This window comes from Cellulomonas sp. WB94, assembly GCF_003115775.1.
Lineage (GTDB): Bacteria > Actinomycetota > Actinomycetes > Actinomycetales > Cellulomonadaceae > Cellulomonas_A.
On sequence record NZ_QEES01000001.1, the window covers coordinates 1 to 111,798 of the forward strand.

Consider the following 111,798-nt stretch of genomic DNA (forward strand, 5'->3'; position numbering starts at 1 on the left):
GATCATGGAAGAGGTGGGTCTGCAGCACGCACCCGCGGTTGACGCTCGCGCCGTCGCCCAGCGCGACGAGATCGGCCTCGGGGAGCCAGATCGTCTCGCACCACACGCCGCGACCGATCCGCGCCCCGAGGCTCCGCAGCCACACGTTGAGCGCGGGTGTGCCGAGGGCCGAGCGGGCGAACCACGGCACAGCGACCGTCTCCACGAAGGTGTCGGCAAGCTCGTTGCGCCACACGAACGAGCTCCACAGCAGATGCTCCCCCACCCGCAGGCGCCCGACGAGGACCCACTTCGCGACCGTCGCGAACGCGCACGCGACCGTCGCAGCCACGAGCGCCAGCGGGCCGGCGAGCAGACCCGCTGCCAGGCCGCCCCACGCGTCGAGGACGGCCTGGAGCGCCGCGAGCAGCCCCACGCCGATCCCCACCGTGCACATCACGGGGACGACCCGCAGCACCTCGACGACCCCGCGCGCGACGCGTAGCCGGGCAGGTGGCGTGAACGTCAGCCGTTCGTCCGACGCCGTCGGGGCGCGCCGCAGCCGCACCGGGGGCGACCCGAGCCACGACGTGCCGGACTTGGCATGCTCGGGAGTCGCCGAGAGGACCGCGACGAGACCTCGCTTCGGCACCGCGCGACCGGCAGCGGTCATGCCGGAGTTGCCGAGGAACGCCCGCTTGCCGATCTTCGCCCGGTCGATCCGCAGCCAGCCGCGGCCGAGCTCGTAGGAGCCGATGAGCGTGTCGTCGGCCAGGAAAGCACCGTCGCCGATCGTCGTCATCCGCGGGAGCAGGAGCACCGTCGACGCCTCGACGTCGCGCCCGACGGTGGCGCCGAGCGCCCGCAGCCACGCGGGGGTCACCAGGCTCGAGTAGAGCGGGAACAACCAGGTGCGGGCATCGTCCATGAGTCGCTCGGTCGCCCAGACCTGCCAGCCGACCCGGCTACGGACCGGATGATGGCCCTCGCTCAGCCCGAGGCCGAGGAGACGCACGGCGGCGAGCGTGAGCACCGCCAGGACCACGAACATCGCCACGGCCCCGACCGGCACCCACAGCATCGCGCCGCGGGTTGCCGCGCCGAGCGTCGTCGACCCGCGCACGCCGAGGCCGACGACGGCCAGGCCGCAGGCTCCCGCGAGGAGGGGAAGGGCTCCGAGCACGGCTGCGGTCAGGCCGTAGACGGCCACCCATCCTGGCGCACGGGGTGCGCGGCGGTGCGGCCAGTCCCGGCGAGCGGGACCGGCGAAGACCGCGGGCGACCCGGTCCACAGCTCCCCCGGAGGCACCGAGACGAGCACGGCCGACCCCGCGGGAATCTCGGCGCCCTGACCGACGCGGATCCCGGGCGCGAGAACGCTGCGCGAGCCCACGGTCGCCCGCGCGTCGACCCGGACCTTGCCGATGTGCAGCACGTCGCCGTCGAGCCAGTGCCCGGTCAGGTCGACCTCGGGCTCGATCGAGCAGCCCTTGCCGAGCGTGAGGAGCCCCGTCACGGGAGGCAGCGAGTGGAGGTCGACGTGCCGACCGATCTTCGCTCCGAGCGCCCGCGCGTACGTGCTGACCCACGGGGCACCGGCGAGGTTGTCGGCGCCCGCCGCCGCGGCGAACGCCTCGGTGAACCACAGGCGCAGGTGCATGCTGCCGCCGCGCGGGTACCGGCCGGGCTTCACGCCGCGGAGCAGGGACCGGGCCACCACGACCGTCATCCCCATCCGGCCGAGCGGCGTGATGAGCACCAGCCAGCCGGCCAGCACCCACCACCACGACACGGGCGAGGCCCAGGGCGCGGTCCCCGTTGCGGCGACCACGTTGTCGATCACGGCCAGCCACGTGAGCCAGCGCAGCCCGATCACGCCGTGCAGCGGCAGCGCCGCGAGCGACTGGATCACCTGGGCCCGGCGCGGCGTCGGCGCGACGCTGCGTGTCTCGCCCGCCGGGGTCGGCTCGAGCTCCTCGAGCCGCTGGGCGAGCGCGCCGAGGCGCGGGTTCTCGTAGACGTCCGCGACCGTGACGTTCGGGTACCGCTCGCGCAGCGCGGACACGAGCTGGGCCGCCGACAGGCTCCCCCCACCGTCCGCGAAGAAGTCGGCGTCGGCGTCCAGGACTGCGACGCCGAGCGTGCGCGTCCACAGCTCGGCCAACCAGCCCGCCGCACCGACGAGGGTGGCGGGGGTCGCGGACTCGGGCTCGAGCCGCTCGAGCGGCCAGGGCAGCGCGTCGCGGTCGACCTTCCCGGAACCGCGCGTCGGGATCGACCCGACCGGCGCGAGCAGCGGGATGAGCGGGGCGGGCAGGCGCAACGCAAGCAGCGCCCGGAGCGCCGGCAGGTCGAGCTCCACGTCGGGCGCCGGCGCGAGGTAGCCGACGAGGACCTGGTGGCCCGCCGTGGTGGTCCTGACGGCGGCCGCAGCCCCCGCGATGCCCGGCAGCGCCAGCAGGGCGGCGTCGACCTCGCCGAGCTCGATGCGTCGCCCGCCCAGCTTGACCTGGTCGTCGGCGCGGCCGATGAAGACGAGCCCCGCCGCGTCGTACCGCACCAGGTCGCCGGTGCGGTACGCGCGCTGCCACCCCAGGGCCGGGAGCGGCGCGAACCTCTCCGCGTCGCGCACGGGGTCGAGGTAGCGGGCCAGCCCCACCCCGCCGATGACCAGCTCGCCGATCTCGCCTGCCTCGACGACCCGGCCGGCGCCGTCGACGACGCTCAGGTCCCAGCCGTCCAACGGCACCCCGATGCGCACCGGTCCCGCACCCGTGAGCCGCGCCGCGCACGCCACGACCGTGGTCTCGGTCGGCCCGTAGGTGTTCCAGACCTCCCGACCGGGCACCGTGAGCCGCGCGGCCAGCTCGGGCGGGCAGGCCTCGCCGCCGAAGACGAGGAGCCGGACGCCGGTCAGGTCCTCCGCGCGCCACAGCCCCGCCAGGGTCGGCACCGTCGAGATGGCCGTGATTCCCTGGACCGTAAGCCACGGGCCGAGATCCATGCCGGTCCGCACGAGTGCTCGGGGCGCAGGGACGAGGCAGGCACCGTGCGCCCACGCGAGCCACATCTCCTCGCACGACGCGTCGAAGGCCACGGAGAGGCCAGCGAGGACCCTGTCGCCGGGACCGATCGGCCGTCCCGTGAGGAACAGCCGAGACTCCGCATCGACGAAGGCCGCCGCCGAACGGTGGCTCACGGCGACCCCCTTGGGGGTTCCGGTCGAGCCCGACGTGAAGATGACCCACGCGTCGTCCTGGGGCGCGGGTCGCCTCACGACCCTGCGCCCCGCTGCCTGGACGGCCGGACGGCGATGCACGATCTCTCCCTCGCCGACCAGGATCGCCGCGACGTCGGCCTCGTCGAACACCATCCGCGCGCGTTCGTCAGGGTCGTCGGCATCGACCGGGACGTAGGCAGCGCCCGCCTCGAGCACGCCCAGGATCGCCACGTAGAGCTCGACGGTGCCCGACGGGATGCGGATGCCGACCCGGTCGCCGCGTCGGATCCCCACCGCGGCCAGCTCGGCTGCCTTGGCCACGACCGCCGTGGCCAGCTCGGCGTACGTGAGCTCGACCGAGCCGTCGTCGATCGCGAGCGCGTCACCGTTCGCGCGGGCTGTCGCGTGGAGGATGTCGCAGAGGGTCCGCTCCTCCGCCGCGGCCGCGAACCGGTGGTAGATCCGCCCGAGATCGGCGTCTGCGGTGGGTTCGCTCACGTCAAGAACCCCTCGTGGTTGGCTCGCCGCGGTCAGGTGCCCATGATGGTCCCATGTCGGTCTCCGTGCCCACGGGCTCGTCCACGTTCGCACGGACGCTTCTGGCACGGCAGATCGACGATCTGCGCGCGGCCGACGCCGACGTCCGCGCGGGCGGGACGGACGCGATCCACGCCGTCCGCATCGCCGCGCGTCGACTGCGCTCCACGCTGACGTCGTACCGCGCGCTCCTCCCGTCCGTGGAGGCTGCACGACTCGCCGACGAGCTCCGGTGGCTGGGCGCTGCCCTGAGCCCCGCGCGCGACGCGCAGGTCATGCGCGACCGCCTCCTCGGCGCGCTCGCCGCCACTCCGGACGACCTCGTGGTCGGGCCCGTCGGGGACCGCATCCGCGCTGCCCTCGACGACGACGCACGCCGCGGGCAGGAGGAGGCGGCCGCGGCGCTGAGCTCGGCTCGTTACGCCGGCCTGCTCGCCGACCTCGACGCGCTGGCCCGGACCGAGCAGCCGAGCGAGGTGCGCACGCGATCGGCGTCGGGGGCCGCGCAGCGAGCCCTGCGTGCGGACGTGCGGCTCGCGCGCCGCGCGATGCGAGCGACCCGAGCCGACCTGTCGGACACGGAGCGGGACGTCGCGCTCCACGAGGCGCGCAAGAAGGCCAAGAGGCTGCACTACTCGGCGGAGTCGGCAGCTGACGTCCTCGGGCGCCCAGCGGACGAGCTCGCCGAGGCGGCTCACGGCGTCCAGGACCTGCTCGGAGAGCACCAGGACAGCGTCGTCGCCCGGGGATACCTGCTCCGCCTCGCGCAGGAGGCCCGCGCCGCCGGGGACGACACCTTCACGCTCGGCCTCCTGCACGCGCGCGAGCAGGAGGCAGCCCGCACCGACCCCTCGACCACGAGGGCCGCATGGCGACGCATCGCTCGGGCCGCGCGACGGCTCGGCGACTGAACGACGAGCCGCCACCTGTCACGCGACCGTCACGCGTCGCGCGGCCGTCGCACCCCACGGACCGCGACTGCGGTCATCGGGTCGTCCGGCCACGCGTGCCGGGGGTAGCGACGACGCAGCTCGCCCCGCACCTGCGGGTATCCCGTCCGCCAGAACGACTCCAGGTCAGCGGTCACCGCGACCGGCCGACGCGCCGGCGACAGCAGGTGCAGCACGAGCGGGACGCGACCGTCCGCGATCCGGGGCGTTGCCCGCCAGCCGAACACCTCTTGGACGCGTACCGCGAGCACCGGCTGGTCGGGCTCGTAGTCGATGTGCACGCCCGCGCCGCTCGGGACCACGACCCGATCGGGGGCAAGCTCGTCGAGGCGGCCCGCCTGCGGCCACGGCAGCATCCGCCGCAGGGCGGAGGTCACGTCGACCCGCTGCAGGTCTCGCGCGCCCCGGATCCGAGCGAGGTCCGGACCGAGCCATCCGTCGACGTCGGCCATGAGGGCGTCGTCCGAGACGTCGGGCCAGGGCGGTCCGAGGGTCGCGTGCAGGAACGCCAGCCGGCGCCGGAGGCTGGTCGCCGTCGCTGACCACGGCAGAAGCTCGAGACCGTCACGGGCGAGACCGTCGCGGACCGCAGCGGCCACGAGCGCACGCGGCGGGTCGGTGATCGCTGCGGAGGACAGCTCGATCGCGCCCAGACGCCGGGTGCGCCGCGCGACGACCCGACCGTCCGCCCAGGAGACGCTGTCCTCTTCCGTGAGCAGCGACGGTGCCGCCTCGAGCGCGAGCGCCTCGTCGAGCGGCGCTGCGGAGCGGACCGTCGCGTCGCGTCGTCCCCCGCCACGGTCCGCGTCCGCGATCGCCAGCCACGTGAACCCTGCCAACGGGGACGCCTCCGCCGGGAGGGACGCGCCGGTCCCCGATGCCATCAGGTAGGTCGAGCCGTTCGGACGTCGGCGTGCGATGCGGTCGGGGTGGGCCAGGGCGACGACGAGCCCGACGGCGAGGTCGTCGGTGAGGTGACCGGCGCCTGCCCGAGCCCGGGTGCCGGGCGGCAGGGCGGAACGCAGCCGCTGCGTCTGAGCGACCCACGCCGCAGTGTCGGGACTGCCTCGCCGCACGGCCCGCAGAGCCGCGACGAGGTCGCCGCCGGGGGCGCGCACGTCGTCCGCGAGCAGCGCGACGACCTCCGCGGCGCGATCCGACCCGACGGCGCCCGACGCGTCGAGGAGCGCGCGCGCCAGCCGCGGGTCGGCCGCGATCCCGGCGATCCGCCGCCCGCGCTCGGTGACCCGGCCGTCCGCGTCGACCGCGCCGATCCCGACCAGGGTGGTGCGCGCTGCGGCGAGCGCGGCCTCGGGCGGCGGGTCCATGAGCGCGAGGCCCACGCCGTCGGGGCTCCCCCAGCAGGCGAGGTCGAGGGCGAAGGCCGTGAGGTCGGCCGTCCTGATCTCGGGTTCGGGGTGCTCGCGCAGCCGCGCGTGCTCGGCGAGCGACCAGCACCGGTACACAGCTCCCGGTCCCTCACGGCCCGCGCGGCCCGCACGCTGGTCGGCGGCAGCCCGGCTCACCCCGACGGTGACGAGACCCGCGAGACCCCGTCGATGATCGGTGCGGGGCTCGCGCGAGAAGCCGGCGTCCACGACGACCCGGACGCCCGGGACGGTCAAGGACGACTCGGCGACGGCGGTCGAGACGACGACCCGGCGGCGCGGCCCCGGCGTCAGCGCGAGGTCCTGCTCCCGGTGGGGCAGTCGCCCGTGCAGCGGGCGGACATCTGCCTCGATCCCCGCGAGCCGGCGCGCGACGCCGTCGACCTCGCCGGCGCCCGGCACGAACACCAGGACGTCGCCCGCGCTCTCGGCCAGCGCCCGGCGCGTGCACGCCGCGACGTGGTCGAGAAACCCCCGGGTGACCCCGCGCTCGTCGGTCCGCGCGACCCGCGCAGGTGGCGGGCACCACAGCTGCGCCACGGGGTGCAGGGCGCTCGTGACCGCGACGACGGGTGCCGGGTCGGGCCCTCCGAGCAGGTCGGCCGTGCGCTCCGCCTCGACCGTCGCAGACATCGCGACGAGCGTCAGGCCGGGGCGCAGGTGGGTGCGCACGTCCACGAGGAGCGCGAGGGCGAGATCACCGTCGAGCGCCCGCTCGTGGCACTCGTCGAGCACGACGACGTCCACGCCCGGGAGGTCGGGGTCGCGCTGCAGCCGGCGCAGCAGGACGCCCGTCGTGACGAACTCGACCCGCGTGTTCCGGCCGCTGCGGTGCTCGCCGCGGACCGCGTACCCCACGCTCTCCCCGACCGGCTCGCCGAGCAGCTGCGCGAGCCTCCGCGCGGCTGCTCGGACTGCGATGCGCCGCGGCTGGGTCACGACGACGCGCCCCTCGACGAGCGCCGCGAGGGCGGGCGGCACGATCGTCGTCTTGCCGGTACCCGGCGGAGCCTGCACGACTGCGAGCCCGCGCGCAGCGACCGCGGCGGTCAGGGCGGAAAGCCCGGCGAGCACCGGGAGGTCGGGCGGGGCAGCCAGGAGCCTGCGGATCGGGTCGTCGGCCACCCGTGAAGTGTGCCTGCCTCCCGCCCGCCCGAGCGACGAACCGCGCGGCGACATGCGCCGAGGCCGCCGCAAGAGGAACCTGGAGCCGGCGCCCGATCCAGGGTGACCCGCGACGAGAACATCACACCCGGAAGACCGACGGAGACGACATGTCGACCCTGCCCCCCACCGTGCGCCTCGAGACCGGGCAGGGCGGGTTGCCCGTCCTGCGCGTGACCTCACCCGGTTCCACCGCGGAGATCTACCTCCACGGCGCCCATGTCACGAGCTGGGTGCCGACGGGTCAGAAGCCCGTGGTGTGGCTCAGCACCGAGAGCCGGTTCGACGCGGGATCGGCCATCCGTGGCGGGGTCCCGATCTGCTTCCCGTGGTTCGGCGCACGCGCCGGTCACCCCGAGGCCCCGCAGCACGGTTTCGCCCGGCTGGCCGACTGGGAGCTCGTCGACGCCCGCGACGAGGGTGACGACGTCATCGTCCAGCTCCGCCTGACCGACAGCGAGGCGACCCGCACGTCCGCCTGGCCGTACCTCTTCGAGGCGACGTTCACCGTCGTGGTCGGCGCACAGCTGACGATGACGCTGGAGGTCGCCAACCGCGACACCACGGAGTTCACCTTCGAGGAGGCGCTGCACACGTACCTCGCCGTCGGCGACGTCCGCTCGACGGCGATCACCGGTCTCGAGGGGACGGACTACGTGGACCGGCCGACTGGTCCCGACCCCCTCCCGGGCGAGGCCGGACCGGTGCGCTTCACGGGCCCCACCGATCGCATCTACCTCGCCACGACAGCGCAGACGACCGTGCACGACGAGGTGGGTGGGCGCTCGGTGACCGTCGCCAAGGACGGCTCGGCCACCACCGTCGTCTGGAACCCGTGGATCGACAACGCCCTGGCCATGGCCGACTTCGGCGACGACGAGTGGACCGGGATGGTCTGCGTCGAGACGTGCAACGTCCGCGGCGACAGCGTCCTGCTCGAGCCCGACCAGAGTCACACGATGACCGCGCGACTGGGGGTCAGTGGGCCGCCGAACCCGTGAGCAGCCCGCGCACGTACGCCGCCTGACCCGCGTGCTGCAGGTCGTCGGCGATCACGCTGACGAGCCGGACGCCCAGCGTCACCGGCGGGTCCCACCGCACGTCGACGATGCGCTCGAGGTCGCCGTCCACGACCTGCCCGACGAGCGCGACCGTCCGCTCGTGGACGGCGCGGTGGTAGCCGGTGAGGAGCTCCGCGGCGACGCGCACGGCCGCGACCTTCTCGGACGTGTGCCGGTAACCGGTCTCCGCCGGGCTGAACGGCAGCGCGAACCGGTCGTGCCACCCTGCGGTCGTCCAGATCTGCTCGGTGCCGAACGCGTCCGCGACGTGGTCGTCCTGCACCCGCGTGAGGTGCCACACGAGCCAGGCGAGCGAGTTGCCGCGACCCTCGGGACGCTCCGCGAGCTGCTCGGGCGACAGGCCACCGACCACCTCCTCGACCACCTCACGGATGCGACCGAACGCGTCGACGAGAACCTCGGCTGATGTCATGACGACCCCTTCGTGGAGCGACTCGCGGACGTCAGCACGCTAGTCCGGTCCGCACGGCGCCCGCAGGTCGACCGTGGGCACCCGCCGTCTCGGCTCGCGGCCCGTCCGCACCGCTTGTAGCGTCCCGACGCAACGAGATGTCGGCATCGACCGAAGGAGTCCCGTGACCGCGACGACGTCCTCCACCTCCACCGACGAGGTCCGCCGCTCACCTGTTCGGCGGTTCCTCGACGTGCTCGGCCCTGGGCTCGTGACCGGAGCCTCGGACGACGACCCGTCCGGGGTGGCGACCTACGCGCAGGCCGGCGCCACGTTCGGCAACGGCATGCTCTGGACCGCGCCGGTCACGCTGCCGCTCATGATCGCCGTGCAGGAGATCTGCGACCGCACGGCCCTCGCCACGGGCAAGAGCCTCGGCGCCCTGGCGCGCGTGAAGTTCGGGACGAAGGCCACGGCGGTCACCGCGGTGCTCCTCGTCGCCCTGATCGGTGCGAACACCCTCAACCTGGCGGCCGACCTGATGGCGATCGGCCAGGGGATGCAGCTCCTGCACGCGGGCCCGGCCCCGCTCTGGGCGGCTCTGGCCGGCGTCGGCATCGCCCTGACCGTGACGCTGGGCTCGTTCGGGTCCATCGAGCGCGTCTTCAAGTGGCTCTGCATGGCGCTGCTGGCGTACGTCGTCGTGCTCTTCGCGGTCAAGGTCGACTGGGCGGACGTCGCGCACGGGCTGACCGCCCAGCAGCTCGAGCTCAAGCCTGCCTACCTCTCGCTCGTCGTCGCTGTGCTGGGGACGAGCATCTCCCCGTATCTCTTCTTCTGGCAGAGCGCCCACCGCATCGAGGAGCTGCGCGCGGAGGACCTCGCCGGGGACGCCGCCCCGGCCCTCCACCACCGTGGACCGCAGGGCGCCCGCCGCAAGCTCCGCAACGCACGCATCGACGTCGTGGTGGGCATGGCCTTCTCGGTGGTCGTGATGTTCGCGATCATGGCAGCGACGGCGGCGACCCTCGGGGCGGAGGGGAAGACCATCACGAGTGCGGCGGACGCCGCACGCGCCCTCGAGCCGATCGCCGGGAGCGCATCGGGCTACCTCTTCGCCGCCGGGTTCGTCGGCTCCGGCATGCTCGCGGTGCCCGTCCTCGCGGCGTCAGGCTCTGCCGGGCTCGCGGGTCTGCTCGGCAAGCCCTGGGGGCTCGACCGCAGTCCACGCCGCGCGCCGGCCTTCTACGCACTGCTCCTCGTCGGCATGGTGGGCGGGACCATCCTGAGCGTCGTCGAGTCGAACCCCATCCAGCTCCTCGTCCTCAGCGCCGTGGTCAACGGGATCGCCGCCGGTCCGTTCCTCGTCGTCGTCATGCTCATCTCCCGGGACCGTCAGCTGATGGGCAGGTACCGCAACGGCCGGCTCGCGGCGACGCTCGGCTGGACGACGACAGCGATCATGCTCGTCGCCGGCGTCGTGGGCCTCTGGCTGACCGTCACCGGCAGCTGACCGAAGCCGCGCGCCGTCGCCGGGCGCCGGGCATACCCTCTCCATGGCCCCGTCATGTCGCGAGGTCCCGGCTCGACGTGGGAGAACACAGATGTCCGAACGCACGATCGTCATCACCGGCGCGAGCGACGGGATCGGCGCCGCGGCTGCGCGCGAGCTGGCCCGCACCGGGGACCGCGTGGTCGTCGTCGGGCGCTCGGCGGAGAAGACCCGCGCGGTCGCGGCCGAGCTCGGTGCCGAGGCGTTCCTGGCCGACTTCGCCCGGCTCGACGACGTGCGCGAGCTGGCCGACCGGCTGCTCGAGGCCTACCCCCGCATCGACGTCCTCGCCAACAACGCCGGCGGCATCATGGGCGAGCGCGCGGACACCGTCGACGGCCACGAGAAGACCTTCCAGGTGAACCACCTCGCCCCGTTCCTCCTGACCACGCTGCTCCTCGAGCGGCTGATCGAGTCGAGTGGCCGCGTCATCGCCACCTCCAGCGTCGCCAACTCGGCCTTCGGCCATCTCGAGATCGACGACCTCGACGCCCGCGAGAAGTACTCGACGAACAAGGCGTACGGCGACTCGAAGCTCGCCAACATCCTGTTCACCAAGGAGCTGGACACGCGCTACGCCGACCGCGGCCTGACGACGGCCTCGTTCCACCCTGGTGGGGTCGCGACCAACTTCGCGGCCGACTCGACCAGCCCGATGCGGTTCGTCTACAACACCGTGCTTCGGCGGGTCCTCATCTCCCCGGAGAAGGGCGCGGACACGTTGGTCTGGCTCGCGACGTCGGAGCCCGGTGCGGACTGGGTCTCCGGGGAGTACTACGTCAAGCGCAAGGTCGCCAAGGCGAACCCGCAGGCGTACGACGCCGACCTGGCCCGCGAGCTGTGGGACCGCAGCGCCGCCATGGTGGGCTAGCTGCGCTGCTCGGCCGGCTGGGCGGTCAGCTGCCCTGCCCCATGCTCCACAGGGTCCAGATGGCGGTGCGCATCGTGCGCGGCTGGTGCAGCGTCGCGACGATGGCGCTCGCCACGTCCTGCGGGGTCAGCCACTCGCTGGACCGCGGGTCGTCCTCCGTGCGCCCGGCGCCGACCGCGAACTCGGTCGTCGTCCCGGCCGGGCAGATCAGCGTGACGCGGATCCCCTGCTCGCGCAGCTCGCGGTCGAGCGCGCCGGCGAGCCCCACCTGCGCGTGCTTGGTGCCGGCGTAGACCGCCTCGTCGGCGCCCCCGCGGAACCCCGCGACGCTCGACACGATCACGACGTCGCCGCCGTTCCCCGTGAGCAGCGCCGGTAGCGCCGCGCGCACCGTCCACACCGTGCCCGCGTAGTTGGTGTCCATCATCGTCGCGAGGTCCTCGTCGCTGTGGTCGAGGATCCCGCCGTACATCCCGATGCCTGCGTTGGCGACGACCGAGTCGAGCCGCCCCCACCGGTCGATCGCGGCGGCGACGAGCCGGGCATTGTCGGCCGGCACGCGGACGTCCATCGGGACGCCGACGGCGTTGTCCGCGCCCAGCTCGGCGACGAGCTCGTCGAGCCGCTCGACCCGACGCCCACCCAGTGCGACCCGTGCGCCCTCGGCGACCAGGAGCCGGGCGGTCTCACGCCCGATGCCTGCGGTGGCGCCGGTGAGGGCAACCACGGTTCCGGTGAGGTCACGGGTGGTCGGCATGAGGAGCTCCTGACGGCGAAGGGGTGGCGAGCAGACGACGAGCGGACAACAGATCAATCTATTCCTCCGTGCCACGCTCCTTCGGCGGTTCGAGGGCGTCGAACAGCAGGTTCAGACCCTCAGCAGCATCCGCCGACCGGGCGCCACGCCCGCATGGTCAGGTCCCGCCTTCGCCGGCGATCTGCTCGGCGGCCCGGTGGGCGCTCGTCGGGTCGAGATACCGCCCACCGCGCGGCGAGGCCCGCCCGTCGGACGCGATGTCATACACCAGGGGGTGCCCCGGCGGGAGGTTGAGCTCCTGGACCTCGCGCTCGTCGAGGTCGTCGATCAGTGCGCACAGCGCGCGCAGCGAGTTGCCGTGCGCGACGACGAGGACCGTTCCGCCGCGGCGGAGGACCGGGACGGTGCCGGCCCACCACGGCCCGACCCGGGCGATCACGTCGTGCAGCGACTCCCCCGCGCCGGCGGTCGAGAGCTCCGTCGCCGGTTCGGTGTAGCAGTCCGACGGCTCGACCGTCTCGGGCGCGGCGGGCGGCGGGGTGCCGTGCAGCGTCCGACGCAGGCTCATGAACCCCTCGGGGCCCAGCAGCTCCCGCGCATGGTGCTTGGCCATGCCCGTCAGGCACCCGTAGTCGCGCTCGACGAGCCGCCAGGACAGCTCCAGAGGCGCGTCCGCGAGCCCGAGGTCCGTGCGGATCACCTCGGCGGTCCTCCGCGCGCGGAGCATCGGCGAGCTGACCAGGACGTCGGGCAGCACGTCGCAGCCCTGCAGCAGCGCAGCAGCGGCGTGCGCCTGCTCGACGCCGGCGTCGGAGAGGTCCACGTCCATCCGGCCGGTGAACCGTCGAGCGGCGTTCAACGTGCTCTCTCCGTGCCGGACGACGACCAGCGCACCAGGGTGGCTCGTCATGCGAGCAGCCACATGACCAGGACTCCCAGCGCGGCGGCGCCGACGGCGAGGAGCAGCGTCCCGAGCGCGTTGACGACCGCGCTGCGGTAGGCGCCCGACTGCGCCAGGCGCACCGTCTCGACCATTGCGGTCGAGAACGTGGTGTACCCGCCGCAGAACCCGACGGCCGCGACCAGATAGGTAGTGGTCGGCAGGGAGTGGTAGGCGGATGCGCCCGCGAGCAGACCGAGGAGCGCCGAGCCCGAGACGTTGATCAGGACCGTCGCGAGCGGGAACACCTGGCTCCACCGGCCCCGGATCAGCCCGTCGACGACGAACCGGGTCGCCGCACCGAGGCCGCCGAGCAGCGCCACGAGGAGGAGGGTCATCGCGCCCCCTCGGACGCCGGGCTGTCGGACCTGCCGCGGCCCCGCGCCCGTCGTCGCACGTCGAGACGCGCCGCCACCGCGACGCCGAGCAGGCACGCGAGGAGCCCGCACGCCAGGCTCGCCACCGCATACGTCGCGGCGGTGAGCAGAGCGTCGTGGGCGAGCAGCCGCTCGAGCTCGAGCGCGAGGCTGCTGAAGGTCGTGAACCCGCCCAGCACGCCGGTGCCGAGCCCGAGGCGCACCGCGCGACGCCGCGGGTTCTCGCCGCCACGCCGCAGGAGCGCCTCGAGCAACGCGCCGAGCAGGAACGAGCCGACCACGTTGGCGACAAAGGTCGCAACGGGCCAGCCACCGTGGTTGGGCAGCGCCAGGCTCAGCAGGTAGCGGCCTGTCGTGCCGATCATGCCGCCGAGCGCGACGAGCGCGACGAGCCGGGGGTTCAGGTGGTGGGCAGCCGTCATCCACCGCTCCTGTGCGGTCCGACGCCGCCGTGCCGGCGATGCAGCCATGCCTTGTTCATCGGACGTCTCCAGCCGCGCCGGCACTCCTGGGCGGCGTCACTCTACGCCGCACCGAGCGGTCGCCGAGGCCGCCGGGCGCGCCCGCGACACGACGGGACGCCCGGGACCTTTGGTCACCGATCGGCCCGCTCACCAGCGCGTATCGTCCGAAAGACAGCACGTCCACTGCACTCAACGGAGAGATCAGTCATGGACACATCTCGTCACCAGGGCAAGGTCGCCATCGTCACCGGGGCGGCGAACGGCATCGGCCGCGCCACCGTCCTGCGGCTTGCGAACGAGGGCGCCACCGTCATCGGCTGCGACGTCAACGCTGCGGCACTCAGCGAGACCGAGCAGCTGCTGGCCGAGGCCGGCAAGACGGCCCAGCTGGTCGTGGCCGACATCAGCCGCCAGGACGACGTCGACCGCGTGGTCGCCGCGGCCGGACCCACGATCGACATCCTGGCGAACGTCGCCGGCATCATGGACCACTTCGTGCCGCTGGGCGACCTCGACGACGCGCTCTGGGAGCGGGTCATGGGGGTGAACGTCACCGGTGTGATGCGACTGACCCGGGCGGTTCTGCCGATCATGGAGACCGCTGGCCATGGCGCGATCGTGACCGTCGCGTCCAAGGCGTCCCTCGGCGCGGGTGCCGCGGGCGTCGCCTACACGACGTCGAAGCACGCCGTCATCGGCCTGGTCAAGAGCGTCGCCTACTTCTACGGCACCAAGGGCATCCGCTCCAACGCGGTCCTGCCCGGCGGAGTGATGACGGCGATCGGCGCCAGCTCGAACCCGCAGGTTCCCTGGGCCATGGAACGGGCTCAGCTGTCGATGGCCACGATCGCTCGCATGGCCGACCCCGACGAGATCGCGACGGTCATCTCGTGGCTCGCGTCCGACGAGGCGTCCAACGTCAACGGCGCGGTCGTCAGCGCCGACGGCGGCTGGGCCACGGCCTGAGCAGTCGAGCAGCACAGGACGGCGCCGCCCCCTCAGATCCGAGGGGGCGGCGCCGCGTGTGCTCCGGTGTGCGTCGTCGGGCCGGCACCCGGGGCGCGTCAGACCGACGTGGCCTCGAGCGACGTCTCGAGGTTGAGGATGTTCCCGTCGGGGTCGGCGAACCAGACGGCCTTCATCCCGTCCGACGTCGCGACGCCGTCCACCCAGGACGCGCCGGGGAGATCGAACGTCTGGAACTCCACGCCGCGCGCTCGGAGCGCCTCGACCTCGGTGTCGAACTGGCCCCCAGGGACGTCGAACGACACCGCTGTCGCCTTGTTGGTGCCGGCGTAGGCCGAGGGGTAGACGAGGATCTGGCTCGAACCCGCTCGGTACATGACCCCGTCGGGGGCATCACCGACCTGCGTGAGTCCGAGGACGTCCTCATAGAAGGTACGTGCCTTCTCGAGGTCCCGGACCGCGAGAGTGGGCACCGGTGTGAACTCGGAGAGCATGGCTCCTCCACTGCGGACCAGGCGACCGTCGACTGGTCGGCAAGGGCAACCTAAGTCCGACGGTGGCAGTCGGTCAACGGAGCGGCGAACGACCCACGACGACCACGTCCGGCTCGCCCCGGGCAGCCGGGATCTCCGTGACCTCCACGTCGTCGAAGTGCTCCGCCATCCGTGCCACGAAGGCTGGCATCGGCGCTGCGCTCCAGATCGCCAGCACCCCGCCCGGAGACAGCACCCGCGTGGTGGTGCGCAGGCCGTCGTCCGCGTACAGCCACGCATTGCCGGGCGTCACGAGCCACTCCGGGCCGTTGTCGACGTCGAGACAGATCGCATCGAGCGAGCCCTCGGGCGCGTCGGCCAGCCACGCGACCACGTCGGCCTCGTACGTGTGTACGCGAGGGTCACGCAGCGCATCGCCGTTCACTGCGGCGAGCGGGCCACGGTTCCACCGCAGCACCGCCGCCTCCCGCTCGACGACGTGCACCTCCCCGACACCCGGATGCGCGAGTGCGGCGGCGAGCGAGAACCCCACGCCCAGCCCACCGATCAGCATGCGGCCGGGCGGCGGCATCCGGTCCGCCGCCTCAGTCACATGGAGGCGCTCCGAGGTGCCGCCACGGGTGTCCATCAAGAAGACGCCGTTCGCCACGATCTCGTGGTGGCCCCCACCTCGGAGCAGCACCAGCTCCCCGCAGCACCCGGCGACCCGCTCGACGACAGTCATCCCTTGCAGCACGACAGCAGGCTACGACCCCCACCGCCGTGCTGGATCACGGCGCAGTCTCCCTCTCGGCCGCCCGACGGCGCGTGGTCGCGTTGGCGTGGTCCGAGAACCGTGGCACCCAGCGTGCGAGGCCGGCTGCAGCCAGCAGCCCGACCGCGCCCATCGACGCGATCCCCGCGGCAAGGCTTCCCAGGGCAGCACCCGCGGCGACCACGAGCGGCCCCCCGGCTACGCCTGCGTCGGAGAACAGGCGCCAGATCCCCAGGAACTGCGGCCGTACCGCAGCGGGTGCGACGTCGGCGCCGAGCGTCATGAGGATCCCGGCTCCGATGCCGTTGCCCAGCCCCATGACCATCGCGGCGACCGTCACTCCGGCGAGTGTGGTGGTCATGGGCAACGCGAGGATCGCGCAGCCGAGCACGACCATCGACGGGATCGCGACCCACAGCCTCCCGCGGCGGTCCATCACCTTGCCGGACGGGTAGAAGAGCAGCATGTCCACCGCGCCGGAGATCCCGAACACGATGCTGGTCGTCGCAGGGCTGAAGCCGAGCTGCTCCGACCACAGCGGAAGCACGACCTGACGGCTGGCGCGGACGGCGCCGACAGCCATGACCGCGAAACCGAGGGTCAGGAACACCCGGGCGTTCTGACGCAGCACCGTGCGCATCGGCACCGTCACGGCAGCGTGACGGCGTCGGACAGCCTCGGCTCCGGCGACATCGGGGACCACAAGGACGACGAGCCCGGCAACCAGGCTCGTGAGGACCGCGAGCCAGTAGACGCCGTTCAAGGCGACGAGGTGCACGACGCCCGCGCCGATGAACGGTCCGATGAAGGCACCGATGCGCTGGACGCCGCCGAGCGTCGACAGCGCCGTGGCGCGCTTCAGGACCGGGATGACCTCGGTCAGGTACGACTGGCGGGCCAGGGTGAAGACGGCGTTGGTGGCTCCGACACAGACCACCCCGGCGCCGAGCACCCACATGTTCGGTGCGAGCGCGCAACCCGTGAGCGCGAGCACCGACAGCGCCGCAGCGACGAGCATGGCCCGGCGGTCGCCGATCCGGGCGGCGAGGACACCGGCGGGTACGTCCCCCACGATCTGACCGACGCCCAGCAGCGCGACCAGGAGCCCGGCGACCGCGAGGTTGGCGCCGAGGGCGACCGCCGAGAGCGGGATGATCGGCATGATCGCGCCGACGCCGATCTCGAAGACCAGGGCCGGGGCGTAGACGCCGCGGGCGACCTCACGCAGCTCCACGTCCGGTCGCTGGGGTGGCTCGGAGGAAGTCATCGCCACCATTGTGCCGGGTGATCAGGCTCGGCGCTGTCACGTCCTCGACGACCAGCCGAACTTGAGATTCATGACAACCCATCCGCGCGGCCTGTGGACCTGGACGCCTGAAGACGAAACGATGGCTCAAGGCCGCGCCCCTGTCGGCCGATCAGACAGTTGCATGGCGAGCGCACTCGCAGGTGCCCCGTGGGTTCGGGTTCGTGAAGAGTGGCAGGGGCGGCATCCGCCGCGAAAGCCACCCGGAAACCAGAGGAAGAGAACCAACATGGACAAGTGGCGCATCGCGAAGAACAGCACGATCATCCGCATCGCAGCCAGCGCAGGCACGATCGTTGCCGTCGCCGCGCTGGCCGGCGCTGGGTACAAGTGGTAGCTGACCAGCCACGCGAACGCGGGGCCGGGGACGAGTCCCCGGCTCCGCGTTCGCTGCTCGGTATGTACGTCGCCGTGGTGTGCGGGCTCGGTCTCGTCGCCATCGCGGGCGTGATCGTCGGCACGTCGTGGCCGTCTGTCGCTCACAGCGACTGGTGGCCCATCGGGTTCCTCGCGGTGGCCGCCCTCGTGGGAGAGGTGAAGCCGCTGCTCATCTCGCGGAGCGGCAAGGCGTCGTGGACCGTCTCGACGTCGGGTCCCTTCATCCTTGCCCTGGTCGCGGTCGCCGGCGTGGGGGTCGCGGTCCTCGTCCAGGCCGTCGTGAGCCTGGCCGACGATCTCATCAACAGGCGCACACCGATGAAGTCCGCGTTCAACACGGCGCAGTACGTCCTCAGCCTTGTCGCGGCCCGGGCCGTCTTCTCCGCCCTGGCGGGTCTGCCGTTCTTCGCGGGCCCCATGACCATCGGGGTGCGCCACCTGGGCCCACTGCTCGCCGGCGGCGTCGCGATGGTCGTCATCAACCTGCTGCTCGTGGCGTCCGTGGTCTCGATCGCCACGTCTCAGCCGCTCCGGACCATCATGCGCGAGGACGTCCACTTCCACGCCGCCACCCAGCTGGTCCTGCTCTGCATCGGTGCCGTCGCTGCGATCGTCGTCAGGGACGGCGTGGGTGTCCTTGCGCTGCTGGGTCCACCGGCCTTCGCCGTCTACTGGACGACCGCCGCCGGGATCCGCCATGCCCACGAGGCGTCGCACGACTCGCTGACCGGCCTCCACAACCGGGAACGGCTCCACGGCCGGCTCGCGCACGCCTTCGTCGCCCCGAACCGCACGCCGTCGGGCGGTCCCGGGCTCGTGCTGATCGACCTCGACCACTTCAAGGACATCAACGACACGCTCGGGCACCCCGTGGGCGACACGCTCCTGCAGCAGGTGGCCGAGCGCCTGGTCCTCGCCCTCGGCGAGGACGCGTTCGTGAGCCGACTCGGTGGCGACGAGTTCGCGGTCGTGGTCGACGGCGACCTCGCGGCCACCCAGAGGGTCGCGCAGGACCTGCTCGCCTCGCTCGAAGCCCCGATGCGGGTCGGCGAGGTCGAGCTGCTCGTCCGGGCGAGTGCCGGCGTCGCCGTCGCCCCTCAGCACGGGGACGACGCCGAGGCGTTGATGAAGAATGCCGACGTCGCGCTCTACCAGGCGAAGCTCGACCGCGATCGGATCAGCACGTACTCGCCCGAGCACGACGTCAACACGCTCGAACGGCTCCAGCTGCTGGCCGACCTGCGGACGGCTCTCGACACCGGCCAGCTGAGCGTCGCGTACCAGCCTCAGGTCAACCTGACCAGCAGGCGGATGGTCGGCGTCGAGGCGCTCATCCGCTGGCAGCACCCGACCCGCGGGTCCGTTCCGCCGGACAGCTTCATCCCCCTGGCGGAGAACTCCGGTCTGATCGCCGAGCTGACGGCGACCGTGCTCGACGCGGCGCTGGGACAGCTCGCCGAGCTGCGCGCGGCCGGCCACGAGCTGCGCATGGCCGTCAACCTCTCCGCTCGGCACCTGTCCGACCTGGCACTGCCACGTCAGGTTGCCGAGGCTCTGCGGCGGCACAGCATCCCGCCCGAGATGCTCGTGCTCGAGGTGACCGAGACCGGCATCCTGGCCGACCCGGCCCGGGTCGACGCGGTCATCGCCACCCTGCGGCAGCTCGGGGTCGCGATCGCGGTCGATGACTACGGGACGGGCCACGCCTCGCTCAGCTACCTCAAGACGCTCGAGGTCGACGAGCTCAAGATCGACAAGTCCTTCGTCGTCGACATGGGTCGCGACACCCACGACTTCATCATCGTCCGGTCGACGATCGCGCTCGCCCTGGACCTCGACCTGCGGGTGATCGCTGAGGGCATCGAGGACGAGGAGACTGCGGTCGCCCTCCGCGAGCTCGGCTGTGACGTGGGCCAGGGGTACCACCTGGGCCGCCCGACCACGCCCGACCAGATCCTGCTGCGCCTGAACTCCGAACGACTGCTGGCGGCCGCGCGCGACGCGGCGACGCCCTGACCGTGCTGCTCCTTGCTGCGTGCGTCCTCGGGCTCCTCTCCCCGTTGCTCGTCGGCCGGTGGCCCGCCGGACTCCTGCTGCACCCGTGGCGGTGGCCGCTGCTGATCTGGGTGACCCTGGGGCTGCAGGTGGTGGCCGTCGAGGTCCCGCTGCCAGGCGTGCTCGCGCCGGTCCTGCACGTGCTGACCTACGTCGTCGTCGTCGGCTTCCTGTGGCTGAACCGGTCCCTCGACCGCATCGCGGTCGTCGCGGCAGGAACGGCCTCGAACGGCGTCACGATCGCGCTCAACGGCGGGGTCCTGCCGGCCTCCGCAGACGCCGTGCGTGCAGCCGCACTCGACCCCCACCTGGCGTTCGCCAACTCCGCCGTCGTCGCGCACCCGGTGCTGCCCTGGCTGGGTGACGTGTTCGCCTGGCCCGCGCCGCTGCCGCTCGCGAACACGTTCAGCGTGGGCGACGTGCTCATCGCGGTCGGCGTCGTGCTGGTTGCCTGGACCGGCACCTGTCGGCTCGGCCGTACCCCGGTCCGGCGAGCCGTGGCGCCCGACGCGACCGGCGGCGGCACGACGTCGCCCACAGCCAAGCTCGACGGTCCTTCGCAGCGCTGAGCAGGTGACGGGCGGCAGGAGTCTGTCAGGGTGCCGTCGTCGCGTCGTCGGCGTCGCGCTTGCGACCCGCCCGCTTCGCCCTGAGCAGCTGGTGGTCCGCCCGGCGCATCAGCGCCGCGGCATCATCGCCGACGGCCACCGTGGCGGCGCCGATCGACACGGTGATGCGCATGGGCGAGAGGTCCTCGTAGCGGCCCTGCGCGGCCACGACCTGAAGCCTCGCTGTGAGCGATCTCAGCTCGTCGTCAGTGATCGGGCCCGTGATCACCGCGAACTCGTCACCACCCGTCCGCACGACGTGGTCGGTGGCCCTGACGGCATGGGCGAGGCTGCGGGCGAGCACCATGAGCACGGCGTCGCCGGCCTCATGCCCGAGGGTGTCGTTCGTCTGCTTGAACCGGTCGACGTCGAGGACCAGCGCCGCGAAGCGCGTGCCGTGGCGTTCCCAGTCGGCGATCCGACGGCTCAGGCACCCGTCGAGGGATCGACGGTTGCCCACGCCCGTGAGGGGATCGACGAGCGAGAGTCGCTCCGCCTCGCGCAGGTCCTGCTCCAGCTCCCTGCGGTCGGAGTCGTCCCGGAAGGTCTCGACCGCTCCGCTGATCGTCCCGTCCTCGGAGCGGAGGGCGACCGCGGTCACGTGGACCGGGCGGACGTGACCGTCGCGGTGGTGCAGGAACACGCGGACCGACCGCGGGCGGCCGTCCCTCATCGTCGCGACCAGCGGGCAGCTCGCGCCGCAGAGCTCGACGCCGCGCTCGTTGACATGGTTGAGGCGTCCGTCGCCGCACCAGCGACCCACCATGTCGTCTGCGGAGAACCCGGAGATCGCCTCCGCGGCACGGTTCCAGTACGTGATGAGCCTGGACGGCTCGACGACGTACATCCCGTCGCTCATGGCATCCAGCAACGCCGCGTGGGACGGTGCGCCCGTCACGGGCGTCGTGTCTGGTGGATCGTCACAAACGATCACGCTAGGGGCCGATTCGTCGCGGCGCGTGGGCCGATCAGGTCCCTGGGGCAGAAATCACCCCTGCCGACATCCGACCGGTCAGGTCGTGACTTCACGGCGACCGGCGCGAGATTAGGGTGTGGACCGGGAAGTCGTGGCTGCCGAGGGAGGTACCCGTGCCGGGCGTGACCAGTGCCGACGTCGCTCGAGAGAGCGGCGTCTCGCGGACCACGGTCAGCTACGTGCTCAACGCCAAGGAGGGCGTGGCGATCTCCGAGGCGACGCGCCAGCGGGTCCGCGCGGCGGCGCTGCGGCTCGGCTACTCGCCGTCGGCGGCCGCCCGGACGCTGCGCCTGGGCAAGAGCGACCTCGTGCTCTGCGTGCTGCCGAACTGGCCGATCGGCCCGGTCATCGACACGTTGCTCGACCACCTCGCCCGCCAGCTCGCCGAGCGCGGCCTGTCCGTGCTCGTCCACCACGGTCGCGGTACCCGGCCGTTGTCCGAGCTGTGGCGGGCGGTGACGCCCCGTGCCGTCGTCGGCTTCACCGCGTTCGCCCCCGAGGACGAGCGGTCGATGCGCCAGGCAGGCATCCAGGTCGTCGGCACCGCGCTCGAGCAGGACCCCCGCGACCCCGTCGTCCACTCGGTCTCCCAGACCGGGATCGGCCGCCTCCAGGTGCAGCACCTCGCCTCCCGTGGCCATCGCATGATCGCGTACGCGACGGCCACGGATCCTCGCCTCGCGGACTTCGCCGAAGGACGGCTCGCGGGCGTGCGGCTCGAGTGCGCGGACCGCGGACTCCCCGAGCCGCTCGTGACGCCCGTCGACCTCGACGTGCGGTCGGCTGCGCTCGCTGTCCGGGCCTGGCGCGCGGCCGACTCCCCCGTGACCGCCGTGGCCGCCTACAACGACGAGGTGGCGCTCGCCGTGCTCGCGGGGCTGCACAGCGAGGGGCTCGGTGTGCCCTCGGAGGTCGCAGTCATCGGGGTCGACGACATCCCGGCCGCGCGGCTCTCGCTCCCGGCTCTGACCACGGTGTCCCAGGGTGTCGACGCGCAGGCGCGGTATCTCGCCTCGGCTGTGCTCGCCGCCCTCGACGGCCACACCGACCCGCCGACGTTCCCGGCCGACGTCCTCGACGTCGTCGTGCGCGACTCGACCTGACGTCGCCCGTATGCCCCCGTGGACGGCTCTGGGGGCCGGAGCGGGCTCGCTCCGGCCCCCAGGACCTTGGTCAGGCGCTAGTCGAACACGTCCGTCACGGGAAGCTGGTGACGAAGCTCGGGGTACCGGTGGTGGTGTTGTCCACCGGCGCCCCCGTGTCGTTGACGACATGGTCGATCGTCCCGGCACTGAGGTTGACCGTCATGACGTGGTGCAGCGCGACGCCCGGCGTCACCGGGACCTCGAACCCGCGCGTGGCGTGGATCGTCGGGTCGACGTTGGTGAAGATGTAGGCGCCGCCGCCCCACAGCTCGTGGGTCGTGACGTCGTCGGCCACCTTGTACGCCGCCCAGCCGAGGACGCCGTCGTGCTGCCACGCCGCCTGGTTCGGCGGGTCGTACGGCAGCTCGTTCTGGAAGAACACGGTGCGGCCGTTCTCACCGTTCCAGAGGACGTTGTACTGCTGGTAGTGCTCCACGAACAGCCCGGTGGCGGTCACGTCGTCGCCGTTGACGACGACGCCGTTGCGACCGGTGTTGATGTCCCAGCCGACGGAGCCCGCGACGCCGTGGTCCGCGCGCCAGGCCCAGATGTGGTCGATCAGCACGTTGTCGCTGTTGACCTCGAGACTGACGTCCGCCTTGCCGACGTGCGGACCGCCGACGCGGAAGTAGACGTCGCTGAGCGTCGTCGGGTTGAGCGCGTCCGACTTCTTGTCGGACCGGGTGTCCCTGTCGTGGCCGCTCTTCGTGCCGACGCGCAGGAGGACCGGCGAGCTGACGTCACCCGCGTCGATCGTGAGGCCGGCGAGGATCACCCCGGGCACGTCCGCCACCGTGACGGGAGTCGCGCCGCCGACGGCGGTCAGGGTCGCGTGGCCGAGACCCAGGACCACGGTGTTCGCGCGCTTGACCGCGATGGACCTCGAGACGTCATAGACGCCGGGCGTCAGCAGCAGGTTGCGGCCGCGGGCGAGCTCGTTGTTGATGACCTGCACCGAGTCGGACGGCTTCACGACGAAGAAGTCGGCGATCGGGATCGACCGTCCTGGGGTCATGCCGTCCGCCCACGTGACGCCACGGCTGTTCTGCTGCGCCGACGGCACGTACACGTTGTACCGGCCGCTTCCGTCGACGTACAGGAACGGCTTCTCACGGCTTACAGGAGTCGTGTCGAGCGTCGTGTACGGCGGGTTGGGGAACGCCTCGTCGGTCGGGGCGCCGACGACGCCGGAGAAGACCGCGTTCCAGACGCCGTTGGACCATCCACCGATGTCGCTGTTGCGGGTGATCCACTGCTGCTGCGAGCCGTTGATGATGAACCCGCTCTTGGTGTCCGCGATGTAGCCGCCGCTCGCGTACTGGGGGCCGGCCGTGCAGTAGTCCATCAGCGAGAGGTTCCCGCCGGTGATGTTGAGGCGGCGCATCGACACGGCCTGCGACACGGCCCAGAAGTCGGCCGAGGCCCGGCAGCCGTCTTGACCCGCGCCGTTGATGTTCAGCGTGAGGTTCGACAGCGTGCGCCAGAAGTTCACGAGAGCCAGGCAGTTGCTGGTGCCGCCGTCCTCGAGGCAGCGGTTGTAGACCTCGATCTTGCCGTTGATGACGACGTCCGTCGGGGAGGCTCCGAGGCCTGCGACCTCGGTGTAGTAGCCGACCTTGATCTGCAGCGGCTCGGTGTCCGTGCCGTAGACCCCTGGCTTGAACAGCAGGGCGTGCCGGCCGGTCTCCATCTCGGCGTCGATCTGCTCGGCGTTGACCGCGTCGACGGTCGCCTGGATCTCGCTCACCGGCATCGTCGGGTCGAACATGATGACGTTCGGGCCGAGGTCCGGCTGGGTGGGGTTCGTCGCGGGCGGGTTGGTCGCACCGGCTGCGGTGGCGATGCCGCCCGTGAGGGCGGTCGCAAGAGCGACGCCCAGCGCAAGGGCGCGGCCACGACGCCGCCGGCTGGGCTGCGACGTGTCATGGCGCTGGGCGCCGGGGATGGGTAACGATCTCATGCGATTCAGTCCTCCCCATTGAGGTGAAATGCACCGGTGACTCGTGTCACTCAGGCAGCACCCAGACTAGGGACACCGGGGGGGATGTCAAGGGCTGAGCACCCGTGGGGGCTGATCCGCGCGAGCGTGCCCGGCACGAGCCACGTACCGTGTGGGCGTACCGAGAGGGGAGATGCCATGAGCGACACACCGAACACCGAAGTCGCAGGCAGTCTCGTCGGCGACCGCTACCGCATCGAGGCCGTCATCGGTCATGGCGGCATGGCCGCGGTCTACCGCGCCCGTGACGAGCTCCTGGGGCGCGTGGTGGCGCTGAAGGTCATCGCTCCGGCCTCCGCCGACGCCTCGTCGGTGCGACGCGCGCGAGCCGAGGTCGAGCTCCTCGCATCGCTCAACCATCACGCGCTGGTCACCCTGTTCGACGCCGGTGTCGACGAGCTCGACGGCGTCGAGCGGACGTTCCTCGTCATGGAGTTCGTCGACGGCCCGACCCTCGGTGCGCGGATCGAGCGTGGTCCCCTCGCCCGTGCCGACGTGTGCCGGATGGCCGTGGACCTCGCCGAGGCGCTGCACGTCGTCCATGCGAGCGGGATCGTCCATCGCGACATCAAGCCGGGCAACGTGCTCCTCGGCTCCTCGCCGCTGCCCACGCACGAGTTCACCGCGAAGCTCGCCGACTTCGGGATCGCCCACCTCATCGACTCGACCCGCCTGACCGCCACGGGAGGCCTGGTCGGCACGGCTGCCTACCTCAGCCCCGAGCAGGCCCGCGGCGCAGCTCCGGCTCCCGCGTCGGACGTCTACTCGTTGGGCCTCGTGCTCCTCGAGTCGCTGACGCGGACGCGCGCGTTCCCGGGCGCTCTCATGGAGTCCGTCGGCGCGCGTCTGGTCAGCGACCCACCGATCCCCGGCTCCGTCGGTTCCGGGTGGGCGGCACTCCTGTCGGCCATGACGGCGCGGGACCCGGAGGCGCGCCCGAGCGCCGTGGACGTCGCCGTCGCTGCCCGGGCGCTCGAGCACGACCTGCTGGCGTCTGGTGATCCCCTCGACACGTCATTCGCCACACAGGTCCTCGCAACGAGCGTCGGCGGACCGGCTCCGACCACCCTGACCGTCCCGATGGATGCGCACGCGAGCGGCTCAACAGCCGTCATGCCGGCCGCCGTCCTCGAACAGCTCGGCCGCGACGCCGCGAGCCGTGCCGCCGAGCACGCCGCGGAGAGCAGTGCTGCCCGCGCCACCGGTCACGAGGCGACGAGCAGTGCAGCGCGCACCACCGGCCACGAGGCCACGAGCGGACGCACCGCGGGGTCGACCGGCGCAGGGCACCCGCGCCGGCTCCGCCGCCCTCTCGTTCTGGCAGCAGTCGCCCTGCTGGTCGTCGTCGCGGCCGTCGTGGCGGTGCCTCGTATCGCTGCCCCCGCACCCAGCACCGTGCCGACCCTGCCGGCCGTCGTCGAGCCGCTCGGCACCGACCTGCAGGCCCTCCTGACGAGCGTCAGCCCATGACCGGCGTGCGACTCTGCACGGCCGCGGTCATCGGCGTGGCCCTGCTCGTCGGCTGCGGGTCCGGTGCGCCAGACATCGCCGCGACCACCTCCAGCGAGCTGCAGTCCGCGGTGCACGACATCGGCACGGCCGCCGCCGCAGGCGACTACACGGCCGCGATGACCCTGCTCGACACCCTCCAGTCGCGGCTCGACCAGGGGCTCGCTGCCGGTCAGGTCACCGCCGACCGCGGGGTCGAGATCCAGTCAGCGCTGGACAAGGTGCGCGGTGATCTCGGAGCGCTCGTCGAGACCTCGACGCCGACCGCATCCCCCTCGCCGACGGCAACAGCGACCGCGGCTCCGAAGCCGGTCACCACGAAGCCCGGCGCCGGGCCCGGCAAGAAGAAGGGCAAGGACTAGGGTTCGGGCGCCGCCGGGTCAGGCGGACGCCGCCGACAGCGCAGCGACCTCGTCAGACGTGAGGTCCAGCGCGGCCGACGCAAGCAGGTCGACGAGCTGACCGGGGGTCCGGGCGCTCGCGATCGGAGCGACGACCGTCGGTTGGCTCCGCAGCCACGCCAGCGCCACCGAGGCGACGCGAACATCGTGGGCAGCGGCCACCTCGTCGAGCGCGGCAAGGACCCGCCGTCCCCGGTCGTCGAGGTAGCGGGCCGCAGCCTCTGCCCGCGGGCTGTCGACCGGCTCTCCCCCGTCGCGATACTTGCCCGCGAGGAACCCCCGCGCCAGCCCGTAGTACGGCAGCACGCCGAGCCCGTGCCGCCGGGCGCTCGTGCGCAACGCGCCCTCGAACCCGCGTTCGACGAGGTTGTACCCGGGCTGCAGGGCGACGGGACGGTGGAGACCTTCACGGTCCGCCACGGCCATCCACTCGTCGAGGCGATCGGCGGTGTAGTTGGAGACCGCCACGTATCGCACGAGGCCGTCGTCGACGAGCGACGAGAACGCCCCCGCCGTCTCTTCGAGCGGGACCGACGCGTCGTCGAAGTGCGCGTAGTACAGGTCGATCCGGTCCGTGCCCAAGCGCTTCAGCGACGCCTGGGCGGCGGCTCGGACGTTGGCCGACGCGAGGCCGCGGAAGTCCGGGTGCTGGCTGACCTTGGTCGCGATCACGACGTCGTCGCGGCTCCCCCGGCTGGCAAGCCAACGCCCGATGAGGGTCTCGCTCTCCCCGCCCGTGTTCCCGGGTGCCCACACCGAGTACGCGTCGGCCGTGTCGAGCATCGTGCCGCCGGCCGAGGTGAACGCGTCGAGCACCGCGAACGTCGCAGCCTCGTCCGCCGTCCAGCCGAACACGTTGCCGCCCAGGACGAGCGGGAAGACCTCCAGGTCCGATGAGCCGACCCGTACGGGCTGCGCGTCCGTCATGTGACTGCCTCTCGTCGGTGAGCCGTGCCCGCGCCCTGTGATCGCGCGGTGAGCTGGGTCGTCGCGCACCGCCTCCCCTTGCGGGGACTACGCAGCTCCCGCCGTCATGCTAGCGGCCACCCACCGACTCGCCCTGGCCGCGGCGACGGTGACGCCGGCGCCTCCGTCTTCGCCGGCGTCACCGTTGAGCCCTCAGGCGTCGCGGCGCCTGAGCAGCACCGCAGCGACCCCGAGCAGGATGACGATCCACGCCGCCAGGACAGCCGCGCCGGGGCCGGCCGCCAGGAGACCGTCGGCCGGGACGACCGAGGTGAAGGATGCCCCGGCGTTGGACGGCAGGTACGGCACGATCGCCGTGGCCCAGCTGTCGGGGAGCACGAGCCCCAGGAGGCCCGGCGCCACGAGCAGCAGCACGAACATCACCCCGATCGCACCCGCGGCGTGCCTCAGGAGTGCACCGATCGCCACGCCGAGGACCGCGATGGCGGCCAGGTAGATTCCCGTGCCGAGGACGGCCCGCAGCACACCGGGATCCGCGAGGCTGACGTTAGCGCCGTCGCCCAGGATGCGCTGCCCAAGGCCGAATGCCGCGAACGACGCCGGGATGGCTGCCACCAGGCTGACCCCACCGATCACGATGGCCTTGCCCCACAGCACCGGGAGCCGGCGCGGTACGGCCGCGAGCGAGGCCCGGATCATCCCGCTCGAGTACTCCCCCGACACCAGAAGCACGCCGAGGATGCCCAGGATGATCTGAGCCAACGAGGCTCCGGTCAGGCTCAGGCTCGTCGGGTCGAGCCCGGAGAACCCGCCCCCACCCGCGCCGCCGCCCGGTCGCTGCGGCTGGACGTCACCCGCCGCGACCCCTGCGGCGAGCGCGCCGAGCCCGATCACGACGACGACGGCCGTCGCCAGCGTGATCCAGGAGGAGCGCAGGCTCGCGAACTTGAACCACTCCGAGAGCACGACGCGCGGGAACGTCACCCGCAGCCGCTGGATGCTCGCCGTGTCGCGCAGCCCCGAGACGGGCACTGCGCTGTCGTCGACCGGCAGGACGAGGGTGGTCATCGTGCGGTCACCTCCTCCGGGTGGTGGGCGGTGTCGCCCGGGTGGAACTCGACCGCGTCGCGGGTCAGCCGCATGAACGCCTCCTCGAGGGAGACCTCCGTCGGGATCAGCGCGTGGATGGGGATGCCGGCGGCGAGGGCCGCGTCGCCGATCCGGGCGGCGTCGATGCCGGTCACCAGGAGGTGCCCGGGCACGTCGTCGGTCGTGACGGTGACGTCGTCGTCCAGCAGCAGGCGCGCGAGGTCCTCCGCACGGGGTGTCCGCACCTGGACGACGACGCCCGACGCCGCCCGTTGCAGCTCGCTCACCGAGGTGTCGGCGATGAGCTCACCCCGACCGATGACGACCAGGTGGTCGGCGACCAGGGCGATCTCCGAGATGAGGTGCGAGGAGATGAAGACCGTGCGTCCCTCGTCGGCGAGCGACCGGAGCAGGCCACGGATCCACAGGATCCCCTCGGGGTCGAGACCATTGACCGGCTCGTCCAGGATGACGACGTCCGGGTCGCCGAGGAGAGCTGCCGCGATGCCGAGCCTCTGGCCCATGCCGAGCGAGAACGCGCCGGCGGGCTTGCGGCCGACCGCGGAGAGCCCCACGAGGTCCAGGACCTCGTCGATGCGCCGACGCGGGATGCCCGTCGTCGTCGCCAGGGTGAGGAGGTGGTTGTAGGCCGACCTGCCCGGGTGGATGGCGCGCGCCTCGAGGAGCGCACCCACCTGGTGCAGGGGCGCGACGTGATCGACGTAGGCCCGCCCGTTGACCGTCACGCTCCCGGCGGCCGGGTGGTCCAGCCCGACGATCATCCGCATCGTCGTCGACTTGCCGGCGCCGTTCGGACCGAGGAACCCCGTGACGACACCGGGGTTGACGGTGAAGGTGAGGTCGTTGACGGCGGTTTTCTCGCCGTATCGCTTGGTGAGGTGGTCGACGACGATCATCGACGGCCTCGCGGGTGGAGGGCTGATCTGCTCATGGCTCAACCCTGGCGGTCACCGACGGGCCCGTCGTCGCCTGCCTGCCGTACTTCTCGGTGGTCGGCGCTACCGCTTGCGGAGTAGTCCGCTCTCGTAGGCGATCACGACGAGCTGTGCCCGGTCGTGCGCGTCGAGCTTCATCATCGCGCGGTTGACGTGGGTCTTGACCGTGTGGGGCGAGATGACGAGGTGGTCGGCGATCTCGTCGTTGGACCGGCCCTCACCGACGAGCCCAAGGATCTCCCTCTCCCGCTCGGTCAAGGCCGCCACGGGGGCCGAGACGGGCTCCTCGTCGGTGCGCGCAGCGTCGTCGGGCGGCTCGCCGAGGAACCTCTCGATGAGCGACCTGGTCGCCGCCGGTGAGAGCAGCGCGTCACCCCCTGCGACGACTCTGATCGCGTCGACGATCGCATCCGGCTCGGCACCCTTGCCCAGGAACCCGCTGGCGCCGGCCCGGAGCGCGGCCACCACGTGCTCGTCGGTCTCGAAGGTCGTCAGGACGAGGACGCGCACGTCACCCAGCCGTGGATCGGTGCAGATCTCCGCGGTGGCAGCGATGCCGTCGAGGCCGGGCATCCGGATGTCCATCAGGACGACGTCGACGGCCCGGTCGCGTACCTGGTCCACGGCCTCTCGACCGGAGGCGGCCTCTCCCACGACCTCGATGTCCGCCTCGAGCTCGAGGATCCCCCGCAGTCCCGCCCGGATGAGCGGCTGGTCGTCGGCGATCAGGACGCGGATCACGACGGGTCCCGCGCCGGGCGCCCCGGGCCGTCCGCACCGACGGCTGCTGCCTCGGGTGGAGTCGTCGGGCGGTAAGGGATGACCGCTGTGACCCGGAAGGTGCCGTCGTCGTCCGGGTGCACCCGCAGCGACCCGCCGCAGGCTCCCGCCCGCTCACGCATGCCGATCAGACCCTGCCCGCTGGAGGGGGCCACCGCCGCCCGGGCACCGGTCGGGTCGAACCGGACCAGGTTGCGGACATCGATGGTCAACGCGTCGTCGGCGTACGCGAGCGACAGGTCCGCCTGCCCGCCCGATCCGTGCTTCGAGGCGTTCGTCAACGACTCCTGGACGATCCGGAACGCCGCCAGGTCGCACGTCTGGTCCATCTCGCGCGGCCGACCGCTCGTGCTCGTGCGCACCACGAAACCTGTCGACGCAAGGCTGGCCAGCAGCTCCGGGACACGAGCCAAGCCAGGTGCAGGCTCCGTCCCTGCCCCTTCGGCCTCGCCGGCTCGAAGCACCCGCAGCACCGTCCCGAGCTCTTCCAGGACCGACTGGGCCGCCCCTTGGACGTGTGCCAGGGAGCCGTCGACCGTCGCGGCGTCCCGGCCGAGTGCGCGGCGGGCCAGTCCGGCATGGACGTTGATCACCGCGATGTGGTGCGCCACGACGTCGTGCAGCTCGCGCGCGATCCGCACCCGTTCCTCGGCCACCCGCGCCCGCGCCTCCTGCTCTTTGGTCTCGTCGGCACGGCGCGCACGCTCCGCGAGCGCCGCCATGTACGCGCGTTGGGTGCGCACGGCGTCGCCCATGGCGAAGGCCAGAACGGTCCACACCACGACGATCAGCGCGCGAGGCTCGGTCACCGGCCCCGCGACGCCTGCGCGCGCGACCCCGAACAGCACGACGCTGCTGACCGCTGTCGAGACGAGCGCGACCCGGCGTGGTCGCATGGACGCGACGGCGAACACGGCGACCTCGCTCGCGGCGACGAGCACCGGGTGCACCTGGTCGACGACGAGCCCAACGACGGTCGCGGCGAGGGTGATCCCGAGCACCTGGACCGGCCAGCGCCCGAGCCAGCACAGCGCGATCCCGACGACGAGCGCGATGGCGACGGTCAGGACGATCCGCTCTGTCGGCGCGTCGCGCGCCAGAGACGCGGCAAGGCTCAGGATCGGCACCGCCGCACCGACGAGGACGTTCCCGATCTTCGGGGACGGTCGGTCGTCGTCGGGACCCGCGAACCACGGGTGCGCGCGTAGGCCATCGACCACGCCGGGTGTCCCTGCTGTCGCCACGCCGTGCTCCTGTCGTTCGCCGGATGGTCCGCACTGTGGCACACCACGGCGGTGTGCCGGCACCACCCGCGGGTCTCTCAGGCCTGCCCGGGCGCGACCGGGTCGGTGTCGACGCCCAGCCACCAGGGCGAGGGCGGGCCGCCGGTCCACCGCTCGGCGAACCCGAGCGACTCGGCGGCCTTCCGCTCGGCGTCCGTGTCCGCCACGACGGCGATCGGACCGTGCCGCCAGCCCGGCTCGGCGCGGGCCCAGCTCAGCGCCGCCTCGAGCAGCGTCGGCGGCCCGGGCCGCGCGCGCGAACCCTGGGAGATCTCACTGAGGACCCAGCGCGGTGCCACCGCAGCCAGCTCGGTCCGGAACGCCTGGTCGGCGTCGGGTCCGGGCGGGACCCTGGCGAGATCGGGCGCGACGACACGACCGACCGTCTCCCACGGCGAGTGCTGCCCGCCAGGGACGACGGCCACGGCACGCGCGATCCGGCCGTCGACGCCGTCCTCGACCCAGAGCGCACCGCGCTCGAATGCGATGTGCGTCAGCAGAAGCCTCGTCGACCGGGCCGCGGACTCGGGGTCGAGGTCCGTCCGGAGCGGTCCCTCCTGAGTGATCCGGGCGACGGCGGGGATGTCCTCGATCCCTGCCTGACGGACCGAGCGCCCGAGGGTCGAGACGGCCGGACCTGAAGGTGAACGAGTGTCGAGCGGGGGCGCCATGCCTTCACTCTCGCGGCCCGCGGCCCGGGCGTCATCACCCATTGGCAGGCGATCGCTGTACCGCGTTCGCGGTACAGCGCGCCGTGAGGCCGGGGCCTCGGCCGAGACCTCGGGACGCCGACCCTTGAGGTCAGCGGCTCGTCGACACGCGGTACTGGGCGTTCGCCACCGGGATGGCGATCGCCAGGATGAGCACCGTCCAGATGAGCGTGTACTCGGCCGCGTGCTGCAGCGGCCACGCGGTGGGCTCCGGGGTGTTCGCGGGGATGTTGCCGAACAGCTCGCGGGCGGCCTGCGTGACGGACGAGACGGGGTTCCACTCCGCGAAGCTTCGCAGGGGTCCGGGAAGCGTGGACAGCGGGACGAAGGTGTTGGCCACGAAGGTGATCGGGAAGATCACGATGAACGAGGCGTTGTTCACGACCTCCGGGCTCGGCACGAGCATGCCGATCCACGCCATGACCCACGAGACCGCGTACGCGAAGACCAGCAGCAGGCCGAACCCCGCCAGCGCCTCGATCAGCGAGCTGCGGATGCGCCACCCGACCAGCAGCCCCGTGAGCGACATGACGACGAGCACGATCACGTTGTTGACGACGTCGGACAGCGTGCGTCCCGTCAGGACGGCGGACGGTGCCATCGGGAGCGACCGGAAGCGGTCGATGATGCCCTTCTTCACGTCGTCCGCCAGGCCCGCGCCGGTGATCGTGGCACCGAAGATCACCGTCTGCGCGAAGATCCCCGCGATGAGGAACTCCCGGTACGCGGCTCCCCCGCCGGCCTGGTCGATCGCGCCCCCGAACACGTACGAGAACAGCAGCACGAACATGATCGGCGACAGCGTGGTGAAGACGAGCAGGTCGGGGACCCGCTTGATCTTGATGATGTTGCGCTTCGCGACGACGTGCGCGTCGGCGATCACGTGCGGGATCGTCAGGTTCATCGCGCTGCCTCCCGTTGCCGGACGTGGACGTCCTCGGGATCGGCCGTTCCGTGTCCCGTGAGGATCAGGAAGACGTCGTCGAGCGTCGGACGGCGCAGGCCCACGTCGTCGAGCCGCAGGTCGACGGCATCGAGCCGGCGCAACGCCTCGGTGAGCACCGCGGCGCCGCCCGTCACCGGGATCAGGATCGTCCGTCGCTGATGGTCATGGGTCGCCGGGCCGATCCCGAGCGGCTCGAGCAGGTCGCGCGCCTCGATGAGCCTGTGGGGGTCGGCCACCGTGACGTCGAGACGCTCGCCGCCGACCTGCCGCTTCAGCTCGTCGGAGGTCCCCTTCGCGATGATCTTGCCGTGGTCGATCACGACGATCTTGTCCGCGAGGAGGTCGGCCTCCTCGAGGTACTGCGTCGTGAGCAGCAGCGTCGTGCCGCCCGAGACGAGCGACTGGATGATGTCCCACATCTCCGTCCGGCCCCGCGGGTCGAGCCCGGTCGTCGGCTCGTCGAGGAAGAGCACCGGTGGGTCCGCCACCAGGGCCCCCGCAAGGTCGAGGCGTCGCCGCATGCCACCCGAGTAGGTGCGCGCCGGGCGGTCCGCGGCGTCGTCCAGGCTGAACTGGGCGAGCAGCTCGCGCGCCCGCACCCGGCTCGCCCGACGACCCAGGTGGTAGAGGCGACCGATCATGTCGAGATTCTCGAACCCCGTCAGGTACTCGTCCACGGCGGCGTACTGACCGGACAGCCCGATCTTCCGGCGCACTCCCGCCGGGTCTGCCAGGACATCCACGCCCGCGACCTGGGCCTCGCCCGCGTCGGGGCGCAGCAGCGTCGCGAGGATGCGCACGACCGTCGTCTTGCCCGCCCCGTTGGGCCCGAGCAGCCCGAGCACGGTGCCGGTCGGCACGGAGATGTCGACGCCGTCCAGCGCCGTCACCTTCCCGTACCGCTTGACGAGTCCCTGGGTTCGGATCGCCTCGTTCATGCCTCTCAGGCTAGGACTGAGGTCCCACACAGCGCGAGACCTTTCGGCCGCCGGCCGTCCGCCAGACGGTCCTCGGAGTCCGACAGGCCCGAGCGAGTGATGGAATGGCGTCATGCCACCGTTGCGCTCACGAACAGTCACCCACGGCAGGAACATGGCCGGCGCCCGCGCGCTGCTTCGCGCAGCAGGGGTCGCGCGCGAGGACATCGGGAAGCCGATCATCGCGGTGGCGAACAGCTTCACCGAGTTCGTGCCGGGCCACACCCACCTGCAGCCCGTCGGACGCATCGTCTCGGCGGCGATCCTGGCGGCCGGGGCCGTGCCGCGGGAGTTCAACACGATCGCCGTCGACGACGGCATCGCGATGGGCCACGAGGGCATGCTCTACTCGCTGCCGTCGCGCGACCTGATCGCCGACTCGGTCGAGTACATGGTCCAGGCCCACCGGGCCGACGCGCTCGTCTGCATCTCGAACTGCGACAAGATCACGCCCGGGATGCTGATGGCCGCCATGCGGCTCAACATCCCCACCGTGTTCGTGTCGGGCGGCCCGATGGAGGGCGGCACCGCGGTCCTCACCGACGGCACCACGCGCACCCGGCTCAACCTCGTCACCGCGATCGCCGACGCGGTCGCCGACACCGTGTCCGACGCCGACATCGACCTCATCGAAGAGGCCGCGTGCCCCACGTGCGGATCGTGCTCGGGCATGTTCACCGCCAACTCGATGAACTGCCTCGTCGAGGCCCTCGGCCTGGCTCTGCCCGGCAACGGCTCGACGCTCGCGACCCACACCGCACGCCGCGACTTGTACGAGCAGGCGGGGCGCACCGCCGTGGAGATCACGCGCCGCTTCTACGAGCAGGACGACGCGAGCGTGCTGCCGCGCTCGATCGCGACACGGGAGGCCTTCGACAACGCGATGTCCCTCGACATCGCGATGGGCGGCTCGACCAACACGATCCTGCACCTGCTCGCCGTCGCGCACGAGGCGGAGCTCGACTACACGCTGGCAGACATCGAGGCGCGTTCGTTGGCCGTGCCGTGCCTCAGCAAGGTCGCGCCGAACGGCAAGTACCTGATGGAGGACGTGCACCGGGCCGGCGGCATCCCGGCGATCCTCGGCGAGCTGCACCGCGCCGGCCTCCTCCACGACGACGTCCACTCCGTGCACGCCGACTCGCTGCAGACCTGGCTCGACGCCTGGGACATCCGCGGCGGCGGCGCCACCCCCGAGGCGATCGAGCTCTTCCACGCCGCACCGGGCCGCGTGCGCTCGGCCGCCGCCGGCTCCCAGTCCGCGCGCTGGGACAGCCTCGACCTCGACGCCGCGACGGGATGCATCCACGACGTCGCCCACGCCTACACGGTCGACGGCGGGCTCGCGGTGCTCCGCGGGAACCTCTCCGAGGACGGGTGCGTCGTCAAGACCGCCGGGGTCGACGAGTCGTGCTTCACGTTCTCCGGCCCGGCGATCGTGCTGGAGTCCCAGGACGACGCCGTCGAGGCGATCCTGAGCGGCCGGGTCAAGGCCGGCGACGTCGTCGTCATCCGCTACGAAGGCCCGCGCGGCGGGCCCGGCATGCAGGAGATGCTCTACCCGACGTCCTACCTCAAGGGCCTCGGCCTGGGCGCCAAGTGCGCGCTCATCACCGACGGGCGCTTCTCCGGCGGGACCTCCGGGCTGTCGATCGGGCACGTCTCCCCCGAGGCAGCCGCAGGCGGTGCCATCGCCCTGGTCGAGGACGGCGACACCATCGTCATCGACATCCCGCGGCGCGCGATCCACCTCGACGTCTCCGACGAGGACCTCGCCGATCGCCGCGCGAAGCTCGAGGCCGGCGGCGGCTACCAGCCCGTCCTGCGCGACCGCGTGGTCTCGACCGCGCTACGGGCCTACGCGGCGATGGCCCTCTCCGCCGACAAGGGTGCCGTGCGCGACGTCACCGTCCTCGAACGGCGCATCGCGCCATGACCGGCACGACGCCATGACCCGCAAGACCTACCGCGGCCCGCTGGTCGACGTCTCGTTCGACGGCGAGGTGTGCCGGCACGCCGCGGAGTGCGTGCGCGGCATGCCCGAGGTGTTCGACACGAGCGCCCGACCCTGGATCAACCCCGAGGTCGCCAGCACCCCCGACCTGGCGGACAGGCTCCGCGAGGTCGTCGGCCGGTGCCCGTCGGGCGCGCTGGCCATGGTCGAGCATCCCGAGAGCTGACCGACCGGCCGGCGTCGCTCACCGGGCCGCGAGGACGTCGGCCAGCTGCTCGACGGTCGGTGCGCCTGCCAGGCCGGACGGCGTCCGGTAGAGCCGGCACGCGAGTCCGACGGGGGCGTCCGGCGCAGCGAACGGGTCGACTCCGTCCACCAGCACCGACGGCGAGCCGTGGAAGCTCAGCTCCGCGGCCTGCTCCGGTGTCGAGACCAGGACCCGTTCGACGACGACGTCGACACGCCCGGCCGCGTCGAGTGCCTCGCGCAGCCGTTCCTCGGCCTCGTGCCAGCTCGGGCATCCGTCGAAGTACTGCAGCTCGACCTTCACCGGACCATGATGACCCGCATCCGCCCGCCCCGCCTCGCAGGCGGAGCGAGCGCGGAGCGAGCGCGGAGCGCGTCGGGTCGACTCAGGCGTCGATGACGATGGCGATGACGACGGGCTCACGCCTGTGGGTGCGCGTGATGTACGAGCTGACGGCTCCGGCGATGACGGCCTCGAGCTTGCCGACCTCGTCGACACCCTGCGTCGACGCCTTGCTCAGGGCCCGTTCGACGGCGTCGGTCGCGCCGGTCAGGGCGAGGTCGGCGGTGACGAACCCGCGGGTGATGTACTCGAGCGGCTCGGCCAGCGCGTTCGTGCCGGGCTCGAGGATCGCGATGACCGTGACGATCCCGCTCTCGCTCAGCCGGCGCCGGTCCGCCAGGGTGTCCTCCGTGGCGTGCCCGACGGTGTCCCCGTCGACGAAGACCAGGTCCGCGACGACCTGCCCGGAGAGCTTTGCGGCGCCGTTGATGAGGTCGATGGTCGAGCCGTCGCGCGCGATGATGACGCGGTCGGGGTCGACGCCCGTCCGGACCGCGAGTGCGGCGTTGGCGTGCAGGTGCTTCGCCTCGCCGTGGATGGGCAGCACGTTCCTGGGCTTGAGGATGTTGTAGCAGTAGACGAGCTCGCCGGCGCTCGCGTGCCCGGACACGTGCACCTTCGCGTTGCCCTTGTGCACGACGTTCGCGCCGAGGTCGGTCAGCTTGTTGATGATCCCGTAGATGGCGTTCTCGTTGCCGGGGATCAACGAGCTGGCGAGCAGGACGGTGTCCCCGACGTTCAGGCGGATCTGGTGCTCGCCGTTCGCGATGCGCGACAGTGCCGCCATCGGCTCACCCTGCGAACCCGTGCAGATGATCGTGACCTTGTCGTCGGCCATGGACCCGAGCTTCTTGAAGTCCACGACGAGCCCGCGAGGGATCTGCAGGTAGCCGAGGTCGTGGGCGATGCCCATGTTGCGGACCATCGACCGCCCGACGAACGCCACCTTGCGGCCGTGACGGTGGGACGCGTCGAGGACCTGCTGGATGCGGTGCACGTGGCTGGCGAAGCTCGAGACGATGACGCGCTTGGGGGCGGTCGCGAACACGGTGTCGATCGCGGGCGTCAGGTCACGCTCGGAGGTCGTGAACCCGGGGACCTCGGCATTGGTCGAGTCGACCATGAACAGGTCGACGCCCTCTTCGCCGAAGCGGCCGAACGCCCGCAGGTCGGTGATCCGGTCGTCGAGCGGGAACTGGTCCATCTTGAAGTCGCCGGTGTTGAGCACGAGCCCGGCGCCCGTGCGGATCACGACGGCGAGGCCGTCGGGGATGGAGTGGTTGACGGCCGCGAACTCGAGCCCGAACGGACCTGCCTGGTGCGTGCCACCGGCCTCGACGCGGACGGTCGTGGGGTGGATCCGGTGCTCCTTGAGCTTGGACGTGATGAACGCCAGGGTCAGCTCGGATCCGATGATGGGGATGTCGGCCCGCTCGCGCAGCAGGTAGGGCACTCCCCCGATGTGGTCCTCGTGGCCGTGCGTGAGCACGACCGCGACGATGTCCGCGAGGCGGTGTCGGATCGACGTGAAGTCCGGGAGGATCACGTCGATCCCGGGCTGGGTCTCCTCGGGGAAGAGCACCCCGCAGTCCACGACGAGCAGCTTGCCCTCGTACTCGAAGACGGACATGTTGCGGCCGATCTCACCGACTCCTCCGAGCAGGGTGATGCGCATCGCTCCGCGCTGCAGGGCGGGTGGAGCTGTCAGCTTCATGGCGTGGGCGTTCTGCATGTCGGTGCCTCCAGGGCGGAGGGCGGGGAGCCCTCGGGATGGTTCAGGTCGTGGTGGTGACGTGCCGCGACGTTCAGGCGGCGGGGTCGGCGAGGACGACGTCGGGGTGCGCGCGGCGCACCGCCGAGATGCGCCAGATGTCGGAGAACAGCGCGAGCAGGGCGCCGTCGTGGCGGTGCAGGACCTCGACGCCGTGCTCGGCGTCGAGAGTGGCGACCCACTCGCGGGTCGTCGTCATGGCACGGGTGTAGCTGAGCCGTTCGAGCCGAACGGGCGAGCTGAAGTCGTGGGCCATGCGGTGCTCGGCGACCTCGAACTGCATCGGGCCGACGGCCGCGAGGACCGGCGCCTGGTCGCCGCGCAGCTCGGAGCGCAGCACCTGGACGACGCCTTCGGCCTCGAGCTGGTCGATGCCGCGGCGGAACTGCTTGTAGCGACCGGCGTCGCGTGCACGCACGACGGCGAAGTGCTCGGGGGCGAACGTGGGCAGCGGCGGGAACTCGACGTGCTTGCTCAGGTAGAGGGTGTCCCCGACACGGAGGTCCGAGCCGTTGACGAGGCCGACGACGTCACCGGGGTACGCGGAGTCGATGACGGTGCGTTCCCGGCCGAACGCCTGCTGGGCGTACTTCGTGGCGAAGGTCCGCCCGGTGCGGGCCAGCGTCAGGACCATCCCGCGCTCGAACAGCCCGGAGCACACCCGGACGAACGCGAGCCGGTCGCGGTGAGCGGTGTCCATGCCGGCCTGCATCTTGAAGACGAACGCGCTGAAGGGTGCGTCGATCGCCCGCGGTGTCCCGTCAGCCGCAGCGCGCGCGCCGGGAGACGGTGCAAGGTCCACGAGGACGTCGAGCAGGGCGTGCACCCCGAAGTTGCGGACGGCTGACGCGAACAGCACGGGCGTCGAGACGCCGGCGAGGAACGACTCCTGCGAGTGGTCGGCCCCCGAGGCGCCGAGCAGCTCGCTCTCCTCGACCGCCGTGGACCATGCAGACCCCTCGCGGGCGAACGCGCTGGCGTCGTCGAGGACCTCCTGCGGCGCGATGTGCGCCCCGCCGGCGGTGCCGGTGAACCGCAGGTACTCGCCGGTCGCGCGGTCCAGGACCCCTCGGAAGTCCCCTGCGACGCCCACGGGCCACGTCAGCGGCGTGGGGTTCAGCCCTGTGCGTTCGGCGATCTCGTCCATGAGGGCCAGCGGGTCGAGGCCAGGGCGGTCCCACTTGTTGATCACCGTGATCAACGGGATCCCCCGCTGCTTGCAGACCGCGAACAGCTTCATCGTCTGGGCCTCGAGCCCCTTGGCGGCGTCGATGAGCATCACGGCCGCGTCGACCGCTGAGAGCACCCGGTAGGTGTCCTCGGAGAAGTCGGCGTGGCCGGGGGTGTCCAGGAGGTTGATCACCGCGTCGCGGTACTCGAACTGCAGCGAGGCGGACGTGATCGAGATGCCGCGGGCCTGCTCCATCTCCATCCAGTCGGAGACGGTGTGCCGGCGCCCGCTCTTGCCGTTGATGTGGCCGGCCTCGGTGATCGCGTGGGCGTGCAGCGCGAGGGCCTCGGTCAGGGTCGACTTGCCGGCATCGGGGTGGCTGATGACCGCGAAGGAGCGGCGGCGCGCCGTCTCGGACACGATGTCGGTGTCAAGGCGGACGTCGCTCAGGGCGCCGTGCTGCACTCAGCCTCCTGGCCGATATCTGATCATCGCGAGCCGTTCAGGTCATCTGGCAGCCAGTCTACCCTCGGGTGATCCCACGACTCGGCCCTCGCTGCTCGACGGCTAGCATCGTCGGATGGCTGCCACGACGACGCACGACGCCGGTCGCGTCGCCAAGACGACCTCGCCGAGCCGATGACCGGGTCGAGCCTGGACAGTGCCGAGGTCTCCCGCCTGACTCGGCGCGGCCTGCACCTGGCACGATTCACCGTCGCCTACAACATCGTCGAGGGCGCCGTCGCGATCACGGCCGGGCTCGGAGCGGGTCTCGTCTCGGTGATCGGCTTCGGGATCGACTCCGGGATCGAGTCCGTCGCCGCTGTGCTGGTGGGTGCCCGCCTCGCAGCCCGCCTGCGCCACGGGGAGGCCGACGACCGCAAGGAACGGCTCGCGCTCAAGGCCGTCGCCGTCACGTTCTTCGTCCTCGCCGCCTACGTGATCGTCGAAGGTCTCCGCGGACTCGTCGGCGGCGAAGCACCGGCGAGCTCCCCGCTGAGCATCGGCGTCCTGGTCGCCTCGCTCATGGTCATGCCGGTGCTGGCTGCCATGAAGCGGCGCGTCGGGCTGCGCCTGGGCGACAACCTCATCCTGGCGGACGCCGCCGAGACCCGGATCTGCATCCTCCTGAGCATCTCCACCCTCACTGGCGTCGGCCTCTACCAGCTGACCGGCGCGGGCTGGCTGGATCCCGTCGCAGGGTTCGTCATCGCTGCGTTCGCCGTCCACGAGGGCCGGGAGGCGTGGGCCGGCGAGCTCGTCGAGGACGCCGACGACTGAGCCGCTGAGCCGCGCGGGGAACCGATCACCGAGGCGGCGTCACCGAGGGCAGGTCACCGCCACAGCGGTGTCTTCCAGTCCACGATGCTGAGCGGGACGACGAGCACGGGCCGGTGCTGGTGGTGGGACAGCTGCACCGCGATCGAGCCCTCGACGGCCTCACGGAACCTGGCACCGGTGCCGGGAGCACGGGTTCCGACGACGATCGCGGCGGCGTCGACGGCCCGTGCCAGATGGGTCAGGGCGCGGTCCGGCCGGCCGGCCAGGTAGCGGAACTCCCAGGGGACGCCGGAGTTGCCCAGCACCTGGGCCAGCGACTCCTCGATCTGCTTCTGCCGCTCGGCCCATGAGTCGTCGACCGTATCCGGGTCGATCTCGGCGTGGCGCACGGTGCCGTCGGGATGCTCCTCGACGGTGAACCGCGTGGGGTCCACGTAGGCGAAGTAGACGGCGACGCCACCTGCTGCGCGGGACCAGGACGCGGCGGTGAGCGCCACCAGCTCGGGCTGGTGCGGGACGACAGCCACGACGATCGGATGCCCGGCGAACGGCGTCATCCTTGACGGACTCGGCTGCGGTGCCTGTCGCGCGCTCATCGGGTCATGCCATCTCTCCGTCGTCGAGCTGCCCACACCGAGATCGTGGCCCGGTCTCCGGGTGTCCCACTAGCGTGGCCCTTTGTCGGCGGCACCGCTCAAGATCGGCGAGGTGGCGCGCAGGTCCGGCGTGCTCGGCACCAAGTTCTCGACGAGGAAGCCGATGGAGTGCCGGATCTGCCCGGGCAGATCGGCGACGCTCGCCCGGCCGACCCCGACGCGCACGAGATCCATGTAGACGGTGGCGTAGATGACGTGGGCGACGTCGGCCAGGTCAGGGGTGCGGGGCCCGCCCGCCCGGTCGACGTGCAGCTGGAGCACCGTGCGGATGGCGTCCTCGACCTGGCTGACGCGCTGCGCTGCGAGGTCGCTGTGGGGGCCTGAGCCGAAGAGCGTCTCGCGCTGGTAGACGATCGAGTTCTCCGGGTGGGCCAGGCTCTCCGTGCCCAGCGGCGCGAGCATCGCAAGGATCGCGTCGGTCGGTGAGACGCCCTGCCGTGCGAGCTCGATGCCCTGCTCGGTGCCGAGGCGCAGCCGTTCGTTCATGACCTTGACCAGCAGCTCGGCCTTGGAGCCGACGTAGCGGAACAGCGTGCCGGTTCCCACCTCGGCCGCCTCGGCGATCTGCTGCGTCGTGACGCGGCCGTAGCCGTGCTCGGCGAACAGCCGGGTGGCGACCTCGAAGATGCGCTCGGACTTGTCGCGCTTGTTCCGCTCGCGCAGCCCCTCGGCGCCGCCCTGCGTCTGGGATCGGGCCAGGGCCCCGCCAGAGCCGGTATCGATCGTCATCGTCGACCTCCCGTCGCGTTGCGCGTGCCTGGCCCCCGTGCCGATGCCGGCGGCCGTCCGGACCATCGTCACACAGGAGTACGCTCCAAACGGAGCGCAGTCCGCAAGAGGTCGGGCCGCACGCGTCGCTGCGAGCCCCAGCCACTGAGAGAGATGGTCGGCATCTGATGTCACACAAGGCGTACATGATCGGGACCGGTATCGGGAACCTGGCGGCCGGCATCTACCTGATCCGTGATGGTGGCTGGGACGGCGCCGACATCACGATGCTGGGGCTCGACCCGCACGGGGCGAACGACGGTGATCACCTCGCCACGTTCGAGACCGAGTACGGGCACGGCACGTTGAGCAACAACAAGGGCTTCCTGAACCGCGGCGGGCGCATGCTCAACGAGGAGACGTACGAGAACCTGTGGGACGTGCTGAGCGAGGTCCCGTCGCTGACCGCACCGGGCACGTCGGTGACCGACGAGATCCTCGCGTTCGACCACGCCCACCCGACCCACGACGTGGCCCGGCTGATGGACCGCACCCACGGCATCCGCGACAAGGGCGACGCGCTGGACTACCGCCACATGCAGTTCAACAACCGCGACCGCTACCTGCTGACCAAGCTCATGATGCTGCCGGAGTCGAAGGAGGCCCAGCTCGACGACGTCAGCATCGAGCAGTGGTTCGAGTCGAGCCCCCACCTGTTCACGACGAACTTCTGGTGGATGTGGCAGACGACCTTCGCGTTCCAGAAGGTCAGCTCGGTCATGGAGCTCCGCCGCTACATGGCCCGGATGATCCTCGAGTTCAGTCGCATCAACACCCTCGAGGGCGTGACCCGCACGCCGTACAACCAGTTCGAGAGCATCATCCTGCCGATGCGCGCCTATCTGGCCGAGCGCGGCGTGACGTTCGTGAACAACCGCAAGGTCACCGAGCTCCTGTTCAAGGAGACGCCGTCGTCGGACGAGATCGTCGTCACTGGCCTGCGGTACCAGGAGGTGGACAACGACGGTCGGACCGGTGAGATCCAGGTCGACGAGGACGACCTCGTCTTCGACACGAACGGGTCCATCACCGACAGCACCTCGATCGGCGACCTCGACACCCCGGTGCGCGAGGACCTGCGCTACGCCCCGAGCGCCGCGCTCTGGAAGCAGGCGGCCGAGCACTTCCCCACGTTGGGCAACCCCGACAAGTTCTTCGACGACCGGTCGCAGAGCGAGTGGCTGAGCTTCACCATCACCACGGACGGCCACCTCCTGCTCGACGAGATCGCCCGCATCACCAAGCAGAAGCCCGGCAACGCGCTCAACACGTGGATCGACTCCCGGGTGCTGCTCTCGATCGTCGTGCACCACCAGCCGCACTACGGCGCCCAGAAGCCGAACGAGGGAGTGCTCTGGGGGTACTGCCTGTACCCGCGGCTCGACGGCGACTTCGTCAGGAAGCCGTTCATCGAGATGACGGGCAAGGAGATGCTCGAGGAGACACTCGGGCACCTCGCCGCCGTGGACACCGCGACCGACAACATCGCCGACCTCACCCGCGAGATCCTCGCCTCGGTCGTCAACGTCGTCCCGGCGCACATGCCGTACGCGAGCGCACTGTTCAACCGTCGAGCGGTCGGCGACCGGCCCGCGGTGGTCCCGACGAACTCCACGAACCTGGCCTTCATCAGCCAGTTCGCCGAGATGCCGTTCGACATGGTCTTCACGGAGCAGTACTCGGTGCGCTGCGCGCAGATCGCGGTCTACCGGTTCCTGGGCATCCCCGAGAGCCGGCTGACCGAGCTGCACCACTACGAGAAGAGCCCCCGGGTGCTGGCCAAGGCCGCGGTGACCATGTTCCGGTGACCGGCTGATCTCGTCCGGCGTCAGGGCTCCGGCCCCGCCCGTCGGGCCCCGAATCCCTGCGGGCCCTTCACAAGATCGCCATGGGCAGCGGCGGAGCCCACCACAGGCGGCTGAGACACTGAGGAGATGCGCGCCTCAGAGAATCACCTCGGTATCGGATGAGTCTCGTCACGTGCGAGGTCGTGGCAACGCCTCGGGTGCCCGCCGTCGTCGCCAAGCCTCGGGTGCCCGCCGTCGTCGCCACCGCCATCGTGGTGGCTGCTCTGGTGTCGGTGAACTTCGCCCAGCACGTGCTGCGCGGCGCCGAGTGGCTCGGGCCGGTCGCGGCCGTGTCGCTGCTTGCGTTCGCCCGATGGAGCGGTCTGAGCTGGTCGCAGCTCGGGCTGCACCACACCAGGCTCCGGTCCGGGCTCCGGTGGGGGCTCGGCGCCGTCGCCCTGGTCGCCGCGGTGTACCTCGTCGGTGTCTTCATCCCGCTGACCCGCACCGCGTTCCTGGACGCGCGCTACCACCTCGGCCTGCACGGTGCCCTGGTCTCGGCGTTCGTCATCATCCCCGTCAGCACGATCCTGCTCGAAGAGGTCGCGTTCCGCTCCGTCCTGTGGGGGATGCTCGCGCGACACCTCACGACGTGGCGCGTCCTGCTCACGTCATCGGCCCTGTTCGGGCTCTGGCACATCCTTCCGTCGCTCCACCTCGCCGCCGCGAACCACGGGGTCGGCGACGCAGTACAAGGTGCGGGACCGGCCGCGAGCGTGCTCGTCATCGTCGGCATCGTCCTCTTCACAGCGCTGGGCGGGGTCGTCGCCGGCGAGCTGCGCCGTCGCAGCGGCAGCCTGCTGGCGAGTGCCGGCATGCACTGGGCCACCAACAGCCTCGGCGTGCTGTTCGGCCTGCTCGCCTGGCGAATGGCCAGCTGAGCTGAGCCGTCGCAGGGCGACCACGACGAGACGTGTCGACGGCGTGAGCAGCGCACTGCCAGACTGACCCGGCCAACGGTGCGGCGCCCCGTCCACCGCACGCCGCCCGGGAGCCGCTGATGGATGCCGTCCTCACTGCGCTGGGCACGATGGCGGCGGTCGTCGCGGCAGGCTGGGTCCTTGGCCGCCGGGGGACGCTCGGCGAACGTGGGCCCGCCGTCCTCGCACGGGTCGTGTTCACGGTCGCGACACCATGCCTGCTGCTCGTCACCGTCGCGCACGCCGACCTGCACCTCCTGCTCTCGCGGGCGGCTCTGGTCACCGCGATCAGCACCGGCCTCGTCGCGATCACGGCCATCGCAGTGCTGCGGTGGGTGTGGCACCGACCGGTGGACGACGTCGTCATCGGGACGCTCGCGTCCTCGTACGTCAATGCCGGCAACCTGGGGCTGCCGCTCGCCGTCTACCTGCTGGGCAGCCCGGTGGCCATCGTGCCGCCGTTGCTCTTCCAGCTGCTCGTCCTGGCACCGGTCGCCTTCACGATTCTCGATCGGCGGTCGCAGCCCCGCGAGGGCACCGCGACACCGGTGGCAGGACCTCCCGGTTCCCGGGCGTCGACAACCCCTCGGTCGGTCGCCGCTGGGGCTGTGGTCGTGCGCACCCTGTCCAACCCGATCATCGTCGGAGCATTGACCGGTCTCGTCCTCGCCACCGTGCCGTGGCACCTCCCCGACGTCGTCTTCGAGCCGTTCCGGCTGCTCGGCGCGGCCGCGGCACCGATGGCGCTGCTCACCTTCGGCCTGTCGCTGGCCGTACCGAGGTCGACCGGCGAGCAAGCACCGCGCAGCGACCTGGTGCTCGTCGTGCTCCTCCGCAGCGCGGTGCACCCAGCCCTGGCCGCGGCCATCGGCTCAGCGCTCGGGCTGCACGGTCAGTCGCTGCTCGCCGTCGTGGCGATCTCAGCGCTGCCCACCGCGCAGAACGTGCTCGTCTACGCCCTTCAGTACCGACGCGGGCAGGCACTCGCGCGGGATGCGGGCCTCCTGACGACGGTCCTCGCGGTGCCCGTGCTCCTGGTCATCACGGCCGTCCTCGGCTAGGGCCCGCCATGCCTGGCCCTGACGATGCGGCGGTCCTAGGGTCGGAGGATCGACCACGAAAGGAGGCCCGTCGATGGAACACCGTCGGCTCGGACGGCTGGGGCACGAGAGCTCGGTGCTGATCTACGGCGCCGCCGCGCTCTCCGACGTCGACCAGGACACCGCGGACCGATCGATCCAGGAGGCCCTGGACGGGGGGATCAACCACTTCGACGTCGCCGCCAGCTACGGGGACGCGGAGCTGCGCCTCGGGCCATGGATGCCGCAGCTGCGCGAGAGGATCTTCCTGGCAAGCAAGACCGGTGAGCGCGGGCGGGAAGCCGCGTGGGTCCAGATCAATGCGTCGCTCGAGCGGCTGCAGACCGACCACCTCGATCTGCTGCAGCTGCACGGCGTCGGTGACCTCGCCGATCTCGACCGCGCCACGGGCCCCGGTGGGGCCCTCGAGGCCGCGGTGCGCGCGCAGGAGGAGGGGCTGGTCGGCGCCGTCGGCATCACCGGGCACGGGTCGCAGGCGCCCGCGACCCACCTGGCGGCTCTGGGACGCTTCCCGTTCGCCACCGTGCTGACCCCGCTCAACCAGGTGCTCCTCGAGGACGAGGCGTTCCGGTTCGACTACGAGCAGCTCGTCCAAGAAGTCCGCCGGCAGGACGCCGGGTTGTTGATCATCAAGGCCGTGGCACGACGCAACTGGCCGGAGACGGGCTCGGCCGGGTCGGGGTCCAGCGAGCCCTACACGACCTGGTACGAGCCGTACGACGACCAGGAGCGGATCCGCGCGGCCGTGTCGTGGGTCCTGGCGCACGAGGAGATCACCGGGCTCGCGACCGCGGGCGACGTCCGGCTGCTGGGCATGATCCTGCGTGCCGAGCGCGAGCGGATGTCGCTGGACGACGCCGCGACCGTGCTGCAGACCGACCGCGAGGCCGCGTCACCGTTCATCCGCATGCCCTGGTGAACCGCCAGCGTCAGATGAAGAACGCCCCGTTGGACTCGTTCGCCTCGCCGAGGAAGGTCGCGACGCCGCCGAGCTCGACGCCCGCGATGAGGTCGTCGGGCGCGATGCCGAGCAGGTCCATCGTCATCGTGCAGCCGACCAGCCGGACTCCCCCGGCCTGCGCCGAGGCGATGAGCTCGGTCAGGCTCGGGACCTTGTGGTCCTTCATGACCTTCTTCATGAGCATCGTGCCGCCGCCCAGCATGTTGAGCGTCGACAGCTTCAGGCGCTCGGCGCCGGACGGCATCATGGCCCCGAACATGCGGTCCATGCCCGAGCGTGCGCGGGCCGGCGGGTTCTCGCGCCGCAGGGCGTTGAGGCCCCAGAACGTGAAGAACATCGACACCTCGTCGCCCATGGCCACGGCGCCGTTCGCGAGGATGAACGCCGCGAGCACCTTGTCGAGCTCACCGGAGAAGACGACGAAGGACTTCTTGTCCTTCATGAGCGACGCGGGTCCGCTCAGCGCGGCCTTGGTCGCCCCCGCCGGTGCGCCCTTGCGGATCCGGGCGGCGTAGCCGGGCCCTTCCGGGGTCAGGGAGAGGATCGTGTGACCGTTGCGCGCCGCCCATGCGGGGGCGTCGAGCCGGAACCCCGAGTCCGAGACGTGCGCGACGATCTCGTCTCCGGGCGCGAGGGCCGTGACGGCCTCCTGCAGCTTCATGATCGGACCCGGGCAGGCGAGGCCGGTGCAGTCGAGATCCACGAGAACCCCCGTCGACTCGGCCGGCGCGCCGCTCGGCACGGGCGTCTCCGCATAGGAGATGACCGGCACGGGTGCGTCGATCTCGCTGGGCGCGACGTCGTGGTACGCCCGGAAGGTGGCCATCCCGCCCGACAGGGTCTTGACGTCGGTGAAGCCGCGCTGGACGAGCACGCGGTAGGCGAGGTAGCTGCGGAAGCCGACGGCGCAGTACAGCCGGATCGGGGTGGTGCGGTCCCAGTCCGCCTGCTGGCGCCGCAGGGTCTCGAGCGGGACGTTCTCCGCGCCGGGCAGGTGCCAGAGCGAGAACTCGTCGGGCCCGCGCACGTCGATGATCCGTGCGCCGTCGGTCGCCTGCGGGTAGTCGCCCGCGTGCCACAGCGCGAGGTCGCCGCGGAGCGTGTTCGACGCCACGAACCCGATCATGTTGACGGGGTCCTTGGCCGAGCCGAACGGCGGCGCGTACGACAGCTCGAGGGTCTCGAGGTCGTAGACCGTCATCCCGGCGCGCAGAGCGGTCGCGAGCACGTCGAGACGCTTGTCGACGCCGTCGAACCCGGCGATCTGAGCACCGAGGATCCGGCCCGTGTCCGGGGCGAAGAGCACCTTGACGTGCATCATCGCGGTCCCCGGGTAGTACCCGGCGTGGCCGTGCGGGTGGGTCTGCACGGCGTCGAACGGCACTCCGGCCGCGACGAGCTGCTTCTCCGAGGCTCCGGTCCCACCGGCCACCATGTCGAACACCTTGACGATCGACGTGCCCTGGGTGGACTCGAACACGGTGTCCCGACCGCACACGGCCTCCGCCGCGACGCGACCCTGGCGGTTGGCGGGTCCGGCCAACGGGATGAGCCAGGTGCCGGGCAGCACCGTGTGCTCGACCTCGACGGCGTCGCCGGCCGCGTAGATGTCGGGGTCGGAGGTCTGCATGTGCCGGTCGACCTTGATGCCGCCGCGCGGGCCGAGCTCGAGACCGGCAGCGACAGCCAGGCCCGTGTTCGGACGCACGCCTGCTGCCATGATCACGAGGTCGGTGTCGATGAACGTGCTGTCCTTCAGCTCGACCCGCAACCGGCCGTCGGGACGTTCGGTGAAAGCAGCGGCGGCGGTACGCAGGTGCAGCGCGATGTCGTGGGCACGCAGGTAGTTCTCGACCGTCGTGGTGAGCTCGCGGTCGAGCGGCGGCATGATCTGGTCGGCCATCTCGACGACCTCGACGCTCACACCGCGCTCGTGCAGGTTCTCGGCCATCTCGAGGCCGATGTAGCCGGCGCCGATCACGACGGCGTGCTTGACGCCGCCCTTGCGGTCCTTGCCGCCCGCGCCGTCGATCGTCGCCTTGATGACGTCCATGTCACCGATGCGTCGCAGCACGTGGATCGCCGGGAGATCGATCCCGGGAAGCTGAGGCCTGACGGGCTCGGCGCCAGGGGTGAGGATCAGCTTGTCGTACGGTTCGTCGTACTCGACGCCGGAGTCGACGTCGCGGGCACGGACCGACTTGGCGGCCCGATCGATGCTCACGGCTTCGACACCGACCCGCACGTCGATGTCGAGCTGCTCACGCAGGCTCGCTGGTGTCTGGACCAGGAGCCGGCTCCGCTCCGTGATGACCTCGCCGATGTGGTACGGCAGGCCGCAGTTGGCGAAGGACACGTGGTGCCCGCGCTCGAGCACGACGATCTCGGCGAACTCGTCCAGGCGACGCGCCCGTGCAGCGGCGGACATACCGGCGGCGACTCCGCCGACGACGACGATCTTCATGGGGGCGATCCGATCCGTGAGGTGACAGCGGATGACGCTACGAGCCGGTGCGGGTCGCTGCGCGGGACGAAGGTCGCGTACCCCAGGGGGTATGCGCGCTAGCGTGTCAGAGGAAGCCTGCGTGCGTCGCCCATACCGTGGGCGACGGCGTCGACGCCGATCTGCCAGACAGGGTCCGGACTTCCGATTCGATACCCCCTGGGGTATCCTGCAGAGGACGAATGGAGCTCACCTTGACCACCTCACCCACCCCCGCCCAGACACCGACCCTTCTCGAGCGCGTCCGGCGCCTGTTCGGCGGAGCGCCCGACGACGGCCGCATCCGCCACACCGTGAACGCTGCGCGCGCCCTCGAGCTGGTTGCTGACGGAGCGGCGCTCGTCGACGTCCGCGAGAGCCACGAGTGGAAGTCCGGGCACGCACCGCGGGCCGTGCACATCCCGCTGGGCCAGATCGACCAGGGCGCGCGGCGGCTGCAGAAGAGCCGTCCCGTCGTCGTGGTCTGCGCGAGCGGAATGCGCTCGCGCACCGCAGCCAACCAGCTGCGGAGCCTGGGCTACGAGGCGACCAGCGTGTCGGGCGGGATGGCTGCCTGGCAGCGTGCCGGTGGCGAGGTGCGCCGATGAGCTCCCCGCGCACCATCGTCGTCGTCGGCGGCGTCGCCGGCGGGATGAGCGCCGCCGCCCGCGCCCGACGCCTGGACGAGCACGCACAGATCATCGTGTTCGAGCAGGGCGACTACGTGTCGTTCGCCAACTGCGGCCTGCCGTACCACCTGTCCGGCGAGATCGCCCGGCGCGAGTCGCTGCTCCTGCACACGCCGGCATCGCTGGCCTCGTCGCTCCACCTCGACGTCCGCACCGGCCACCGGGTCACGGGCATCGACCGTGAGGCCCGGGAGGTGACGGTCCAGACGCGGGACCGCACGTTCCGCCAGCCCTACGACGCGCTGCTGCTCTCCCCCGGCGCGGTCGCGGTCCGCCCCCCGATCGCCGGGCTGGACCACCCCGCTGTGCACACCCTGCGCACGGTTCCCGACGTCGACGCGCTGCGCGACAGCCTCGGCGGGCTGCTCGCGGACCGACCGACGGGCTCGCCCGCCCCCCGCGCCGTCGTCGTCGGTGCCGGGTTCATCGGGCTCGAGGCCGTCGAGGCGCTCACCTCACGCGGCCTGCAGGTCCACCTCGTCGAGCTCGCCGACCACGTCCTGCCACCGATCGACGCGGAGCTCGCCCCGCTGCTCGCCGACGAGCTCGCTGCTCACGGCGTCGACCTGCGGCTGGCCGTCTCAGCGCAGGCCGTCGAGCCCGTCGAACCCGACGACGTGCCCGCGATCGAGGAGTCGGGCGAGACCGGCTCGACCGGTGCCGTCACCGTCACCCTGTCCGACGGCTCACGCCTCCCCGCCGACCTCGTCATCGTCAACGTGGGCGTTCGCCCCGCGAGCGCCCTGGCCCGCGAGGCCGGGCTGGACCTCGGTCCGACCGGCGCGATCCGTGTGGATGCCGATCAACGCACCTCCGACCCGCACATCTGGGCGGTCGGCGACGCCGTCGAGGTCGTCCACGCCGTGACCGGCACCTCCGGTCCCGTGCCGCTCGCGGGACCCGCCAACCGCCAGGGGCGCCGCGCCGCCGACTCGATGTGCGGGCACCGCACGACCCCGCAGGCCTCGGTGCTCGGCACCGCGATCGTGCGTGTCTTCGACCTCACGGCGGCCACGACGGGCGCGAACCAGGCGACGCTGCAACGGGCGGGGATCGCCCACGAGGTCGTCCACATCCACCCCGGAGACCACGCGGGCTACTACCCCGGCTCGGAGACGATGCACCTCGTCGCGAGCTTCGCCCCCGACGGCACGCTGCTCGGTGCCCAGGGGGTCGGCCGCGCAGGAGTCGACAAGCGCATCGACGTCCTGGCCACTGCGATCCGCGCGGGGATGACCGCGGACGACCTGGCCGAGCTCGAGCTCGCCTACGCCCCGCCCTACGGCTCGGCCAAGGACGCGGTCAACATGCTGGGGTTCGTGGCCCAGAACGTCCTCGACGGGACGATGCCCCAGTGGCAGGCGCAGGACCTGGACAAGGCGGTCGCGACGACCCTCGTCCTCGACGTCCGCTCACGCGGCGAGTTCGCCGCCGGCCACCTCGACGTCGCCCTGAACATCCCGCACCTCGAGCTCCGGGAACGCCTGGAGGAGGTCCGGGTCGCGGCCGACGGACGAGCGATCAGCGTGCACTGCGCCAGCGGCGTGCGCTCCTACCTCGCCACCCGCGTGCTGCTGAGCGAGGGTTTCGACGCCCGCAACCTCTCCGGCGGATGGATCACCCTGAAGGCCGTCCACCCCGAGATCTGACCTCGCGACCGACGCCGACGACCTCGGGTGAGTGCGCCATGATGGCGGGCCGCCCGAGCCCGAGGTCGTCGTATGTCCGGCGGAGGTCAGGCGCAGAGGTCAGGCGGGGCAGGCGCTCGGGTCAGTGAGCCGTTGCCGCAGCCCGAAGACCGCGACACCGAGGGCGAGGAGAGCCGAGGGCACGTCGTGCGGTGACGCGGTCAGCACGACGGCGGCGATCGGCACGGTGATGGCCGCGACCGAGGCGCACGGCGTGCAGCCGACGTCGAGCCGAGCCCCGGACCCCGGTCGCGGCAGGTAGGTCGCTGCCGTCGCTGCTGCTGTCAGAGCGACGAGTCCGGCGAGTGCGGTCCATCCGGGTGGACTCACGGAGTCGCCCGAGACGGCCGTGAGCAGCACCATCAGAGCCGGGGCGATGACGGCGACCGCCACGAGCCTGCGTGGCGGCCATGCCGCTCGGGCCCTCGACCACCGTCGGCCAGGGGCCGTGACGGCGACCTGCAGGACAGGCGTGAGCGGATCGGCTGCGGGTTCGGTTCTAGGCATCGTGCGCACGTCCTTCGTCGTCGTCGACCAGCTGATCCAACGCGTCCAACCCGCCGGCGAGGTATCCCGCCCAGCTCGGGCCGGTGCGTCCTGACGTGCCGCGCTGGGCACGCCAGCGAGCGCGGATCTCGCGCAGCACCGCGCGTGCCTCGAGGACGGCTCCCGGGCCTTCCTGGACGTCCCTGATGGCACGACGAGCCTCGGCAAGCGCTGACGACGCACCCTCGTGGTACTTCACCGCCGGCACCGGGGTGCCGGCGCGAGGCGTGGAGCAGAGCGACGCGCCGCCCGTCGCGGCACCCAGGGCCTCCAGCGCGACCTGCTCCCGGACGCGGACGGACTCGATGATCGCCTCTCGAGGCGTCATCGAGTCCGTCGGAGCCGGAGCTTGCCCGGCCGGGGCCGACTGAGGGTGCCGTCGACCGATCAGCGGCAGGTGCACCGCTGGGCCGGCTGAACGCTCGCCATCACGGCGTCGACGTGCATGCCGCAGCCGCTCCAGGTGATCTTTCCGCAACGTGCACAACGGGCAGGGCTACACATAGGTCACTCCTTCTCAGTGGGCCAGATGACTTCATCATACCCCCGGGGGTATCCAGATGCCAGCGCGGCGAGTCGATCGTCAGGCCAACGAGAGGAAGATCTTCTCGAGCTTCTGCACGTGCAGAGTCTCCTTGCCGTCGGACTCGATCAGGCACTGCCGGAGGCCCGACGCGACGATGGCGAACCCCGCCCGGTCCAGGGCGCTCCCGACGGCCGAGAGCTGGGTGACGATGTCCTCGCAGCCGCGACCCTCCTCGAGCATCCGCACGACACCTGCCAGCTGGCCCTGGGCCCGCTTCAGTCGGTTGATGACCTTGCCCATGTCCGACGCGTCGAGCTCCATCGCCGGCCCGTCTTCGTCGCTCCGGAACCACGACGCACCGCGGACCGTGCCGCGCGGAGTGGCCGCCGCTTCCACCAGCGCGTCCGCGGCCGGCGGCTCATCTCCTGGAGATGTCATGACAGCACCTCAGGAAACGGTCTGGTGAGCGGCCAGCTGCGCACGGACGTCGTCCATGTCCAGCGCCCGGGCCGCACCGATGAGCTCCTCGAGCGCAGGCCCCGGCAGGGCGCCGGGCTCGGCGTACACCAGGACGTTCTCCCGGAAGATCATCAAGGTCGGGATCGAGGTGATGCCCGCCTGCGCGGCCAGCACCTGCTCGGCCTCGGTGTCCACCTTGCCGAACACGACGTCGGGGTACTTCTCCGACGTCGCCTCGAAGACGGGCGCGAACATGCGGCACGGCCCGCACCAGGCCGCCCAGAAGTCGACCAGGACGACGTCGCTGTCCTTGACGGTCTGCTCGAACGTGTCGGCGGTCAGGTTGACGATGGACATTGCTGCTCCTCAGCGACTATCGGATACCCTCGGGGGTATCACTCTACCTCGTCGGCTCGGCATCAGCATTCCCGAGAAGTGACGGACGTCACGACGGGACGCCGGTATCGCGTTCGCCGATCGGCCCGTCCATGAGGCAGACCAGCCCTACAAGGAGGACAACGTGAAGAAGAACATCGGCTCGATCGACCGGACGATCCGCATCATCCTGGCGCCGGTGCTGGTCGTCGTCGGCGTGCTCGTCGGCCCTGGGGGCTGGCTCGCCATCGTGCTGTACGCGCTCGCGGCGTTCCTGCTGGCTACGGCGGCCCTCAGCACGTGCCCGATCTACCTGCCGTTCGGGCTGAGCACCCGGCCGAGGATCGTCGCCGGACGCTAGCGTCGCACTCGCACTGGGGCCGGATGCGCGTCAACGTCCGCCTCGGCTGCGTCGAGCTCCGGCGATGCCAGGTGGTCCACGAGCCGCGCGAGAGCCGGGAGGGCAGCGCGGACCGTCGCCCGGTCACCGGGCGCAAGGCGGTCGAGCGCGTCACCGATGCGCTGCTCGTGCGCCCGACCCCAGTCGTCGAGCTTCAGGCGACCGGCCGCAGTCAGGGCGACGACGGCGACTCGCCGGTCGGACGGGTCCGGTGCCCGGGTGACGAGACCGTTCTCGACCAGGACCTGAACCAGTCCGCTGACGGTGTTGGCTGCGAGCCGCAAGAGGGTCGCCAGCTCGCCCACCCGGACCGACCCGTGCTCGTCGAGCGCGAGCAGCAGCTCGACCTGCGCCATGGGAAGGGATTCCCATGGGTAGTCCGTGCGGATGGACGTGCGCAACGCCCGCCGGAGCCGGGTGACGACCTCGGTGAGCGTCTTCGCCTCGGCCGACATCACCGGTGACGCATGCCGATCGTCCGCACTGAGGGCCATCCCCGAATAGTAGCCCCGACAACATCGGTGTGCGACTATGTTTGTCAGCGACATACCTGATCGATCGACGTGATGGCCGACGGAACGAGCTCAGATGATGTTGACGTCTCTGCCCAGCCCCGCCCAGGGAGTCTGGCACCTGGGGCCGATCCCGATCCGTGCCTACGCGTTGTGCATCCTGACCGGGATCGTGGTGGCGACCTGGTGGACCCGGCGCCGATGGGTTGCGCGCGGCGGCGTTGCCGACGACGTCCTCGACGTCGTGATGTGGGCGGTGCCCTTCGGGATCGTGGGCGGCCGGCTGTACCACGTGATCACCGACCCCGAGCTGTACTTCGCTGCGGGGCAGCAGCCCATCCGGGCGCTGTACATCTGGGACGGCGGCCTGGGCATCTGGGGAGCGGTCGCGCTCGGAGCGGGCGGAGCATGGATCGGCTGCCGACGTCACGGGATCCGGCTCGCAGACTTCGCCGACGTCGTCGCCCCCGGGCTCGTGGTGGCGCAGGCGATCGGCCGCTGGGGAAACTACTTCAACCAAGAGCTGTACGGCGGACCGACCACCCTGCCGTGGGCGCTCCAGATCGATCCCGCGCACCGGCCCGCGGAGACACCGGGCATCGGGCTGTACCACCCGACCTTCCTCTACGAGTCGATCTGGGACGTGGGCGTTGCCGTGCTCCTGGTGTGGGCCGGGCGCAGGTTCGGGCTGCGCAACGGGCGGCTGTTTGCGCTGTACGTCGCTGCGTACACCGTCGGACGAGCCTGGATCGAGGCGCTGCGCGTCGACCACGCCAACCACGTCCTCGGTCTGCGGCTCAACGACTGGACCAGCCTGATCGTCTTCGCGGCGGCTGTGGCGTTCTTCGTCGTTCGGGGTCGGCACCCTGCAGCCGAACCAGTCCCTGCCCCAGCTCCCGCAGTCTGAACGGAGTGCCTCCGAGATGCTCAGTGCGCTGACCAGGGAGCGCGCCAGGCCGGCGAGGATCCGCGAGTGGCCCCACGCATGGTGGCTCGCTGTGGCGACGGTGTGCTTCGGCGCCTTCATGGGTCAGCTCGACGCGAGCATCGTGACCTTGGCGTACCGCCCGCTGCGCAGCGAGTTCGGCACGTCGCTGGCCGCCGTGCAGTGGGTCTCCCTGTCCTACCTGCTGGTCCTTGCAGCGCTGCTCATCCCGGTCGGTCGACTGGCCGACGCTCACGGCCGCAAGCTCGTGTACCTCTACGGCTTCCTCGTGTTCTCGGTCGCGTCGGCCGCCTGCGGGCTCGCACCCTCGCTCGGCGCGCTCGTCGGTTTCCGCGCGCTCCAAGGCGTCGGCGCCGCGATGCTCCAGGCCAACAGCATCGCTCTCGTCCTCGCCAGCGCCCCACGCGACCGGATGCGCACGGCTCTCGGGGTCCAGGCAGCGGCCCAGGCGATCGGGCTCGCCCTCGGTCCCACGGTCGGCGGTCTTCTGGTCTCGACGCTCGGGTGGCGGTGGGTGTTCGGCATCAACGTCCCCGTCGGGGTCGTCGCGGTCACGGCCGGGGTGTACCTCCTCCCCCGCAGCCGATCCCTCACCCCCGCCCGGGTGTGGGACCGCTCCGGGATCGTGCTGCTCGCCGCCGCGACCACTGCTGGGCTGCTCGGGGTCTCGGCGGCATCGGGACTGGGCCTGCCCGGCTGGGCGCCGACAGGCCTCCTTGTCCTGGCTGCGGCGTGCGTCGCAGGCTTCCTCCTGCGCGAGCGGCGCGCCGCGGCTCCGCTGCTCGACCCGGCCCTGTTGAGCGACCGCACCGTCAGCGCCGGGCTCCTCGGCGCGCTGTGCGGCTACCTGGTGCTGTTCGGCCCGCTCGTCCTCGTCCCGATCGTCCTGACCGACGCCGGTTCGTCCGCGCTGCACGCCGGCCTCGCCCTGACGGCACTGCCCGCTGGGTTCGCGCTTGCCGCGACCCTCGGTGAACGGATGCTGCCGAGCTCATCGAGCGACCGCCGCCGCGCCGGGTTCGGGGCGATGCTCGGCGTCGTCGTCCTCGCGGCGCTGGTGGCGGCGCCCCTCACGACCGCGTGGCTCGTCCCCCTGCTGGGAACGCTCGGGGTGGCCTTGGGCCTGTTCACCCCCGCGAACAACAGCGTCGTCATGCGCGCGGTCCCGAGCCACGTCGCCGGGACGGGTGGAGGCCTGCTCAACACGACCCGCAGCCTCGGCACCGCGCTCGGCATCGCCGCCGTCACACTCGCGCTGCACCTTCGCCCGAGCGGCACCCACCTGTTCGACGGGCCCCGGGCCGCCCTGCTGGTGCTCGCTGCCGCCGCGATCGTCGCGCTGCTCTCTGCGCACCTGCTTCCCTCTGCTCCAGAGCAGCCCGCCGCCTGACGGTCAGAACAGCCCGGGAAAGCTCCGTGCCGCGGTGTACAGCGCCACCACGACCAGAAGTAGCGTGAACGCCAGGTTCAGCAGGGACGGTCCCACGCGCGAGACGACACGGCTGCCCAGGAGGCTGCCCACCACGCCCGCCATCGTGAAGCCGCCGATCACCCACCAGTCCAGCGTGACGCCCTGGCCCAGCCGGAAGAGCAGGGCACTGAAGCTGTTGATGGCGATCACCAGCAATGACGTCCCCACAGCGACGGGCATCGACGCGCCGAGCGCCAGCACCAGAGCCGGCACGACCGCGAACCCGCCACCGACGCCGAAGAACCCCGTGAGCAGACCCACGGCCGACGCCGTGAGGACCACCGTTGCTGCGCGCCTGCAGTCACAGCTGACGGTCGGCCGGATCGTCAGGATGGGCCGCGCAGTCACGGCCACAGCCACGGAGCCGGCCGAGGCGAGTCGTGCCTGCGCGCGGCGGCGGCGGGTCATCAGGCCAGCCACCGCCAGCATCAGCACCGAGAAGCCAGCCAGCAGGACGTCCTGACGCACGGTCGCCGAGAGCCGAGAGCCGACGTACGAGCCGGCGACACCGAGGATGCCGAACACGAGGCCCTGGGCCACGCTGACGCGCGCGGCACGGCGGTGCGGGATCATCCCGATCACGGACGTGACGCCGACGATGAGGAGCGATCCCGTCGTCGCTGCGCGCGAGTCCTGGCCGAACAGGTAGACCAGTGCCGGGACGGTGAGGATCGAGCCGCCACCCCCGAGGGCGCCGAGGCTGAGGCCGATCAGCAGACCGACGGGGATGACGAGCGCGAGCATGTGACGTCCTTCGTCTCCGGGGGTCAGAACCTGACGAGCCCGGATCAGTCCGTCCCGCTGCGCTCCGAGACCAGGGCGAGTCCGGCGTCGGCCGCGTGGTCACCGAACGAGTCGTCGACCGCCACCACCTGCTGATGGCCGTTGGCCACCAGGAAGGACGCCGCGATCGACGCGCGGTAACCGGCGGCGCAGTGGATCCACACCTCACCGCTCGGCACGTCACCCAGACGTTCGAGCAGGAAGTGCAGCGGGACGTGCACAGCGCCGTCGACGTGCGACTCGCGCCACTCGCCCACTCGCCTGACATCGAGGACGGTCACGCGGCGGTGGTGGAGAACCTGGGCCAGGTCGGCGAACGTGGCACGCTCGAAGCGGCCGAGGGGCCCGTCGGTCCAGTCGTCTGGTCCCCCGGTGGCCGCTGCCGACGGAGAGTCGATGCCGATCCGGACGAGCTCCCGCTGCGCCTCGGCGACCTGCTCCGGGCTCTCTCCCAGCAGAGTGACCGGGGTCCCCCACGGGATGAGCCATCCGAGGTAGGTCGCGAACTGCCCGTCGAGCCCGAAGTTGACCGTGCCGGGGACGTGACCCAGCGCGAACGCCGAGCGGCTGCGCAGGTCGACCAGCCACTCCCCGGCGTGCAGGCGACGGGACAGCTCCGCCTTGTCGGCCTGCAGGGGCGGGCTGAGGTCCGGGCCGGACGGCCCGTGCGAGTTTGCTGGACCCATGTGGGCGTAGTACGCCGGGAAGGCGTCGAGCCCGGCGATGATCTCCGCGACGTACTCCTCCTCGCTCCTGGTCAGGGCGGGGTTGCTGAGCCGTTCCGTCCCGATCGTCGACCCGGTTGCGCCTGACGTCGTGGCGGTCGCGGAGCAGAAGCTGCCGAACCCGTGCGTGGGCATGACGACCGTGGCGTCAGGCAGCTCGCGAGCGAGCGAGCGAGCCGAGGCGAACTGGTGGTGGGCGAGCGCGTGGGTGTGCTCGGGTCCGAGGAGGTCAGGCCGCCCTGTGGAGCCGAACAGCAACGACCCACCGGAGAAGACGGCGGGCTCATCGCCCTCGAGCGCGTAGGACAGGTGGGTGAACGTGTGCCCCGGGGTGGCCACCACCCGCACCCTCATCTCGGGGCTGACGTCGACGACGTCGCCGCCGCTGATCGGCGTCCGATCGAAGGAGACCAGGTCGTCGGCGTTGACGAAGTACTGCGCGCCGGTCCGCTGGGCCAGGGCGAAGCCTCCGGTCACGTAGTCGTTGTGGATGTGGGTCTCGAAGACATGCGTGATGCGCACTCCGGCGCAGTCTGCCGCAGCGAGCATGCGGTCGATGTCGCGCTGGGGGTCGACCACGAACGCGACCTGCCCGTCATGGATGAGGTAGCTGCGGTCGCCGAGCGACGGGGTGTCGATGGCGACGATCGTCGTGGTCATGTCTCGCAGGCCTTTCCAGGCGAGGCGTCGGCTGACGCCGGATCGATACCCCTCGGGGTATGTTGACCCTACAACCGGGGGCCTCGTCACCGCATTCCGACGTCCGAAGCGACACCCTTGGTTTCGTCTCACGCCCACTGGAGGAGCATGTCCCCGGCCATCACCACCCCGACGGAGCCTCGGCGCACCCTCGAAGCGGCCGCTGCCGCACTGCGCAGCTGGACGCCCCGCCAGCACCTGGCAGCAGCCGTGTTCTCCGTCGCCTTCGCGCTCCTGATCGGCATCCCGACGGTGCTCATCCCCAACCCGGTCTTCGGCCGGCAGGTACCGGTCCAGGGGTGGAACTACCCCGTCTGGATCGCCTCGTCGATCCTCGGCGGGATGCTTGCCGCGACCTATGTCCGACAGTCTCGCCATGAGCTCGACGCGACAGCGGCCGACGACGTGGTCGATGCGCCGAGCAGGTTCGGGATGGTTGGCGGTGTCCTGGCCTGGTTCGCGGTCGGCTGCCCGGTGTGCAACAAGCTCGCCCTGCTGGCCCTCGGATACTCGGGAGCCATTACCTGGTTCGCCCCCGTCCAGCCCTACCTCGCGGCCGCTGCGCTCGTCATGACCGCGGGCGCCCTGCTGGTGCGCCTGCGGGGCCAGATCCTGTGCCTCACCCCTCGGGCTCGCGGCAGCCGGCCGCCGACCGCCCCCATGCCGCGAGCAGCTCGATGACCGCCGGGGTCGTCCTGCACCTGACCGAACCCGCCGAGGGCACGCACCGCGCTGTCCTCCGCAACGCGCTGAACCTGATCCCCGAGGTCGAGCCCGGCACTCCGATCGAGGTCGTCGCGCACGGGGAGGCGATCGCTCTGGCGCGAGCGGGCCAGGTCACGGCTGACGCCCTCGCGGAGGCGCTGGATGCAGGGATCATCCTCGTCGTGTGCCGCAACTCGTTGCGCTCGCAGGGCCTGACGGACGGCGACCTCGTCGACGGCACCGTCGTCGTGCCGTCCGGGGTCGGGCACCTCGTCGCGCGGCAGAACCAGGGCTGGGCCTACCTGCGACCCTGAGGCCCGGGTCTGATGGTGTGGTCGAGGTAGGCGCGCGTCGCCGACGCCGTCACGGCTCCCGCGGCGAGGCCGGGCTGAGCGGAAGACGGATCGTGATCGTTGTCCCGGCCCCCTCGCGCGAGGTCGCCTCGATCGTGCCGCCATGGGCCGTGACGATCTCTCGAGCGACGGCCAGTCCGATCCCCGAACCCGCGACCTGGCGGGCTGATCGGCCCCGCCACAGCCGGTCGAAGACGTGGGGCAGCTCGTCCGCTGCGATCCCCGGACCCGAGTCGACGACCTTGAGGACCGCATCGCCGCCCTCCGTCCGCACGACGACGTTGACCCGGTCGCCCGGGCGGCAGTAGCGGGCGGCGTTGGCCAGCAGGTTGCCCATCGCCTGGTGCAGTCGGTCGGAGTCAGCCTGGACCACAACGGGTCCGTCGAACCGGCTGTCGACGACGAGCCCGGCGGCGCGCAGCTGCGACTCCCGCGCTGCCAGCTCGTCGCTCGCGACCTGCGCCGCGTCGACGTCCGCCCACGCGACCGGGTCGCCGCTGGCCTCGGCTGCGGACAGCTCGGCGAGGTCGCTCACGATGCGTCCCAGCCGCAACGACTGGTCGTGGAGAGCGCCGAGGCCCTGCGGGCTGGGCTCGACCAGGCCGTCACGAAGCTCCTCGAGCCCGGCCTGCAGAGCTGCGAGGGGCGTGCGCAGCTCGTGCGCGACGTCGGCGGTGACGTTGCGTCGCTCCTGCTCCGAGCGGGCGACCGTCTGGGCCATCGAGTCGAAGGCGCGCGCCAGCTCGCCGATCTCGCCCGGCCCCGTCACGCCCGCTCGAGCACTCCGGTCCCCCGCGGTGAATGCCCGCGCGGCCCTCGTCATGGCGGCGATCGGACGCGCGAGCCGCCGGGTGACCACCCAGCTCGCGAGCACCGCAACGAGGAGTGCGATCACCGCAGCCGCGGCGATCCACGACCAGGCGACGTCGCGACCGCCGGTCCCGGTCGCCGTCAGGAACACCAGACGGACCGTGCCGACGGCGTCGCCGTTCGCCGTCACGGTGGCATCGAAGACGCCCGCGCCGCCGGCCGGCCCGAGGCCGCCCTTGCCCTGACCAGCCGGAGAACCGGAGCCGCCACCCACGGAGGCCCCGGACGCGTCGAGGACGAACAGGCGCGCCCCCGCGACCTCCGCGATCGCACCGGCATGGCTGAGGTCCGCCCCTGCCCAGCTGCCGATCTGTTGGTACGCGGCGCCCGCCGCGTTCGCCGCGGCCTGCGTCGCCTGCTGACGGTCGGCCTTCTGGGAGACCTCCATGCCGCGCCCGACCCCGACCAGCGCCGCGGCCGTCAGGACGGCGACCGAGAAGACCGCGACCAGGACGAATGCGAGCAGCATCCGCCGGCCGAGCGGACCAAGACCGAACCGCTTGGTGGTCATCGGGGATCGTCTCGGCGCAGGCGCAGGCGGTAGCCGACACCGAGCACCGTCTCCACCACGTCGGACCCGTCCGGCCCGAGCTTGTGCCGGAGGTTCTTGACGTGCGAGTCAATGGTCCGCTCGTACCCGGCATACTCGTATCCCCGCACCCGGTTGACCAGCTCGTAGCGCGAGAACACCCGCTCCGGGGCCGCTGCGACGGCCGTGAGCAGGCCCCACTCGGTCGGGGTCAGATCCAGCTCGCGGCCGTCCAGCCACGCCTCGTGCCGCAGCTCGTCGATCCGCAGCCTGCCCTCGCCATAGGTCGCAGCGCCGGGCGCGCCAGTCGGGCCGCCGGCACGGTGCAGGACCGCCTGCACGCGCAGGACGACCTCGGCGGGACTGAACGGCTTGGTGACGTAGTCGTCCGCGCCGAGCTGCAGGCCGCGGATCCGGTCGTCGACGCCGCTGCGAGCCGTGAGGACGATGACGGGCGGATGCCCGGCCGCGCTGATCTCGCGGAGCACCTCGGTTCCGTCGAGATCAGGGAGGCCGAGATCGAGCACCACCAGGTCTGGCGGGGCAGAGGTGAGCATCCGGATCGCCTCAGCACCGGTCCCTGTGGTGAGCACCGACAGGCCGGCGCGCTCGAGGTACCGGCGCAGCACCTCGCGGATGTCGCGCTCATCCTCGACGACCAGCACGGTGGGCATGCCCCATCTTGGCGTGTCCCGCACGGTCGGGAGCCCCGATCCGCGGCGGCACGCCTCTCCGGCCGCAAACTCCACGCCGTCTCCACACCGATCCCGAGAGACCTGCAGACGCCCGAGGCACTGTGAGGTCGCCCACCAGGAAAGACCAACGAAGGAGCCTCATCATGCGCACCAGGACTCGCATCGCCACGGCGATCACCACCGGCGTCGTCGCCACCGCACTCCTCGCCTCGCCCGCACTGGCCCGCGCGCAGGACGGTGGCATCGGGCCCGATCCGGCCCGCAATGCCCAGCAGACCACGCAGCAGGTCGGCACCTGTGACGGCACCGGCGTCGGGGCGGGGCCGCGCGCGGGCCAGATGGGTCAAGGCAACGGTGGCCAGGCCCGGGGCTCTGGGATGGGCACGGGAACCCCCAGCGACCTCACCGATGTGGCGAGCGGCACGTTGACGGACACGCAGAAGTCCGCGGTCGCTGCGCTCGCCGAGGAGGAGAAGCTCGCCCACGACCTGTACGTCGCCTTCGCCGACCAGTACGGCACGCGAGCGTTCACCCGGATCGCCAACGCCGAGACCCAGCACCTCACGGAGGTCCGCATCATCCTCGACCGGTACTCCATCGCGGACCCGACCGCTGACCGCGCAGCGGGGACGTTCGCGACCGCAACGACCCAGGACCTGTACAACACGCTGCTCGCCGACGGCTCTGCCGGCGTCGACGCCGCCTACACGGCAGCTCGCACCGTCGAGTCGACCGACATCTCGGACCTCAAGTCTGCCGTCGTCGGCGTCACCGCCCCGGACGCGCTGCAGGTGTACGCCAACCTGCTCGCGGGCTCGCAGCGCCACCTCGTGGCGTTCGGCGGCTGATCGATTCCGGCCACCCAGCGCGCACACGACGTCTGGGCTCGCGATCCATCGGATGCACGAGCCCAGACGTCGTGCCCGCGCATGAACGCGTGGGGCACCAGGGTGATACCCTGGGGGGTATGTCTTTCACCTCTCGCGCGGCTGCTGTCGCGCTCGCCGCAATCCTCTCCGTCGCTGGACTCAGCGCCTGCTCCAGCAGCCCTGACGCAGTGACCGACGTCAACGTCGCCGGCTCGGCCACCGTCCTCGCCCAGCCCGGCATCACCGTGATCGACGTCCGGACCCCGACCGAGTTCCAGTCCGGACACCTCGCCGACGCGGTCAACATCGACGTCAGCAGCGACACGTTCGACAGTCAGGTCGGGCAGCTGGCGAAGGACGGCACGTACTTCGTCTACTGCCACAGCGGCAACCGCTCCGCTGCGGCGACCGATCGGATGGCCAAGCTCGGCTTCACGACGATCTACAACCTCACGGGCGGGGTCGCTGACTGGCAGGCCAACGGCGGCGCGCTCGTCACGAGCTGACGCGGAGCCGAACACGACGAGACAGGCACGCGCACCCTGGACGTCCTCGACGACCTGACCGTCACCCCCGTTGAGCTTTCGGCCTGAGAACCGCGACCCTCCTTACGACATCAGGAGGGTCGCCACCTTCACCGCGGTCATGACGACGATCAGGATCCCGAAGACGCGCTTGAGCACCGGACCCGAGACGAACCTGCTCGTCAGACGCGCCCCGAGGAACGACCCCACGGCGCCGACCACGATCAGGACGCCGGCGAGCTGAAGGTCGACCTGAGCCGTGGAGATGTGCGGGATGAGAGCAGTGAACGAGGGCAGCGTCACCGCGACCGCGTTGATACCGGCAGCGTTCTTGGGCTCGAAGCCGACCAGGATCAGCACGGGCATGAGCAGGAACCCGGGACCGACACCCAGCAGACCCGCGAGCAGCGAGATCGGCGCGGCCGGCAGCAGGGCGAGGCGCAGGTTCGGGGCGGCGGACGTGTCGGACTCCCGCGTGGTCTGGTGGAACATCTGCCAGGCCAGGTAGCCCACCGCCAACAGGTAGATCACCCACAGCCAACCTTGGGCGGCGTACTGAGCCAGCCACGAGCCCAGCGGTGCCACGGTCGCCGTCACAGCGGTCAGAACGATCGCCGGACGCCACGACACGTGACCGCTGCGCGCGAACCCGAACGCAGCGAACAAGGCAGTAATGCCGTTGAGGAACAGACTCAGCGGCTGGACCTGATGGACCAGGTCTGGCATGAAGAAGCCGAGGAACGGCACGGCCGCGAACGCGACGCCCAGGCCGAGCATCCCCGACGCCACCGATAGAGCGAACAGACCAGCCGCGATGACGAACACGACGGTGTCCATTGAGTCACGTCCTCCACATCAGTCGATTCGGCGGATCCCGAGTGACCGCAGTCCTGGACGGCGCGGCCTTCGTTTGAGGTCAGCGGTGCCAGATGCGCCCGGCGCGGGTCGCGGCGGCGGTCCTGACGGCCACGACGGCCCAGAAGCCGACGAGGGCCAGGTAGAGAAGTGAGGCAACGCCCTCCAGGGCCGGGGTCTGCCAGGCTCGTGCGAGAGTCACAGTGGCGACGGTGAACGCGCCGAGAGGGAACGTGAAGGCCCACCAGCCCAGGTGGAACGGCAATCCGCCGGCGCGCACGTAGCGCACGAGCAACGTTGCGGCGATGGCGAGCCACCACAGTCCGAAGCCCCACAGCGCGGTCCCGACGAGCTGGCTGAGCAGCGTGACGGCCGGCGCGGCTGCGCCGAAGACGGACTGCCCCGCGCGGGCCAGCGCCAGGGGCGCCAGCGTCCCCACGCCGACCGGCCCCAGGGCGATCCACACGGTGGGCGCGAGTGCTGCAGGCGGCACGGGTTGCAGGACGAGGCGGTCGTGGAGCAGCCCCATGGTGAGCAGGAAGAGCACGAACCCCATCCCGTAGGTCGCATAGCCCAGAGCCAGCAGCAACCGCGCGGTGCCTGCCCCCACGTGAGGCATCAGCGGGGTCAGCGCCATCGGGATGATGATCGTGACCACCGGCGGGATGAACCAACCACCGTTGACCGCGGCGGCGGGATGCTCCCCGGTGAACAGCCCGTACGCAAAGGCCACGCTGATCACCAGGCCGAGCGCGGCACCGAGGATCGCGAGCTGGGCGACGACCACGACGACCACGCCTGCGGAGAACAGCTCAGGCCCCACAACGGACGTCATCACCGCCAGGACGAGCAGGCCACCGGGCACGGTCGCGTGCATCGCACCCATGACGGGGTGGCGTAGGTCGGCACGCGCGGCTTCGGTGCGGAGACCAGGTGCGCTGCGTCGGCCAGCAGGGCCAGCGACCCGAACAAGATGCCGCCGATGACCTCGACGACCAGCAGGGCGATGTTCACACCGAGCGCCCAGCTCAGAGCGCGGCGCTGCCCCGGGCGGGCGATGTCGCCGCCGTGCTCGAACGCGTGCCCGGCCGGGACCGTCGGCCGGGGCGTCATGGCGGTCATGTCGGGAGTCTCGTTCGCATATGAGGATCCGCAGGCCGCGCCGGGCGCCCGGGCTGCAGCGCCCGGGTGCCCCGCGCAGCCCGGTCCATCAGGCGACGAGCGGGGCGAGGATGTCGCGGACCTGGGCAGCGGTGGGGACCCGACCGGACAGGACGAGGTTCTCGTCGACGACGAGGGCCGGGGTACGCATGACGCCGTAGCCGGCGATGGCCGCGTAGTCGGTGACCTTCTCGAAGGTGGCGTCGATGCCCAGGCCGGTGGCGGCCTCGCGGGCGGCCTTCTCGAGGTTGGCGCAGTTGGCGCAGCCCGGGCCGAGGATCTTGATGATCATGCTGGTTCTCCTTGTGGTGGGGTGTCAGGACGGGATGACGGCGTTGAAGAGGTAGCCGACGGCGATGATGCCCAGCCCGGTGACGGCGATGAAGGTGGCGATGAGCTGGGGCTTGAGGACCCGGCGCAGCAGGATCATCTCCGGCAGGCTCAGGGCGACGACGGCCATCATGAAGGCGAGCAGGGTGCCCATCGGCAGGCCCTTGTCGTGCAGGGCCTGGACCAGCGGCATGATCCCGGCCGCGTTGGAGTACAGGGGGATGCCGATCGCGACGGCGATCAGGACGGCGAACGGGTTGCCGGCCCCGGCGTAGCGGGTGAAGAAGTCCTCCGGCGCCCAGCCGTGGATCGCGGCGCCCAGCCCGATGCCGACGAGCAGGTAGGGCCAGATCTTGCGCAGGATCGTGGCGACCTCTTCGATGCCCATCTGGATCCGGTCGTCCCACGTCAGCCCGGAGGTGGAGTCGATGACCTGTCCGCCCAGGCGGGTCTCGAAGACAAACGGCTCGACCCAGTGCTCGAGCTTGAGGCGGCCCATCGTGAAGCCGGCCACAATCGCGATGACCAGACCGGCCCCGACGTACAGGGCCGTGGGGCCGATGCCGAACATCCCGAACAGCAAGGCGATCGCGACCTCGTTGACCAGCGGGCTGGCGATCAGGAAGCTCATCGTGACCCCGAGCGGCACACCCGCCGCGACGAACCCGATGAAGGCCGGCACGGCGGAGCACGAGCAGAACGGGGTGATCACGCCCAGCCCGGCCGCCATCACGTTGCCGATGCCCTCCCGCTTGCCCCCCAGCATCGCCCGCGTGCGCTCCACACTCATGAACGAGCGCAGCACCGTGACGGCGAAGATGATCGAGACCAGCAGCAGCAGGATCTTGATCGAGTCGTAGAAGAAGAAATGGACCCCGGATCCCAGCTGGCTGGCCGGATCCAGGCCCACGACTTGGTAGATGGCCCAGTCCCACACCGGCAGGTTCACCTCGTACAGCGCGAACCACACCACCGCGGCCGCACCCAGTCCGACCCAACGGCGGACCGGAGTCTTGGCGCGCAACCGCTCCGCGACACTCATCGGAACGCCGCCCCAGAGATCGTCACTTCAACGCCGGTTGTATCAGGCACGCTTGAAACGTAGCACCGGGCGGCCGACCGCAGAACGGGACCTTGGTCCACGCTGACCGTCGACCGATCGCGTTGATGGGCTCGTCGCCGCGGCATATAGTTCAAATGTGACTGATTCAACTGCGCCCCGCGCTGTTCCGATCGTCCTGACCAGCGCCCCGCGCGAGGACGCCGACGCGTCGGTGTCGCTCCTCACGGCAGTGGCCGACCCGATCCGTTGGACCGTTCTCCAGCAGCTGACGGCGAGCGAGTCGTGCGTGTGCAACCTTCAGGAGCACATCCCCATCGCCGCCAACCTGCTGAGCTACCACCTCAAGGTGCTGCGCGACGCCGGTCTGGTCACGACCAGTCGCCGCGGTCGGTGGATCGACTACTCGCTCGCCGACGACGCCCTGGACCGGCTCGCCGCTGCGTTGCCCGGCCCGGGCCCCAGGCCTCGCGCAGTGAAGACGGCAGCGGAGTGATCATCAAGGTCCTCGGACCGGGCTGCCCCAGCTGCGTGGCCCTCGAGCGCGTCACCCGCGACGCCGTGGGCGCGCTCGGTCTTGACGCGACGGTCGCAAGATCGAGGGCTATCCGACCATCCTGGGCTACGGCGTGATGTCGACGCCGGCCCTGGTCGTCGACGACAAGGTCCTGTTCTCCGGTCGAGTTCCCCGGAGCGCCCAGGTCCGCGCGATCCTCGCTGGGCTCGCCTCCTGACGCGCCCCGCAACTCGAGGAAGAGCACTGACGTCAGACCCGAACGGGAGGACGCGAGAGCGATGAAACCACCGATCAGCTACCACGTGCGGGCACAAGTCGCGGCGGGCGGTGTCGCTACGGTCACCGCGGGCAACCAGACCATCCCCGTCGACGCCATGTGGGCGGCCGACGAGCCTCCCGGAACGCCCGGACCAGCCGAGCTGTTGGGCACCGCCTTCGCCGCCTGCCTGATGAAGAACCTTGAACGGTCGAGCGCTCTGCTGTCGTTCCGCTACGAGCACGCCGACATCGACGTCCGTGCCCGCCGTCAGGACATTCCTCCGCAGTTCGTGGAGATCGAGTACGAGTTGCGCTTGGTCACCGACGAAGACGAACGCCGAGTCGACCTCGTGCATCGCAACCTGCGGCAGTTCGGGACCGTCTACAACACTCTGGCCGCGGTGTGCGACGTGCATGGCAGCGTCGTCATCGTGCCGGCCGCGGCGGATCCGCCCCAGTTGTGACGGTCGTCGACCACCCGGCCGTGCGGCGCCACTTCCCGAGGAGGACCAGCCGCCCGATACCCCGGGAGGTATCATGGACAGCGGGGCTCAACGAGGAGCTCCCTGACCTCCCTGGGGGATTCGATGGCTCGCGTCGTGATTCTGGGTGCCGGCGTCTCTGGGCACACGGCCGCTCTCCACCTCCGACGCATGGTGGGGAAGGAGCACGAGGTCGTGGTTGTCTCCCCCAACGCGAAGTGGAACTGGATCCCGTCGAACATCTGGGTGGGCGTCGGTCGGATGTCGCCCGACGCGGTGGTCTTCCCGCTCGCGCCCGTGTACCGACGTGCCGGCATCACGTTCCGGCAGGCTAAGGCTGTGGCCATCTGGCCCGAGGGAGACGCCAGCAACGCCCATCCTGGTGTCGACATCGTGCACACCGCGCCGGGACGCGAAGGCGAGACGGAACGTCTGACCTACGACTACCTCATCAATGCCACCGGGCCGAAGCTCAACTTCGGGGCGACCCCGGCCTCGGGCCGGACGGGAACTCACTGTCGGTCTGCACACCGTCGCACGCCGTCCAGGCGGCAGCCGAGCTCGAGAAGGTGATCGCCAAGCTGAGGGCCGGCGAACGACAGCGGCTCGTGATCGGCGTCGGTCACGGCACGTGCACCTGCGAAGGTGCGGCCTTCGAGTACGCATTCAACGTCGAGCACGAGCTGCGGGCCCACGGGGTGCGAGAGCTCGCCGAGGTCATCTACCTCACCAACGAGTACGAGCTCGGCGACTTCGGGGTCGGCGGGATGGTCTTCGAGCAGCAGGGCTTCCTCAGCTCGAGCCAGCTCTGGACGGAGTCGCTGTTCCGCGAGCGGGGCGTTCGCGCGATCGTCCGGGCGCACGTCGAGAAGGTCGAGCCGGGCAAGCTGTTCTTCGAGACCCTCGACGGCGAGCAGGACAGCCTGACATTCGACTTCGCCATGCTCCTGCCGCCGTTCCGTGGTCAGGAGCTGGCCGCCTTCGACCGCGACGGCACGGATATCACCTCGACCATGTTCGCCCCGAGCGGCTTCCTCCGCGTCGACGCCGACTACGCCACCAAGCCCTACGACGAGTGGCTCGCGGCGGACTGGCCCTCGACCTACCAGAGCCCGGCCTACAGCAACATCTTCGGCGTCGGCATCGCGTTCGCCCCGCCGCACCCGATCTCCGTGCCACGGACGAGCCCCGAGGGACCGTGATCTCCCCCGCCCCACCGCGCACCGGCATGCCGTCCGGGGTGATGGGCCGTCAGGTGGCACGCAGCATCAACGACATGATCCGCACCGGCTCACAGACTCCGACACACACCGCATCGATGACCACCATGGGCGCCGCCTGCATCGCATCCGCCGGCACCGGCCTGCGCCACGGCACTGCGGCTGCGATGACGATGTACCCGGTGGTCCCTGACTACGTCCGGTTCCCCGGGAGCGGCAGAAGTGTGAAGGACACCTACGGGGAGGTCGGGCTGGCCGCGCACTGGGTCAAGCGGCTCCTGCACTTCCTGTTCATCTACAAGGCGAAGGCCCTCCCGGGATGGTTCCTCATCCCTGAATGACATGCGCCGCCCGCCGACAACGACCTGACCCGAGGAGAGTCCATGAACCTTGCCGACGACCGCATCGCGGCCGCTCCGCTGCCCACCGCCCGCACCCTTCGCCGACGCACCTTCATCCCGTTCCAGCTGTGGCGCTTCCTGCGGATCAACCTGCGCATGCTCACGATGATCCGCAGATCCGACCACTAGAGCAGGACGTCCGCTCGAGCCGATACCCGTGGAAGTATTTCCCTGTGGGATCGACGACGGACAGCGCAGCGAACGTGAGGCACGAGCAGGACGTCGCCCCGGACGACGCCGCCCATGCCGACGGCGACAGGTCCGACGCGTCCTGGCTTTACCTGCCCGAGGTCGCGGTCGCTCGTCGGCGAACCCTCCGGGTGCTTCTCGTCGCCCAGGTGCTCGGGTCGCTCGGCATCGGTGCCGCACCGTCGATCGGCGTCCTGCTCGCCCAGGAGCTCACCCGGTCGGAGGCTTGGGCTGGCATCGCACGGGCATCGGTGACCATCGGGGCCGCGCTCCTGGCGCTTCCGCTCGGCATGCTCGCCGCCCGGCGCGGACGCCGGCGGGCGTTGACGCTCGCGTGGGGCTCGGCGGCGGTCGGCGCCGCGCTCCTCGTCGTCGCCGCCTCGACCACGTCGGTGCTCGTGATGGTCCTCGGCATGATGGCGCTGGGCGCCGGGTCCGCCGCCGGACTGCAGTCGCGCTTCGCCGCGACGGACCTCGCCGTTCCCGTGCACCGCGCACGCAGTCTGTCGCTCGTCGTGTGGGTCGGGACCCTGGGGCGGTGCTCGGGCCGAACCTCGGGATCCCGGGCAAGTTCGTGGAGTCTCGACTCGGGCTGCCCGCGCTGTCCGGCGCGTTCGTCATCGGTGCGGTGCTCCTGACTGTGACCGCTGCGACCGTCTGGTTCCGCATGCGACCCGACCCGTTGGCGGTTGCCGCCGAGTACCGCAACATCGCACCGACGACGGGCCCCGCGCCCTCGCCCGTGAATCTGCGACGAGCACTGAGCGAGATCCGCCAGGTCCCCACCGCGAAGTTCGCCCTGACCGCGCTCGTCCTCGCGCACGTGGCGATGGTGTCGGTCATGACGATGACGCCGGTGAGCCTCGCGATGCACGGTCACTCGATCACCATCGTCGGCATCACGATCAGCGTGCATGTCCTGGGGATGTACGCCTTCGCCCCGCTGGTCGGGTCGGCGGCGGACCGGTTCGGCCGGATGCCCGTGATCCTCGCCGGTCAGGGCGTCCTCGCGCTGTCCGCCATTCTCAACGTGGCGGCCCCGTCGTCCGCCGGTGTCGTCGTCGTGGGCCTGTTCCTTCTCGGGCTCGGCTGGTCGATCGTCACCGTACCGGCCTCAACGATGCTGTCGCAGTCGGTGCCGGCGGCGTCGCGCCCATTGGTCCAGGGCGCCGGCGACTCGGCGATGAACGCCGCGGCGGCGCTCGGGGCGATCGGGTCCGGAGCGATCATGGTCTCGCTCGGCTTCGCGTGGCTCGCCGGGATCTCCGGCGCGCTGATCATCCCCGTCCTGTGGCTCGCGGCCCGGCACACACGTGGCGTCCGACGGTCGGTCAGGCTCATGCCCGTACGTCATCGCGAGGTATGAGCTCGCCCGGTTCGACCGTCCAAGGCTCGGCCGCAAGCGAGCCGTCGATCTCGCCGATCGCGATGGCGGACGGTGAACGTGCGGGGCTTCGGCGGAGGCCCTCACTTCAGGAATGACCACTCTGGCGGTGAGCGCGGCAGACTCCAAGTAGCGATGCATGCAGAGCGCGCTCCGCTGATCGCCCAGATCCAGCTCGCTGCGTCCCGCTTACTGGGTGAGTTTCCGTTGCGCGCTGCTCAGCAGGACCCGAGGCGGCCGTGGGGTTCGACCCGGCAACGAGCCGGGTCGGGGCAAGGAGCGACACCGGGAGCGCTGGTCATCGAGTCCCGCGGTCGGCATCCGTGGGACGCGACCGAACCGTCCCCGTCGTCGAGCCGGCTCGGGCTCAGTCGAGGTAGTCGCGCAGCGTCTGGGACCGCGAGGGGTGGCGGAGCTTCGACATCGTCTTGGCCTCGATCTGCCGGATTCGCTCCCGCGTGACCCCGTAGACCTTGCCGATCTCGTCGAGCGTCTTGGGCTGACCGTCGGCCAGGCCGAACCGCATCGTCACCACGCCGGCCTCGCGCTCGGACAACGTGTCGAGGACCCGGCCCAGCTGTTCACGCAGCAGGGTGAAGCTCACCGCATCGATCGCGACCATCGCCTCGGAGTCCTCGATGAGGTCGCCGAACTGGCTGTCGCCCTCCTCGCCGAGCGGGGTCTGCAACGAGATGGGCTCACGGCCGTACTTCTGGACCTCGATGACCTTCTCGGGGGTCATGTCGAGCTCCTTGGCCAGCTCCTCCGGCAGCGGCTCGCGGCCGAGCGTCTGGAACAGGTGCCGCTGGACGCGGGCCAGCTTGTTGATGATCTCGACCATGTGCACCGGGATCCGGATGGTGCGCGACTGGTCGGCCATGCCGCGCGTGATCGCCTGCCGGATCCACCATGTGGCATACGTCGAGAACTTGAAGCCCTTGGAGTAGTCGAACTTCTCGACCGCGCGGATCAGGCCGGCGTTGCCCTCCTGGATCAGGTCGAGGAACAGCATCCCCCGCCCGGTGTACTTCTTGGCGATCGAGACGACCAGCCGGAGGTTCGCCTCGAGGAGGTGGTCCTTGGCGCGGCGACCGTCCGCCGCGATGAGCTCGAGCTCTCGCTTCGACGCCCCCTTGTGGACCGACGCGCTCTGGAGCAGGTGGTCGGCGAAGAGCCCGGCCTCGATCCGCAGGGCGATCGTCACCTCCTCTTCGGCGGTGAGCAGCCGGACGCGCCCGATGGCCTTGAGGTAGTCCTTGACGGGATCGATCGTCGCGCCCGCGGTCGAGATCACCGGGGCGGGGGCGTCGTCCTCGCTCGACGACATGATGAAGCCGTCGTCCGCCGTCGAGACGACGAGGTCCTCATCCGCTGTCGAGACCCGCTCGGGGGTGGTGAGTGTCGTAGTAGTCATGGAGTGATCGCCCTCTCATCCAGGCACCGAGCAACACCTCGGCCGGTTGCCGCACACGCCTGCCACCGCGAGACCACGGGGCCCCGGTGAACCTGAGGATGCCGAGCTGGAGAGCCGGACGCAGACCCCGGTCTGACAGACCGGGCCGCTATGCGACCTCCATTGTAGCGGAGGGGCCAGCCGGGCCCTCGGTCCGTCCGTACCGGACCCGATGAGCGCCAGAAGCATGGTGAACGCCGCGCCGCCGAGCTCGTGCGGCCTGTCCGGGGCCGCCGCCCGCACCGCGCCCTCCGGAGCACCGTCGCGACCCCCGACGAGGTGGCGCCGCAACGTCCCCTGCGCCGCGACCTCGACCACGGGCACGTTGACGCAGGTCACGTCGTGGGAGGGCGCGAGCAGTATCGCGCCGTCGATCAGTGTGCCGCCCAACCGGATCAGAGCCGGGCGCTCCCATCCGCCGACCGAGGTCGTGCCCGCGGCGGAGAACACCAGAACCCCGTAGCCGGAGCCAGCGGCGGCTGCCGAGACGCCCTTGAGCACCTCCCCGGCCCAGTGCCCGAGGTCGGAGAGCAGCACGCCCACGACGCGAGCGGCCCCGCCCCGGAGACGGGTCGCCGCGAGGCTCGGCTCGTACCCCATGGCCTCGACCGCCGCCAGGACGCGGTGCGCAGTGAGGCCCGAAACGCCGTGGCGCGCGTTCATCACCTTGGAGACGGTCGCCGTCGAGACTCCGGCGCGGGCTGCGACGTCGGTGATCGTCGGCTGACGTCGACGCGCCGGGACTGCTGTCACCTCACGACGACCTCGGCGGCACGGTCGGTGGCGTCGACGACCACGCTGCCGCTCCGGTCCCCTGCCGTGATGCGGTACTCCCCAGCGAATCCCGCGACGTCGATACGGCCCTGCTCGTCGGTCCGGACACGCGTCGGCGCGAGCCACCAGTCGTCCTTGATCAACCCGCGCAGCGCGGTGTACGCAGGCTTCGGGGTGCCGTCGGACCTCACCAGGCCGGCCGGGGCGCCGAGCCAGGCGCCGTCGTCGGTCAGACCCCAGTAGGTGACCGACTCCACTGCTGGGTGGCCGACCAGCGTCGTGTAGTGCCGGACGACCTCGTCAGCCTGCCGCGCCTCACCCTCGGGGGTCGAGGGCCAGTCGGCGACCTGGTAGTCGTTGAGGTCGACGATCTCGCGCGGCATGAGCCGGCCGGAGAGCAGGGTGCTCTCGGTCATGTGCAGCGGCAGGCCGAACCGGGAGAACCGCTCGAGGATCGACAGCGTCTTCTCCTCGCCCCAGTAGCCCTGGTGCATGTGGCTCTGCAGCCCGAGCGCGTCGATCTGGATCCCTGCAGCCAGGCACTCCTCGACGAGGTGCTCGTACGCCGGGGACATGTCGAAGTCGTTGAGGAGCAGCGTGGCATCCGGGTTCGCCGACCGCGCCGTCTCGAAGGCGAGCCGGACCGTCTCGACCCTCCCGAGCTTCTGGCACAGGCGGGTCAGGCCGTTGTCCTCCTTGTCGAAGACCGGCATGATCACGACCTCGTTGATCGCGTCCCACACGTCGATGACACCGCGGAACCCTGTGACCTCCCGGACGATGCGCGCACGCACGGCCGCCTCGACCTCGTCGGTCGACAGGTCGTGGAGCCAGCCCGGTGCCAGCGTGTGCCAGGCGAGCGGATGTCCCTTGACGACGCAGCCGTGGTCGACGAACCACTGCGCGGCTCGCCTCAGACGCTCGGTGTCGGGGTGCCCGCGCTCGGGCTCGAACCCACCCCAGTAGAACGGCAGCGTCGCGGTGTTGAACACCTCGAACCAGAGGTCGGCCAGGTGCGCGGCCTGCGACGGGGCCGCGCCGCCGAACGGGCTGTCCGGGGTCGCCTCGGTCTCGCCGTTGGCGAACGCGATGAAGTCGAAGCCGATGTTCGCGAACGCGAACGCGTGCCGGGCCTGCTCGACCACGACGTCGGCGTCCGCGACGACGTTCCCGTCCGCGGAACGCACCGTGACGGTCGACCGGCCGACGCGGTGGCGCAGGGCCTCCGGGATACTGCGTGACGCGAGCTGCATGTGACGACTCCCTGCCTGTGATGACCTGTGCTGACCGTCGGACCTGATCGCCGCGAGCCGCGGCGACCGCTCACACCTGACTCGTGCCGCCGTCGACCAGGACGCCGACCCATCGTGCATCGGCGACCGTGATCTCGTGCCGCTCTCCGACGAGCTCGACGGTCGCCTCGGTCTCCCGGTCGGTGCACGACGCCCCGACCCACAGCTCGATCGCCCCCGGCTCCACGCCGCGGACGAGGTCCCGTCCGGAGAAGGCCAGTCGCGTGGTCGGCACACCGAGTTGCACGGTCGCCGCCGCCCCCTGATCGAGCTCGACCCGCGCGTAGCCGAGCAGCTGGGCCACCGGCCGCGTGATCGACGCCACGGGGTCGTGCGCGTACAGCTGGACGACGTCGGCACCCCGCCGGGTCCCGGTGTTCGTGACGCGGACGCTCACCTCGATCGTGCCGTCGGTCGGCACCACGGCCGACGCCACGGTCAGGCGGTCGTGGCTGAAGGTCGTGTAGGACAGGCCGAAGCCGAACGGTCGTGCGGGGTCGGGGTCGAGGTTCGACACCGATGACGGACCGCCGAGCGGCGGGTGAAGGTAGGAGTACGGCTGCGAACCCCCGGACCGCGGCATGCTGACGGGAAGCCGGCCGGACGGGTTGACGCGCCCGCTGATCACGCCCGCGATCGCCGACGCGCCCTCCTCACCCGGGAAGAACGCCTGGACCACCGCGGCGCACGACCCCAGGGCCCACCCGACCGCGTACGGGCGGCCCGTGACCAGCACGAGCACGACCGGCGTGCCGGTGGCGAGGACCGCCTCGACGAGCTCGCGTTGCACCCCCGGCAGCTCCAGGTCGTCCGCGTCGCACCCCTCGCCCGACGTGCCGCGACCGAAGAGTCCCGCACGGTCCCCCACGACGACGACCGCGACGTCGGCGCCTGCCGCAGCGGCGACGGCGGCGGCGATTCCCGACCGGTCCGGGTCGTCGACGCCGCACCCCTCGGCGTACGCGATCTCGGTGGCGTTCAGCTCGGCGCGCAGCGCGTCGAGGACGGTCGGCACGTCGATGCCCAGCGGCACGTCCGGGTGGTGCTCGAGGACGTGGTTGGCGAACGAGTAGCAGCCGAACAGCGCCGTCGGCTGGTGGGCGTTCGGCCCAACGACGGCCACCCGCGCAGGGCGGGCCAGCGGCAGGGTCCCGTCGTTCGCCAGCAGCACGATCGCCTCCTCCGCGATCCGGCCGGCCAGCGCCCGGTGGTCCGAGGGGTCCAGGCTCCCCGGGTCCTCCGAAGGCTCGTCGAACCTGGCGTCGAGCAGACCGAGCGCGGCCTTCTGCCGCAGCACCCGTTCGACCGCCTGGTCCACGAGTCGGGTGTCCACGAGGCCGGAGCGCACAGCCGCCGCGAGCGGGGCTCGGTAGGCGTTCCCCGTCGGCAGCTCGACGTCCACCCCTGCGGTCAGTGCCTGGGCGGCGGCGTCGCCGAGGTCGGCGGCCACGCCGTGCAACGACGCGAGGAAGGCCACGCCGAAGTAGTCGGCGACGACCACCCCGTCGAACCCCCACCGGTCGCGGAGGACACCGGTCAGCAGCGAGCGGTCCGCCGCGGCGGGCAGTCCGTCGACCTCGGCGTAGGAGTGCATGACCGACCGTGCGCCGCCGTCGAGGACGGCCATCTCGAACGGGACGAGCAGGACGTCGGCGACCTCCCGGGGTCCGGCGTGCACCGGTGCGAGGTTCCGACCGGCACGGGACGCCGAGTACCCGACGAAGTGCTTGAGGGTCGCCACGACCCCCTCGTCCTGCAGCCCGCGCACGTAGCTGGTCGCCAGCGTCCCGACCAGGTACGGGTCCTCCGCGATGCACTCTTCGACACGACCCCAGCGGGCGTCCCGCACGACGTCGAGCACCGGGGCGAGGCCCTGGTGGATGCCGAGGGAACGCATCGTGGCACCGATCGCGCGACCCATCGCCCGGATGAGCTCCGGATCGAACGACGCTCCCCACGACAGGGGCGCAGGGAACGTCGTCGCCTGCCAGGCCGCGAGACCGGTCAGGCACTCCTCGTGCACGACGGCGGGGATGCCGGTGCGGGTGTTCTCGACCAGCCAGCGCTGCCGCTCACGGAGCGATCGCGCCGCGCTCACCGGGTCGACCGGCGCCGTGCCGTAGAACCGGGTGATCTGACCGATACCGTGCCTCGCGAAGTCCTCGAACGCCGGCTCCTCGTCGACCATCGCATCCTGCATCGGTGCGACGCCGGCGCCCGAGCCGGCGTCGACCCACACGCCGACCAGCTGCGCCAGCTTCTCCTCGAGCGTCATGCCCGCCAGCAGCGCCGCCACCCGCTGCGCGGTGCCCTGCCCCTGTGTCCCCATCGGTACCCCGGTCCCCCTCGTTCTCGTCGCTCGGATGTCAGCGCGTGCCGCGTGCGCCGGGGTACCAGTCCTCGAGGCCGTTCTCGGTGACGGCGATGAAGACGTCGTCGGGCTTGACGCCCTCGGCCTCGAGTCGCCGCGCGACGGCCTCGTACATGCGCGCCTTGGTCTCGGCGTCGTACATGCGCACCATGAGGATCCGTACGTACACCACGTCCCGGCGATCTCCACCGAGGTAGTGGGGGTCGGCGACGATGTGGTCGGCCGGGAGCGGGTGGATGACCTGGAACCGGTCCTCCGCGTCCATCCCGAGACCCTCGACGAGACCTGCGTTGACGGCCTCGGCATAGGCGAACCGTGTGGTGGCCGGGACGGTGTCCGCGACCTCGATCGTGACGAGCGGCATCAGGACCAGACCTCCTTCGCGACGCGCACATCGGCGCCGGTACGTGCGGACTCTTCGATGGCCAGGCCAACCGCGTGGTCCTGGCAGCCCTGCGCGAGCGGATAGGGAGAAGGTCCCTCGTCGCGGGCCCAGCGACCCACGGCCGCCAGGTGGGCCGCGACCGCGATGTCGTCCTCGGAGAGGCGGCTGCCCACCCACGGGTTGCGGTAGACGACGCGACCGTCGAACGACGCGTTGACCACCTCGTTGCCCTCGAGGTTCATGTCCACCCCTGTGCGTCGGTAGACGATCGGCGACGTCACGGGTCCGTCCGCGGTGAGCCGCGTGACGGTGTCGTCGACGACCTCGCCCAGCGAGCCGCGGATCACGATCCGCCGTGCACGCAGCGGGTTCCACCACTGGTTCTCGACGAAGTCGTACAGACCCATGCGACCGTCACCGAAGTCCAGGGTCGCGATCGTCGTCGTGCGCGGCCCGGGCTGCGGGTCGACGACCCAGCCGTCGAACGTCAACGGGTCGACCAACGGCGCCACGAACGACCGCGCGCTCACCACCGTCTCCTCCATGTCGACGTCGAGGAACGCACGGACCAGAGCCACCGCGTGGTACAGGTGCGTCGAGGCGATCTCGACGGAGGTCGGGGTGCCGACCACGCCCTCACGCACGACCGCGAGCCGCGACGCGTGCCCCGGCATGAGCGTGTACTGCTCGCCGACCTGCACGAGGCCGGAGGCGCCGACGTCGTGCCACAGCGCGCGCAGGCCGTCGAGGTCGGGGGCGGGCGGCGTCTCGGCCAGGACCTTGACGCCCGCTGCGACCAGCTCGCGCACGACACCGGGCATCGACGGCCACGAGACGGCGGCCACGACGAACTCGGGAGCGAGCGCGAGCACCTCGTCGATCGTGCGGACCGCGCGCACCCCCCACCTGGCGGTGATGCGCTCGGCCTCAGCCTGCGTCTGGGTGACGACGCCGACCACCTGGAGGCGGTCCGGCGCGGCCTGGGCCATGCGGAGGTGGAATTCGGAGCGCCAACCGCTCCCGATGACTGCGAATCTCACAGGGTCCGACACAGACGTTCTTCCTCTCGACCGTTCTCCCGCACCGCCGGTCCCCGGCGGTGTCACTTCTCTGCCCGGCGACCGGTCAGACCTGGCTCAGGCCGCCGTCCACGACCAGCTCGGCACCCGCGACGAAGCTCGACTCGTCCGACGCGAGGAACAGCACCGCCGCCGCCACCTCCTCCGGTCGTCCGACGCGACCCACCGGGATCGCCGCGACGACCTGCCGCTCGACCTCGTCGGAGCCGCCGGTGAAGTCCGCGAACCCGGCAGTCGCCGTGGGTCCGGGGCTCACCGCGTTCGCACGGATCCGCCGGCCCCGCAGCTCGGACGTGAGCGTGCGGGCCAGCGAGCGCACGGCGGCCTTCGTCGCGTTGTAGACCGCATGCCCCGGGCCGCCGTTGTGCCCGGCGATGGATGACGTCAGCACGATCGACCCACCATCCCGCATCAGCGGGACGATCCGCTGCACCGTGAAGAAGGTGCCACGGAAGTTCAGGTCCGCGACGAGGTCGAACGAGTCGGGCTGCAGGTCGACCACCGGGGTGGCCGCGACGTCCCGGCCCGCGTTCGCCACCAGGACGTCGACCGGGCGCCCCGACAGCCGGAGCACCGCGGCCAGCCGGGACAGGTCGGCCACGTCGCTCGCATCGCCCTGGACGCCGGTGACGTGCGGACCGAGTGCGGCGACGGTGTCGTCGATCTCGGCCTGGTGCGGCGATGTCACGACGACATCCGCACCCTCGGCCACGAACCGTGCAGCGATGGCGCGCCCGATGCCCGCGGTACCCGCCGTGACCACCGCGAGCCTTCCCTCCAGCTGTCCCATCAGTCCTCCTCGTCCGCGTGGCCGGTCACTTGAGAGCCCCGGCCGCAAGGCCGCGCTCGAAGTACTTCTGCAGCGACAGGTACGCGAGGATCTCCGGCACCGCGGTGATGACCGCCGCCGCGAGCACGCCTGTCTGGTCGTTCGTGTACTGGCTGGTGAAGAACGACGGCAGCAGCGTCACGACCTGCTTGCTCGGGTCGTTGAGCATGAGCATCGGGAGCAGGAACGCGTTCCAGGAGTTGATCAGCGTCAGCACCACGATCGCCGCGGCGATCGGCCGCGTGAGCGGCAGCACGATGTTCCAGAAGATCTGCACGATGTTCGCGCCGTCGACCCTGCCCGCCTCCATGAGCTCGGTCGGGATGCCGTCGAAGTAGTTCCGCGCGAGGAGCACCGTGAACGGCACCTGCAGAGCCGCGAGCGGCAGGATCACGGCGATGAGCTCGTTGTACATGTCGAAGGTCGACGCGGTGACGAAGAGCGGGGTCAGCAGCACTGCCTCCGGCATCGTCAGGGCAGCGATCAGGACCCAGAACCAGATCTCCTTGCCCGCGATCCGCAGCTTGGAGAACCCGAACGCCGCGAGCATCGTGCAGACGTAGACGATCGCGATCGTCGAGCCGGCGATGAGCAGGCTGTTGCGGAAGTAGGTGCCCACCACACCGGTGTCGAACACCTTCTGGTAGTTGCCGACGCCGCGGCCAGCGAGCGAGCCCTGGACCATGGCGATCAGCGGTGCCAGGAACGGCAGCGCGATGACCGTGACCAGCAGCTGCAGGCCGATGCGCGACGCGCGACTTCGTGACTCGAACACCCCGTTACCTCCGTTCGGCTCTGCGGTTGCGCATGCTCATGAGCACGCCTCCGCCGATGGCCAGGACGAGCAGGGCGACCGAGATCGCGGCCGCATACCCGAAGTGCTTCTGCTGCACCATCGTCTGGTAGATGTAGGTGCCGAGGAACTCGGTCCCGTGGTTGGGCCCGCCCTTGGTCACGAGGTACGGGATGTCGAACGTCTTCAGGGCTCCGATCAGACCGAGCATCGCCAGCGCGGACGTGGTGCCCCGGCACATCGGCCAGACGATCGACCGCAGCGCGCGGATGTTCCCTGCGCCGTCGATGCGTGCCGCCTCGAGGATCTCCGGGTCGATCTGGCTCATCGCGGCGTAGAAGAGGATGAAGGTCAGCCCCGTCCACTGCCAGACGGTGATCGCCATGACCACCGCCATCGCGGTCGATGCCTCGGCGAGCCAGGGCCGGGTCAGCGCGTCCAGGCCGACGTGGCTGAGCAGCCAGTTGAACTGCCCGTCGACGTCGAAGATCTGCCGGAACACCGGTGCCATCGTCGCGGGGGCCAGCACCGTCGGCACGAACACGATGACCTTGTAGATCGCCCCGAGCCGGACCCGCGAGTGCATGATGGCCGCGAAGACGAACCCGATCGCCGTCTGCACCGAGAACGTGATCACGTAGAAGTACGCGGTGTGCCCGATCGCGTTCCAGAAGACGGAGTCACCGACCATCTTGGTGAAGTTGTCGGCGCCCACGTGCGTCGGGCTGGACAGGATGAAGCCGTTCCAGTCGAGCGTCGCGACATATCCCGTGTACCCGATCGAGAAGTAGATCAGCCCCACGATCAGCACGACCGCGGGCAGGATCCACGGCAGGCCCGCAACCTGAAGACGACTGCGCCGGGGCGTGCGGCCGCGCCCCGCCCCGCCGGGGCGGCCGATCGCGAGGATCGGCCGTCCCGCGGGGCGCCGCGTCGTCGTGGCTCCGCTCACCGCTCGGCCCGCGCGCACGGGGGCCGAGCGGAGGGCGTCGCTGTCGGCGCGACCCTCCGGCTGTGGTTGGTCACTTCTGCGCCGTCTGGACCGCATCGAGACCCTCGAGCGCCTGCGTCACGGTCTTGTCCCCCGAGGCCACGCCGATGAGGGCGTCACGGAACGCCGTGTTGAGGTCGGCGCTCACCGTCGCGAACCGGGGCTCGGTGGCCGCGCCGGCCGCCTCGGTGTAGCTCTGCAGCGCCGCCTTCTGCTTGTCCGGGTTGACCAGGTCGATCTGGTCCCACTGGGGCGTGACGCCCTTGAGCGCCGGGATGTCGTTCAGCGTGTTCGCGACCGCCTGCTGGCCGGCCTCGCTGGTCGTCAGCCACAACGCGAACGTCGTGGCCGCTGCCTGCTGAGTCGACCTGGCGCTGACCGCGAGCCCGTAGTCGGCGTCACCGAACATCGACCCGGTGCTGCCGGTGCCCGCGAGATCGGGGAACGGGATCGGCGTGAGGGTGATCGGCGTCGGGCTGCCGACGCCGGCCGCCTCCATCGCAGCCACCATGCTGTCCTTGACGGCGTACTGGGTGTACCAGGTGCCCATCATGACCATCGCGTACTTGCCGGCCATGAAGGCGTTGTTGGCGTCCGGGTACTGCTGCAGGCCGACGGCGCCCTCCTGCATGATCCCGTCGTCGAACAGGGACTTCCACAGGCCCATGGCTGTCGCGAACCTCGGGTCGGTCCAGGGGACCTCACCCTTCGACGCCTTGACGTAGAGGCCGGGCTCGACGTTGTCGGCGATGGCCTCGAACGTGTCCATGTCGAACGCCCACTGCCCCGCGCCCTGGACGAAGCACCCCAGCCCGTTCGCGGTGAGCGTCGCGCACACGTCCTTCCACTCGGCCAGGGTCGTGGGCGGCGTCAGGTTGTACTTGTCGAAGAGGTCCTGGTTGATCCACAGGCCGCCCGAGTACACCGCGCCCGCGGAGAGCCCGACCAGCTTGTTGTCGACGGACAGGCCGTCGACGCCCGCGGGGGCGAGCTTGGTCTTCCAGTCAGCGCCGAGGGCACCTTCGACCGCCGAGGTCAGGTCCACGGCGCCGGCCTCGAAGGTCTGCACCCCGCCGTTCGCCGAGCCAGGAGCCACGTTGAACACGTCGGGCCCCTCGCTCGAGGTGATGGCCGGGCTGAGCACCGAGTCGTACGAGTCGATCGGCTTCGAGACGAACTCGACCTTGATGTTCGGGTACTCCTTGGTGAACGCGGCAATGAGCTTCTCGGCGTTCGCCTTGTCGGGCGTCCAGCCCCACCAGGTGATGTCACCCGACGTGGCCGAACCCGCCGTCCCGCTGGTCGCGCTCGACCCGGCGGAGCAGGCGGTCAGGGCCAGCAGTGCCAGGCCTGCCACAGCAGCGACTGCGCCAAGGCGGCGACCGCGCAGCGTCGTCATCGACGTCCGCATGTGCTTCTCCTCATCTGCTCGATCGTCTGCGATCGAGCTGTCTGCACCCGAATGGGGTTCCCGGTGTTCCGGGGACCCCGGCGACCGGTCGGCGACGCCGTCTGGTCGTGCACTCCCCTCAGTGCTCCAAGCTGTGCGGTCGAGCTCGGCACGATCCGCACTGCGTGACTGCGAAAGTTTCGGAGCAACTTTCTTTCATGTGTACGATAGACACGTCATCGAGAACTCGTCAACATCACGCCGGAGGCAGGCCATGTCGGGTCGGACCGTCACCATCGCGGACATCGCCATCGCGGGAGGCGTCTCGGTTCCGACCGTGTCGAAGGTCCTCAACGGACGACGCGGCGTGTCTGCGGCGACGCGTCGCCACATCGAGCAGCTCCTGGTCGAGCACGGCTACGAGCGCCGCGGGCGACCCGGGCAGGGCACCGGGCTGATCGACCTCGTCATCAGCGATCTCGACACCCAGTGGGCGACCGCGCTGCTGCGCGGAGCCCAGGCCGAGGCAGCCCGCCTCGGGGCGGACCTCGTGATCACGACGACCCACGGCAAGCCCGTCGGCACCCCTGACTGGCTCGACCACCTCGCCGAGCGTGGATCCGACGGCGTCGTGCTCATCGTCTCCGAGCTGCTCCCGGCGGGCCGCGACGAGCTGACCAACCTGCGCATGCCTGTCGTCCTGGTCGACCCCGTCGGCAGCAGCGACGAGTCCCTGCCGACCGTCGCTGCGACCAACTGGGCCGGTGGGCGCGACGCCACCGAGCACCTCATCGGCCTGGGGCACCGACGGATCGGTTTCATCGCAGGTCCGATCGACCAGGTCTGCCACCGAGACCGGCTCGACGGCTATCGCGCGGCACTGCAACGCGCCGGCCTGACCTATGAGCCCCGTCTGGTGCGTCAGGGCGACTCGCTCGTCGGCGGCGGCCACAGGCGCGGCCTGGAGCTGCTCGACCTCCCCGAGCCGCCGACGGCCATCATCAGCGGGTCCGACGAGCAGGCGTACGGCGTCTACCAGGCGGCGCGCGACCGCGGGCTCCGCATCCCCGACGACCTGTCCGTCGTGGGGTTCGACGACGTCGAGCTCTGCCAGTGGGTCTCGCCGCAGCTCACGACCGTGCGGCAGCCGCTCGCTGAGATGGCTCGGGAGGCGACCCGGATGGTCGTCGAGCTGTCGCGCGACGCCGCGCGGGTCAGTCCTCGCGTGGAGCTGGCCACTACCTTGATCGAGCGCGAGTCCACCGCCGCCCCCCGGGTCGGTCATCCCTGACTTCCTGTCGGCGGGCGACGCCGCCCGCCCCCTTCGCAGCATCGGCGGTGCACGGCCGCCGGACGCGGGCCTGACGCCGAAGTCGGCACCCCACCGGTAGCCTGGCGGCACGCACCTCGGACGCGGTCGAGCACCTGGGAATGGGGATGGTGTGACAGGTCCGCTGATCGCCACGAAGCTGCACCTCCCGCAGCTGCGGCGCGGCCTGGTCGCCCGGCCACGACTCCTCGAGTCCATGCGTCGCGGCGCCGACGCGAGACTCACGCTGGTGTCCGCCCCGGCGGGCTTCGGCAAGACGACGCTCCTGGCCGACTGGCTCCACGAGCTGCCCGACAGCGACCGTCACGGGGCTCTCGCTCGACGCGTCCGACAACGACCCCGCGACCTTCTGGACGTACGTCGTGGCCGCGCTCCGCACTGCAGTGCCCGACGTCGGCGCGAGTGCGCTCGAGCTCGTTCGCGCCTCCCCCATGCCGACTGAGCAGGTGCTCACCGCCCTGGTCAACGACCTGGCCGCGGCGCCGAGCGACGTGTGGCTCGTCCTCGACGACTACCACCTCGTGGACGACCACGACGTCGGCCAGGGGATGGACTTCCTCCTTCAGCACCTCCCGCCCCAGGTCCACCTCGTGCTCAGCACCCGCGCCGACCCGGACCTCCCGCTGGCCCGATGGCGGGCACGCGGCGAGCTGGTCGAGATCCGCGCCGCCGACCTGCGGTTCACCGCCGAGGAGGCGACCGCGTACCTCAACGAGGCGACCGGACTGGGCCTCAGCGCCGCGGACGTGGCGGCCGTCGAGGAGCGCACCGAGGGGTGGATCGCCGCGCTGCAGCTCGCCGCCCTGTCGCTCCGGGGGCGCGACGACGTGACCGGCTTCATCGCCCAGTTCGCCGGGAACGACCGGTACCTCGTCGACTGCCCGTCGAGGAGGTCCTGGCGCACCAGCCTGCGCCCGTGCGCGAGTTCCTGCTGCGCTCGGCACTCCTCGACCGGCTCACCGGGTCGCTCTGCGACGCCGTCGTCGGCCGTGACGACAGCACGCAGCTGCTCGTGACCCTCGAGCGGGCCAACCTGTTCCTCGTCGCCCTGGACGACCAGCGCAGGTGGTACCGGTACCACCACCTGTTCGCCGACGTGCTGCGGGTGCGCATGCTGGCCGAGCAGCCGGACCTGGTTCCGCTGCTGCACCAGCGCGCCAGCCGCTGGTACGAGTCGCACGACTCGGCAGAGGAGGCGATCCGCCATGCCCTGGCTGCCCAGGACACCGACCGCGCGGTCCACCTCATGGAGCTCGCTGTGCCGGCGATCCGACGGGACCGGCGCGAGGCGATCCTCCTCGGCTGGCTGAGGGCGTTGCCCGACGACGCCGTGCGGCGCAGCCCGGTCCTCAGCGTGTTCTTCGGCTACATGCTCATGGTCTCTGGCGACCTCGACGCGTTCGAGGCCCGGCTCGACGACGCGGAGCTCGCACTCGCCTCCGTGCCCGACGGTTCGGCTCTGCCCTGGGCCGACACCGAAGCGCTCCGCTCCCTGCCGGCGACCATCGCCGTCTATCGCGCCTCGATCGCGCAGGCACGGGGCGATGTCGCGGGCACAGCGGAGCACGCTCGGCGCGCGCTGGGCCTGGCGGGCCCCGACGACCATCTCGCGCGAGGCAGCGCGGCCGCGTTCCTCGGCCTTGCCGCATGGGCGGACGGTGACGTGACGACGGCCCTGGAGATCTTTGCGCTCGCGGTCACGAGCCTGCACGCCGCCGGCAACCTTGTCGACGAGCTGAGCAGCACCGTGATCCAGGCCGACATGTGGATCACCGCCGGCCGGCCCAGCACGGCGCGCCGACTCTACGACAGCGCCCTTCAGGTCGCGGAGGAGCACCGGGAGACCACTCGACGCGCGACCCCCGACCTGCACGTGGGGCTCAGCGAGCTGGACTACGACGCCGGAGATCTCGCAGCAGCCAAGCGACACCTGGAGAGCGCAGCGGCGCTCGTCGAAGGCGCGGCGACGACCGAGAGCCGCCACCGGTGGTTCATCGCGACGGCGCGGACCGCCTCTGCCGAGGGTGATCCGCAGGAGGCCATCGCCCTGCTCGACACGGCTGCACGGCTCTACCAGCCGGGCTTCTTCCCGGACGTGCGGCCCGTCGCGGCGTTGAGGGCCCGGGTCGGGATCGCGCAGGGCCATCTCACGGAGGCCGCCGCCTGGGCCCACGAACGAGGCCTGTCGACCACCGACGACCCCTGGTACCTGCGCGAGTTCGACCACCTCACCCTGGTCCGGCTGCTCATCGCGCGGCACCGGGCGCAGCCAGAACCCGGCGCACTCGGCGAGGCCCTCGGCCTGCTGGCGCGCCTGGGCGCTGCCGCAGAGGCCTCGGGGCGTGTCGGGAGCGTCGTGGAGAGCCAGATGCTGTCGGCTCTGGCCCATGACGCACAGGGAGATCGGCCGCAGGCCCTCGTCTCCCTTGTCCGCGCCTGGGCTCAGGCGGCCGAGCCTGACAGCTACGTCCGCCTCTTCCTCGACGAGGGCTCCCCCATGGAGGAGCTGCTGCGCGCCGCCGAGCAGCAGGGCGTCTCGGGCGGCCACGCGCGCCGCCTGCTCGACCTCGGTGCGGCGACCGCGTCGGACGCCACTGACCCCCGTCAGCGCCCACGTGCCGTGGGTCCGCTGAGCGAGCGGGAGCTCCAGGTGCTGAGGCTGCTCGACAGTGAGCTGAACGGGCCCGAGATCGCCCGCGAGCTCTTCATCACGCTCAACACGCTGCGCAGCCACACCAAGAGCATCTTCACGAAGCTCGAGGTCACCACGCGTCGGGCGGCCGTCAGCCGAGCACACGCACGTGGGCTGATGTAGCCGGTCCGGCGGCACGTCTCACCACGTCGGTCACATCAGGTGGTGATGCCGGGCCACCACACCCGTTCCTACCGTCGAGTCATCCCCCGGCATCAGCCGCGGACCTCGAACCAGGAGCCGGACATGAACATCAACCCCAGGACCCTCACCCGCGCGGCCGGCGCTGCCGCCGCAGTCGGAGGACTGCTGTACATCGGCGTGCAGATCAACCACCCCCACCTGGACCTCGCCTTCGTCTCCTCGACCGAGTGGAAGGTCCGTCAGTCCATGAAGGTGCTGTTCACCGCCCTGTCGCTCGCCGGAGTCACCGGCATGTACCTGCGTCAGGTGACACGCGCCGGAGTCCTCGGCCTGATCGGGTATCTCCTGCTCGGCACCGGGTTCCTCCTCATGCTCAGCACCGAGATCATCGGGGTGGCTGTCCTCCCGACCATCGCCGCCACCTCGCCCGGCTACGTCACCGATGTCCTTGCCGTAGCCATTCCCGGCGGCCATGCGACCGGCGACCTGGGCTTGATGGGACCCCTGATCCAGCTCGCCGGCGTCGGCTACCTCGCCGGCGGCCTGCTCTTCGGCATCGCCCTCGTCCGCGCCCGGGTCCTCGCCCGGTGGGCCGCCGCGCTGCTCGCCGTCGGCGCCGTCGCCACCCTGGCGATCCCGCTGCTGCCGCAGGTGAACTTCAGGCTGTTCGCCATTCCCACCGGTGTCGCCCTGGTCGGCCTCGGCTACTCCCTGCGGCGCGAGCAGCGCACCTCGAACGCCCGCGCCGTCGCTTCACAGCCCCAGCCCGTCGGCGCCAAGTGCCATCCACACGGCAGCCCGCCCCACCCGGTCGACACGGTCGACCGGGTGGGTGCCGATCGCGCTCGTCACCCTCGTGGTTATACCGGCCGTCGCCGGGTCGCTGCGCCTGGTCGAGCTGGCGGGCGGCCCGCTGCTCCTGCCGGCGAACCCGCGGATGACTGCGTCTCCCGGCCCCGTCGTCGTCCACGTCCTCAGCGCCGTGACGTTCGCCGTCGTCGGAGCCTTCCAGCTCTCCGCTGCGGCCCGGCGCCGCCATCCCCGCTGGCACCGGGCGGCGGGACGCGTCGTCGTGGTGTCGGGTCTGGCCGTGGCGTCGTCAGCGCTCTGGATGACGATGTTCTACCCGCGCCAGCCCGGGACCGGCGAGCTCGCCTACCTGTTCCGGCTCGCCTTCGGGTCAGGCATGGCCGCGAGCATCGTCCTGGGCTTCACGGCGATCCGCCGGGGTGACGTCGCGCGCCACGAGGCGTGGATGACCCGCGCCTACGCCCTCGCGCTCGGCGCCGGAACTCAGGTGCTCAGCCTGGCCGTCGGCGGTGCGGCCCTCGGTGTCAGCGCGCTCGCCACGGACCTGAGCCTGGGTGCGGGCTGGGCCATCAACCTGGCCGTCGCCGAGCTCGTGATCCGGCGCCGCCGAGCCCGTCAGACCGTCCCGGCACGCGCGAGGGTGCGGCCGTCATGACCCGATCCCCCCAGCGCCGCGCGGCCGCCGGCTACCAGATCCGGGTCGCCGGGCACCTCGACCAGCGCTGGTCAGCGTGGTTCGGCGGCCTCGACCTGACCCGAGAGGACGACGGGACGACGAGCCTGACCGGGTTGGTCTCCGACCAGGCCGAGCTGCACGGGCTGCTGGCGAAGGTCCGCGACCTGGGCGTCGTCCTCATCTCCGTGGCCGTCATCGATCCGCCTACCGGTGCCGACCCCCTGCCCGACGTAGCGGACGCGCACGCAGCGGGCACGCCTCAGGCCCGCGACACCACGTCGCCGAGTGCGCCCACCGGCAGCGGGTACGCCCAGCCTGAGCCGCCGCGCCACCGCAGCGGGAGCACGAGTCGCTCGAGCTCGGCCTGAGCCTCCGCGCCTAGTCGCTCCCAGCAGCCCGGACCGAACCCCCGGCTCGCGCTCTCGGCATCGGTGAGCGGGCGCCCGCACTCGACGCACCGCACGGTGCCATCATCCGAGGGCGTGCGTGCCCACTCCTCGGCGCTGCGAGCACAGAGCCTCTCGGGGCCCTCGTCGATGCTCACGGTCAGCGTGATCTGCTTGTCGAGGTTCGCCGCGAGCAGGAGGAGCGCGACCGCCTCACCGGTCCCCCGGGTCGTGGTCGCCGCGTTGACGCACCGGGACATCCGACCCTCGACGATCTCCGCGCCGTACAGGCGCGCCGGCGGGTCGAGCAGCGGCGTCGTCGCGGCGTCCCAGAACCACCACTGGCCCCGCTCCAGCGACGAGACGGTGCGGCGCGAGCAGACGAGCTGCGAGGTGGTGAGGGCTGCGACGGTCTCCCCGAGGTCGACCACGGCCACGTCGATCACGCACGCTCCACCGAAGCGGTCGGCGGCCTCGATGTGCATCGACCGGAACTGCGCTGGGCGCACGGCGGCGGCCACGGCTCCGATGAGATGACCCCAGTCCCCCGGCCAGCCGCTCACGCCGCGGGACAGCGGCTCGGCGTCGACCGCGAACGGCATCCCTGCGTCGGTCCACGCGGCCGGCAGGGGAAGCGCGGGGCGACCCACCAGCCCGATTCGGCCGTCGTCGAACACGACGCCGGACTGACGCGACCAGACCTCGATCGCCTCACGCACTGCGGCGAGCGGCACCGACTGGTCGACGACCTCGTCGGAGGCGCACCAGGCCCGCGCCAGGTCGTCCACGCCCAGCGGAGCCGCCGAGCTGAGGAGCAGGGCGGGCAAGGTCGCCTCGACGCAGCTGTCGAGGTAGCGCGCGGGGTCCAGCGGGCGGACGCGGGCGGTCGCCGACCCCGCCGGGGGATCCTCGGCCGCCGTCGGGCTCGCATCGACGACGCGCACGCCGCTGGCTGCGTCGACAAGTTCCGGAACATTCTCGAGTGCTGTCACACGTCACCCTCTCCGCTGCCGCAGCGCGCCCGGCCACGCGGTGCCCAGGCGTTGGTCGCCGCTCCACTCGTCACATCGGCCGGTAGTGCGGACGGCTTGACCCCGACGGCGCCCCGTGGGTGGCGAACCGTCACGTGCTCCGCCGCACTTGACCCCGTTTGTGCCGGTCAGCGGCGTATTCGTCCGCTGAGTTCACCCGCCGCACGCTGGCCGACCACTCACCAGCGACCGGGCGGCTGCCGATGGACCTGGTGCCGGTAGGGCCGGCGTGCAGGGCAGAGGAGACGGCAGACCGTGACCGAACGAACGGTGGATCTGGTCGATGAGACCGGGCGGCTCGACGAGGCCGCCATAGAGCCTGGCTCCACGCCTGCGGCCGACCTCGAGCCTGTCGCCATCACCGTGCCGGACGCGCACGCTGAGGACGAGCAGTGGTTCCCCCGGCTGATCGGCGTGCTGATCCTGGGCCTGGCCGGTGCGGGCGCTGTGCTGATGCTGCTCGCGACACTCGCGACCGGGCCGGCCGCGGGGGTCGCACCGACGCAGGGCGTCCTGTTCGGCATCTGGACCTTCCTGTACGCGACCGAGGCACCGACGCCGCGCGTGGCGGTCGCCGCCGTCGGGCTGGCTGTCCTGTTCGCCGCCGGTGTGGCGCTGCTCGAACGGCGCATCACCAACCAGTCGCGCCGTTCCGTCAACATCGGGACCAACCCGCTCGCGCCCAAGCTCGTCATGGCGCGGACCCAGGGTGAGTTCGCCGGCCCCGTCACCGTCACCGTCCTGATCCCCGCGCACAACGAAGAGGCGTCGCTCTCCGCGACGATCGCGTCCCTCGTCGGCCAGTCGCACCGCCCCGAGCGGATCATCGTCGTCGCCGACAACTGCACCGACTCGACCGTCGCGATCGCACGTCGGGCCGGTGTCGAGGTCATCGAGTCCGTCGACAACACCCGGAAGAAGGCCGGCGCGCTGAACCAGGTGCTGCGGCGGATCCTGCCGGAGCAGGGGCACAACGACGTCGTCATGGTCGTGGACGCGGACACCAGGCTGGACGACGGGTTCCTCGAGGCGGCGGTCGCCCGGCTCACCGCCGATCGGGCGCTCATGGCAGTCGGCGGGCTGTTCTACGGAGACGAGGGCGCCGGGCTGCTCGGCCAGTTCCAGCGCAATGAGTACATCCGCTACAGCCGCGAGATCCGACGTCGACGCGGCAAGGTGTTCGTGCTGACCGGGACTGCGTCGCTGTTCCGGCCCGAGGCGCTCCGGACCGTCGCCGGCAGCCGCGGCACCTCGCTCCCCGGCACACCCGGGGACGTGTACGACACCGCTGCCCTGACCGAGGACAACGAGCTCACGATCGCCCTGAAGTCGCTCGGGGCGCTGATGATCTCGCCCGAGCGCTGCACGGTCGTCACCGAGGTCATGCCCACCTGGCGGACGCTGTGGGCTCAGCGGCTGCGGTGGCAGCGCGGGGCGCTGGAGAACCTCGGCGCCTACGGCATGACCCGCAAGACGCTGCGCTACTGGCTCCAGCAGCTCGGCATCGGCTACGGGGTCATCGCCCTCGCCTCCTACTTCGTCCTGATCCTCACCATGCTGCTGTCGATGGACACCTGGGTCTGGTTCCCCTTCTGGATGGGGCTGGGACTCCTGTTCACCGTCGAACGCGTCGTCACGGTGTGGAAGGGAGGGTGGATGGCCCGCCTGCTCGCAGCCACGCTGTTCCCCGAGCTCGTCTTCGCGGCGTTCCTCGACGTCGTCTACGTCAAGGGGGTCCTCGACATCACGCTCGGGCGGCAAGCGAGCTGGAAGCACGTCGAGCATGCGGCACCTGTGGACGGCCTGTCCGCCGTCGTCGGTCCCGCCGACCGTCTGACGGCGGTGTGACGACGATGCTGGACCTCCTCTCCACCGTGGCCGCCGCCGCCGTGCCTCAGGGCCTGCTCTTCCCCGGGTCGGTCGTCCGGTCCGCCCCGTTCCAGGTCCTTGCCGCGTTCGTGGCGATCAACACGTTGGTCTACGGGACCCTCGCCGCCGCGAAAGCGCTCCCCAAGGTCTACGCGCCGGCCTGGTTCGGCGGGCGGAACCGCCGAGCGCAGAACCGCAGCATCTTCCCCGACCCACCGGAACGCGACAGCTGACGAGGCACGGCGCCGCCGGACGTGATCCGGCGACGCCGTGCTCGTCGACTACGGCGCCGCGACCAGGGCCGACACGTACGCGGGGCCGGCAGGGACGCCCCATCCGGTCGTCAGGTCGTAGCCGGACGTGGTCGGGTACCCGGGCACGGGGTCAGGCGTCAGCGCGCCGTCCGCACCGATGTCCCAGACCCGGTTGGTGTCCAGGTGACCGCTGGGCGTCGTTCCGTAGGTGGCCGGGACCACGTCGCTGAACGCCGTGCCCCGCGGGAACCCGGCGGCGTAGATCACGGGGTTGAGGTTGCCGAGCGGCGCCTTGCTCGCAGCGAGGCGCTGCTGGTTGGCCAGCGCGGTGAGGGCGGCGGCCTGCGGGGAGGACGCCGAGGTGCCGCCGTACACGTGCCAGCCGACCCGGCTGACTCCCGGGAAGAACGACGTGTAGACGAGCACGCCGCCGTTGACCGACGAGTTCCACGCGAGGTCGGGCACGCCGCGGTGCGTCCCGACGACGCCCGCGACCGTGTCCTGGTAGGACGGGCGCGGGTAGACGGTCGACAGGCCGCCACCGGTTACCAGGCCCGCCCAGCCCTCGTTGTCGACCGGCTCGGTGCTGCCGCCGTCGTCCCACGCGAAGTAGTCCGGGTTCAGGCTGCCGTCGGCAAGGAACGGGGTGTCGCTGGTCGGGTCCCAGGTCCAGCCGTACTGCAGCTGGGTGCCGCCGACCGACGTGACATACGGCGAGACGTTCGGGTAGGAGACCTGCGGGTCGGGGCTCGTCGCGGTCTGGCGGTGGGCGCGGGTCACGCCGATCGAGCCCGAGTCACCCGACGACGCGAAGAAGGTGTCGCCCTTGGCGACCCCCTTCGCGAACGTCGTGTCGAACCTCGCGAACGCGACCTTGGCGGCCTGCGGGCTCGCGAACGCCGACTCGTCCGTGCCGAAGGACATCGAGAACACGGTGCCCGCCGGGAAGCGGTCGATCGCGGTGTCGATCGCGTTCATGAGGTTGGGCAGACCAGGCACGCCTTGGGTCTCGGCCGGGGGCGTGGCCAGCAGCACGATGTGGGCGGCCGGCGCCAGCGCATACGCCCACTCGACATCCAAGGCGGCCTCGCCCGCCCAGCCGGCCGCGGCCGCCGGTCCGGACTGCGAGCTGCCGTTGCCGTTCACGGTGTCGGTCGGGAGTCCCGGCTCTCCTTGCGGGAACCACTGCTCGATGCTGGGCACCGGGCCACCGAACGACGACGCGAACGTCGCGAGGTCCGCCTCCGCCGTCGGGCTCCCGTAGGAGTCGACGAGGACGATCGTCTGGCCGGCACCTTCAGTGCTGGCCGCGGTCAGCGCGGGCAGCCCGTGCGCGGCGCGGATCTCGTTCGGGCCGTAGCAGTGGTAGTAGGCGTAGGTCTTGACCGGCGCCGGCGACACGCACGCCGGTGGGGTTGCTGTCCCGGTGGGTGTGGCCGGTGTGTCCGGGGCCTCGGCGGCGAACGGTACGACGGCGGGCGAAGCCGCCGGCACACCACCCGACGCAACACCCGCCATGGCCGCGAGGCCGATCACCGTGCCAGAAGCCAGAGCAACGACTGTGCGCATGAGCACTCCCCGATCGGAGTCGATGACGCATCTGCCCGCCCCGGTTGGTCGGGCGACATCACGGACAATACGACTCCCGCAACGGCCCCGAGCGCAACCCCTGGGCCGCCCCCGCTGCTGGCTCCGGTCACGCGGTCCGGTCACGCGGCACGGCTGGCGGCAAGGGGGTCGTCGTCCTGGCGACGCAGCGGTGACGCGCGGTCGACACGCGCGGAGGCCGTCCGCAGCAGGAGCCGGTCAGGCGAGGTCGGCCAGGACCGGCACCGCGGGTGCCACCTGGGTCTGCACCCAGGTGGCCAGGGCGCCCTTCGGCGGCATCACGATGACGCTCTCCACGCCGAGCACCACGTAGGGAGCCATGCGTTCGGCGAACGCGGCTGGGTCGCCCACCATGAGCTCCGGGCCGCCGTCGAGCAGGGTCACCCGGATCTCGGCCGGGTCGCGGCCGACGTCGTCGCAGTGACGGCGCAGGACGTCGAGCTTGTGCGCGATCTCGTCCGGCGAGCTGGGGAACAGGTTGCACGCGTCGCCGTACTGCGCCACCAGCCGGAGCGTCTTGCGCTCACCGGAGCCGCCGATGAGCACCTCGGGGCGGCGGTTCAGTGGCAGCGGGGAGCACAACGTCTCCGCCAGCCTGTAGTGCGTTCCGTCATACGGTCCGTCGTTGTCCGGGTCCCACATCTGCCGGCAGATCTGCAGCGTCTCCTCGAGCCGCTCGAACCGCTCCGCGAGCGGCGGGTACGGCACACCGAGCGCGAGGTGCTCGCGCTCGTACCAGGCCGCTCCGATCCCGAGCGTCGCCCGTCCGCCAGAGAGCACGTCGAGCGTCGCGGCGATCTTGGCGAGCAGGCCTGGGTGCCGGTACGTGACACCGGTGACCAGGACGCCCAGCTGGACCGTCGACGTCAGCCCGGCGAAGTAGCCGAGCGTCGTGTACGCCTCGAGCATCGGGTCCTGGGCCGGGTAGCCGGGCATCTGGAACCAGTGGTCCATCACCGAGAGCCACGAGACCCCACCGGCCTCGACGGCCTCGCAGGTGTCCGCGAGCTCGCGCCGCAGCTGGTTCGGCTCGACGGCGTCGAACCGGAACACGTGCACACCGATGCGCATGGCTGCCCCTGTCGTTCTGCGTCGGCGGATGCTGACCGGTCAAGCGTGGCGCTTCGAGCGCGCTCCAAGTCAACCCCGCAGGGACCGACGTCGACTTCTGCCCCGCACGGACCACACTGAGCTGACCGAGAGGGGTACCCGGATGTTCACCGACACAGAGCTGGCCTACCTCAGGAGCCAGCACCTCGGACGGATCGCGACGCAGAAGCCCGACGGGACCCTGCAGAACAGCCCCGTGGGGTTCCGCTACAACGCCGCCGAAGGCACCATCGACATCGGCGGGTTCCACCTGGAAGACAGCCGCAAGTACCGCAACGTCGCCGCGAACGGGCGGGTTGCGTTCGTCGTCGACGACCTGGTGTCGGTCCAGCCGTGGCGTGTGCGTTGCGTCGAGATCCGCGGCCGCGCCGAGGTGCTCCCCACGCACGGCACCCGACCGGCGCTGATCCGGATCCACCCTGAGCGCATCATCAGCTTCGGCATCGAGGAACCCGACACCGAGGCGCACAGCCTGAGCGTCAATGCGCGCGACGTGCGCTGACACGTCCGCCGCCGTCGGTCCGGGGCACTTCGGACCGTGACTGCTGGGCATCGACGAGGGTGAGGAGCTCACGCAGGCTGGCCTCGGCGTCCCACCGCCCTGGACTGTCGGCGCCGTCCCACTCCCCCGTCTCGTCTCGGGCCCAGCGCGCCCAGCGGAGAACGGCGAGCTCCTGCTCCAGCTGGAGGCGCATGGTGAGCGCACTGAGGTGCAGGCGTTGCGGAAACGCGAACTCCTCCAGCGACGCCCGCGCCATCGCAGCCAGGGCGTCGACGCGCTGTGCGGACTCGTCCTCGATCCGGCCCAGGGTGCCCTCCAGCTGGGTCAGCGTTCCGGCGTCCGCGAAGAACACCTTCACGAGCGCGGCGAACTCCAGGCCGCGCGGCTCCGGGGGTTCAGTGAGCCAGCGCGCCAGGGCATCGGTGCCGGCATCGGTGATCGCGTAGACCGTTCGCGGTCGCTTTCCGGTCGCCTCGACCGTGGCCGTGGCCAGCCCTGCGGCGACGAGCAGCTTGGGCTCGTCGTAGAGCGTGCGTTCGGCGCGCGGCCAGAACCAGTGGAGGCTGCGCTGCACCTGCTTCGCCAGCTCATAGGTCGTCCACGGTCGCAGCCGCAGCAACCCGAGCAACGCGTACGACGTGGTGCTACCGGAGAAGGGCATGAACCATCTTGACATGCTGCACAGTGCAGTATCTAGAGTGATACTGCAAAGGACAGCATCAGAGAGGATGCCCACCATGCAGACCACCCCGACCCCGCTCGCCGCCACCCTGCTCGGCACCGGTGAGCCTGCCGTCGTCCTCGTCCCCGGCTGGTGCGGGGACCGGAGCGTGTTCGACGACCTCGTCGCCGGCCTCGGTTCACGGCGACGAGCCCTCTCGCTCGACCTGCCGGCTCACGGCGACTCGCCGGACACCGGCGGCGACTTCACCACCGACGACGTCATCGACTCGGTCGTCGCCGCGCTCGACGACGCCAGGATCGACCAGGTGGTCCCGGTCCTGCTGTCGCACGCCGGCTGGGCCGGCATCGGCCTGCGCCGTCGGCTCGGTGCCCGCGTGCCTGGGCTGGTGTTCCTGGACTGGATGGTCCTGGGCACGCCGCCCGGCTTCGCGGACGCGCTCTCCGGTATCCAGTCCCCCGCCTGGGCGCAGGTGCGTGCGGGTCTGGCAGGCATGTGGACGAGCGGCCTGGACAACGCCCGCCTGCTCGCCTACGTGGCCTCCATGGCCGGCTACGGCCGGGCCCACTGGGCCCGCGCCGGCCGGGAGATCTCCGCCGGCTTCGCCGAGCACCCGGTACCCCTGGCCGCGGTCGAGGCGCTCCAGCCGTGCCAGGCGCTGCACCTGTACGCACAGCCGTCCGACGACGCGGTCCTTCGAGGGCAGGAGGAGTACTCCCGAGCGCACCCCTGGTTCAGGGTCGAGCGACTGGACGCCCGCAGCCACTTCCCGATGTTCGAGGACGCGGGCACGATCGTGGAGAGGATCGAGCGCTTCGTGAGGACCCTGGGATGACCCTGCTGGCGGTGGTCGCGCACCCCGACGACGAGACCTTCGGGTGCGGCTCGGTGCTGCTGCACGCCGCCGAGCGCACGCGGACCGTCGTCGTCTGCGCAACCCGCGGAGAGAAGGGTGAGAACGAGGCGGGCCGGCAGCAGCCTGCCGGCGGGCTGGCGTCCGTGCGCGAGGCGGAGCTGCGCGCCGCGGCGTCCGTCCTCGGTGTCGCTCAGGTCGAGGTGCTCGACCTTCACGACTCCGGAATGAGCGGGACGCCGCCGCCTGGCTCGCTGTGCGCGACGCCACTGGCAGAGCTCGTCCCGCACCTTCGCGACGTCATCGCTCGCCACCGGCCATCCGTCGTGGTGACCCTTGACGGCGACGACGGGCACCGCGACCACCAGCGCGTCCGGGACGCGGTGCTGGCAGCTGCCGATCCCGCCCTTCCGGTCTACCTCTCCTGCCTGCCCCGCTCCCTGATGCACGAGTGGCTGCGGTACCGGGCCGAGGACGGTTCGGGTTCGTCCTACGCGGACCTGCCCGAGATCGGCACCCCCGACGGGGAGATCACGACCGTCATCGACACCAGCCCGCACTACGCCACCCGACTCGCGGCGATCGCGCAGCACCGCTCCCAGACCTCACCCTTTCGACGTCCTGCCCGAGGACCTGCGCCAGCGGTTCCTGGCGTCCGGCCACCTGCGCCGGGTCCAGCCGCCCTGGGAAGGGGGGCCTGTGGAGGCCGACCTTCTCGGTCTCGGCACACCCGCCGCTGCCTCCCAGCTTCAGCCGTAGCCGCCGCGTCGGGCCGAGGACGGCGCGCATCCGACGACCGACGTCAGCGACCCCGGGTGCCGTCGAGGGCCTCGCGCAGCAGGTCCGCGTGGCCGTTGTGGCGCGCGTACTCGCCGATCAGGTGCACGTAGACCATCCGGACCGACATCACGTCGCCGCGCACGTCGATCTCGTGGGCGAACGGCACGGCCGAGGCGGCGGCGTCGGCCTGCCGCCACTCCTGGCGCAGCCCCAAGAGCTCCGTCTCCGCTCCCGACGCGTCGACGTCCTGGAAGTCGCTCGGGTCACCGGGGCCGCCGAACAGCGCCGGGACCTCCTGACGCGCGACCCGCTGCCGCAGCCAGACGCGCTCGACCTTCGCCAGGTGACGTACCAGACCGAGCAGCGACAGCTCCGACGTCGGCACGGGCCGCGCGGCGAGCTGCTCCGCCGTGAGACCCGCACAGATGTTGAGGAACGTCGAGCGCTGCCAGGCGAGGAAGCCCTCGAGGATGTGTCGGTCGTCGCCGGTCATCGGCCCGTCGACCGGATCGGGGGCAGCGGAGGTCCAGGTCATCGAGCCATCCTGCCTGCCGCGTGGCCCACGCGACATCCGCGCCGTGGAGCCGGGTGACGAGCGCCACCTCGTGGATTCAGCGCGGCGCGACGGATCAGCCGGCGGAGAGGCTCGACTCGCGGACGACGAGCTCCGGCTGGAACACGATGTGCTGCGGGGCTGCACCGGCGGTGCTGTCGGCCAGCAGCAGGTCCGCGGCGCGGTACCCGAGCTCGTACTTCGGCCGGCGTACGGAGGTCAGCGGTGTGGCGAGCTCGCTGGCGATGTCGATGTCGTCGTAGCCGACGAGTGCCGTGCGACGCAGGAGCTCCGGGCCTCCGGTGAGGCGCAGGGCGCGCTGGACTCCGATCGCGACGAGGTCGTTGACGCACAGCACCGCGGGCGGGGGTTCGCCGTGGCCGGCGTCGAGCAGGCGCCGGATCGCCGCGTCGCCGCCGGCGGCGTTGAGGGTCGGCAGCAGCACCTCGCGCAGCACGACGTCGGGGTCGAGCCCGGCCTCCTTGACGGCCCGGCGGGCACCCGCGGCACGGTCCCGGCACTGCAGGATCGTGTGCGGGCCGTTGAGGAACGTGAGCCGGTCGTGTCCCTGCTGGAGCAGGTGACCGGCGGCCATGGCTCCGCCTGCCTGGTCGTCGACCGAGACCGACGGGATGGCGTCGGTGGGCGACGGCGAGTCCACCAGCACCACGCGCACCCCGCGGGCCATCGGCGCGAGGAGGTGCGCGACGTCGGGAGTGCTGGCGACCACGAGGAGACCGACGACCCCGTGCTCCTCGAAGAGCCGCACGTACCGGGCCTCACGCTCCAGGTCGTCGTCGGTGCTGGCCAGCATCAGCGTGTGGTCATCGAGCGAGAGGCGGTCCTCGATGCCGCGGGCGACCTCGGTGAAGAAGGGGTTGGCGATGTCCAGCAGGAGGGCGCCGACCGTGGTGATCGTGCCCGCCCGCAGCCGCCGCGCACTGCCGTTGGGGACGAAGGACAGGTCGGCGATCGCCGCGAGCACCCGCTCCCGGGTCGCCGGGGCGACGACCTCGGGGCGGTTGAGGACGTTGGAGACCGTCCCGACCGCGACGCCTGCGCGCTTCGCGACATCACTGACGGAAGCACGCCGGACATGGGAGGCGACGGTCACGGTTGAATCCTTGCATGTCGTCCAGGCGCGCCCAGGGACGCGGGTCGACCGCACCACTGGGCGCGGTCGACCCGCAGGATCAGGGAAGCCGCGCGCCTTCGGGGATCACGATGTCGGCCAGCCGCAGGATGTTCGGCGTGCCGATGGCCAGGGCGCCGGCCAGGACCTGCGCGTTCGCCTCCACGGCCACCGCGACCTTGAACGCACCGGCAAGGTCCTCCCCGACCGAGAGCAGGCCGTGGTTGGCCCACACGACGGCGTTCACCTGGGAGCCCATCGCCTCGGCGCTGCGCGCGCCGAACTCCGAGTTGGTCGAGAACTCGAACGGCATCACAGGCACCGGGCCCTTGGCGTACAGGACCATGTTGAGCAGCACGGGGTCGATGGTCCGGCCCACGGCGCCGAACACGTTCACGTACGGCGACTCGGTGTGCACGATCGCGTTGACGTCGGGCCGGGCCCGGTAGTGCGCCAGGTGGACGTCCGTCTCCGTGGACGGGAAGAGGTCACCCTCGATGACCACCCCGTCGTAGCCGATGACGACCATCTGCTCGGGCGCGAGCACGTCGTAGCGCACCCCGGAAGGGGTGATGACGATCGCGTCGTGCTCGGGCAGCCGGGCAGAGATGTTGCCCTGGGTGTTGAAGTTCAGGCCGGTGCGCACCGACTCCAGGCACCAGTACAGGATCTCCTCGCGCAGCTGGGTGCTTGCCAGGCTCATGTCAGTCTCACCTTCTGTGTGGTCGTGCGATGTGGATTGCGGGGTGCGTGCAGCCGGTCGGCCGCATCGGCCCAGACGTGCGGGTCGCCGCCGGGCTGGTGGAAGCGCAGGGGCTGGGTCGAGGCCAGCAGCGCCCTCAGCTCCGGCAGGCCGCCGGCGATGGCGCCGAGGGCGCGGGCCTGGACGAGCGCGTTGCCCAGGGCAGCTGCCTCCGTCGGGCCGGCGACGACCGGGAGTCGGCATGCGTCCGCCGTGAGCTGGCACAGGAGCGCGTTCTGCGAGCCGCCACCCACGACGTGCACGACGCGCACCTCGCGGCCCGACAGCTCCTGCAGGCGGGCGATCGAGCGCCGGTAGGCCAACGCGAGGCTGTCGAGGATGCACCGCACCACCTGCGCCGGGGTCTGCGGCACGGGCCCGTGCTCGCCCGCGGCGCGAGCGATGCGACCGGGCATGTCGCCCGGGGCGAGGAACTGCTCGTCGTCGGCGTCCACGAGCCACGTCGCGACCGGCTCGGCGCCGGCGCGGCCCAGGAGCTCGTCGAGCGGCACGGACTCACCGCGCGACGCCCAGTGCCGCTGGCACTCCTGCAGCATCCACAGGCCCATGGTGTTGCGCAGGTACCGCACGGTCCCGTCGACGCCGAGCTCGTTCGTGGCGTTCGCCTCGCGGCTCGCGTCGGTCAGGACCGGTGCGTCCAGCTCGAGGCCCACGAGCGACCACGTGCCGCACGAGATGTAGGCGAAGTCCGGGTTCTGCGCCGGCACGCCCACGACCGCGGACGCGGTGTCGTGCGAGCCGACGGCGACCACCGGGGTCCCCGGGTCGATGCCCGTCCGCCTCGCGACGTCGGGCAGCACGCCCCCGATCACGGTGCCCGGCTCGACGGCCACGGGGAACAGCTCGAGGGGCAGCCCGAGGTGCGCGACGAGCTCCGGGTCCCACGCTCGGCGGGTCGCGTCGAACAGCTGGGTCGTCGAGGCGTTGGTCACCTCGGCCGACTCCACACCCGTCAACCAGTAGGCCAGCAGGTCGGGGATCATCAGCAGACGCCGGGCCGCCGCCAGCTGGGCCGAGCCCCTGCTCGCGGTCAGCTGGCCGAGGGTGTTGAAGCGCTGCTGCTGCAGTCCCGTCGTCCGGTAGACCGCGGCCGCGTCGAGCTCGGAACCAAGCCGCTCGAGGATGCCCACCGTGCGGTCGTCGCGGTAGTGGACAGGGTTGCCCAGCAGCCGCCCATCAGCGCCGAGCAGGCCGTAGTCGACGGCCCAGGAGTCGATCGCGATCGCGTCCACGGGCCCCGCGAGGCGGGCCCGCCGCAGACCGTGCTCGATGCCGTGCATGAGGCGCAGGACGTCCCAGTGCATCGTCCCGGCCACGGTCACGGGCTCGTTCGGGAAGCGGTGCTCCTCGACGGCCTCCAGGATGCCGGGCCCGACGCGGACGGAGATCACGCGCCCGCTGGAGGCACCCAGGTCGATCGCGACGACGCGCGTGGTCGGGGTCATGGCGTGGACTCACGCGCCCCAGCCGGCCTGGGTGCCACCGATGCGGTCCGCGGCAACCTTCTCGGCATACCCGCTCGCCTTGAACGCGACGATCGGGTCGGGGTCGAGGCCCTGTGCGACGCGGAGGTCCGCCAGCAGCGGGCGCACATCAGTGTTGTACGCGTCCATGAACGTCCCGTTCGCGCCGAGCACGTCACCGGACAGCTGGGCGGCGGTCAGGGCCTCGGCGTCGACGAGCAGCGCCTTGGCGGTGGCCTCCTGGATGTTCATGATCGAGCGGATCTGGCCCTGGATCTTGGGCTCGATGTTGTGGTTCTGGTCGAGCATGAAGCTGACCCCGGAGTCCGGCGCGAGAGCCCCGTTCGAGACGATCTCGTGCATGATCCGGAACAGCTGGAAGGGGTCCGCCGAGCCGACCATCATGTCGTCGTCGGCGTAGAACCGGGAGTTGAAGTCGAAGGCTCCCAGCCGCCCGGCCCGCAGCAGCTGGGCGACGATGAACTCGATGTTGGTGTTCGGGGCATGGTGCCCGGTGTCGAGCACGACCATGGCTCGCTCCCCCAGCGCCATGCAGTGCAGCAGCGAGGTGCCCCAGTCGGGGATGTCCATCGTGTACGTGTAGGGCTCGAAGAACTTGTACTCCAGGATCAGGCGCTGGTCCGGGTCGAGGGCCGCGTAGATCGTCGCCAGGCTCTCGGCGAGACGGTCCTGGCGGGCCATGATCGAGTCCTGACCTGGGTAGTTCGTGCCGTCGGGCAGCCAGATCTTCAGGTCCCGGGACCCGGTCGCGCGCATGATGTCGATGCACTCGAGGTGGTGGGCGACGGCCTTGGCCCGGATCCGCGGCTCGGCGTGGGTCAGCGAGCCGAGCATGTACTCGTCGTCCTGGAAGAGGTTGGAGTTGATGGCTCCGACGGCCACGCCGTTGTCCTTCGCGTGGCGCGCCAGGTCGTCGTAGTCCTCGACCTTGTCCCACGGGATGTGCAGCGACACGCGCGGGGCGATCCCGGTGTACAGGTTGACCTGGCCGGCGTCGGCGATCTTCTCGTACGGGTCGCGCGGCACCCCGGCCTGGGCGAAGACCTTGAACCGGGTCCCCGAGTTGCCGAAGGCCCACGACGGCACCTCGATCGTCTGGGCGCGCAGCGCGGCGGTGGCAGCGGCGATGCGTGCGGGTGTGGAGTCGGTGAGGGTCATGGTGGTGCTCTTTCGGTCGGGGGTCGGGGTGCGGGTGCGGGGTGCGACGGTGCAGCCGGCGGAGCTCAGCGCAGCGAGGTGACGGGAGCGGCGTCCATGTCGTCGAAGGACTGGTTCTCCCCCGCCATCGCCCACACGAACGAGTACGCGGCGGATCCGACGCCGGAGTGCAGCGACCAGGACGGCGAGATGACAGCCTGGCGGTCGGCGACCACGAGGTGCCGGGTCTCGGTCGGCTGGCCCATCAGGTGGATCACGCGGGCGTCGGCCGGCACGTCGAAGTACAGGTAGCACTCGGTGCGACGGTCGTGGGTGTGGGCAGGCATCGTGTTCCACATCGACCCGGGGTGCAGCTGCGTGACCCCCATGACGATCTGGCAGGACCGGATCCCGTTGGCGTGGATGTACTGGTTCAGGGTCCGCCGGTTGCTGGTGAGCTGGTCGCCCAGCTCACGCACCGTGCCCTGACCCTGGAGCACCAGCTGGGTCGGGTGGGTGGTGTGGGCCGGCGCGCTGAACAGGTAGAACTGCGCCCCCCCGGCGTCCTCACCCGCCGGGGCGTCGGCGAACACGATGTCCCGGGTGCCGCGGCCGATGTACAGGCACGCCCCGTGCGGCAGGGTGAACGTCTCGCCGTCCGCGGTGACCGTGCCGGCGCCGCCGACGTTGACGATGCCGAGCTCACGGTTGGCGAGGAAGTACTCGGCCCGGAGCTCGTCGAAGGTCGGCAGCGCGAGCTGCTGGCCCGCGGGCACCGCGCCGCCGAGCACGATCCGGTCGTGGTGCGTGTAGACGACGTTGACCTCGCCGGGGGCGAACACCGTCTCGACGAGGAACCGCTGGCGGAGCGCCTCGGTGTCGAACGTCGGGAGCTGGTCCGGGCTGGTTGCGTAGCGCTGTTCCATGGGTGGTTCTCCAGTTCGTGGTGCAGGGGGTCCAGGCGGGGTGTTCAGCGGACCAGCCAACCGCCGTCGACGGGGATGATCGCGCCGTTCAGGTAGTCCGACGCGGGCGAGGCCAGGAAGACGAACGTGCCCTGCAGGTCGGCGGGGGTGCCCCAGCGACCGGCGGGGATGCGGTCGAGGATCGACTTCTCGCGGGCCTCGTCGGCACGGATCGGTGCGGTGTTGTCGGTGGCCATGTACCCGGGGGCGATCGCGTTGACGTTCACGCCGCGGGCGGCGAGCTCGTTGGCGAACGACTTGGTGATCCCCGCGACGGCGTGCTTGCTCGCCGCGTACCCCGGCACGAGGATCCCGCCCTGGAACGCCAGCATCGACGCGATGTTGATGATCTTGCCGCCGCCCTGAGCCACGTACCGCCGGGCCGCGGACTGCGACAGGTGGAACACCGCGTCCAGGTTGATGGCGAGCACGTCGTCCCAGTCGGACGCCGGGTGCTCGAGCAACGGCGCCCTGCGGATGATCCCGGCGTTGTTGACCAGGACGTCGATCCGCCCGAGCTCGTCCACGACGGATTGGATCGCAGCATCCATCTCGGTCGGGGTGGCGGCGATCAGGTCGAGCTCGATCATGTGCGTCCTGCGGCCGAGGGCCTGGACCTTCGCGGCTGTCTCGTCCGCGTGGGTCCGGTCGAGCAGCGCGATGTCCGCGCCCGCCTCGGCGAAGGCCAGTGCCGCACCCTGCCCCAGGCCGCGCGACGAACCGGTGACCAGGGCGACCTTGCCGTCGAGTCGGAACGAGTCAAGGATCATGAGGTTTCCTCCATCGAGACGAATGTCGTCGTGAGCTCGCCGAGCCCGGTGACCCGGACGGTCACCGTGTCCCCGTGGGCGAGCGGAACGTGGGCGGCCTGAGCCTCGGCGGACCGGGCGGGGGTCCCGGTCGAGATGATGTCCCCGGGCTGGAGCGTGATGACCTGGGACAGGTAGTGCACGAGGAACGCGACGCCGAAGACCATCGCGTCGGTGCTCGCCAGCACCGTCACGACCCCGTCGCGCTCGACCTCCATCTGCCGACCGGGCAGGTCGGGCACCTCGTCGGTCGTGACGACCCAGGGGCCGAGCGGGCCGAAGCCGTCGACGCTCTTGCCCAGGGCCCACTGGCTCGCGCGGTTCTGCCAGCCGCGGTCGGACACGTCGTTGAACAGCGTGTACCCGGCGACGTGCGCCATCGCGTCGGCCTCGTCGACGTCCCGGGCCGTCCGGCCGATCACGACGGCGATCTCGCCCTCGTAGTCGACGTCGGTCGCGGCCCGCGGCATGACCACCTGGTCGCGCGGACCGTTGATCGTGTTCGGCGTCTTGATGAAGACGTTCGGGTAGGGCGGCGCCTCCGGGCCCAGACCCGCCTCGGAGTGGCCCGCGTAGTTGTACCCGAGGCACAGGATCTTGCCGGGCCGCACCGGCGGAGCGAGCCGCACGTCGGCCAGCAGGGGCAGGAGCGCACCGTCGGCCCGGCCGACCGCGGCGCGCGCGGCGGCGAGCGCCGCGTCGTCAGCCAGCAGCTCCGCGAGGGTCGCGCACCCGGTGATCGCTCCCAGGTCCAGGACCCGGTCGACGCCGTCCTGTCCTGCCACGACCGCCCCGGGCCGTTCCTGCCCGTCGACCTCAACGCTGACAAGTCGCATGCTCTCTCCTCCGTGCTCTCGTTCGATCGCGATCGGGGACCGGACCCGAAGGGACCGGCCGCCCGCCGCCGACTCCGTAGTAGGTGCGGGCCGGCACTCGGCCAGGTACAGGATCGCCATGGCCTGGCCGTACGGCATCGAGGTGCGCGGGATCGCGCGGTAGAAGCCCGGGTACGACCCTATGCCGGTGCCGAACGACGACCGCTGCAGCCCGCCGTCGTCGGACACGTTCGCGATGCTCGCCTCGACGGCCTTCTCAGCGACCGGCGCGTACGTCGCATCGAGGTACCCCTTGGCGCACCCTGCTGACGGACCCCTCGTCGTATGTCGAGGCGTCCGCCACGGCGGGCTTCGCCTACGGGATCCTCAAGGCGGTGTCGCTGCCGGGGCGGGTGAGATGTGTCGAGGCTGGTGCATCACCCGGCACCTCGGCGACCCCGCTCTCGGGCCCTGCCGCTCGACGTCGGCACCCCAACGCCGCGGGAGAGCCTGTCGAGTGCCCATACGCTTGGTCGCAGGTCAGGCAACGGGAGGCAGCAGCTGATGGCGGAGTCGTCGCATGGGAGCACCTCGCCCGTCGAGAGCGTGGACCGGGCGTTGCTCGTCCTGGACGCACTCGCACGCGCGGGGGCGACCGGCGTGGGGCTGGCCGAGCTGGCCGCGGCCCTCGACCTGAACAAGTCGACGCTCCACCGTGCGCTGGCGGCTCTGAGCTTCCGCGGCTTCGTCACGCAGGACCGGTCGTCGGGCGCGTACCTGCTGGGGCCGTCAGCGATCCAGCTCGCCGAGCGCTACTTCGGCGACGAGAACCTCGCGGTGATGCTGCACCCGGCGCTCGTCGCCCTGTGCGGCGCGGTCGACGAGCTGGTGCACCTGGGCGTCCTCAGCGGGACGCAGGTGATCTACCTGGACAAGGTCGAGCCCGAACGCTCCGTGCGGGTCTGGTCGGCCGTCGGCCGGAGGCGTCAGGCGATCTCCACCGCGCTCGGCCGGGCGTTGCTGGCCTACCGGGGCACCGACCGACGGGCGCTGGCGGGGTACCTGGTCGCGGCCGACGGCGGGGTGACCGACGACGCGTCCGCCGACCGCGCATGGCTCGCGATGCAGCGGGCCGTCGAGCGCGGCTACGCGATCGAGGCCCAGGAGAACGAGCCGGGGATCAGCTGCATCGCGGTCCCGCTGCTGCGTCAGGGGGCCGCGATCGGCGCGGTGAGCATCACGGCACCCGCGGAGCGGATGGACGCGGAGCGGATCACCTGGCTGCACGAGCAGATGACCCGGGTGCTGCCACCGCTGCTCCCCGCGACCCTCAGCCTGCCGTAGGGCCGCCGGGCGGCGCGTCCGCACAGCGGACTCGCTCCGACGGCGAAGCAGTGCTGGACTGCCTGAGGGCATCGCGGCCTCGCCGTGTCATGATGGTTCCCGTGAGTGATACGTCAGTTTCCCCTAGCGAAACGGAGTCCGTCATGGACGTCCTGTCCGCCCTGAGCGCCGCCCGCCTCGTGCCCGTCGTCGTGCTCGACGACGCCGCCGACGCCGATGCCTTGGCCGGTGCACTGGTCGCCGGTGGCCTGCCCGTCGCCGAGGTCACATTCCGCACCGCTGCAGCGCTGGACTCGATGCGCGCCATGTCGGCCCGCGGCGACATCCTGGTCGGCGCCGGGACGGTCCTCACCGTCGCACAGGTCGACCAGGCCGTGGCGGCAGGCGCCAGCTACATCGTCTCCCCCGGCCTGTCCCGCGCCGTCGTCGAGCGGTGCCAGGAGCTGGGCGTCCTCGCGCTGCCCGGTGCGGTCACCGCCACCGAGATCCAGGCCGCCCTCGAGCTGGGCCTGACGACGGTGAAGTTCTTCCCCGCCGGGACCTCCGGAGGCGCACCCGCGATCTCAGCCCTCTCGGCACCGTTCGGCGGGCTCCGGTTCGTGCCCACCGGCGGCGTCGGCCCCACGAACCTCGGCAACTACCTCGCGATCCCCGCAGTCACCGCCGTCGGCGGCTCGTGGATGTGCCCGCGCGACCTCGTCACCGGGGGCCAGTTCGACCGCATCACCACGCTCACGGCCGGAGCCGTCGCGCTCGCCCGGTCGCTGACGACCGCGACGGCTCTGTAGCCCCGCGACCTGCCCGCCCGTCCCGCGACCCCACCGACGAAGGACCCTGCGATGACCGACCTGCGTATCCGCCCCGCCTCCGAGTGCCGCTTCGACGCCGTGTCCCTCGGTGAGGTGATGCTCAGGCTCGACCCGGGCGAGGGTCGCATCCGCACCGCCCGGTCGTTCCGGGCCTGGGAGGGTGGCGGCGAGTACAACGTGGCCCGCGGCCTGCGCCGCGCCTTCGGGCTGCGCACGGCCGTGGTGACGGCGCTCGCCGACAACGAGATCGGCCGGCTCGTCGAGGACATGATCCTCGCCGGCGGCGTCGACCCCTCGTTCATCTCGTGGGTCCCCTACGACGGCATCGGCCGATCGGTGCGCAACGGGATCAACTTCACCGAGCGCGGGTTCGGGGTCCGTGGAGCGCTCGGCGTGTCCGATCGCGGCCACACTGCGGTCTCGCAGATCAAGCCCGGCGACGTGGACTGGGACCACCTCTTCGGTGAGCTCGGCGTCCGGTGGTTCCACACCGGCGGCATCTTCGCTGCCCTGTCGGAGTCGGCAGCGGCGACAGTGATCGAGGCCGTCACGGCGGCCAAGCGGCACGGGACCGTCGTCTCCTACGACCTGAACTACCGCCCGAGCCTGTGGAAGGCGATCGGTGGGCAGGCCAAGGCCCAGCAGGTCAACCGCGAGATCGCCCCGTTCATCGACGTGATGATCGGCAACGAGGAGGACTTCACCGCGTCCCTGGGCTTCGAGGTCGAAGGCACCGACGAGAACCTCTCGGCGCTCCAGGTCGACACGTTCGCCGCGATGATCGCCACCGCCGCGGCGGCCTACCCGAACTTCCAGGTCATCGCCACCACGATGCGCACCGTCCGGTCGGCCTCCATCAACGACTGGGGCGCGATCGCGTGGTCGCCGTCGACCGGCGTCGTGCAGGCCACCCACCGCGAGCGCCTCGAGATCCTCGACCGTGTCGGCGGGGGCGACTCGTTCGCCTCCGGGCTGATCTACGGCCTGCTCGACGGCCAGCCCCTGGCCACAGCCGTCGAGTACGGCGCAGCCCATGGCGCGCTCGCGATGACGACCCCCGGCGACACCACGATGGCCACCAAGGCCGAGGTGCTCAAGCTCGCTGCCGGGGGTGGTGCGCGCGTCGACCGCTAGGTCCGGTCAACGCCGCTCGCCGGCCAGGTCCACGCTCCGACCAGGTGGCGTCATCCCTCGCGGGGGCCTGGCTCACGTGCCGTGAGGTGCGAACCCGCCACCGACCTCACCTCCGGCGGTCCACCCGGAACACGGGACAGGCGGCCGCCACCGCCGCCACCTCGCGCAACAACATGTTTGCCGGGCTGTTCGGCGAGGACATCGGGGTGAAGCTCGGTCCTGCGGGTCTGGCCGAGCTGGCCGGGCTGCCCGGAAGTGGACCGTTCGGTCCCGCGGAGCGTCCGATGAGCGGCTTCTGGTCCCTTCCGGCAGAGCTGCCCGACGCGGAGAAGGCGAGCTGGCTGGCGCGGGCGCGCGACCACGTCGGCACGCTGCCACCGAAGGTCAGGAGGGCGCGATGAAGGTCATGACCGAGGTCAGTGCGATCGTCGAGCCCGGGCAGGAGGCTGACCTCCTCGACGGGTTCCGACGACTGCTCGCCGAGCCCAGACCGGACGGGCTGGAGCGAACGGAGCTGCTCCGAGGACGCGACGGCGCCTGGCGGGTCCAGACGCTGTGGCGTGACCAGGTGGCGCTCGACCAGATGCGTGCCGCTCCGGAACCCCCTGCGGCTCCCCGGCTGTTCCGGCAGGTCGGGGCGGATCCCGTCCTGGAGGTGTTCCGCGTCGAGGCGAGCACCACCGACGAGACCTAGTTGTCCTCTCAGCGCGCGGACCAGCCCGACCACCGGTGCACGGACACGACGATCACGGCTCCGTCCGGGCGCACGTCCCGGTACTGCGAGTACCGCGCGACGAGGCGCTCGATCCCCTCGTCGCGCACGGGGCCGTCGTGCGCCAGGGCGGCCGTCCCGTCGGCTCTGGCCCACCACAGGCGGGCCCAGTCCGAGGCGTACTCGTCGACGAGCAGGCTCACCGCCGGCCGCCGCGCGATGTTGTGCAGCCGTCGCAGCGCCGTGGTGCGCTTGGGCTTGTGGTCGACGGCGATCACGATCGTGTCCGCGGCGAGCGCGAAGGTCACCGGGACCAGGTGCGGTGAGGCGTCGTCGTTGACGGTCGCGAGGTAGGCGTGGTCCGCCAGACCGAAGCGTCGGCGGCACTCGTGCGGCTCCATGCCCGAGGATGCCCCCGCAGCTCGGTGTCCGCAGCCCGGCGCGCACGCTCGTTCGCCGCTCCCCCGTCAACTCACCGCGGCGCCATGACGAGCAGTGCGCCCGGTTCGACCTCGGCGCAGCGCCGCGTCCTCGTCGAGCGGGATGCCCAGGTTGCGCCCGAGGAGGTTGCCGGTGCCAGCGGGGATGAGCGCGACGGGCACCCCGCTCCCCGACAACTCGGCGCAGACCGTGCGCGCCGTGCCGTCGCCTCCGGCCACCAGGACGCGGTCGACGCCCTGGGCCAACGCGTAGCGCGTCATCTCTCGGCCCGGGTCGTCTCGATGCGTCTCCAGCCACAGCGGAGAGTCCCAGCCACTTCGTGCCATCGCGAACGCGACGCGTCGCCGGAAGAGGTCGAGGTCGAGGATCTTCGTCGGGTTGTAGATCACCGCAGCGCGCCCTGCCGCCTCGGGCGGAAGCTCGTGCAGCCGCCACGCGCGGGTGGTCGCCTCGACGCCGCTGGCCCAGAGCGCTCCGGACGCCACGGTCACGCCCAGCAGGACGCCTCCGATCAGGTCGGTGCCGTGCTGCGCGCCCATCGCCCACTGGTCGGTGCCGACACAGCCGACCAGGAAGGTCCCGAGGACGCGCCGCTTCCACTGGGACCGTGACGACGTGCGCTGCACGTTCGCGAGGGTCACGACGACCCACGTCAGGATCGTGGTAGCGACCATGTGCCCGGCAGGGAACGCCGAACCCGTCGCCGAGACCGAGTCCGCGAACACGGAGGCCGGTCGGGGTCGGCCGACCAGGGCGCGCTGCAGCTCCCACAGCGGGACGCCGAGCGCGGCGACCACCAGCGCCAGCGTGAGTCGTCGCTGCCGCTGCTTCCACGAGCGCAGAGCGAGGGCGAGGGTGACCGCGAGCACCGCGTAGGGGTGGCTGACGAGCGCGAAGGCCTCGGCAGCCTGACCGGGTATCGAGCGCGGTGTCATCGACGGCGGCGCGAGCCGCGGGTCGACGACGCGTGCTGCCGCTCCCCCGATGACCGCGACCGTCCAGACGCCGTACAGCGCGAGCGAGCGAGGACGACCGCCAGCTCCTGGGGCCGACGGGCACCCGTCACTGTCGCTGCCGGGACGGCACGCGTGTCGAGGTGGTCGTGCGCGTCGTGGTGCACCCCGGTCAGGTGCGCCTGCGCGGCGTCGTTCGTCACGGTCATGCCTCTCGAGACGGGGCCTGGGACGACGCGGGCCGACGGGCGCGGGCGTCGGCCGCTGAGGATGCCCGCAGGCTGGAGCCGCTGGTTCGGGTGGCTCCGCCCTGCGGGCGTCGTCCGGGCTCAGTCGGTGGCCGGCCCGGACCCGCTGGCCGTCGCGCCCATGGAGACGGTGCCGTCCGCGGCGTCGAGCGGCAGGTCGTCCGCGTCGTCGGCCTCGGGCGCGCCTTCGACGGAGAGGTGCGGGGTGAGCCGCTCGGCCCAGCGGGGGTAGGCCCAGTTGCGGTCACCGATGAGCTTCATCAGCGCCGGGATGAGGGTCAGCCGGACCACGAACGCGTCGACGACGACCGCGAGGGCCAGGCCCATGCCGACCATGGCGACGATCCGCTCGCCGGTCAGGGCGAAGGACGCGAAGACGCAGAACATGATCGTCGCGGCGGTCGCGATGACCCGGCCGGTCTCGGAGACTCCCAGGCGGATGGCGCGGGCGCTGTCGCGGGTATGGGTCCACTCCTCGTGCATGCGGCTGACGAGGAACACCTGGTAGTCCATCGACAGGCCGAACATGATGCCGACGATCAGCACCGGGAGGATGTAGATGATCGGGGCTGCCCCTCCTACCCGCAGGACGCCAGTCCCCCAGCCCCACTGGAACAGGGCCGTGACCACGCCCATGCCGACGACGATGGTCGCGATGTTCGACACGGCGCCGACGAGCGGGACGAGGATGCTGCGGAACGCCATGGCCAGGAGCAGGAACCCGAGCAGGGCGATCAGGCCGAGGTAGAGCGGCAGCTTGCTC

At 71.4% G+C, this 111,798-nt stretch carries 111 protein-coding genes and 3 pseudogenes (1 of these 114 only partly in view); 47 read left to right on the forward strand and 67 right to left on the reverse strand.

The window, feature by feature from the left end; all coding sequences use genetic code 11:
- Positions 1 to 3,661, reverse strand: a 3,661-nt coding sequence (locus DDP54_RS00005) for a Pls/PosA family non-ribosomal peptide synthetase (RefSeq protein ID WP_242448142.1), incomplete at its 3' end; no start/stop codon positions are given.
- Positions 3,662 to 3,750: 89 nt separating this feature from the next.
- Here DDP54_RS00005 and DDP54_RS00010 point away from each other — a divergent pair.
- Positions 3,751 to 4,647, forward strand: coding sequence for a CHAD domain-containing protein (locus tag DDP54_RS00010; RefSeq protein ID WP_109129995.1), 897 nt, complete (start codon positions 3,751 to 3,753; stop codon positions 4,645 to 4,647).
- Between the two features lie 29 nt (positions 4,648 to 4,676).
- On the opposite strand, the gene hrpB is transcribed toward DDP54_RS00010, so the two are convergent.
- Positions 4,677 to 7,199: an ATP-dependent helicase HrpB gene (gene hrpB, locus DDP54_RS00015; protein ID WP_242448117.1), complete on the reverse strand. Its 2,523-nt coding sequence runs from the start codon at positions 7,197 to 7,199 to the stop codon at positions 4,677 to 4,679.
- A 149-nt stretch (positions 7,200 to 7,348) separates the two neighbouring features.
- Between hrpB and DDP54_RS00020 the strand changes: the two genes are divergently transcribed.
- Positions 7,349 to 8,239, forward strand: coding sequence for a D-hexose-6-phosphate mutarotase (locus DDP54_RS00020; RefSeq protein WP_109129997.1), 891 nt, complete (start codon positions 7,349 to 7,351; stop codon positions 8,237 to 8,239).
- Here DDP54_RS00020 and DDP54_RS00025 read toward each other — a convergent pair.
- Complete coding sequence (locus tag DDP54_RS00025) at positions 8,217 to 8,732, reverse strand: DUF664 domain-containing protein (RefSeq protein WP_109129998.1); 516 nt, start codon at positions 8,730 to 8,732, stop codon at positions 8,217 to 8,219. The genes DDP54_RS00020 and DDP54_RS00025 overlap by 23 nt on opposite strands.
- A 163-nt stretch (positions 8,733 to 8,895) precedes the next feature.
- Between DDP54_RS00025 and DDP54_RS00030 the strand changes: the two genes are divergently transcribed.
- Positions 8,896 to 10,224, forward strand: coding sequence for an Nramp family divalent metal transporter (locus DDP54_RS00030; protein WP_109129999.1), 1,329 nt, complete (start codon positions 8,896 to 8,898; stop codon positions 10,222 to 10,224).
- Positions 10,225 to 10,315: 91 nt separating this feature from the next.
- Complete coding sequence (locus DDP54_RS00035) at positions 10,316 to 11,134, forward strand: SDR family NAD(P)-dependent oxidoreductase (RefSeq protein WP_109130000.1); 819 nt, start codon at positions 10,316 to 10,318, stop codon at positions 11,132 to 11,134.
- A 25-nt stretch (positions 11,135 to 11,159) separates the two neighbouring features.
- Here DDP54_RS00035 and DDP54_RS00040 read toward each other — a convergent pair whose 3' ends face one another.
- From DDP54_RS00040 to DDP54_RS00055, 4 genes are all read right to left on the reverse strand, one after another.
- Positions 11,160 to 11,891: an SDR family oxidoreductase gene (locus DDP54_RS00040; RefSeq protein WP_109130001.1), complete on the reverse strand. Its 732-nt coding sequence runs from the start codon at positions 11,889 to 11,891 to the stop codon at positions 11,160 to 11,162.
- Positions 11,892 to 12,048: 157 nt separating this feature from the next.
- Positions 12,049 to 12,801, reverse strand: coding sequence for a 2,3-bisphosphoglycerate-dependent phosphoglycerate mutase (locus DDP54_RS00045; RefSeq protein ID WP_109130002.1), 753 nt, complete (start codon positions 12,799 to 12,801; stop codon positions 12,049 to 12,051).
- Positions 12,798 to 13,169 carry a CrcB family protein gene (locus DDP54_RS00050; protein WP_109130003.1) on the reverse strand — a complete coding sequence of 124 codons (372 nt, stop codon included), beginning with the start codon at positions 13,167 to 13,169 and terminating at the stop codon, positions 12,798 to 12,800. Before DDP54_RS00050 ends, DDP54_RS00045 begins: the two co-directional genes overlap by 4 nt.
- The gene (locus DDP54_RS00055; protein ID WP_109130004.1) at positions 13,166 to 13,630 is read right to left on the reverse strand and encodes a CrcB family protein; all 465 of its coding nucleotides are present in this window, start codon (positions 13,628 to 13,630) and stop codon (positions 13,166 to 13,168) included. The genes DDP54_RS00050 and DDP54_RS00055 overlap by 4 nt, the downstream gene beginning before the upstream one ends.
- A gap of 249 nt (positions 13,631 to 13,879) precedes the next feature.
- On the opposite strand from DDP54_RS00055, the gene DDP54_RS00060 reads away from it, so the two are divergent.
- Positions 13,880 to 14,638, forward strand: a complete 759-nt coding sequence (locus DDP54_RS00060) for an SDR family oxidoreductase (protein WP_109130005.1) — start codon at positions 13,880 to 13,882, stop codon at positions 14,636 to 14,638.
- A gap of 98 nt (positions 14,639 to 14,736) precedes the next feature.
- On the opposite strand, the gene DDP54_RS00065 is transcribed toward DDP54_RS00060, so the two are convergent.
- The 3 genes from DDP54_RS00065 to DDP54_RS00075 form a co-directional block, all read right to left on the reverse strand.
- Positions 14,737 to 15,132, reverse strand: coding sequence for a VOC family protein (locus DDP54_RS00065; protein ID WP_109130006.1), 396 nt, complete (start codon positions 15,130 to 15,132; stop codon positions 14,737 to 14,739).
- 73 nt (positions 15,133 to 15,205) lie between these two features.
- Positions 15,206 to 15,856 carry a spermidine synthase gene (locus DDP54_RS00070; protein ID WP_109130007.1) on the reverse strand — a complete coding sequence of 217 codons (651 nt, stop codon included), beginning with the start codon at positions 15,854 to 15,856 and terminating at the stop codon, positions 15,206 to 15,208.
- A gap of 46 nt (positions 15,857 to 15,902) precedes the next feature.
- On the reverse strand, positions 15,903 to 17,153 hold the full coding sequence (locus tag DDP54_RS00075) for an MFS transporter (RefSeq protein ID WP_109130182.1): 1,251 nt from the start codon (positions 17,151 to 17,153) through the stop codon (positions 15,903 to 15,905).
- A gap of 438 nt (positions 17,154 to 17,591) precedes the next feature.
- Here DDP54_RS00075 and DDP54_RS00080 point away from each other — a divergent pair, with 438 nt between their 5' ends.
- A complete protein-coding gene (locus DDP54_RS00080; RefSeq protein WP_109130008.1) occupies positions 17,592 to 19,586 on the forward strand; it encodes an EAL domain-containing protein in 1,995 nt (664 codons plus the stop codon).
- Between the two features lie 2 nt (positions 19,587 to 19,588).
- Positions 19,589 to 20,194, forward strand: coding sequence for a DUF5317 family protein (locus DDP54_RS00085; protein WP_109130009.1), 606 nt, complete (start codon positions 19,589 to 19,591; stop codon positions 20,192 to 20,194).
- A gap of 25 nt (positions 20,195 to 20,219) precedes the next feature.
- Here DDP54_RS00085 and DDP54_RS00090 read toward each other — a convergent pair whose 3' ends face one another.
- Positions 20,220 to 21,131, reverse strand: coding sequence for a sensor domain-containing diguanylate cyclase (locus DDP54_RS00090; protein ID WP_109130010.1), 912 nt, complete (start codon positions 21,129 to 21,131; stop codon positions 20,220 to 20,222).
- A gap of 191 nt (positions 21,132 to 21,322) precedes the next feature.
- On the opposite strand from DDP54_RS00090, the gene DDP54_RS00095 reads away from it, so the two are divergent.
- Entirely contained in the window at positions 21,323 to 22,312 is a 990-nt protein-coding gene (locus tag DDP54_RS00095; protein WP_109130011.1) for a LacI family DNA-binding transcriptional regulator, read from the forward strand.
- 94 nt (positions 22,313 to 22,406) lie between these two features.
- Here DDP54_RS00095 and DDP54_RS00100 read toward each other — a convergent pair whose 3' ends face one another.
- The gene (locus tag DDP54_RS00100) at positions 22,407 to 24,314 is read right to left on the reverse strand and encodes an adenylyl cyclase (protein ID WP_109130012.1); all 1,908 of its coding nucleotides are present in this window, start codon (positions 24,312 to 24,314) and stop codon (positions 22,407 to 22,409) included.
- Positions 24,315 to 24,491: 177 nt separating this feature from the next.
- Between DDP54_RS00100 and DDP54_RS00105 the strand changes: the two genes are divergently transcribed.
- Both DDP54_RS00105 and DDP54_RS00110 read left to right on the forward strand, forming a co-directional pair.
- On the forward strand, positions 24,492 to 25,823 hold the full coding sequence (locus DDP54_RS00105; RefSeq protein ID WP_158274416.1) for a serine/threonine-protein kinase: 1,332 nt from the start codon (positions 24,492 to 24,494) through the stop codon (positions 25,821 to 25,823).
- Positions 25,820 to 26,224, forward strand: a complete 405-nt coding sequence (locus tag DDP54_RS00110) for a hypothetical protein (RefSeq protein ID WP_109130014.1) — start codon at positions 25,820 to 25,822, stop codon at positions 26,222 to 26,224. Before DDP54_RS00105 ends, DDP54_RS00110 begins: the two co-directional genes overlap by 4 nt.
- A gap of 18 nt (positions 26,225 to 26,242) precedes the next feature.
- On the opposite strand, the gene DDP54_RS00115 is transcribed toward DDP54_RS00110, so the two are convergent.
- The 8 genes from DDP54_RS00115 to DDP54_RS00150 form a co-directional block, all read right to left on the reverse strand.
- A complete protein-coding gene (locus tag DDP54_RS00115; protein WP_109130015.1) occupies positions 26,243 to 27,190 on the reverse strand; it encodes an aldo/keto reductase in 948 nt (315 codons plus the stop codon).
- Between the two features lie 192 nt (positions 27,191 to 27,382).
- A complete protein-coding gene (locus DDP54_RS00120) occupies positions 27,383 to 28,258 on the reverse strand; it encodes an ABC transporter permease subunit (protein ID WP_109130016.1) in 876 nt (291 codons plus the stop codon).
- Complete coding sequence (locus DDP54_RS00125; protein WP_109130017.1) at positions 28,255 to 29,196, reverse strand: ABC transporter ATP-binding protein; 942 nt, start codon at positions 29,194 to 29,196, stop codon at positions 28,255 to 28,257. Before DDP54_RS00125 ends, DDP54_RS00120 begins: the two co-directional genes overlap by 4 nt.
- Positions 29,197 to 29,298: 102 nt before the next feature.
- A complete protein-coding gene (locus tag DDP54_RS00130; protein WP_109130018.1) occupies positions 29,299 to 29,976 on the reverse strand; it encodes a response regulator transcription factor in 678 nt (225 codons plus the stop codon).
- Entirely contained in the window at positions 29,973 to 31,259 is a 1,287-nt protein-coding gene (locus DDP54_RS00135; protein ID WP_146192315.1) for a histidine kinase, read from the reverse strand. The genes DDP54_RS00130 and DDP54_RS00135 overlap by 4 nt, the downstream gene beginning before the upstream one ends.
- Positions 31,260 to 31,336: 77 nt before the next feature.
- Positions 31,337 to 31,969, reverse strand: a complete 633-nt coding sequence (locus DDP54_RS00140) for a hypothetical protein (RefSeq protein WP_109130020.1) — start codon at positions 31,967 to 31,969, stop codon at positions 31,337 to 31,339.
- Positions 31,970 to 32,099: 130 nt separating this feature from the next.
- Positions 32,100 to 32,906, reverse strand: a complete 807-nt coding sequence (locus DDP54_RS00145) for an ABC transporter permease (RefSeq protein WP_109130183.1) — start codon at positions 32,904 to 32,906, stop codon at positions 32,100 to 32,102.
- Between the two features lie 2 nt (positions 32,907 to 32,908).
- Positions 32,909 to 33,892, reverse strand: a complete 984-nt coding sequence (locus DDP54_RS00150; protein ID WP_109130021.1) for an ATP-binding cassette domain-containing protein — start codon at positions 33,890 to 33,892, stop codon at positions 32,909 to 32,911.
- A 112-nt stretch (positions 33,893 to 34,004) separates the two neighbouring features.
- Between DDP54_RS00150 and ilvD the strand changes: the two genes are divergently transcribed.
- Both ilvD and DDP54_RS00160 read left to right on the forward strand, forming a co-directional pair.
- Entirely contained in the window at positions 34,005 to 35,867 is a 1,863-nt protein-coding gene (gene ilvD, locus DDP54_RS00155; RefSeq protein WP_109130022.1) for a dihydroxy-acid dehydratase, read from the forward strand.
- Positions 35,868 to 35,880: 13 nt separating this feature from the next.
- Positions 35,881 to 36,111 (forward strand): (4Fe-4S)-binding protein, encoded by a 231-nt coding sequence (locus tag DDP54_RS00160; RefSeq protein ID WP_109130023.1) that lies wholly within the window; start codon positions 35,881 to 35,883, stop codon positions 36,109 to 36,111.
- 18 nt (positions 36,112 to 36,129) lie between these two features.
- Here DDP54_RS00160 and DDP54_RS00165 read toward each other — a convergent pair whose 3' ends face one another.
- From DDP54_RS00165 to DDP54_RS00175, 3 genes are all read right to left on the reverse strand, one after another.
- A complete protein-coding gene (locus DDP54_RS00165; RefSeq protein ID WP_109130024.1) occupies positions 36,130 to 36,435 on the reverse strand; it encodes a thioredoxin family protein in 306 nt (101 codons plus the stop codon).
- Between the two features lie 82 nt (positions 36,436 to 36,517).
- Positions 36,518 to 38,206, reverse strand: coding sequence for a ribonuclease J (locus tag DDP54_RS00170; protein ID WP_242448118.1), 1,689 nt, complete (start codon positions 38,204 to 38,206; stop codon positions 36,518 to 36,520).
- 73 nt (positions 38,207 to 38,279) lie between these two features.
- Entirely contained in the window at positions 38,280 to 39,881 is a 1,602-nt protein-coding gene (locus DDP54_RS00175) for a peptide chain release factor 3 (RefSeq protein WP_242448119.1), read from the reverse strand.
- Between the two features lie 174 nt (positions 39,882 to 40,055).
- On the opposite strand from DDP54_RS00175, the gene DDP54_RS00180 reads away from it, so the two are divergent.
- Positions 40,056 to 40,697 (forward strand): cation transporter, encoded by a 642-nt coding sequence (locus DDP54_RS00180; protein ID WP_109130025.1) that lies wholly within the window; start codon positions 40,056 to 40,058, stop codon positions 40,695 to 40,697.
- 53 nt (positions 40,698 to 40,750) lie between these two features.
- On the opposite strand, the gene DDP54_RS00185 is transcribed toward DDP54_RS00180, so the two are convergent.
- On the reverse strand, positions 40,751 to 41,254 hold the full coding sequence (locus DDP54_RS00185) for a universal stress protein (protein WP_242448120.1): 504 nt from the start codon (positions 41,252 to 41,254) through the stop codon (positions 40,751 to 40,753).
- A gap of 108 nt (positions 41,255 to 41,362) precedes the next feature.
- On the reverse strand, positions 41,363 to 42,082 hold the full coding sequence (locus DDP54_RS00190; RefSeq protein WP_109130186.1) for a TetR/AcrR family transcriptional regulator: 720 nt from the start codon (positions 42,080 to 42,082) through the stop codon (positions 41,363 to 41,365).
- A gap of 128 nt (positions 42,083 to 42,210) precedes the next feature.
- On the opposite strand from DDP54_RS00190, the gene DDP54_RS00195 reads away from it, so the two are divergent.
- The 4 genes from DDP54_RS00195 (at position 42,211) to DDP54_RS00210 (ending at position 46,907) form a co-directional block, all read left to right on the forward strand.
- Positions 42,211 to 43,929, forward strand: coding sequence for an oleate hydratase (locus DDP54_RS00195; protein WP_277949572.1), 1,719 nt, complete (start codon positions 42,211 to 42,213; stop codon positions 43,927 to 43,929).
- A gap of 158 nt (positions 43,930 to 44,087) precedes the next feature.
- Positions 44,088 to 44,849: a CPBP family intramembrane glutamic endopeptidase gene (locus DDP54_RS00200; protein ID WP_109130028.1), complete on the forward strand. Its 762-nt coding sequence runs from the start codon at positions 44,088 to 44,090 to the stop codon at positions 44,847 to 44,849.
- Positions 44,850 to 44,968: 119 nt separating this feature from the next.
- Positions 44,969 to 45,949, forward strand: a complete 981-nt coding sequence (locus DDP54_RS00205) for an AEC family transporter (RefSeq protein ID WP_109130029.1) — start codon at positions 44,969 to 44,971, stop codon at positions 45,947 to 45,949.
- Positions 45,950 to 46,022: 73 nt separating this feature from the next.
- Positions 46,023 to 46,907 (forward strand): aldo/keto reductase, encoded by an 885-nt coding sequence (locus DDP54_RS00210; RefSeq protein ID WP_109130030.1) that lies wholly within the window; start codon positions 46,023 to 46,025, stop codon positions 46,905 to 46,907.
- A gap of 10 nt (positions 46,908 to 46,917) precedes the next feature.
- Here DDP54_RS00210 and DDP54_RS00215 read toward each other — a convergent pair whose 3' ends face one another.
- Positions 46,918 to 49,413: an FAD-dependent oxidoreductase gene (locus DDP54_RS00215; protein WP_109130031.1), complete on the reverse strand. Its 2,496-nt coding sequence runs from the start codon at positions 49,411 to 49,413 to the stop codon at positions 46,918 to 46,920.
- A gap of 290 nt (positions 49,414 to 49,703) precedes the next feature.
- Here DDP54_RS00215 and DDP54_RS00220 point away from each other — a divergent pair, with 290 nt between their 5' ends.
- Together DDP54_RS00220 and DDP54_RS00225 are read left to right on the forward strand one after the other, a co-directional pair.
- Entirely contained in the window at positions 49,704 to 50,039 is a 336-nt protein-coding gene (locus DDP54_RS00220) for a rhodanese-like domain-containing protein (RefSeq protein ID WP_242448143.1), read from the forward strand.
- Positions 50,036 to 51,769 (forward strand): FAD-dependent oxidoreductase, encoded by a 1,734-nt coding sequence (locus DDP54_RS00225; RefSeq protein WP_109130033.1) that lies wholly within the window; start codon positions 50,036 to 50,038, stop codon positions 51,767 to 51,769. Before DDP54_RS00220 ends, DDP54_RS00225 begins: the two co-directional genes overlap by 4 nt.
- 99 nt (positions 51,770 to 51,868) lie before the next feature.
- On the opposite strand, the gene DDP54_RS00230 is transcribed toward DDP54_RS00225, so the two are convergent.
- The 4 genes from DDP54_RS00230 to trxA form a co-directional block, all read right to left on the reverse strand.
- Positions 51,869 to 52,315 carry a hypothetical protein gene (locus DDP54_RS00230; RefSeq protein WP_146192316.1) on the reverse strand — a complete coding sequence of 149 codons (447 nt, stop codon included), beginning with the start codon at positions 52,313 to 52,315 and terminating at the stop codon, positions 51,869 to 51,871.
- Entirely contained in the window at positions 52,308 to 52,682 is a 375-nt protein-coding gene (locus tag DDP54_RS00235) for a hypothetical protein (RefSeq protein WP_146192317.1), read from the reverse strand. Before DDP54_RS00235 ends, DDP54_RS00230 begins: the two co-directional genes overlap by 8 nt.
- 255 nt (positions 52,683 to 52,937) lie before the next feature.
- A complete protein-coding gene (locus tag DDP54_RS00240; RefSeq protein WP_109130187.1) occupies positions 52,938 to 53,201 on the reverse strand; it encodes a metal-sensitive transcriptional regulator in 264 nt (87 codons plus the stop codon).
- 126 nt (positions 53,202 to 53,327) lie between these two features.
- Positions 53,328 to 53,696, reverse strand: coding sequence for a thioredoxin (gene trxA / locus DDP54_RS00245; RefSeq protein ID WP_109130036.1), 369 nt, complete (start codon positions 53,694 to 53,696; stop codon positions 53,328 to 53,330).
- Between the two features lie 163 nt (positions 53,697 to 53,859).
- On the opposite strand from trxA, the gene DDP54_RS00250 reads away from it, so the two are divergent.
- Positions 53,860 to 54,075 carry a DUF2892 domain-containing protein gene (locus DDP54_RS00250; RefSeq protein WP_109130037.1) on the forward strand — a complete coding sequence of 72 codons (216 nt, stop codon included), beginning with the start codon at positions 53,860 to 53,862 and terminating at the stop codon, positions 54,073 to 54,075.
- On the opposite strand, the gene DDP54_RS00255 is transcribed toward DDP54_RS00250, so the two are convergent.
- The gene (locus DDP54_RS00255; RefSeq protein WP_242448121.1) at positions 54,072 to 54,608 is read right to left on the reverse strand and encodes a MarR family transcriptional regulator; all 537 of its coding nucleotides are present in this window, start codon (positions 54,606 to 54,608) and stop codon (positions 54,072 to 54,074) included. The two genes, DDP54_RS00250 and DDP54_RS00255, sit on opposite strands and share 4 nt — an antisense overlap.
- Before the next feature lie 94 nt (positions 54,609 to 54,702).
- Here DDP54_RS00255 and lgt point away from each other — a divergent pair, with 94 nt between their 5' ends.
- Positions 54,703 to 55,533, forward strand: a complete 831-nt coding sequence (lgt, locus tag DDP54_RS00260; protein ID WP_109130039.1) for a prolipoprotein diacylglyceryl transferase — start codon at positions 54,703 to 54,705, stop codon at positions 55,531 to 55,533.
- Between the two features lie 16 nt (positions 55,534 to 55,549).
- The gene (locus DDP54_RS00265) at positions 55,550 to 56,962 is read left to right on the forward strand and encodes an MFS transporter (RefSeq protein ID WP_109130040.1); all 1,413 of its coding nucleotides are present in this window, start codon (positions 55,550 to 55,552) and stop codon (positions 56,960 to 56,962) included.
- 3 nt (positions 56,963 to 56,965) lie between these two features.
- Here the strand turns inward: DDP54_RS00265 and DDP54_RS00270 are convergent, their stop codons facing one another.
- Both DDP54_RS00270 and DDP54_RS00275 read right to left on the reverse strand, forming a co-directional pair.
- Positions 56,966 to 57,787 (reverse strand): sulfite exporter TauE/SafE family protein, encoded by an 822-nt coding sequence (locus tag DDP54_RS00270; protein WP_109130041.1) that lies wholly within the window; start codon positions 57,785 to 57,787, stop codon positions 56,966 to 56,968.
- A gap of 44 nt (positions 57,788 to 57,831) precedes the next feature.
- Complete coding sequence (locus tag DDP54_RS00275) at positions 57,832 to 59,211, reverse strand: MBL fold metallo-hydrolase (protein WP_109130042.1); 1,380 nt, start codon at positions 59,209 to 59,211, stop codon at positions 57,832 to 57,834.
- A gap of 147 nt (positions 59,212 to 59,358) precedes the next feature.
- Here DDP54_RS00275 and DDP54_RS00280 point away from each other — a divergent pair, with 147 nt between their 5' ends.
- Positions 59,359 to 59,931: a hypothetical protein gene (locus DDP54_RS00280; protein ID WP_109130043.1), complete on the forward strand. Its 573-nt coding sequence runs from the start codon at positions 59,359 to 59,361 to the stop codon at positions 59,929 to 59,931.
- On the forward strand, positions 59,928 to 60,269 hold the full coding sequence (locus tag DDP54_RS00285) for a DsrE family protein (RefSeq protein ID WP_109130044.1): 342 nt from the start codon (positions 59,928 to 59,930) through the stop codon (positions 60,267 to 60,269). The genes DDP54_RS00280 and DDP54_RS00285 overlap by 4 nt, the downstream gene beginning before the upstream one ends.
- 49 nt (positions 60,270 to 60,318) lie before the next feature.
- On the opposite strand, the gene DDP54_RS00290 is transcribed toward DDP54_RS00285, so the two are convergent.
- Both DDP54_RS00290 and DDP54_RS00295 read right to left on the reverse strand, forming a co-directional pair.
- Positions 60,319 to 61,689: a HAMP domain-containing sensor histidine kinase gene (locus DDP54_RS00290; RefSeq protein ID WP_109130045.1), complete on the reverse strand. Its 1,371-nt coding sequence runs from the start codon at positions 61,687 to 61,689 to the stop codon at positions 60,319 to 60,321.
- Positions 61,686 to 62,381, reverse strand: a complete 696-nt coding sequence (locus DDP54_RS00295) for a response regulator transcription factor (protein ID WP_109130046.1) — start codon at positions 62,379 to 62,381, stop codon at positions 61,686 to 61,688. Before DDP54_RS00295 ends, DDP54_RS00290 begins: the two co-directional genes overlap by 4 nt.
- A gap of 164 nt (positions 62,382 to 62,545) precedes the next feature.
- On the opposite strand from DDP54_RS00295, the gene DDP54_RS00300 reads away from it, so the two are divergent.
- Entirely contained in the window at positions 62,546 to 63,250 is a 705-nt protein-coding gene (locus tag DDP54_RS00300) for a DUF2202 domain-containing protein (RefSeq protein WP_109130047.1), read from the forward strand.
- A gap of 119 nt (positions 63,251 to 63,369) precedes the next feature.
- A complete protein-coding gene (locus DDP54_RS00305; protein ID WP_109130048.1) occupies positions 63,370 to 63,777 on the forward strand; it encodes a rhodanese-like domain-containing protein in 408 nt (135 codons plus the stop codon).
- A gap of 102 nt (positions 63,778 to 63,879) precedes the next feature.
- Here the strand turns inward: DDP54_RS00305 and DDP54_RS00310 are convergent, their stop codons facing one another.
- The 5 genes from DDP54_RS00310 to DDP54_RS00330 all read right to left on the reverse strand — a co-directional run bounded on the left by DDP54_RS00310 (position 63,880) and on the right by DDP54_RS00330 (position 67,183).
- Entirely contained in the window at positions 63,880 to 64,632 is a 753-nt protein-coding gene (locus DDP54_RS00310) for a sulfite exporter TauE/SafE family protein (RefSeq protein WP_109130049.1), read from the reverse strand.
- Positions 64,633 to 64,711: 79 nt separating this feature from the next.
- A complete protein-coding gene (locus DDP54_RS00315; protein WP_109130050.1) occupies positions 64,712 to 65,536 on the reverse strand; it encodes a hypothetical protein in 825 nt (274 codons plus the stop codon).
- Positions 65,485 to 65,772: a hypothetical protein gene (locus DDP54_RS00320; RefSeq protein WP_109130051.1), complete on the reverse strand. Its 288-nt coding sequence runs from the start codon at positions 65,770 to 65,772 to the stop codon at positions 65,485 to 65,487. The genes DDP54_RS00315 and DDP54_RS00320 overlap by 52 nt, the downstream gene beginning before the upstream one ends.
- 88 nt (positions 65,773 to 65,860) lie before the next feature.
- Positions 65,861 to 66,103, reverse strand: coding sequence for a thioredoxin family protein (locus DDP54_RS00325; RefSeq protein WP_109130052.1), 243 nt, complete (start codon positions 66,101 to 66,103; stop codon positions 65,861 to 65,863).
- 24 nt (positions 66,104 to 66,127) lie between these two features.
- Entirely contained in the window at positions 66,128 to 67,183 is a 1,056-nt protein-coding gene (locus DDP54_RS00330) for a permease (RefSeq protein ID WP_109130053.1), read from the reverse strand.
- A 157-nt stretch (positions 67,184 to 67,340) separates the two neighbouring features.
- On the opposite strand from DDP54_RS00330, the gene DDP54_RS00335 reads away from it, so the two are divergent.
- The 7 genes and pseudogenes from DDP54_RS00335 to DDP54_RS00360 all read left to right on the forward strand — a co-directional run bounded on the left by DDP54_RS00335 (position 67,341) and on the right by DDP54_RS00360 (position 71,634).
- Complete coding sequence (locus tag DDP54_RS00335) at positions 67,341 to 67,697, forward strand: metalloregulator ArsR/SmtB family transcription factor (RefSeq protein WP_347338483.1); 357 nt, start codon at positions 67,341 to 67,343, stop codon at positions 67,695 to 67,697.
- Between the two features lie 35 nt (positions 67,698 to 67,732).
- Positions 67,733 to 67,935, forward strand: a pseudogene (locus DDP54_RS00340) (thioredoxin family protein).
- Positions 67,936 to 67,996: 61 nt separating this feature from the next.
- Entirely contained in the window at positions 67,997 to 68,440 is a 444-nt protein-coding gene (locus DDP54_RS00345) for an OsmC family protein (RefSeq protein ID WP_109130054.1), read from the forward strand.
- Between the two features lie 123 nt (positions 68,441 to 68,563).
- Positions 68,564 to 70,019, forward strand: a pseudogene (locus DDP54_RS00350) (FAD-dependent oxidoreductase).
- Positions 70,020 to 70,061: 42 nt separating this feature from the next.
- Positions 70,062 to 70,208, forward strand: a complete 147-nt coding sequence (locus DDP54_RS18300) for a hypothetical protein (protein ID WP_197711266.1) — start codon at positions 70,062 to 70,064, stop codon at positions 70,206 to 70,208.
- A 44-nt stretch (positions 70,209 to 70,252) separates the two neighbouring features.
- Positions 70,253 to 70,906 carry an MFS transporter gene (locus DDP54_RS00355; RefSeq protein ID WP_158274417.1) on the forward strand — a complete coding sequence of 218 codons (654 nt, stop codon included), beginning with the start codon at positions 70,253 to 70,255 and terminating at the stop codon, positions 70,904 to 70,906.
- Positions 70,807 to 71,634 (forward strand): MFS transporter, encoded by an 828-nt coding sequence (locus DDP54_RS00360; RefSeq protein ID WP_109130056.1) that lies wholly within the window; start codon positions 70,807 to 70,809, stop codon positions 71,632 to 71,634. The genes DDP54_RS00355 and DDP54_RS00360 overlap by 100 nt, the downstream gene beginning before the upstream one ends.
- Positions 71,635 to 72,019: 385 nt before the next feature.
- Here DDP54_RS00360 and DDP54_RS00365 read toward each other — a convergent pair whose 3' ends face one another.
- The 10 genes from DDP54_RS00365 to DDP54_RS00410 form a co-directional block, all read right to left on the reverse strand.
- Positions 72,020 to 73,066: an RNA polymerase sigma factor gene (locus DDP54_RS00365; protein WP_277949571.1), complete on the reverse strand. Its 1,047-nt coding sequence runs from the start codon at positions 73,064 to 73,066 to the stop codon at positions 72,020 to 72,022.
- 15 nt (positions 73,067 to 73,081) lie between these two features.
- Complete coding sequence (locus tag DDP54_RS00370) at positions 73,082 to 73,858, reverse strand: LacI family DNA-binding transcriptional regulator (RefSeq protein WP_158274418.1); 777 nt, start codon at positions 73,856 to 73,858, stop codon at positions 73,082 to 73,084.
- A complete protein-coding gene (locus DDP54_RS00375; RefSeq protein WP_109130058.1) occupies positions 73,855 to 75,132 on the reverse strand; it encodes an endo-1,4-beta-xylanase in 1,278 nt (425 codons plus the stop codon). The genes DDP54_RS00370 and DDP54_RS00375 overlap by 4 nt, the downstream gene beginning before the upstream one ends.
- A 70-nt stretch (positions 75,133 to 75,202) precedes the next feature.
- The gene (locus DDP54_RS00380) at positions 75,203 to 77,500 is read right to left on the reverse strand and encodes a glycoside hydrolase family 3 N-terminal domain-containing protein (protein WP_109130059.1); all 2,298 of its coding nucleotides are present in this window, start codon (positions 77,498 to 77,500) and stop codon (positions 75,203 to 75,205) included.
- Positions 77,501 to 77,537: 37 nt separating this feature from the next.
- Positions 77,538 to 77,906, reverse strand: coding sequence for a tautomerase family protein (locus tag DDP54_RS00385; protein WP_109130060.1), 369 nt, complete (start codon positions 77,904 to 77,906; stop codon positions 77,538 to 77,540).
- Positions 77,906 to 79,033, reverse strand: coding sequence for a Gfo/Idh/MocA family oxidoreductase (locus DDP54_RS00390; RefSeq protein WP_347338484.1), 1,128 nt, complete (start codon positions 79,031 to 79,033; stop codon positions 77,906 to 77,908). The genes DDP54_RS00385 and DDP54_RS00390 overlap by 1 nt, the downstream gene beginning before the upstream one ends.
- 19 nt (positions 79,034 to 79,052) lie before the next feature.
- Positions 79,053 to 79,796: a glucose 1-dehydrogenase gene (locus DDP54_RS00395; protein WP_109130062.1), complete on the reverse strand. Its 744-nt coding sequence runs from the start codon at positions 79,794 to 79,796 to the stop codon at positions 79,053 to 79,055.
- A 25-nt stretch (positions 79,797 to 79,821) separates the two neighbouring features.
- Positions 79,822 to 80,610, reverse strand: a complete 789-nt coding sequence (locus tag DDP54_RS00400; protein WP_109130063.1) for a carbohydrate ABC transporter permease — start codon at positions 80,608 to 80,610, stop codon at positions 79,822 to 79,824.
- Positions 80,611 to 80,614: 4 nt separating this feature from the next.
- On the reverse strand, positions 80,615 to 81,580 hold the full coding sequence (locus DDP54_RS00405) for a sugar ABC transporter permease (protein WP_242448123.1): 966 nt from the start codon (positions 81,578 to 81,580) through the stop codon (positions 80,615 to 80,617).
- Positions 81,581 to 81,650: 70 nt separating this feature from the next.
- Positions 81,651 to 83,030 (reverse strand): extracellular solute-binding protein, encoded by a 1,380-nt coding sequence (locus DDP54_RS00410; RefSeq protein WP_109130065.1) that lies wholly within the window; start codon positions 83,028 to 83,030, stop codon positions 81,651 to 81,653.
- 253 nt (positions 83,031 to 83,283) lie between these two features.
- On the opposite strand from DDP54_RS00410, the gene DDP54_RS00415 reads away from it, so the two are divergent.
- The 3 genes from DDP54_RS00415 (at position 83,284) to DDP54_RS00420 (ending at position 87,154) form a co-directional block, all read left to right on the forward strand.
- A complete protein-coding gene (locus DDP54_RS00415) occupies positions 83,284 to 84,300 on the forward strand; it encodes a LacI family DNA-binding transcriptional regulator (RefSeq protein WP_109130066.1) in 1,017 nt (338 codons plus the stop codon).
- Between the two features lie 470 nt (positions 84,301 to 84,770).
- On the forward strand, positions 84,771 to 85,355 hold the full coding sequence (locus tag DDP54_RS18460) for a hypothetical protein (protein ID WP_242448124.1): 585 nt from the start codon (positions 84,771 to 84,773) through the stop codon (positions 85,353 to 85,355).
- Positions 85,256 to 87,154 (forward strand): LuxR C-terminal-related transcriptional regulator, encoded by a 1,899-nt coding sequence (locus tag DDP54_RS00420; protein ID WP_242448125.1) that lies wholly within the window; start codon positions 85,256 to 85,258, stop codon positions 87,152 to 87,154. Before DDP54_RS18460 ends, DDP54_RS00420 begins: the two co-directional genes overlap by 100 nt.
- Before the next feature lie 30 nt (positions 87,155 to 87,184).
- Here DDP54_RS00420 and DDP54_RS18035 read toward each other — a convergent pair whose 3' ends face one another.
- Complete coding sequence (locus DDP54_RS18035; RefSeq protein WP_158274419.1) at positions 87,185 to 87,649, reverse strand: hypothetical protein; 465 nt, start codon at positions 87,647 to 87,649, stop codon at positions 87,185 to 87,187.
- A 358-nt stretch (positions 87,650 to 88,007) separates the two neighbouring features.
- Here DDP54_RS18035 and DDP54_RS00430 point away from each other — a divergent pair, with 358 nt between their 5' ends.
- Positions 88,008 to 88,640: a DUF2306 domain-containing protein gene (locus tag DDP54_RS00430; protein ID WP_109130067.1), complete on the forward strand. Its 633-nt coding sequence runs from the start codon at positions 88,008 to 88,010 to the stop codon at positions 88,638 to 88,640.
- Positions 88,637 to 89,029, forward strand: coding sequence for a hypothetical protein (locus tag DDP54_RS18870; RefSeq protein WP_347338485.1), 393 nt, complete (start codon positions 88,637 to 88,639; stop codon positions 89,027 to 89,029). Before DDP54_RS00430 ends, DDP54_RS18870 begins: the two co-directional genes overlap by 4 nt.
- On the opposite strand, the gene DDP54_RS17900 is transcribed toward DDP54_RS18870, so the two are convergent.
- The gene (locus tag DDP54_RS17900) at positions 88,921 to 90,039 is read right to left on the reverse strand and encodes a DUF6011 domain-containing protein (RefSeq protein WP_146192318.1); all 1,119 of its coding nucleotides are present in this window, start codon (positions 90,037 to 90,039) and stop codon (positions 88,921 to 88,923) included. The genes DDP54_RS18870 and DDP54_RS17900 overlap by 109 nt on opposite strands.
- A 294-nt stretch (positions 90,040 to 90,333) precedes the next feature.
- Here DDP54_RS17900 and DDP54_RS00445 point away from each other — a divergent pair, with 294 nt between their 5' ends.
- Entirely contained in the window at positions 90,334 to 91,926 is a 1,593-nt protein-coding gene (locus DDP54_RS00445; protein WP_242448126.1) for a glycosyltransferase family 2 protein, read from the forward strand.
- 5 nt (positions 91,927 to 91,931) lie between these two features.
- Positions 91,932 to 92,180 (forward strand): hypothetical protein, encoded by a 249-nt coding sequence (locus DDP54_RS00450; RefSeq protein ID WP_242448144.1) that lies wholly within the window; start codon positions 91,932 to 91,934, stop codon positions 92,178 to 92,180.
- A 48-nt stretch (positions 92,181 to 92,228) separates the two neighbouring features.
- On the opposite strand, the gene DDP54_RS00455 is transcribed toward DDP54_RS00450, so the two are convergent.
- Positions 92,229 to 93,770 (reverse strand): S53 family peptidase, encoded by a 1,542-nt coding sequence (locus DDP54_RS00455; RefSeq protein WP_146192319.1) that lies wholly within the window; start codon positions 93,768 to 93,770, stop codon positions 92,229 to 92,231.
- Between the two features lie 237 nt (positions 93,771 to 94,007).
- Entirely contained in the window at positions 94,008 to 94,880 is an 873-nt protein-coding gene (locus tag DDP54_RS00460) for an LLM class F420-dependent oxidoreductase (RefSeq protein ID WP_109130070.1), read from the reverse strand.
- 142 nt (positions 94,881 to 95,022) lie between these two features.
- On the opposite strand from DDP54_RS00460, the gene DDP54_RS00465 reads away from it, so the two are divergent.
- Positions 95,023 to 95,421 carry a PPOX class F420-dependent oxidoreductase gene (locus DDP54_RS00465; protein ID WP_109130071.1) on the forward strand — a complete coding sequence of 133 codons (399 nt, stop codon included), beginning with the start codon at positions 95,023 to 95,025 and terminating at the stop codon, positions 95,419 to 95,421.
- Here the strand turns inward: DDP54_RS00465 and DDP54_RS00470 are convergent.
- Positions 95,399 to 96,082, reverse strand: coding sequence for a helix-turn-helix transcriptional regulator (locus tag DDP54_RS00470; protein WP_109130072.1), 684 nt, complete (start codon positions 96,080 to 96,082; stop codon positions 95,399 to 95,401). The genes DDP54_RS00465 and DDP54_RS00470 overlap by 23 nt on opposite strands.
- Positions 96,083 to 96,158: 76 nt before the next feature.
- On the opposite strand from DDP54_RS00470, the gene DDP54_RS00475 reads away from it, so the two are divergent.
- Entirely contained in the window at positions 96,159 to 96,938 is a 780-nt protein-coding gene (locus DDP54_RS00475) for an alpha/beta hydrolase (RefSeq protein WP_158274420.1), read from the forward strand.
- A gap of 820 nt (positions 96,939 to 97,758) precedes the next feature.
- On the opposite strand, the gene DDP54_RS00485 is transcribed toward DDP54_RS00475, so the two are convergent.
- From DDP54_RS00485 to DDP54_RS18785, 9 genes and pseudogenes are all read right to left on the reverse strand, one after another.
- Positions 97,759 to 98,271: a DinB family protein gene (locus tag DDP54_RS00485; protein ID WP_109130075.1), complete on the reverse strand. Its 513-nt coding sequence runs from the start codon at positions 98,269 to 98,271 to the stop codon at positions 97,759 to 97,761.
- 94 nt (positions 98,272 to 98,365) lie between these two features.
- Positions 98,366 to 99,403, reverse strand: a complete 1,038-nt coding sequence (locus DDP54_RS00490) for a LacI family DNA-binding transcriptional regulator (RefSeq protein WP_109130076.1) — start codon at positions 99,401 to 99,403, stop codon at positions 98,366 to 98,368.
- Positions 99,404 to 99,482: 79 nt separating this feature from the next.
- On the reverse strand, positions 99,483 to 100,124 hold the full coding sequence (locus DDP54_RS00495) for a class II aldolase/adducin family protein (RefSeq protein ID WP_109130077.1): 642 nt from the start codon (positions 100,122 to 100,124) through the stop codon (positions 99,483 to 99,485).
- Positions 100,121 to 101,629, reverse strand: coding sequence for a rhamnulokinase family protein (locus tag DDP54_RS00500; protein WP_109130078.1), 1,509 nt, complete (start codon positions 101,627 to 101,629; stop codon positions 100,121 to 100,123). Before DDP54_RS00500 ends, DDP54_RS00495 begins: the two co-directional genes overlap by 4 nt.
- Positions 101,630 to 101,638: 9 nt before the next feature.
- Positions 101,639 to 102,826: an L-rhamnose isomerase gene (gene rhaI / locus DDP54_RS00505; protein ID WP_109130079.1), complete on the reverse strand. Its 1,188-nt coding sequence runs from the start codon at positions 102,824 to 102,826 to the stop codon at positions 101,639 to 101,641.
- A 65-nt stretch (positions 102,827 to 102,891) separates the two neighbouring features.
- Complete coding sequence (gene kduI / locus DDP54_RS00510) at positions 102,892 to 103,731, reverse strand: 5-dehydro-4-deoxy-D-glucuronate isomerase (RefSeq protein WP_109130080.1); 840 nt, start codon at positions 103,729 to 103,731, stop codon at positions 102,892 to 102,894.
- 44 nt (positions 103,732 to 103,775) lie between these two features.
- Positions 103,776 to 104,540, reverse strand: coding sequence for a 2-dehydro-3-deoxy-D-gluconate 5-dehydrogenase KduD (kduD, locus tag DDP54_RS00515; protein WP_109130081.1), 765 nt, complete (start codon positions 104,538 to 104,540; stop codon positions 103,776 to 103,778).
- On the reverse strand, positions 104,537 to 105,535 hold the full coding sequence (locus DDP54_RS00520) for a fumarylacetoacetate hydrolase family protein (RefSeq protein ID WP_347338487.1): 999 nt from the start codon (positions 105,533 to 105,535) through the stop codon (positions 104,537 to 104,539). Before DDP54_RS00520 ends, kduD begins: the two co-directional genes overlap by 4 nt.
- Positions 105,521 to 105,706, reverse strand: a pseudogene (locus DDP54_RS18785) (glycoside hydrolase family 88 protein); the annotation flags it as partial. The gene DDP54_RS00520 and the pseudogene DDP54_RS18785, both read right to left, overlap by 15 nt.
- Before the next feature lie 252 nt (positions 105,707 to 105,958).
- On the opposite strand from DDP54_RS18785, the gene DDP54_RS00525 reads away from it, so the two are divergent.
- The 5 genes from DDP54_RS00525 (at position 105,959) to DDP54_RS00545 (ending at position 109,375) form a co-directional block, all read left to right on the forward strand.
- Positions 105,959 to 106,738, forward strand: coding sequence for an IclR family transcriptional regulator (locus DDP54_RS00525; RefSeq protein WP_109130083.1), 780 nt, complete (start codon positions 105,959 to 105,961; stop codon positions 106,736 to 106,738).
- A gap of 143 nt (positions 106,739 to 106,881) precedes the next feature.
- Positions 106,882 to 107,526 carry a bifunctional 4-hydroxy-2-oxoglutarate aldolase/2-dehydro-3-deoxy-phosphogluconate aldolase gene (gene eda / locus DDP54_RS00530; RefSeq protein WP_109130084.1) on the forward strand — a complete coding sequence of 215 codons (645 nt, stop codon included), beginning with the start codon at positions 106,882 to 106,884 and terminating at the stop codon, positions 107,524 to 107,526.
- Between the two features lie 51 nt (positions 107,527 to 107,577).
- On the forward strand, positions 107,578 to 108,681 hold the full coding sequence (locus DDP54_RS00535; protein ID WP_109130085.1) for a sugar kinase: 1,104 nt from the start codon (positions 107,578 to 107,580) through the stop codon (positions 108,679 to 108,681).
- A 173-nt stretch (positions 108,682 to 108,854) separates the two neighbouring features.
- Positions 108,855 to 109,082, forward strand: coding sequence for a hypothetical protein (locus DDP54_RS17905; RefSeq protein ID WP_146192320.1), 228 nt, complete (start codon positions 108,855 to 108,857; stop codon positions 109,080 to 109,082).
- Entirely contained in the window at positions 109,079 to 109,375 is a 297-nt protein-coding gene (locus DDP54_RS00545) for a hypothetical protein (RefSeq protein ID WP_109130087.1), read from the forward strand. Before DDP54_RS17905 ends, DDP54_RS00545 begins: the two co-directional genes overlap by 4 nt.
- An 8-nt stretch (positions 109,376 to 109,383) precedes the next feature.
- On the opposite strand, the gene DDP54_RS00550 is transcribed toward DDP54_RS00545, so the two are convergent.
- From DDP54_RS00550 to DDP54_RS00565, 3 genes are all read right to left on the reverse strand, one after another.
- The gene (locus tag DDP54_RS00550) at positions 109,384 to 109,794 is read right to left on the reverse strand and encodes a TIGR03668 family PPOX class F420-dependent oxidoreductase (protein WP_109130088.1); all 411 of its coding nucleotides are present in this window, start codon (positions 109,792 to 109,794) and stop codon (positions 109,384 to 109,386) included.
- A gap of 66 nt (positions 109,795 to 109,860) precedes the next feature.
- Positions 109,861 to 110,769 (reverse strand): diacylglycerol kinase family protein, encoded by a 909-nt coding sequence (locus tag DDP54_RS00555; RefSeq protein ID WP_109130089.1) that lies wholly within the window; start codon positions 110,767 to 110,769, stop codon positions 109,861 to 109,863.
- Positions 110,770 to 111,116: 347 nt separating this feature from the next.
- Positions 111,117 to 111,798 carry the final stretch of an MMPL family transporter gene (locus DDP54_RS00565; RefSeq protein WP_242448127.1) on the reverse strand. It continues 1,571 nt past the right edge of the window, so 682 of the gene's 2,253 nt are visible here — the last part of the coding sequence; its start codon lies beyond the right edge, outside the window — the gene reads right to left on this strand; it ends in the stop codon at positions 111,117 to 111,119.

Bases quoted from the DNA above. Each gene is read 5' to 3' on its own strand.
- ilvD (WP_109130022.1), top strand. From the start codon at position 34,005: ATGCCACCGTTGCGCTCACGAACAGTCACCCACGGCAGGAACATGGCC.
- DDP54_RS00475 (WP_158274420.1), top strand. From the start codon at position 96,159: ATGCAGACCACCCCGACCCCGCTCGCCGCCACCCTGCTCGGCACCGGT.
- DDP54_RS00375 (WP_109130058.1), bottom strand. From the start codon at position 75,132: ATGCAGCTCGCGTCACGCAGTATCCCGGAGGCCCTGCGCCACCGCGTC.
- DDP54_RS00240 (WP_109130187.1), bottom strand. From the start codon at position 53,201: ATGGAGCTCGACGCGTCGGACATGGGCAAGGTCATCAACCGACTGAAG.
- DDP54_RS00320 (WP_109130051.1), bottom strand. From the start codon at position 65,772: ATGACCGCCATGACGCCCCGGCCGACGGTCCCGGCCGGGCACGCGTTC.
- DDP54_RS00235 (WP_146192317.1), bottom strand. From the start codon at position 52,682: ATGACGCCTCGAGAGGCGATCATCGAGTCCGTCCGCGTCCGGGAGCAG.
- DDP54_RS00140 (WP_109130020.1), bottom strand. From the start codon at position 31,969: ATGGCGCCCCCGCTCGACACTCGTTCACCTTCAGGTCCGGCCGTCTCG.
- DDP54_RS00170 (WP_242448118.1), bottom strand. From the start codon at position 38,206: ATGCAGAACGCCCACGCCATGAAGCTGACAGCTCCACCCGCCCTGCAG.
- DDP54_RS00080 (WP_109130008.1), top strand. From the start codon at position 17,592: ATGTACGTCGCCGTGGTGTGCGGGCTCGGTCTCGTCGCCATCGCGGGC.
- DDP54_RS00485 (WP_109130075.1), bottom strand. From the start codon at position 98,271: ATGACCTGGACCTCCGCTGCCCCCGATCCGGTCGACGGGCCGATGACC.
- DDP54_RS00105 (WP_158274416.1), top strand. From the start codon at position 24,492: ATGAGCGACACACCGAACACCGAAGTCGCAGGCAGTCTCGTCGGCGAC.
- DDP54_RS00495 (WP_109130077.1), bottom strand. From the start codon at position 100,124: ATGAGCCTGGCAAGCACCCAGCTGCGCGAGGAGATCCTGTACTGGTGC.
- DDP54_RS00035 (WP_109130000.1), top strand. From the start codon at position 10,316: ATGTCCGAACGCACGATCGTCATCACCGGCGCGAGCGACGGGATCGGC.
- DDP54_RS00535 (WP_109130085.1), top strand. From the start codon at position 107,578: ATGACCGACCTGCGTATCCGCCCCGCCTCCGAGTGCCGCTTCGACGCC.
- DDP54_RS00270 (WP_109130041.1), bottom strand. From the start codon at position 57,787: ATGCTCGCGCTCGTCATCCCCGTCGGTCTGCTGATCGGCCTCAGCCTC.
- DDP54_RS00010 (WP_109129995.1), top strand. From the start codon at position 3,751: ATGTCGGTCTCCGTGCCCACGGGCTCGTCCACGTTCGCACGGACGCTT.
- DDP54_RS00525 (WP_109130083.1), top strand. From the start codon at position 105,959: ATGGCGGAGTCGTCGCATGGGAGCACCTCGCCCGTCGAGAGCGTGGAC.
- DDP54_RS00210 (WP_109130030.1), top strand. From the start codon at position 46,023: ATGGAACACCGTCGGCTCGGACGGCTGGGGCACGAGAGCTCGGTGCTG.
- DDP54_RS00115 (WP_109130015.1), bottom strand. From the start codon at position 27,190: ATGACGGACGCGCAGCCCGTACGGGTCGGCTCATCGGACCTGGAGGTC.
- DDP54_RS00500 (WP_109130078.1), bottom strand. From the start codon at position 101,629: ATGACCCCGACCACGCGCGTCGTCGCGATCGACCTGGGTGCCTCCAGC.
- DDP54_RS00215 (WP_109130031.1), bottom strand. From the start codon at position 49,413: ATGAAGATCGTCGTCGTCGGCGGAGTCGCCGCCGGTATGTCCGCCGCT.
- DDP54_RS00415 (WP_109130066.1), top strand. From the start codon at position 83,284: ATGTCGGGTCGGACCGTCACCATCGCGGACATCGCCATCGCGGGAGGC.
- DDP54_RS00545 (WP_109130087.1), top strand. From the start codon at position 109,079: ATGAAGGTCATGACCGAGGTCAGTGCGATCGTCGAGCCCGGGCAGGAG.
- DDP54_RS00455 (WP_146192319.1), bottom strand. From the start codon at position 93,770: ATGCGCACAGTCGTTGCTCTGGCTTCTGGCACGGTGATCGGCCTCGCG.
- DDP54_RS00120 (WP_109130016.1), bottom strand. From the start codon at position 28,258: ATGACCACCCTCGTCCTGCCGGTCGACGACAGCGCAGTGCCCGTCTCG.
- eda (WP_109130084.1), top strand. From the start codon at position 106,882: ATGGACGTCCTGTCCGCCCTGAGCGCCGCCCGCCTCGTGCCCGTCGTC.
- DDP54_RS00465 (WP_109130071.1), top strand. From the start codon at position 95,023: ATGTTCACCGACACAGAGCTGGCCTACCTCAGGAGCCAGCACCTCGGA.
- DDP54_RS00520 (WP_347338487.1), bottom strand. From the start codon at position 105,535: ATGGCGATCCTGTACCTGGCCGAGTGCCGGCCCGCACCTACTACGGAG.
- DDP54_RS00160 (WP_109130023.1), top strand. From the start codon at position 35,881: ATGACCCGCAAGACCTACCGCGGCCCGCTGGTCGACGTCTCGTTCGAC.
- DDP54_RS18870 (WP_347338485.1), top strand. From the start codon at position 88,637: ATGACCCGATCCCCCCAGCGCCGCGCGGCCGCCGGCTACCAGATCCGG.
- DDP54_RS00550 (WP_109130088.1), bottom strand. From the start codon at position 109,794: ATGGAGCCGCACGAGTGCCGCCGACGCTTCGGTCTGGCGGACCACGCC.
- DDP54_RS00380 (WP_109130059.1), bottom strand. From the start codon at position 77,500: ATGGGGACACAGGGGCAGGGCACCGCGCAGCGGGTGGCGGCGCTGCTG.
- DDP54_RS00395 (WP_109130062.1), bottom strand. From the start codon at position 79,796: ATGGGACAGCTGGAGGGAAGGCTCGCGGTGGTCACGGCGGGTACCGCG.
- DDP54_RS00305 (WP_109130048.1), top strand. From the start codon at position 63,370: ATGTCTTTCACCTCTCGCGCGGCTGCTGTCGCGCTCGCCGCAATCCTC.
- DDP54_RS00290 (WP_109130045.1), bottom strand. From the start codon at position 61,689: ATGACCACCAAGCGGTTCGGTCTTGGTCCGCTCGGCCGGCGGATGCTG.
- DDP54_RS00150 (WP_109130021.1), bottom strand. From the start codon at position 33,892: ATGAACGAGGCGATCCGAACCCAGGGACTCGTCAAGCGGTACGGGAAG.
- DDP54_RS00310 (WP_109130049.1), bottom strand. From the start codon at position 64,632: ATGGACACCGTCGTGTTCGTCATCGCGGCTGGTCTGTTCGCTCTATCG.
- DDP54_RS00285 (WP_109130044.1), top strand. From the start codon at position 59,928: ATGACCGCCGGGGTCGTCCTGCACCTGACCGAACCCGCCGAGGGCACG.
- kduD (WP_109130081.1), bottom strand. From the start codon at position 104,540: ATGATCCTTGACTCGTTCCGACTCGACGGCAAGGTCGCCCTGGTCACC.
- DDP54_RS00365 (WP_277949571.1), bottom strand. From the start codon at position 73,066: ATGACTACTACGACACTCACCACCCCCGAGCGGGTCTCGACAGCGGAT.
- DDP54_RS00180 (WP_109130025.1), top strand. From the start codon at position 40,056: ATGACCGGGTCGAGCCTGGACAGTGCCGAGGTCTCCCGCCTGACTCGG.
- DDP54_RS00230 (WP_146192316.1), bottom strand. From the start codon at position 52,315: ATGCCTAGAACCGAACCCGCAGCCGATCCGCTCACGCCTGTCCTGCAG.
- DDP54_RS00205 (WP_109130029.1), top strand. From the start codon at position 44,969: ATGGATGCCGTCCTCACTGCGCTGGGCACGATGGCGGCGGTCGTCGCG.
- DDP54_RS00280 (WP_109130043.1), top strand. From the start codon at position 59,359: ATGTCCCCGGCCATCACCACCCCGACGGAGCCTCGGCGCACCCTCGAA.
- DDP54_RS00050 (WP_109130003.1), bottom strand. From the start codon at position 13,169: ATGACCCTCCTCCTCGTGGCGCTGCTCGGCGGCCTCGGTGCGGCGACC.
- DDP54_RS18035 (WP_158274419.1), bottom strand. From the start codon at position 87,649: ATGGCCGCCGGGAATGGCTACGGCAAGGACATCGGTGACGTAGCCGGG.
- kduI (WP_109130080.1), bottom strand. From the start codon at position 103,731: ATGGAACAGCGCTACGCAACCAGCCCGGACCAGCTCCCGACGTTCGAC.
- DDP54_RS00025 (WP_109129998.1), bottom strand. From the start codon at position 8,732: ATGACATCAGCCGAGGTTCTCGTCGACGCGTTCGGTCGCATCCGTGAG.
- DDP54_RS00225 (WP_109130033.1), top strand. From the start codon at position 50,036: ATGAGCTCCCCGCGCACCATCGTCGTCGTCGGCGGCGTCGCCGGCGGG.
- DDP54_RS00110 (WP_109130014.1), top strand. From the start codon at position 25,820: ATGACCGGCGTGCGACTCTGCACGGCCGCGGTCATCGGCGTGGCCCTG.
- DDP54_RS00460 (WP_109130070.1), bottom strand. From the start codon at position 94,880: ATGCGCATCGGTGTGCACGTGTTCCGGTTCGACGCCGTCGAGCCGAAC.
- DDP54_RS18460 (WP_242448124.1), top strand. From the start codon at position 84,771: ATGCCGACTGAGCAGGTGCTCACCGCCCTGGTCAACGACCTGGCCGCG.
- DDP54_RS00200 (WP_109130028.1), top strand. From the start codon at position 44,088: ATGAGTCTCGTCACGTGCGAGGTCGTGGCAACGCCTCGGGTGCCCGCC.
- DDP54_RS00385 (WP_109130060.1), bottom strand. From the start codon at position 77,906: ATGCCGCTCGTCACGATCGAGGTCGCGGACACCGTCCCGGCCACCACA.
- DDP54_RS17905 (WP_146192320.1), top strand. From the start codon at position 108,855: ATGTTTGCCGGGCTGTTCGGCGAGGACATCGGGGTGAAGCTCGGTCCT.
- DDP54_RS00275 (WP_109130042.1), bottom strand. From the start codon at position 59,211: ATGACCACGACGATCGTCGCCATCGACACCCCGTCGCTCGGCGACCGC.
- DDP54_RS00040 (WP_109130001.1), bottom strand. From the start codon at position 11,891: ATGCCGACCACCCGTGACCTCACCGGAACCGTGGTTGCCCTCACCGGC.
- DDP54_RS00345 (WP_109130054.1), top strand. From the start codon at position 67,997: ATGAAACCACCGATCAGCTACCACGTGCGGGCACAAGTCGCGGCGGGC.
- DDP54_RS00265 (WP_109130040.1), top strand. From the start codon at position 55,550: ATGCTCAGTGCGCTGACCAGGGAGCGCGCCAGGCCGGCGAGGATCCGC.
- DDP54_RS00555 (WP_109130089.1), bottom strand. From the start codon at position 110,769: ATGACACCGCGCTCGATACCCGGTCAGGCTGCCGAGGCCTTCGCGCTC.
- DDP54_RS00185 (WP_242448120.1), bottom strand. From the start codon at position 41,254: ATGACGCCGTTCGCCGGGCATCCGATCGTCGTGGCTGTCGTCCCGCAC.
- DDP54_RS00410 (WP_109130065.1), bottom strand. From the start codon at position 83,030: ATGCGGACGTCGATGACGACGCTGCGCGGTCGCCGCCTTGGCGCAGTC.
- DDP54_RS00055 (WP_109130004.1), bottom strand. From the start codon at position 13,630: ATGACGGCTGCCCACCACCTGAACCCCCGGCTCGTCGCGCTCGTCGCG.
- rhaI (WP_109130079.1), bottom strand. From the start codon at position 102,826: ATGACCCTCACCGACTCCACACCCGCACGCATCGCCGCTGCCACCGCC.
- DDP54_RS00330 (WP_109130053.1), bottom strand. From the start codon at position 67,183: ATGAGTGTCGCGGAGCGGTTGCGCGCCAAGACTCCGGTCCGCCGTTGG.
- DDP54_RS00190 (WP_109130186.1), bottom strand. From the start codon at position 42,082: ATGACGATCGATACCGGCTCTGGCGGGGCCCTGGCCCGATCCCAGACG.
- DDP54_RS00470 (WP_109130072.1), bottom strand. From the start codon at position 96,082: ATGCCCTTCTCCGGTAGCACCACGTCGTACGCGTTGCTCGGGTTGCTG.
- DDP54_RS00450 (WP_242448144.1), top strand. From the start codon at position 91,932: ATGCTGGACCTCCTCTCCACCGTGGCCGCCGCCGCCGTGCCTCAGGGC.
- DDP54_RS00300 (WP_109130047.1), top strand. From the start codon at position 62,546: ATGCGCACCAGGACTCGCATCGCCACGGCGATCACCACCGGCGTCGTC.
- DDP54_RS00325 (WP_109130052.1), bottom strand. From the start codon at position 66,103: ATGATCATCAAGATCCTCGGCCCGGGCTGCGCCAACTGCGCCAACCTC.
- DDP54_RS00075 (WP_109130182.1), bottom strand. From the start codon at position 17,153: ATGACTTCCTCCGAGCCACCCCAGCGACCGGACGTGGAGCTGCGTGAG.
- DDP54_RS00100 (WP_109130012.1), bottom strand. From the start codon at position 24,314: ATGAGATCGTTACCCATCCCCGGCGCCCAGCGCCATGACACGTCGCAG.
- DDP54_RS18300 (WP_197711266.1), top strand. From the start codon at position 70,062: ATGAACCTTGCCGACGACCGCATCGCGGCCGCTCCGCTGCCCACCGCC.
- DDP54_RS00065 (WP_109130006.1), bottom strand. From the start codon at position 15,132: ATGCTCTCCGAGTTCACACCGGTGCCCACTCTCGCGGTCCGGGACCTC.
- DDP54_RS00045 (WP_109130002.1), bottom strand. From the start codon at position 12,801: ATGACGAGCCACCCTGGTGCGCTGGTCGTCGTCCGGCACGGAGAGAGC.
- DDP54_RS00125 (WP_109130017.1), bottom strand. From the start codon at position 29,196: ATGATCGTCGTCGACCACCTCACCAAGCGATACGGCGAGAAAACCGCC.
- DDP54_RS00060 (WP_109130005.1), top strand. From the start codon at position 13,880: ATGGACACATCTCGTCACCAGGGCAAGGTCGCCATCGTCACCGGGGCG.
- trxA (WP_109130036.1), bottom strand. From the start codon at position 53,696: ATGTCCATCGTCAACCTGACCGCCGACACGTTCGAGCAGACCGTCAAG.
- DDP54_RS00295 (WP_109130046.1), bottom strand. From the start codon at position 62,381: ATGCCCACCGTGCTGGTCGTCGAGGATGAGCGCGACATCCGCGAGGTG.
- DDP54_RS00070 (WP_109130007.1), bottom strand. From the start codon at position 15,856: ATGACTGTCGTCGAGCGGGTCGCCGGGTGCTGCGGGGAGCTGGTGCTG.
- DDP54_RS00315 (WP_109130050.1), bottom strand. From the start codon at position 65,536: ATGGGTGCGATGCACGCGACCGTGCCCGGTGGCCTGCTCGTCCTGGCG.
- DDP54_RS00020 (WP_109129997.1), top strand. From the start codon at position 7,349: ATGTCGACCCTGCCCCCCACCGTGCGCCTCGAGACCGGGCAGGGCGGG.
- lgt (WP_109130039.1), top strand. From the start codon at position 54,703: ATGATGTTGACGTCTCTGCCCAGCCCCGCCCAGGGAGTCTGGCACCTG.
- DDP54_RS00255 (WP_242448121.1), bottom strand. From the start codon at position 54,608: ATGGCCCTCAGTGCGGACGATCGGCATGCGTCACCGGTGATGTCGGCC.